Genomic DNA, 107,158 nt, shown 5'->3' on the forward strand with positions numbered 1-107,158 from the left:
TCGGCCTTGAGCACGCGCTCCAGATGCGTCTTGAGCGATCCCGTTTCCGCGCGCGCAAGGGCGCGCAGCTTGTGCCATGCCGCAGCGTCGCCCTGGCCGGTGAGGTCCGTCACCCCGTCGAAGGCGGTGGTTAGCGGCCGCGACCAGGGCAGAGGCGTGCCTTCGGTGCTGGCCGCTCCTTGCGCCGCGTGTGTGTCATCGGCTTCCGAAAGCGTCGCGCCTGCGCCCGATTGCGATTGCTTCGCGGCTTCCAGGGCTTCGGCCAGTGTCTGGCCAGCCACGCCCGCCACGCTGTCGTCCGGGTCCCCCATCTTGCCGTCGCTCGATGCGAGCGCAAGCGATTCGCCGAGGTCGTCGTCCTCGCCGAACGTTGCCAGTTCGCGCGCGATGGCTGCGTCGTCGAGTCCCTCGGCGGGCCGCGCCGTCTGCATCATGTTGTTCGCGCCGCGCGAGGCGAGCGAACGCACGCCCGCGACGATCGCCGTGGCCGCCTGCACGCTCTCGCGCGTCGAGCGGCTCGCACGTGCTGTCGCAAGCGGGCCGTCCACCGCACGCAATGCCGCGCCGACCGTAGCCGCATCGCGTTCGACCGCCGCCGGTGCTTCGCCCCACACGCTGCGCTCGATCGTCCATACCAGGCGCTCGCGCCATGGCAGCGCCGTCCAGCGCCGCGCCGCGTCCTGCGCCTGTTGTGCACGCCAGCGCCGCACGTAAAGCTGCGCACCGGGGTAGTCGCCGAGCAATCGTTCAAGCACGCGCCGGTCTTCGATCACCTGCGCAATGCGGCCCGTTACTCCCGCTTTCGGGTCGTCAAGGCGCGCGGCCTCGCTATAGCGGAAGCGGGCGGCAAGCAGATCGAGGTAGCCCAGCAGCACGTCTTCGTCGTCACCGTGATCGCTTGCATGGGTGGGCAGCACGAAGCGCGCGCCCTCCATGCGCGGACCACCCGGGCCTATCGTCACGCTCACACGCGGTTCGCCGGTCAGCACGCGCGCGATCTTGCCGAGCGTCGCTTCGAGATCGCCAGCCGGGGAGCGCAACACGTCGTGCCTCTCAGGCGGCGTTGAAGATCAGGTGATGGCGCACGATGCTGCGGATCAGCGCCGCGTCCTCCGCACTCACCTTCGCATAGATCGAAGGACCCGCCGCGCGTTCGGGGTCGCCGTTGCGCAGCATGAGTTCGGCCCAGTCCAGAAGACGCCGCGTGGAAAATGCGCTCGCCAGGTCTTCGCGCGCGAACGCCGCGCGGCAATCGGCGGCGATGGCGGCGAGCGTTTGCGCGAGCAGACGCGTAAGCGCCGGCAAGGTGCGCAGCAGGACTTCGGTTTCCTCTTCCGGCGTGAGGTAATCGACCAGATAGACGCGCCAGCGGTCGAGAAATGCTTCGTTGAGCAAATTAGCGCCCTGATACAGATGCCGGTAAGCGCTCATCGCGCCCGCGGCGTTCGCGGTGGCGAAGAGGCGGAAGGACGGATGCGGCTCGACGATCTCGTTGCCGCGCTCCTTGAGCAAAAGGCGCCCGCCCGGCTCCAGAACCGCAGTGAGAACGGCCAGGATCGAAGGCTCGGCGAAATCGAGTTCGTCGATGATGAGCCAGTAGCCCTCGCGCATGGCGGTCGGCAACACGCCGTCCACCCACACGGTCTCGCCGCCCTTCACCGTCCAGAAGCCGACGAAGTCGCCGATGGTGGTCTGCCCGTTCATGTTCGCGCGCAGCACGCCGTTGCGCGTGCGCGCCGCCACCTGTTCGATGAAGCTCGTCTTGCCCGAACCCGTGTGGCCGATCAGCATGATGCGGCGGTTTTCGACGATATCCTGCAGGATATCGTCCTGACGTTCCGTAAAGAGGTACGCCTCGTTCAGGCGCGGCACTAAGGTATCCTGATGACCGGGCGGGAGTTCGACGCCGCCGATGCGCACCGTGCGTGCCGTTGCCTGCCGATCGCCCTCATGCGCGGGCGCCGCGCTCGCACGCGCAGCACGCGAACGCGCACTGGCGAGGCGCAGTTCGGTCACGAACGCGCTGCCGGCGCGCGCGGCGCGCTCTTCGTCTTCTCGGCCGGCCTCGGAAACGAAGCCTTCGCGACGCCACTTCAGCAGCTTCGCTTCGAGGTTGTCGAGATCGACGACCGTATCGACGTCCACCTCCCCGTCTTCACCGTGGGCGTGCTCGATGCGGTACATGTTCGCGCGCTCGGAGAGCGAGACGCGCCACCATTCGCGCGCGCTGCCCGCCGAACGGGTATAGATGCCCACGGGGCCGTCGTCGTGGGCGGCTGGGTCGGCTGTGCGAGCAGGTGCGTTCATGGGTGCGGACATGAGAGGCGCGGCAATGACCTGAGAATCGCCTCATATTACCCGCTTGTGTGGTGCGCTGCAAAACGGCACGCCGCCCCGCTACGCCTCGTGCCGGCCTGCCAGCGACATCGCCAGTACACGCGCCACGTGCAGCGCCTCCAACTGCACGCCGTCGTGAATCTGGTGACGACAACTCGTGCCGTCCGCCACCACCAGGTCGCCCGGCATGGCCTCCCGCAGCGCAGGCAAGAGCGAAAGCTCCGCCATGGCCTTCGACGTTTCGTAATGCTCCGCTTCGTAGCCGAAACTGCCCGCCATCCCGCAGCACGACGATTCGATCGTCTTCACTTCGAGGCCCGGTATCCACTGCAGCACCGCCTGCACGGGGCGCAGCGCATCGAACGCCTTCTGATGGCAATGACCGTGCAGCCACGCCCGGTTCGTATCGAGCGGCTTGAGCGGCAACGCAAGCCGCCCGGCCTTCTGCTCGCGCACGAGAAATTCCTCGAAAAGCAGGGCCGCTCCGGCAAGCGCGCGCGCTTCGTCGCCGTATCCGTACTGCAGGAACTCGTCGCGCATCGTCAGCAGGCAGGAAGGTTCGAGGCCCACAATCGCCACGCCGCGCTCGACATAAGGCATGAGCGTATCGAGCAGACGCCGTGCCTCGCGTTTCGCCTCGTCCACGAGACCCGCTGCAAGAAAGGTGCGACCGCAACAAAGCGGACGTTCGCCCGCGCGCGCGTTGAAGTGAACGCGGTAGCCCGCCGCCTCCAGCACCTGCTGGGCGGCGCGGGCGTTTTCCGGCTCCATGGCGTTGTTGAACGTATCGACGAACAACATCACTTCGCGACCGTCCTGCCCGGCCCGGCTCGACGCGCCCTGCAGGAACCCGCCATGAAAGCGCGGCATCGAGCGTTGCGGTGCGAATCCCAGCGCGCGCTTGCCCCAGGCGCCGAGCAGCGGCATACGCTCCGCTGCCGCAAGCAGTCCGCCAAAGCGCGCCGCCTGCGCCGCGTAACGCGGCATGAAGGCGATCAGCTTTTCGCGCAGACCCAGCCCGTGCTTCGCCGCCCTCGCCGCGCGCGCTTCGATCTTGAACTTCGCCATGTCCACGCCCGTCGGGCATTCGCGCCGGCAGCCCTTGCACGAGACGCACAGGTCGAGCGTTGCCTTCACGTCGTCGCTGGCAAGGCCCTCTTCGCCGCCCAACTGCCCGGAGATCGCAAGGCGCAACGTATTGGAACGTCCGCGCGTGACATGCTGCTCGTCTTTCGTCACGCGATAGCTCGGGCACATCGTTCCCGCATCGAACTTGCGGCAATGGCCGTTGTTGTTGCACATTTCCACGGCCTTCGCGAGGCCCGCGCTCAGGTCGCCGCCGCTGCCCGGTGCCTGCTCCGCGCCGGTGAGCGGATCGCGCACCACGTTCCAGGCGGACCAGTCGAGCGCCGGCGTCATCGCGCGCTCGCGGTAGCCCGGTGCGAAGCGGAAGTTGCGTGCATCGTCCATCTTCGGCGGGTTCACGATCTTGTCGGGATTGAAGCGGTTGTCCGGGTCGAAGAGCCGCTTGATCTCGCGAAACGCTTCGTTAATACGCGGGCCGTACTGCCACGCCACCCATTCCCCGCGGCACAGGCCATCGCCGTGCTCGCCCGAATAGGCGCCTTTGTATTCGCGCACGAGCGCCGCCGCTTCTTCCGCAATGGCGCGCATCTTCGCTGCACCGTTGCGGCGCATGTCCAGAATCGGGCGCACGTGCAGCGTCCCCACGCTCGCATGGGCGTACCACGTGCCCTCCGTATCGTGCCGATGGAACACCTCGGTCAAACGCTGCGTGTACTGCGCCAGATGCTCTAGCGGCACCGCACAGTCCTCGATGAACGACACGGGCTTGCCGTCGCCCTTCATGCTCATCATGATGTTGAGGCCCGCCTTGCGCACGTCCCACAGCGCCTTCTGCTCTGCCGCGCCGGGCATCTGCACCACGGCGCCCGGCAAACCCAGGTCGCCCATCAGTTCGTCCAGTTGTTCGAGGCGCCGTAGCTGCTCGCCGCGCTCCTCGCCCGCAAACTCGACCAGAAGAATCGCGTCGGGGCGCCCCACCAGCGCCTTGCCGATCACGGGCGCAAACGCCGGATTGCCGAGCGCGAGCTCGATCATCGTGCGATCGACCAGTTCCACCGCCGCGGGCTTCAGCTTGACGATGTGCTGCGTAAAGTCCATCGCCTGGTAGAACGTAGGAAAGCTGATCACGCCGAGCGTGCGATGCGTCGGCAGCGGCGCCAGCTTGAGAGTGATCTGGCGGCTGAACGCGAGCGTGCCCTCCGATCCCACCAGCAGGTGGGCGAGATTGGCGGAGCCGTCGTCGGTATAGGCCAGCGGGTTCTGGCAGTCGAACAGGTCGATGTTGTAGCCCGCCACGCGCCGCAGCACCTTTGGCATGCGCTCGGCAATCTCGGTGCGTTCGCGTTGCGCGATGCGCGTCACGCCCTCCACGATCTGCGCCAAACGCGCGTTGCCGCCTGGCTGCGGGAGCTTGAGCGACTGGAAGCGCGCGTCGGTGCCGTCGGCGAGAATCGCGTCGATGGCCTGCACGTTGTGCACCATGTTGCCGTACTCGATCGAGCGCGAACCGCACGAGTTATTGCCCGCCATGCCGCCTATCGTGCACTGCGCGGCGGTGGAGACGTCTACCGGAAACCACAGGCCATGCGGCTTGAGCCACGCGTTCAGATGATCGAGCACCATGCCAGGCTCGACCGTCACGGTGCACGCGTTCGCGTCGAAATCGATCACACGGTTCAGCCACCGGCTGGTGTCGATCACGAGCGCTTCGCCCACGGTCTGTCCGCACTGGCTCGTGCCCGCGCCGCGCGCCAGGACCGCGGCATGTTCGCTGCGCGCGACATCCAGTGCCGCGCGCAGGTCGTCCTGGTCGCGCGGCACCACCACACCCACCGGCACGATCTGGTAGATCGAGGCGTCGGTGGCGTAGCGGCCGCGGCTTGCGGCGTCGAACAGTACGTCGCCGCGCAGCGCCCCGCGCAGGCGGCGCGCCAGCGGGGAGCCGCTGTGCGCGGCCGACGGCACGAGATGAACCGGCTTGACGAGCAGACTGGAGGTCGATTGGGTCATGACGGGGTAAGCAGAGGATTTCGTGACTCGAGGGTGCGCCGATAGCGTGCCGCTTCAGGCCCGCTGATGCGTAGCGGCAACGTCGCCCGCCGCCGCATCCGTTTCGAAGCGCACGCCGGGGCGCATGCGAAAGGCGAGCACCACGCCCAGCCCCATCAGCACCATGCTGCCGACAAAGGGTAACTGCCAGTTCCCGGTCGAATCGATCAGGAATCCGGAGAGAACGGGCGAGATGATCGCCGCAAGCGCGGACCCGGTGTTCATGATGCCGCTGGCCGTGCCGGAGTATTGCGGCGCGATGTCCATGGGAATCGCCCACATCGGCCCGATGGTCATCTCCGAGAAGAAGAACCCCGCCGAAAGACACAACAGGCACAGGTACAGTTCGTGCGTGAACATGAGCGGCACGAGCGAGACGAGCGTGAAGAACATGCACACCGACACCATGATGCTGCGCGCCCGGTTGAGGTTGCGGGTGCGCTCGTAGAGCCAGTCGGTCACGACGCCGCCGAGCGTATCGCCTATCACGCCCGCGAAGAACACGGCGGAAGCGAACACCGCCGACTTGCGCAGATCGAGATGCTGGCTGTGGAGGAAGTACTGCGGAATCCAGCTCAGAAAGAGCCACAGCGTCCAGCCATAGCAGAAGTACACGATCGTCACGGGCGCCATACGGCGCAGCAGCGGACCCCAGGGCACCTTGGCCGCCTTGGGCTTGGGCGGCGGCAAGATGGCGAGTTCGGCCTCGGTGATGCGACGATGATCCTGCGGATGCTCGGCGAACGTGAGATGCCAGACGGCCACCCACACGAGGCTGATGGCACCGCAGATATAGAACGAAGTGCGCCAGCCCCACGCCGTCATGACCAGCACGATCACACCCGGCGCCACGGCGTTGCCCACGCGCGCCGCCGCGTGCGTGATGCCCTGCGCGAAGCCGCGGCGCTCTTTCGCGACCCAGCGCGACATCGCGGCAGTGGCGGCCGGAAACGTCGCGCCCTCGCCGAGCCCCAGCAGAAGCCGCGCAACGAGCAGCGAAACCAGGCCCGTGGCGAAGCCGGTGAGCATCGTGGCCACGGCCCAAAGGCCGCCGCAGAAGAGCAGCGTGCGCTTGGCGCCGAAGCGGTCGCTCACCCAGCCGCCGCTCACCTGAAACACGAGATACGGATAAGCAAAGGCAGAGAACACGAGACCGATCTGCGTGTTCGAGAGGCCGAACTCCTTGCCGAACCCCGCCGCCGCCGTGCTGACGTTCACGCGGTCGAGGTAGGTGATGAAGTACATGACGCACAGCATGATCAGCACGACGCTCGTCGCACTGGTTAGTCGAAGCCGTTTCATCGTCTCTCTCCGATTGGGCGCGTGCTGCTCCACGCGGAGCGCACCGCGCCGGGCGGGACCTCGCATACAGGCCCGCGCCTCCTTCCTGTATGGCCTGCGGGCCGCCCGTCTTGCCGGGAACGGCATGCCCGCGCAGCCTGGGGTGCGCCTCCTGTGTGCTGCGAAGCGCGTGAGATGGGTTTCGCTGGTATTCGCCCTGCGCAGTGTCAGCTCATGCCGCCGCCTTCAACGGCGCCGCCACCGAGCGCTCCATGAGCCACGCCATCGCCTCGGGCAGACCGCTCGCCGCAATCGGCACCCCTGCCAGTTGCAGGCCCATTTCGCAGCCCGCGAGCGTTGCCATCAGCGTGAGATCGTTGCAGTCGCCCAGGTGGCCGATGCGGAACATGCGCCCCTTCATCTTGCCGAGCCCGGTGCCGAGCGACATGTCGAAGCGCTCGTAGATAATCTTGCGCACCGAGTCGGCATCCACTCCCTCAGGCATCATCACGCCGGTCAGCACCGGGCTGTAGACGGCCGGGTCCGCACACTGGATCTCAAGCCCCCAGGCGCGCACCGCACGGCGGCACGCTTCGGCCAGGCGCTGGTGGCGCGCAAACACGTTCTCCAGGCCCTCGCCCTCGATCATGTCGAGCGCTTCGACCAGACCGTACAGCAGGTTCGTATTGGGCGTGTACGGCCAGTAGCCGGTGCGGTTCATTTCGATGATCTCGTCCCAGCCCCAGAAGCTGCGCGGCAGCTTCGCCTGCCGGCTCGCGGCGCGTGCCTTCTGAGAGACCGCATTGAAGCTGATGCCCGGCGGCAACATCAAGCCCTTCTGCGAACCGGAGACCGTCACGTCCACGCCCCATTCGTCGTGGCGGTAGTCGGCGCTCGCGAGGCCCGAAATCGTATCGACGAGGAACAGCGCCGGGTGGCCGGCCGCGTCGATCGCGCGGCGCACGGCGGCGATATCCGACGTAACGCCCGTGGAGGTTTCGTTATGCACGACGCACACGGCCTTGATGGCATGTTGCGTATCGGCGCGCAGCCGTGCCTCGATCAGGTCGGCCTGCACTCCGCGCCGCCAGCCCTCGATGCCAGGCAGTCCCAGGAATTCCGGCTTGAGTCCGAGACTTTCGGCCATCTTCTTCCAGAGCGTGGCGAAGTGTCCGGTTTCGTACATCAGCACCGTGTCGCCCGGGCTCAGCGTGTTGGACAGCGCGGCTTCCCAGGCGCCCGTGCCCGAGGCCGGGTAAATGACCACGGGCTCCTGGGTCTTGAAGATTCGCTTGATGCCCTCCAGCACCTTCAACCCCAGCGCGCCGAACTCCGGGCCGCGATGGTCGATGGTGGGATAGCTCATGGCGCGCAGGATGCGATCCGGCACCGGGCTGGGCCCGGGAATCTGCAGGAAGTGGCGTCCGGCGGGGTGAAAGTCGAGTTTCAGCATCGGTTCCTCTCCGTTTGAATTTTGCATGCAAAAAACTATAGACCGGAAATCACCGCCGCTCCAAGCGGATTCCGCATGGCGTTAACCCTGTGCTTCGCCGTTTTCTGCGTCATGGATTAGAATGATGCGAATTCGATCAAGAGTCTTTTGTATGCAAAACACCGCTTTTGACGACGGCAAGACCGTAGCGCCGCTCCTTCCCAAAGTCGAGCGCCAGCGCCTGCACGACACCGTGGTCGATCACCTGCGCGGCTTTATCGTGGAAGGCGTGCTCGAACCGGGCAAGAAACTCAACGAACGCGAACTGTGCGAAACGCTGGGCATTTCGCGCACGCCGCTGCGCGAGGCGCTCAAGGTGCTCGCGCACGAGGGGCTGATCGAGATCTCGCCGAACCGCGGCGCCACCGTGGCGAAAATGTCGGAAGCCGAGATCCGCGAGATGTTCGAACTGATGAGCGGCCTGGAAGCGTTCTCGGGCGAACTCGCGTGCGAGCGCATCACGCCGGCCGAGATCGCCGAAATCAAGTCGCTGCACTACGCCATGCTCGCGTGCCGCGCGCAGAACGACCTTGCGGGCTACTACAGCCGCAATCAGGCCATTCACGACCGTATCAACGAAGCGGCGCGCAATCCGGCCCTGCGCCAGGTTTATGTGTCGATCAACCGGCGGCTCCAGGCGCTGCGCTTTCGCTCGAACTATCAGCTCGCCAAGTGGGACCGCGCGATCGACGACCACGAAGCGATGCTCGAAGCCCTCGACGCACGCGACGGCAAGCGGTTGTCCGCCATCCTGCGGCACCATCTGCTCGAAAAGCGCGATGCGGTGCTGCAACTCGCTTCGACCGAACGCGCCGCCCAGGCCCAGCCATGACGCAAGCCGCGCCGCCCCCGCTCGACGACGAACCCGGGCGCGGGCGCTCGCTGGCCCGGTGCTATCCGCGCGGGCTGCATATCGAGCCGCATGCGCACACGTGGGCGCAAGTGCTCTACGCCGTGGCGGGCGTGATGTGGGTGGAAGTGGAGCGCGAGGCGCTGGTGGTCCCGCCGCAGCGGGCGGTGTGGCTGCCGCCGGGCACCCGGCACGCCATCCATATGATGAGCGCGGTCGAAATGCGCAACCTCTACCTGCACGGCGCGGACATTCATCACCTCAGTACGCAGTGCGAAGTGTTCGAGATCAACGGGCTCTTGCGCGAGCTCGTCAAGACCATTGCCGAGCGCGAGCAGGAGAGCGACGACGCGTGGCTCGAAACCGCGTACCGCCTCGCCGCGATGGAACTCGCGCATGCGCCGCGTTACGCGCTGCGCATTCCGCTGCCCGACGCCTCGGACCGGCGGCTCGACATGCTGTGCCGCGCAGTAATCGCCAACCCTTCTGTCGATATTGGCTTCGAGCAGCACGCGGCCAACGTGGGCGCTAGCGTGCGCACGCTCGCGCGCCTTTTCACGCGCGAACTGGGAATGGGCTTTGCGGAATGGCGCCGCCAGGTGCAACTGGCGATTGCGGTGTCGCGGCTCGCCGAAGGGCAGCCGGTGAGTACCGTCGCGCGCAAACTGGGCTATCTGCCCAGCAGCTTCAGCGACATGTTCCGGCGCGAACTGGGCGTGCCGCCCAGCGAGTTCCGCGCCGCCGAAACGCTGGGCCAGACGAGCGCGCAAGAGGAGCCCGAGGGAGCCCGGCCTCACTGAGCCACGGCGGGATGGGGTGCGAAGTTCAATACGGCCGCAGATCGCCCACGAGCGGAAACATCTCGAACGTGTAGCCCATGTTGAAGTAGCCCGCGCGCGCGTACGCGGCAGTCCGTTCGAACTGCCCGGGCTCGTGCTGCACCGCCTGCCGCTCCGATGCCTGCTCGTGCACGCGCCGCCGTTTCGCTTCGAACGACCTGATGGCGCCCGGCCTCGTCAAGGCGGCGCGCGAACCCGGCTTCCGGCTACCGCAGGGCGTTTCGGTGGCCGGCTTCGACAACGCGCCTGATGGCGAGTACGCCTCGCGCGCGCTGACCTCGGTGGACTTTCAGCGCGAACAGATCTAACGTCGCGCGCCGCACGCCAAACGAGACTTACTGCGCGCCAAGCTTGCGGATCAGTGCGTCCAGTTGCCCGAACTCTTCTTCCGTGAGGTCGGTGAGCGGCGCACGCACGGGGCCCGCGTCGCGGCCCACGAGCTTCGCGCCCGCCTTCACGATGCTCACCGCGTAGCCCTGGCGGCGATTGCGGATCTTCAGGTACGGCAGGAAGAACGTGTCGATGAGGCGGCCCACCGTCGCGTGGTCGTCGGCGGCGATGGCGCGGTAAAACTCCATCGCCGTCTTCGGAATGAAGTTGAACACCGCCGACGAATACACTGGCACGCCCAGCGCCTTGTACGCCGCCGCATACACTTCCGCCGTGGGCAGGCCGCCGAGATAGGCGAAGCGCTCGCCCAGGCGGCGGCGGATCGTCACCATCGCTTCGATCTCGCCCACGCCGTCCTTGAAGCCGATCAGGTTCGGGCAACGGTCCGCCAGTTGCTCCAGCATGTCGGCGCTGAGCTTCGAATTCGCGCGGTTATAGATGATCACGCCCATGCGCGGCACCGCGCGGCACACCTGCTCGGCGTGCGCGGCAATGCCTTCCTGCGAGGCTTCGGTCAGGTAGTGCGGCATCAGCAGAATGCCCTGCGCGCCCTTGCGCTCCGCTTCCTGCGCATACTCGATCGCAACGCGCGTCGGGCCGCCCGCGCCGGCAAGAATGGGCACCTTGCCCTTGCAGGTTTCGGTGGCCGTCTGGATCACGTTCGAGTATTCGCTTTTCGTGAGCGAGAAGAATTCGCCCGTGCCGCCTGCGGCAAACAGTGCGCTCGCGCCATACGGCGCGAGCCATTCGAGGCGTGCGGCATAGGTGTCGGCACGAAAGTCGCCTTGCGCGTCGAAGTCGGTGACAGGGAAGGACAGCAGACCTTCGGAAATGATGGATTTGAGTTCTTGCGGCGTGGTCATGGTCGGTTTTCCGTAAGGAGTCTTGAATGAATGAATAGGGGAATTGGGCTGCGCTCAGCGCACGAGGCACGGGCGCTTGTTGTCGAATTTCCAGTTGGGGATCAGGTATTGCATGGCCACGGCGTCGTCGCGCGCGCCCAGGCCATGCTGCTGGTAGAGCGCGTGGGCCTTCTCCAGCGCGTCCATGTCGATCTCGATGCCAAGACCGGGGCGCGCCGGCACCTTGACCTTGCCCCCCACGATCTGGAGCGGGTCGCGCGTGAGGCGCTGGCCGTCCTGCCAGATCCAGTGCGTGTCGATGGCCGTGATTTTCCCCGGCGCAGCGGCGGCCACGTGCGTGAACATCGCGAGCGAAATGTCGAAATGATTGTTCGAATGCGAGCCCCAGGTCAGGCCCCAGTCGTTGCACATCTGCGCCACGCGCACCGAGCCCTGCATGGTCCAGAAGTGCGGATCGGCCAGCGGAATATCGACCGATTGAAGCTGGATCGCGTGGCCCATCTGGCGCCAGTCGGTGGCGATCATGTTGGTGGCCGTCGGCAAGCCGGTCGCGCGGCGGAACTCCGCCATCACCTCGCGGCCCGAATAGCCGTTCTCGGCGCCGCAGGGGTCTTCCGCGTAGGCCAGCACGTCGTGCTTGTCGCGGCACAGCCGCACCGCTTCGGCCAGCGACCAGGCGCCGTTCGGGTCCAGCGTCACGCGCGCTTCGGGAAAGCGTTCGGCCAGCGCCGTGACCGCTTCCATTTCGGCGTCGCCCGCCAGCACGCCGCCCTTGAGCTTGAAATCGTTGAAACCATAGCGGGCCTGCGCCGCTTCCGCGAGACGCACCACCGCTTCCGGCGTCATGGCCTCCTCGGTGCGCAGGCGCTCCCAGGCATCGCGGCCCTCTGCGCCGCTCGCGTAGGGCAGACCGGTTTTCTTGCGCTCGCCGATGAAGAAGAGGTAGCCCAGCATCTCCACCTCGTCGCGCTGCTGCCCCTCGCCGAGCAGCGCCGCTACCGGCACGCCCAGGTGCTGCCCCAGCAGGTCGAGCAGCGCGGCCTCCAGCGCCGTCACCGCATGGATCGTCGTGCGCAGATCGAAGGTCTGCAGGCCGCGTCCGCCCGAGTCGCGATCGGCGAACTGCTTGCGCACGGTATTCAGGACTGCCTGAAGATTGCCGATCGACTGCCCCACCACGAACGCGCGCGCATCGTCGATGGTCTTGCGGATGGCCTCGCCGCCCGGCACTTCACCGATGCCGGTGTTGCCCGCGCTATCGCGCAGGATGACGACATTGCGCGTGAAGAACGGGCCGTGCGCGCCGCTCAGGTTCAGCAGCATGCTGTCGCGGCCGGCCACCGGCACGACGCGCAGTTCGGTAACGGTGGGCGTGGCGTTCGGTTGAACGTGGGAATGGGACATGAGCGGGGTACCTGTAAAAGTAGGCGCCAGAGGCGCCCGAATGCCTAAGACTGAATGCCGCTCGACACAGCATCGCGCGGCGTGACGATTTCGACCCAGTTCGCGCCGCGTCCGCCTTCGCAGCGCGAGACCGGCGACAATGCGCCTGAGCGGGCGTCGATCGAATAGACGGAAACGTAGGGCGACTTCTCGCCGCAAGCCACGAGGAAGCGACCCGACGGGTCGATGCGAAAACCGCGCGGCTGCGCCTCGGTATCGATGCAACCCGCGTAGTCGAGCGCGCCGTCCTCGCGCACGCGCCAGGCGATGAGGCGGCTCGACGTGCGCTCGGAGCCATAGAGGAAGCGGCCATTGGGCGTGAGCTGGAGGTCGGCGGCCCAGACGAGCGTGGCCAGCATCGCCGGATCGGGCTGCACGGGATGGCTCGCGTTCGGGCGCACCACACCGTCGCGCAAATGAGCCAGCACGGGAGGACGCGCCGACACCACTTGCAAAGCGAGGCGCCCGTTCGCGGCGTCCCGCCGCAACACCGCGACGACGGCGCGCAGTTCGCTCAGCACGTAGAGCACGTCGCCCGCGGGAGACAGGCGCAGATGTCGCGGGCCGAAGCCTGCGTCGAGCCGGATCGCGCCAATGGCCTCGAGCCGTCCCTGCCCCTCGCGATGAAGCGCGAAAACATGCACGGTATCGCCGCCGAGCGAGGTCACATAAACGAAGCGCCCATCGGGCGAGATCACGGCGGCGTGCGCGTGCTCGATGCCGTCGACGACCTGGACAGGCTCGCCGTCTCCGGCTGCAATGTGGTCCGCGGGATAGAGGCTCACCCGGTGCTCGCCATACGAAGCGCCCACGAAAAAACGCTCCGAAGGATCGATGGTCAGATACGCGAGACTCGATTCGATCGGCGCCCTGGCGGCCGGCACAAGATCGCCGGTCTGGGCGTCGATCGACCACGTGAGGATGTGACGCACCTTGCCTCGCGTCGCGGCATAAAGGTGCTGCCGGCTTGGTGCGAGCACCATCGGCATGACGTTGTCGCCGGCCTTGCAACGCGCGTGCGGCACAAGCTCTCCGGTCGCGGTGTCGAGGCGGAAGACGGCAATCTCCCCGTCGATCGCGTTCGATACATAGACAAAGCAGTGGGGCGTCGTGCTGTTCATGATGGCAGAAGTCTCAGCGTGCACGGCCCTGAACCGGGTCCGTGCCGAAGGTGCCGCGCGTAGGACGGTGGCGCGCGAGGAAACTCGCGGCGGCGGCGATCAGCGATGTCACGCCCAGGCCATACAGGCCACCCGTGATGGAACCGGTATGCTGCTGGAGATAGCCGAACGTCGCCGGGGCAAAGAAGCCGCCCAGGTTGCCGATGGAGTTGATGAGCGCGATCACGCCGGCGGCCACGCGCGTATCCAGATAGGCCTGCGGAAGCGGCCAGAACAGCGACGCAGCCGCCTTGAAGCCGATGGCCGAAAAACAGATGGCGACGAACGAGAACACCGGGTTCGACGACGTGGAAGCGAACAGGCCGCACGCCGCAATCACCAGCGCGAGGGCAAGCCACCCCTGCTGAAAGCGCCAGCGGGCCGAAAGCAGTGCGAAACAATACATGGCGACGATCGCAATGAGCCAGGGCACCGTGTTGTAGAGCCCGACCTGGAAGTCGGTCAGGCCGCCCATCTTGCGGATGATGGTCGGCAGCCAGAACGTTGCCGCGTAAATCGTGAGCTGGATCGCGAAGTACAGGAAGCAGAACAGCACGATCTGCGGATCCTTGAGCAGTCGCGTGGCCGGCACGTGGCGGCCCGTGATCGCTTCGCGCTCGTCCTGCTCGCGCGCGAGATAGTTTTCGAGTGCGGCCTGCTCGTCGCGGTTCAGCCAGTGCGCGTCGCGAATGCGCGACTTGAGCAGCAGCCAGCTCACGCCGCACAGCACGACGGAGAACGCGCCCTCGATCAGGAACATCCACTGCCAGCCGGCCAGCCCGAACCCGCGCACGGAAAGCAGGCCGCCCGTTATGGGACCGGACAGCACCGAGGCGAAAGCCGACCCGGCGAGGAAGATCGCCGCCGCCTTGCCCCGCTCCTTCTGCGGCAGCCACTGTGCGAAATAGAACACCACGCCGGGAAAGAAGCCGGCTTCCGCAACGCCCAGCAGAAAGCGCAGCACGTAGAACGACGTGTCGTTGTGAACGAACGCCATGGCGGCCGCGACGATACCCCACGTGCCCATGATGCGCGTGAGCCAGATGCGCGCGCCGTACTTCTGCATGAGGATGTTGGACGGCACTTCGAAAATCGCATAGCCGATGAAGAAGAGTCCGCTGCCGAGGCCGTACGCCGCGGCCGAAAGCCCCAGGTCGGTCTGCATGTACGAGTTGACGAAGCCCACGTTCACGCGGTCGATGTAGTTCGCGATGAACATGATGAGGAAGAGTGGCATCACGTGGCGCATGACCTTGGCGCTGGCCGAATCGAGCGCGTCGTCACTGCGGGTGTTGGAAGCGGACATCGAAGTTGTCTCCATTCTCTGCCGGAGTCTGGGCGTTGGCGCCTGACTCCTGGCCTTTGCGAAGCGGTTGGACGTGGTACGTCGTCCGATAACATCATACGTCGTCGTATGACTTGATCCAATATCGTGTTTACCCTGCATGTTGCCGAACCCGGTACACGCAATATATCCCGGTGGTCGACGCGCATCCCATATTCATACGACATCATATGATATACAGCGCAACAAATACTCGACCCACGAGAAACGACGCGTGGAATTTCCCCTGTTTCAGCGATCCGACAGGCACGGCGAGCTATCTCAACAAAAATATTTATGCGCATAACACAGTCATACGACGTCTTAACACAAATCTGATGCCGTGATAAGCTGCAACTCCCCTTCTGCGCAGACCCAGCATCTGCCAGCCACATCATGTTGTACGACAACCTACGCTTAACGCGGTATTGAACCCGGAGCAGACATGGAAATTAGCGGTGAATTGCTGATCGGAGGCCGCGCCGTGCGCGGCACGCAGGCGCCTCTGCGCGTATTCAACCCCGCCACCGGCACGGAAATCCCCGCTCCGGCGTTCAACGGCGGCACGACAGAGGACGTTGCCGCAGCGTGCGCACTGGCCGAACAGGCCTTCGACGCCTACCGCGCCCTCCCGCTTGCCGTGCGCGCCGAATTCCTCGAACGCATCGCGCAAGGCATCCATGCGCTGGGCGACACGCTGATCGAGCGGGCGCGCCAGGAAACCGGCCTGCCCAAAGCGCGCCTCGAAGGCGAGCGCGGCCGCACGACCGGCCAGTTGAAGCTCTTCGCCGAGGAAGTGCGCAAGGGCCTCTGGCTCGCCGCAACGCTCGATTCGGCACTGCCCGGGCGCAAGCCCCTGCCCCGCTCCGACCTGCGCATGCAGAAGATTGCGGTCGGTCCCGTCGCCGTGTTCGGCGCGAGCAATTTCCCGCTCGCGTTTTCCGTCGCGGGCGGCGATACGGCCGCGGCACTCGCCGCCGGCTGCCCGGTGGTGGTCAAGGCGCATAGCGCGCACCTCGGCACGTCCGAAATGGTCGGCCGCGTGATCCAGCAAACCGTGCGGGAGATGGGACTGCCGGAAGGCGTGTTCTCGCTGGTGGTCGGCGCCGGGCGCAGCGTGGGCGAAGCGCTCGTCGCCCATCCGGCCATCAAGGCCGTGGGCTTCACGGGCTCGCGCGCCGGCGGCACCGCGCTCATGCGCATCGCCGCGAGCCGGCCCGAACCGATTCCCGTCTATGCGGAGATGAGCAGCATCAATCCGGTTTTCGTGCTGCCGGCGGCGCTCGCGGCGCGCGGCGCATCGATTGCGCAGGGTTTTGTGGACTCGCTCGTGCTGGGTGCCGGGCAGTTCTGCACCAATCCTGGCCTCGTGATCGGCATCGACAGCGTGGCGCTCACGCGCTTCGCCGATTCGGCCGCAGCGGCGCTCTCCGGCAAGGCCGCCCAGACGATGCTGACCGCGGGTATCTACACGGCCTATGAACAAGGCACGGAAAGACTGGCCGGGACGGAAGGCGTCGATGCGCTCGCGCACGGCGAGGCCACGAGCGGCCCGACCCAGGCGCGTGCGGCGCTCTTCTCGACGGGCGCGCAAGCGTTCTTTGCGCAGCCGGCCCTGGAGGACGAGGTGTTCGGGCCCGCTTCCACCATCGTGCGTTGCCGCGACGAAAACGAGTTGCTCGCGGTCGCCGCGCATTTCGCGGGGCAACTCACGGCGACGATCCAGATGGACGGAGACGACCTGCCGGTTGCGAAGAAGCTCGTGCCGATTCTGGAGCGCAAGGCCGGACGCCTGCTCGTGAACGGCTTTCCGACCGGCGTGGAAGTAACGCACGCGATGGTGCACGGCGGCCCGTATCCCGCAACCTCCGATAGCCGCGCAACCTCGGTCGGCACGGCAGCGATCGAACGCTTCCTGCGCCCGGTCTGTTATCAGGACTTCCCGGCCGGGCTGCTGCCGGAGGCGCTTGCAGAAAGCAATCCGCTCAAACTGTGGCGGCGCCGGGATGGGGAGATGGTGCAGGGGTGAATGAAAAGCGGCCGTGTGAGCGGCCGTTTTTCATGGTGTGCAAAGCTCGTCCAACGGGATCAATAAGAGCCGCCGGTAGACAAGAAAGTTGCTTCTGTCACGAGCTCGTCAAATTTGATATCGAAGTAGCCATGGGCGATGCGATTGCGCATGCCACGCATGCTGCGCCAAGGCACTTCGGGATGAGCTTTCGTGAAATCGGCGTAACCGTCCATCACTTTCGTGGCCGCCTCGCCAATGATGAGGAGACTCATGACGACCGCTCGTTGCGTACGCTTGTCCTGCAGAAAATCATCCTTGACCATGCCGCCAATGAAGCCGCATGCGTCCATCGCAGCCTGCCGTATGTGATCCAGGTAATCGGACAACCGGTTTTCGTTCATACCGGTTGCGCCTCCGCCAGCACCCTCGCGCGGAATTTCGGCGGTAGATCGGCCGGGGTCAGCAGATCGACGTGGACGCCGAGCAACGACTCCAATTCGTCCTGCAGCCCCCCCAGATCGAATAGCGTCGCGCCAGGCAACGCATCGACCAGCAAATCGAGGTCGCTGCCGTCTTGATCCGTCCCGCGCAACACCGAACCGAAGATGCGTGGATTCGCCGTGCGAAACCGGCTCGCGGCTTCGCGGATGGCATTTCGCTTCAAATCAAGGGCAACGGACGGGCGCATGAGTTCTTCCCCTGGCAACGCGTTAAGCAGTGAAGTTTGCCATCGATCGATCAAACACGGGCTGTGTTCCGCCCCACCTGCACTCAAACACGGCCCTGTTCCCCCGCAGCCGCGGCCGCGCGCCTCAACCGCTCGCGGCTGCTCGACAGATGCATGCGCATTGCCGCGCGCGCACCTTCGGGATCGTGCCGCGCAATCGCGTCGAAGATGCTTTCGTGCTCGCGGTTCACGAGTTCCGCATACGCCTGCGGGTCCGTCTTCGCGATACCCGCCGAATCGATGCGGTGCCGCGGAATCAGCGCCGCGCCCATCTGCGTGAGGATATCGACGAAGTAGCGATTGCCCGTTGCCCGCGCCACCGCAACATGGAACTGCAGGTCGGCGGCGGCGCTGTCGCCGCCCGTGCGCGTGGCCTCGCCGATCGCTTCGAGCGCGCCGCGAATGCTCGCCAGATCGCGCTCGCTTGCGCGCTGGGCCGCGAGGCCCGCACATTCCGTTTCCAGACTGATGCGCAGTTCGAGCACCGAAAGCACGTCGCTCAACGTGCTGGCCGGCACGACCGCGATGTCGAACGGTTCGCGGCGCGGTTCGAGCACGAAGCTGCCGATGCCGTGACGCGTCTCGATGACGGACATGGCCTGCAGGCGCGAAATGGCCTCGCGGACCACCGTGCGGCTCACGCCGAGCAGGGACATCAGGCTGCTTTCGGTTGGCAGCTTGTCGCCCGGCTTGAGCGAGCGCGTGGCGATCTGCTCGTTGACCCAGGCCACCACCTGTTCGGCGAGATTGCGGGTGCGGCTGGGCAGCGGCGTGGGGATGGACGTGGGCGTGGCAAGCGGCTCTGCCATCGAACCCTCCTTGGCGGGCTAGTCGTTTAGCCTCTAATTATACGTTGTCGGACGAGTCCCCGCGGGGATTCATCCGGCAACTGCGGGGCCTGAGCCGCCAGGCGCCGGCCTGCCCCGATCAGAACGCATGGCGAATGCCGACCATGCCGACGAACTGCGAGGGCCCCGACGAGGGCGTGGTGTTCTGCGAGTCGCCGACCACGGCCACGGCGTCGGCAATCGTCGTCCCCGAGCCCGAGGCGACGAGCGACTTGCCGCTCGCGTGCTGATAGCCCTCGATCGCATAGAACGTGGTCCGCTTCGACACGCTGCAGGTCTGCTCCAGCGAAACCTGGTGGTACCGGGCCGGATCGTCGATGCCGTTGGCCTTGCTGGCGCGCGTATAGCTGTAGCCGATGCCGGCGTACACGGCCGGCGTGAACTGGTACGTCGCAATGGCGCCATACGTGTTGAACACGGCCTCGCTCTCGAAGAGCGAATGCGAACCGGGCGCGTACTGAACGTTCGAATAGTTCAGCCCCACCATCAGGCGGCTGAAGGTGTAGCGCGCGGCCGCGGCCACCATCTGCACGCTGTTGGCACTCGCGTAGCCGCTGTTGACCGGCGAGTTGTCCGCGAAGGTGCCGAGCGACGGGCTCGTCGTGATGTTCTTGAGCTTGACGTAGCCCACGGCTGCCGAAAAGTCCTGATAGTCGTAGCGCGTTGCCGCGCTGAGATTGCTGCCGTTGGTGACGCTGCCGGGCGTGCCGCCCAGGCCGTACTGCGCGCAGAACACGAGGCCCGCGAAGCTTGCCGATGTATAGGTGATCGAATTATTGAAGCGCAACGTGGTATCGAGCGCATCCAGATCGCCGGGGTGCGCGCCTGTCGCGCCCGTGAGCGCGCTGGTGGGCCCGAGCGCGCCCACCATGTTGAAGTACGGCGTGTACTGCCGGCCGAGCGTGAGCGTGCCGTACTGGCGGTTGCTGAAGCCCACGTACGCCTGCCGGTTGAACAGGTAGCCCGGGCTGCCCTGCGCGCCGGTGATCGAATTGAAGCCGCTTTCCAGCCGGAAGATCGCCTGCGTGCCGCCGCCCAGGTCCTCTGCGCCGAGCAGGCCGAACTTGCTCGCCTGCAGATTGCCCTGGCTCATGTAGAAGTTGGACTGCCCGTGCTGATTGCTGGAATAGGCGAGCGCGTTGTCGATCACGCCGTACAGCGTGACGCTGCTTTGCGCCGAAGCATCGGCCGCGAGAACCGCGCCCGCCAGCGGCAGGCACGAGAAGACCCATGCACGCCCGCGCGTGCGCTTGATCGTTTGCATGTCGAAGAATCTCCAGGATGGAATGCGCGACCCCTCCGGTCACGCAGGCCGTGCTTTTAATGGGCGAGAAGCAAGGTCAAACGGCGCCAGCCGTCAGAGAGGGAATCGTCGGTTACTGCCGCATTCGGACTCGCTACGGTGCGGGTGTCGGAAGCCGGTATATGGATCTGGACATGGCTTTGCTCGCGGAGCATCGTTCCGGTGCGCTCGACGGAAATGCGCAGCGTGGCCGCGTCGCTTGCGATGGCGATCTGCCAGCGCCCCTGCGCGCCATCGCGCCACGCCTCGGTTTCGCCGTCGTCCTCCACGCAGCCGCCCTGCGCCACACCGGCGCCCGCGTACGGCACCGCCATGAACGCGCGCTCGTCGGCAGGCTGCGCAAAATGCTGCTCCGCCACGTTCAACGGCATCACACATCCTTCACGCAGCAACATGACCGGTTGCCCGAAGGGCGCCGGCAGCGTCACGCACTGCCCGCCCGCGTACACTTCGCCGCCCCAGTAAGCCGCCCAACGCGCGCCGTCCGGCAGATAAACCTCGCGCTCGCGCTGCCCTTCTTCCACCACGGGCGCCACGAGCAGCGCTGTGCCGAGCATCATGTCGTCGCTCTCGGCAAGGCAGCGCGGGTCGTTGGGGAACTCGGCAAACAGGGGCCGCAGCACGGGCTCGTATGCGCGGTGCGACTGCCACAGCAGTTCGTACAGATAGGGCATGAGCCGGTAGCGCAGCTTGATGAGACCGGCAATCTGCTGCGTTGCCTCGGGGTACATCCACGGCTCGTTGACGGTGCCGTCGTCGTTCCACGAATGAATCGAAAAGCGCGGCAGGAAAATGCCGAACGCCACCCAGCGCAGCAGCAGTTCCGGTCCGGGCGCCGGCCCCGAAAACCCGCCGATGTCGTGCCCGCTGTTCGACACGCCCGACATCGCAAGGCCGAGGCCCATCTTGAGGTTGTAGCGCAGCGTCTCCCACGAGGTGTAGTTGTCGCCCGACCAGGTCTGCACGTAGCGATGCATCCCCACGCCACCCGAGCGCGACACCAGGAAAGGCCGCTTGTGAGGCGCATGCTCGCGCTGCGCATCGCGCGAGGCGCGCATCATCAACTGGGTTTGCAGCACCCTGGCCCGATGGGCCGGGAAAGGTTTGCCGAAGCCGCGGGCGATGGCGTCGGGCGTCCAGATCTCGAACTCGTTGTTGTCGTTCCACGTGGACGCAATGCCGAAGCGCAGCAGGCTCTCCTTCACGCGCGACTTCCACCATGCGAGGGTGTCCGGATTCGTGAAGTCCAGATACGCGCCGACTTCGTCCCAGAACTGTACCCATGCGGGATCGCCCTCGCGCGATTCGATCAGTAGTCCAGATATTTTGGCTTCGGCAAAGGCCGGATGATCTTGCAGCAGGCAGGGCTTGATGTTCGCGCACAGGCGCACGCCCTCGCGCAGATAGCCGTGCACGAATCCTTCGATGTCGGGGAATTTTTCGTGGTTCCAGTTGAAGACATAGCGCTTCGGCCCGATCGACGTATAGCCCGACGACAAATGAAACGAGTCGCACAAAATATCGTGCTCGCGGCAGCGCTCGATGAATTCGCCCATGCGGCGCTGCGCATCGGGCGCGTCGGTATAGCTCATGGTGGAGCCGGAATAACCGAGACCCCACTTCGGCATGAACGCCGGCCGCCCCGTGAGCCAGGTGAAGCGGCGCACCGCGTTCAGCGGCGTTTGCGCGGAGGCGATGAAGTAGTAGTCGAGATCGCCGTGCTCCGCGACGAAGTGCCGGTAGTGGCCGTGATAGTTGTCGAGCTCGCGGCCCATGTCGAACCGGCAGTCGGCCAGCGTGTCGTAGAAGAGGCCGAACCCCAGCGATGTCTGCGGCTGCCACGTGACGTAAAACGGAATGTGCTTGTAGAGCGGGTCGGTCGTGCGCGCGCTGTAGCCCATTGCGTCGATATTACGCATTTCGTAGCTCTGGTTCGCGCGATCGAGTGCGCCTGCCCGCTCGCCGAGGCCCACGTACATCTCGCCGCGCTGCCGCTCGACATAGTGATAGACGCGCTCGTCCCACCAGCCGAAGTTATAGGCCTGCGTTCTGCGGTCGTTCATCACGGCGTGCCACGCACCGTCGCGCATGAGCTCCCACGAGCAGAAGCCGCCGTCCAGCGCCACCGTGAGTCGCACCAGACGCGTTTGCACCACCAGCCGGTCCGCATCGTGCGTAACGCCAAACGCCACGGGATCGAACCCGCTCAGGTCGCGCCGCTCGCGCCCTTCCACCGGCACGTCTTCCTGGCCTGGCGCAATCGCCCAGGTGCGCGGCCCCTGAAGCTCGCCTTTCGGCAAGACCAGGACGCGCATGATGTCGTCCGCGAGCACGTAGAGCTCGATCCTCTCGCTGCCGCCGGACGCCAGCACGATCCGGCTGCCATTCTGTTCGGAGACCTGAAAGTATGGTCGGTTCTTCAAATCAGCCATGTTGTGTTTCCAGTTCGATCGATTCATGCCGCCCGGCCTGCGCCGTGATCGACAGGTTGCCGCCGCCGGGTGCGCGAGGCGCCGCGCATCAGGATGACGAGCAGCGTCGCGCCGATCAGGTCGAAGGCGCCCAGCGCGCCGAAGAGCGGCGTATAGCCGATCTTGTCGGCCAGCGCGCCCACGATCAGCGAAAAACCCAAGCCGCCGATCCAGGCCGCCATGCCGGCGAAGCCCGCCACGGTGCCCACTTCGCCGGGCTCGAATACGTCGGCCGCCAGCGTGTTGACGAGCGCCGAAATCATCTGGTGCGCGAAGCCGCCCACGCAGAAGAGCGCGATGGCCTGGTAGGGCGAAGCAACGAGGCCGATGCATGCGGGGCCGATCATCATGAACGCGCCCAGCACCACCCCCGTAATGCGCGAGGCGATCAGCGGCACGCGCAGGCGCTTCATCAGGAACGGCGAGAGATAGCCGCCGAAGAGCCCGCCCAGGTCCGCCGCGAGAAACGGCAGCCACGCGAAGAGCGCGATCTGCTTCAGGTCCATGTGGCGTTCGGTGGCGAGGTACAGGGGAATCCAGAAGCTGAAGGTCTGCCAGGCCGGCTCCGCGAAGAAGCGCGCCTGCGCGATCGCCCAGAAACGCCGCGTGCCGAGCACCGCACGGACCTTGCGGTGATCCGTGGACGCGGACTCATAAGGCGTCTGCCCTTCGGCGATGGTCGCCAGTTCCTTCCGGCCGATGCGAGGGTGTGCAGCCGGCGGCCGATAGAGCCAGTACCAGAGCCCCGCCCACACGAAGCCCAGCGCGCCCGTCACCGCGAATGCGCTTTGCCAGCCGTAGCGCAGCGAGAGGAACACGACAAGCGGCGGCGCGAGCAGCGAGCCCAGCGACGTCCCGGCGTTGAAGTAGCCGACCGCCACCGACTTCTCGCGATTCGGAAACCATTCCGCCACCACCTTCATGCCGGCGGGAATGGCGACGGCCTCCGAGAGCCCCATCAGGCCGCGCAGCGCGGCGAGCGACATCCAGCTTTCCGCCAGACCGTGCAGCACCCCGGTGGCGGACCAGAGACACGCAAAGAGCGCAAAGCCGATGCGCAGGCCGATCAGATCGACCACCAGCCCGCACACCGGCTGCATGATCGTGTAGCCGACCTGAAACGCCCCCACCACATACGAATACTGCTGGGTGCTCATAGGCAGCAGGGTTTTCAGCTCGGGCGCCATGACGCCGAGCGCATTGCGCGACAGGTAGTTCACGATGGTCCCGCAGCACACGAGCGCGATGATCCACCAGCGCAGGCCAATGACTGTTCTCAAAGTCCGTCTCCATCCACGTTCAGACCGGGGGGTGTCGCCCCCGCCATCGACGTTCGACGTTCGCCGATGCTCGAATTCGAACATCGGAACGCATTTATCGTCAGTCATCGTATCACTAAACGAACATTCAAAAACCAGGGAAAACCAGCGAGCAGCAACGACGATCAGGCCGCAAAGCCTTATCCAGAAGACCTTTCCGCGCGGAACACCAGTACAGCCACCTAGGGCTTGCAGCGATTCGCGGCAAAATCAGGATTTTCGTTTGAACATCAAGCCGCTCCTTTTCGAGCGCAGCATCGGCTTTATGAGATATGTTGTCGTATAAGACCAGGAATGATGAAGCGAACCTCGCCGCCGCCCTTCCGGTCAGCGGGCCGCCAGCGCAACCGTCACGGCGGCCACGCGCGCTTCGCCATCGGCGAGCCGTGCCTGCAGCATCTCGATCAGCCGCAGGATCTTCGCGGACCCGCGCCGGCTCACCGGATACACCGCGCACACCCATTCCTCGCCAAAGCACGGGCAACTGAAGCGCCAATCGGTGAGAAACGGCACGAGCCGGCCGCTCTCCAGCTCCGGCACGACACTCCAGTAGAGGCAGGGCAGAATGCCCGCGCCGCCCGTTGCCGCGGCGCGCGCAAGCTCGTAGCTGTCCGTGGCGATGGAGCCGCGCGGCTCGATCGCCACCTCGCCCTGGCCCGCGCCCGTGCCTTCGCGGCTGAAGCGCCAGACGCTGGAAAGCGCCGGGTGCCGGTAAGCAATGCACGCGTGGCTCGCCAGCGCCTCGGGCGTGGCCGGCACGCCATGCCGCGCGAGGTATTCCGGGCTCGCGCACAACAGGCTGCGGTTCGAGCCGATGGGTTTGACGATCTGGCTCGGCAGATCGTAGTTGCCCATGCGCAGCGCCAGGTCGAAGCCTTCGCCCACGATATCGACATAGCGGTCGGACAGCGCGATCTCGAGCTGAACGCGCGGAAACGCCAGGCTGAAGGGCGTGGCCAGCGGCGCCAGCACCGCCTGGCCGAACGAGTGCGCCGCCGTAACGCGCAGCGGGCCGCGCGGTTCGTCGTCGTGCTCGGAGAGCTGCCGCGCGCCGTCGGCGAGCCGTTGCAGGACCTCCGTGGCCGTCGCGAGATAGAGCCGGCCGCCTTCCGTGAGCGCGAGCGTGCGCGTGGTGCGCTCGAAGAGCCGCACGCCCAGCGCGGCTTCGAGCCCGGCGATGGCCTTCGTCACCGCCGAAGGCGTCTTGTCGAGCCGCCGCGCCGCGCCGCTGAGGCTGCCCGCTTCGACGGCGCAGACGAAGGTTTCGATTGCGACCAGCAAGTCGATACGGGCCATAGGGGTCATCCTCTCCGATTATTTCTTTTGTCGCACAAGCGGTATGCAGATCAGGCACAGAACGGCCCATATTTATTGACTTATTATCACAGCCAACGTGCCTCGGCCATCCCGGCCGTCGGCAACAACAGGCAACGAGAACCGCGGCCGCCCAGGCCGCATGAGAGCGAAGACGATGAGAAAGGTCGTAGTGGCCGCTACGCAGATGGCGGCGAGCTGGGATATCGCAGGCAATCTCGCGCAGGCGGAAGAAACCGTGCGCCAGGCGGCGCGCGCCGGCGCGCAGATCGTGCTGTTGCAGGAGCTTTTCGAAACGCCCTACTTCTGCATCGACCAGAACCCCGCGCACCTCGCGCTAGCCCAGCCGTACGCGCAGCATCCCTGGCTTGGCCGCTTCGCGGCGCTCGCGCGCGAGCTTTCGGTCGTGCTGCCGGTGAGCTTCTTCGAGCGCGCGGGCCAGACCCAGTTCAACTCGATTGCGATCTTCGACGCCGACGGCAGCGCGCTCGGCGTGTACCGCAAGACCCATATCCCCGACGGCCCCGGCTACACCGAGAAGTACTACTTCACGCCCGGCGACACCGGCTTCAAGGTCTGGGACACGGCCTACGGGCGCATCGGCGTGGGCATCTGCTGGGACCAGTGGTTTCCGGAATGCGCGCGGGCGATGGCGCTCGCGGGCGCGGAAATCCTCTTCTACCCCACGGCGATCGGCAGCGAGCCGCACGACGCCTCTCTCAACTCGCGCACGCACTGGCAAAACGTGCAGCGCGGCCACGCCGCCGCGAACGTGATGCCGCTCGTGGCGAGCAACCGCATCGGCACCGAAACCGGCGAGACCGGCGCGATCACCTTCTACGGCAGTTCCTTCATCGGCGGCCCGGACGGCGAGAAGATCGCCGAATGCAACCGCACCGAAAGCGCGATCATCACGGCGGAGTTCGACCTCGATGCGCTCGCGGAAAAACGGCGTGCGTGGGGCGTGTTCCGCGACCGCCGGCCCGCGTGCTACGGCGCAATCGCCACGCACGGCGGCGGTGCACCCGACGGCATCGCCTGAGCCCGCGCCGCAAGGGCAGCCTGCCCGCCTGCGCTATATTGAACGTCGATGCGATTTTTACTCGACTTCAAGCGCTGCGGCAGGGCCGGCAGCGCGTTCGACGGAACGGAGCAGGCATGGATCTCGAAGGGCAAAGCTGGGAAAGCGTCACGCGCGCATTCGAATGGCAGATTCCCGCGCGCTACAACATCGGCGTGGATGCCTGCGATAAATGGGCCGACGGCAGCGGCCGACTGGCCCTGATCTTCGAAGACGCGGAAGGCCGCGAAACGCGCTACACCTTCGACGAACTGAAAACGCTTTCGGACCGCTACGCGAACGTGCTGCGCGCGAGCGGCGCCCAGCCGGGCGACCGGGTCGCCGTGTTCCTGCCGCAGGCGCCCGAAACCGCCATCGCGCATCTCGCCATCTACAAGGCGGGCATGGTGGCCGTGCCGCTCTTCGCGCTCTTCGGCGTGGATGCGATCGAGCATCGCCTGGGCGACAGCGGCACGGTGGCGCTCGTGACCGATAGCCAGGGCTATGGGAAGCTCGCGGCAATCCGCGCGGCACTGCCGGCGCTGCGCGACGTGTGGCTCGCCGATGCGGAACCCGACGCGCTGCCGCCCGGCACGCGCGCGTTCTGGGCCGACGTACACGCGGCCTCCCCTGCCTTCACGCCCGTCGATACCGCCGCCGACGATCCGGCCATCATCATCTACACCTCGGGCACCACGGGCAAATCGAAGGGCGCGCTGCACGCGCACCGGGTGCTGCCCGGGCATCTGCCGGGCGTCGAAGTCTCGCAGCAGGGCTTTCCCCGCGGCGCACGCCTCATGTGGACGCCGGCCGACTGGGCCTGGATCGGCGGCCTGTTCGACGTGCTGCTGCCTTCGTGGCACCACGGCGTACCGGTGCTCGCGCGGCGCTTCGCGAAGTTCGACGGCGAAGCCGCCTTCGACCTGATGGCCCGTCACGGTGTCACGCACACCTTCCTGCCGCCCACCGCGCTCAAGATGATGCGCACGGTCGAGCAACCGGGGCGCTGGCCGCTCGCGCTGCGCTCCGTTGCGAGCGGCGGCGAATCGCTGGGCGCCGAGTTGATCGCGTGGGGCGAGAGCGTGCTAGGCGTCACCATCAACGAGTTCTACGGGCAGACCGAATGCAACGTCGTGCTCTCTTCCTGCGCGGCGCTCTTTGAACCCGTGCCGGGGGCCATCGGGCGCGCGGTGCCGGGCCATGAGGTCGCCATCGTGGACGAAGCGGGCCGCGTGCTGCCCGACGGCGCGATCGGCAACATCGCGATTGCCGCGCCCGATCCCGTGATGTTCCTCGGCTACTGGCACAACGAAACTGCCACGCGCGAGAAGTTTCGCGGCCGCTGGCTCCTCACGGGCGACCAGGGCACGCGCGACGCCGAAGGCTACTTCCGCTTCGTCGGCCGCGACGACGACGTCATCACGAGTGCGGGCTACCGCATCGGCCCCGGCGCGATCGAAGACACGCTCCTCAAGCATCCGGCCGTCTGCATGGCGGCCGTGGTCGGCGCACCGGACGCCGCGCGCACCGAGGTCGTGGTGGCCTTTGTCGTGCTCAACGCGGGTTTTACCGGCGACGAAGCGCTCGTGCGCGAGATCCAGCAGCACGTGCGCACGCGGCTCGCGGCGCACGAGTACCCGCGCCAGATTCACTTCGTGGAGAGCCTGCCGCTCACGGCCACGGGCAAGGTGATGCGGCGTTCGTTGCGCGGGTTGCTGGAGAAGCCGAACGGCCTGTGATTCGTGCGCGCCTCCAGGCCGCCTCAAAGCATTGCCGTCGCCTCGATCTCGATCTTGAAGCCGAAGTGGAGCGGCCCGGTCGGCACGATGGCGCGTGCCGGCCGCGCATCGCCCGCCCACTCCGCGTAGATCTGATTGAAACTGGGCCAAAGCTCGATGTCGGCCAGATAGACGCGCACCTGCACCAGTTGCGCGATGCGGCTGCCCGCACCTTCCAGCGCTGCCGCGAGATTTGCCAGCACCTGCCTCGTCTGCACCTCGAACGTGGCGTCCGTCAACTTGCGGCCCTGGGCATCGATCGGCAACTGCCCGGACACGAATACCAGCCCGTTTGCGATCGCAACGTGACTATAGTGGCCGCCCGGCGTCGCGAGATTCGACGGGTTTTCCAGGCGCGGCAACCGCGCCTTCGATTCGTCACCAGCCATGAAAACGGCTCCATACGGTTGTTTCGCCATCGGCGTAAAGCGCGCGATACTCGGGGAACTGAGCACCCGTTGCGCAGGCGTGGTTAGGCAGAATGCGCAGCTTCGTTCCAATCGGCAAGTGCGCCGCCAGATGCTGCCCCTGCCGGGTTCCTGGCGCGGGCGACAAAATACCGTGCTCCTGGTTCGCACTACTCAATACCCAGCCAGTCAAGGGCGTGCCGTCGAGTGTGCACGGCAGGCCATATCCGAAATCCAGCGCCTGCTTCGAGGTTCCGCGGTCGCGGCTCATCGCCATCCAGCCCGCGTCCAGCATCACCCAGTCTTTTTCGGGCTGATGGCCGATCACCGTCGTGAGCACGCTCAAGGCAATATCGTCGGTCGAGCATACGCCCACGTTGTGCATCACGAGATCGAAGAAGACATAGACGCCGGCGCGCACCTCGGTCACGCCATCGAGCTTCCCGGCGGATAACGCCGTGGGCGTCGAGCCGACGCTCACGGCCTCGCAGGGGAAGCCCGCATCGCGCAGCCGCTGCGCGGCACGAACGCAGCCCGAACGCTCCTGCCCGGCGAGCGCAGCCAGCGCTTCGGGCGTATGAAGTTCGTAGCTGGACCCCGCATGCGTCATCACGCCGCCAGGCCTCACACCGCCGTCATGCAGAATACGCCCGATTTCGAGCAGTGCATCCTGCTCCGGCGCGATCCCCGAACGATGCCCGTCCGTATCGACCTCGATCCAGACTTCGAATGTCTCCCCCAGTTCGGTGCAGAACTTCGCCACTTCGCCTGCCGCGCCGACGCTATCGACCACCAGCTTCAGATCGCAGCCTTGCTGCCTGAGCGCCATCGCTCTCGGCAGTTTCGACGGCGCAATACTCACCGCATAGAGAATGTCGGTTATTCCAGCCGCAAAGAACACTTCCGCTTCTTTCAGCGTTGACACCGTGATGCCGGTCGCACCCGCCGCCAGTTGCGCGCGCACCACCTCCAGGCATTTGGTGGTTTTCACGTGCGGGCGAAACCGCACACCGAGGGCGTTCATCCTCGCCTGCATGCGTTCGATGTTGCGGTTCATCCGCGGCACGTCGATCAGGGCGGCGGGCGTATCGAGTTCGTCGAGTTTCATGATTTCACACAGACGGGTTGCTATGTGCCGGCGCACCAAACCGGCTGCACCAGGGTACGAGGGCATCGAGCGTAGGCGCTTCGATTTCCGGGGGCGGCGCGCCTTCTGCCAGCGGCAGGCCGACGCGGTTGTGCCAGTAAGTCCGCAAGCCGACCGCGGCGGTGCCGAACATGTCGTAGCTCGACCCGGCGACGAAGGCAGCTTCCGGGGGCGCCACGCCCAATGTATCGAGCGCGAGGCGATAGGGAATGGGGCTCGGCTTGTAGGTTCCCGCTTCTTCCGCCGTGACCACGACATCCCATTTGACGGGAAAGATGGCCGCCGCCTGGCGCCCGAGCCGGATCGAGCAGTTGGTCACGATGGCAAGCTTGCAATGCGATTGAAGCTGCCGCAATACCTCGACCGCGCCACTCCACGGGGTCAGTTGCAGCCAGTTGGCCTCGAGCGCGTGCGCGACGGATTCGGACAGGCCGCAGCGCGCCGCGGCTTGCCGGACCAGTTGTTCGTAAGCGACGTAGCGGCCGCATCCATAGGTCAGACGCAGGTATTCGGCGCGCCACGCGCGGCCTGCCTCATCCGAGCCCGCGGCACGATTCCAGAGGGTCCAGGAATCGAGCAACGCCGTGAGGAGGTCGAAGAGAACTGCCTTCGGGTAGGCAGCCGGTGCGGTTGGAGGATTCATGAGCGAGGACTCCCTGTGCGTGCGGTTCGTTCATGGCATCCAGTATAGAGTTCGATTGGGTGCCGCTCATTCATCCAGACCAAATCAATCATTCAAGAAAATTGAATGATTAACGCGGCGCCGGCTGGCTTCGCCACGGCGGTGCAGGTCTGAACTGCGCCTGCAAATACTGCATGAACTGGCGGGTGCGGGCAGGCAGTCCCGCACGATTGTGGGTCAGCGCGATCACATCGGCGTCGCGGGCCTTCCATGAGGGCAGCACGCGCACTAGACGGCCCTTCGCAATATCGTCCGCCACGTCCCATTCGGAGCGAAGAATGACGCCGCGGCCCTCGCGCGCCCATTGGCGAATCACCTCGCCGTCGTTGCAGGTCAACCTCGACGAAACCCTGACGCTGCGCGCCGCCCGGCCCTTGCGGAACTGCCAGAGCGACGCATCTTCATTGTTCTCGCGCAGCACGATGCACGGCAGATGCGCGAGATCGTCGGGCGTCTCCGGGTTCGGAAAATGCTTCAGGAACGCCGGCGCGGCGCAGAGGAATCGCGCATTCGGTGCAATCGCATAGCCGATCAGATTCGACGCGGGCAGCTCGCCGATATGAACCACAATGTCGTAACGGTCGGCCGTTTCGATCAGAGGCTGATCGGTGAGCGTGAGATCGATGTCCACGGCGGGATTGTCTTGCTGGAAGCCGGACACCACGGAAGCCAGATAGCGCCGCCCAAACCCCAGCGGCGCACGAATCCGCACAGTGCCCACGAGCCCGCCTCGCCGCGCCCGCAAGTCTTCGAACAGCGCGTCGAACTGTTGCACCAGGTGCGCGCCGCGCTGGCACAGCAGCGCCCCCTCTTCCGTGAATCGCAACCGGCGGGCGGTGCGGTCGATGAGGCGGGTATCCAGCTTCCTTTCGATCTGCTGCAGCCGCTGCGTCACCGCAGGCGGTGAAATCCCCAGCGTTCTCGCGGCCGCAACGAGGCTGCCCGCCTCTTGTATCGCTAGCAGGAAACGGATGTCCGCAGAATCGTTCATGGTGGTCTCGCCGGAGCTGGAGCGAAGCACTCTACTCTCGCTACACGGCGGACCGCAATCTCCTTCATCGCGAACTCGCCGGCCAACGCCTGGCCATCGAGCCGGAGAATGAGCGCGTCGTAACTGGAGTGGTCGCCGTACCGCACCTATCCGGGGCCGGCTTCCGATCCCCTGCGGGTTTCCCCGCGGATTTCAACAGGTGCTTTCCTCTCCGGGTTCCATGGGGATTGCAGGAACCGAAACGAAACGCCCTCCCGGCGAACCGGGAGGGTGTTTTGAAAGTGCCTCCATTGCATCAATCGCTCGCGCGAAGGTCAACGTGCCGCCGCCTCGCAAGGATTACGTGAGAGCCGCCGCGACCGCATCGCCCATTTCGCCGGTGCCGACCTTATGCGTACCGGCTGTCCAGATGTCGGGCGTGCGCAGCCCTTGCGCGAGCACGCGCCGGACCGCTGCCTCGATTCGCGCGGCCTCGTTGGGCAAGTTCAACGAATGACGCAGCATCATTGCCGCAGACAGAATCGTTGCGAGCGGATTCGCCATGTCCTTGCCGGCAATGTCCGGCGCCGATCCGTGCGATGGCTCGTACAAGCCCTTGCCGTTCGCATCGAGCGAAGCGGACGGCAACATGCCGATCGACCCGGTCAGCATCGCGGCCTCGTCCGAAAGGATGTCGCCGAACAGGTTGCCGGTCACGATTACATCGAAAGTCTTCGGCGCGCGCACCAGTTGCATGGCTGCGTTGTCGACGTACATGTGGGTCAACTCGACGTCGGGATAGTCCCGCGCGACCTCGGTCATCGTGTCGCGCCAGAACTGCGAGGTTTCGAGCACATTGGCCTTGTCCACGCTGCAAAGGCGCCTGCCGCGCTTCTGCGCTGCGCGAAATGCCACATGCGCGACGCGTGCGATCTCCGGCGCGCTGTAGCGCATCGTGTCGAAGCCTTCGGCACAGCCGCTGAAGGGGCCATCGGAGGCGCGCCGCGTGCCGCGCGGTTCACCGAAATAGACGTCCCCCGTCAGGTCGCGGATGATGAGGATGTCGAGGCCGGACACCACCTCCGCCTTCAGCGTGGAAGCGCTGGCGAGCTCCGGGTACAGCATGGCCGGGCGCAGGTTGACGAAGAGCGCCAGTTGCCTGCGCAGGCCGAGGATAGCCTGCTCGGGCCGCAGCGGCCGTTCCAGCCGGTCGTATTGCCAGTCGCCAACGGCACCGAGAAGAATCGCATCGGCGGATTTTGCCAGCGCGAGCGTGCGTTCGGGCAAGGGATGGCCGGATGCCGCGTAGCCGGCGCCGCCCACCGGCGCTTCTTCGATTTCGAAGGAACGGCCGAGCGCATTGAGAACCTTGACGGCCTGTGCCGTGATTTCAGGGCCGATGCCGTCACCGGGCAACACAGCGATTCTGGGACTCATGCGAGTTGGGCTCGTGAAGATGGAAAGCGCCCAGAGTAAGCGAAGGACCCGCATGGAAAAAGATGAGCGTTTATCCCGGTACAGGCAATGCCATGCTGTCCGGACGGCATGCGATACGGCGGCCCGGAAGCATCGATTTCACAAGTGACGCCAGAGTACTTTAATCGCCATGTCGTTCGATGAGGGGAAAAGGCGGGACGCGGATTCAATGCGGCTGCTACTCCGCACGAATCCGTGCGATGGCATCGATCGCGTGCTCGATGTCTGCATCTTCGATGTGCCGATGCGTAACGAGGCGCAGCGCGCCGGCACCGCTCGCCCGTGCGAGCACGCCATGCTGTTCGAGCGCGTGCTCCCAGGCCCGTGCATCGGCGGTGCGCTGCTTGTCCACCCGCAGCCGGACGATGTTGCTGCGCGAGGGCGCGGGATCGACCAGGGTGGCGTCGAGATCCGCGAGACCCTGCCACAGACGTTGCGCTCGCCGATGGTCATCCGCGAGGCGTTCGACCATGCTTTCCAGCGCCACCACGCCGGCGGCCGCCATGATGCCCGCCTGCCTGAGGCCACCGCCAACCATGCGCCGGAACGTGCGGGCCTGCGCAATGAACTCGTGCGAGCCGGCCAGTATCGATCCCATCGGCGCACTCAGGCCCTTCGACAAACACAACGTGATGCTGTCGCAATGCGCGGCGAGTTGCGCAAGCTCCACCCCGAGCGAGACCGCAGCATTGAAGGCGCGCGCGCCGTCCGCGTGCACGGCAATGCCCGCGTGCGAAGCAAGCCCGCGAACCTGTTCCATGTAACCAAGCGACGGCACATATCCGCCCGAATGGTTGTGGGTCGTCTCGACGCAGACCATCGCAGTCGGCTGGCCGTATCGGGAGAAGCCGGGCCGCAGCACGTCCGCGAGGACGTTCAGGTCCATCTCGCCGTACCGCGAAGGCACGCTCACCGGGTACAGGTGCGCGATTCTCGCGACCCCGCCGGCTTCCGACTTCGCCATATGCGCGTGCGCGTCCAGCACGGCCTCGCCGCCCCGCGTCGCGTAGCAAAGCGATGCCAGCAGGTTGCCCATCGTGCCGGAGACGACGAACAGCGCCGCATCCTTGCCGGCACGCGACGCGCCCAGCGCCTCGAGCGCCTGCACGGTCGCGTCGCCTTCGAGCGTGTCGTCGCCGAGCGATGCGGCACGCATCGCGTCCCACATGGCAGGCGTGGGTTGCGTGACCGTGTCGCTGCGCAGATCGATCATGCGATCCCCCGGCCATGCGCGGCGTGGTCCGGGTCCCCCGCGGCAGCAAGGTCTTCGCCCGGCACCAGCGACTGCCCCGGCACTTCGTAAGGAATCCCTGCCAGTTTCATGACGAGTTTCACCGCCACGGTGTTGCTGTAGACGTTGAGCGCGGTGCGCCCCATGTCCAGGAATGCGTCCACGCCAGCGATGATCGCCAGCGCCTCGACGGGGACGCCGATCGTCGTGAGGACCATGGCAATGGCCACGAGCCCGCCCGAGGGCACGTTCGCACTGCCCTTGCTGGCGAGCGCGGTGACGATGATGATCGACACCATGGTCGGCATCGTGAGCGGCACGTGGTAGGCGTCGGCGAGAAAACCCACGGCGAGCGCGAAGTACATGATCGAGCCGTCCCGGTTGAACGCATAGCCGAGCGGCAGCACGACCGAGACGATCGCCTTGGGCACGCCCATGCCGATCAGCTTCTCCATGTGCAGCGGCAGCGTCGCTTCGGAGGAACGCGTCGCAAACGCGAGGATCACGGGTTCGCCGATGTCGCGCGTGACCTTGAGCGGCTTTTCGCCGATGATCTTCAGCAGTACCAGGAACAGGACGAACAGCACGCCGAGCCCGAGGTACATCGTGCCGACGAGCTTCACGAGCGCTACGATCGTGCCGACGCCCTGGGTCGCGAACAGCCACGCGATGATCGCGAAGATGGCAACCGGCGACACCGCGATGACCCAGTCGGTCACCTTGAAAACGGCGCCCATGAGCGCGTCGAGCATCGCCACCAGCGGGCGGGCGCGTTCGCCGGTGGCGGCGAGCGCGAGGCCGAGCAGCACCGCGAAGAACAGCACCGGCAGCAGGTTCGAGCCCGCCATGGCGGCGACGATATTCGAGGGGATCATGTCGAGGAAGAACTTCGTCCAGTCCACCGACGTCGCGACGACCTTCATCTTCGGATCGGCCGCGGCGAGATGCGCGCCGAGTCCCGGATGAAACAGCTGGTTCAGTGCGAGCCCGATCACGGTCGAAACGACCGTCGCCACAAAGAAATACATCAGGCTGATCGCCGACACGCGCCCCAGCGCACGCGCGTTGTTCCCCATCTGATAGATGCCGAGCGTGATCGCCGTGAACACGAGCGGCACGACGATCATCTTGACCGCCTGGACGAACGCGGTGCCAAGCGGCATCAGCTTGCCGGCCACACCGGGCGCGAGGAAACCACAGGCAATGCCGAGCACGAGCCCCAGCAGCATCTGGAGGGGCAGCGCGACGAAACGTTTCCTGGCAGTACGTGACATGGGAAGTACCTTTCTGGAATGCCGGCGGCGCGAACTCAGGCCGGCGAAGAGGGAACGAGCGTTTTCAGGCGCACCTGGAGCGCGTGATTCAGGTGGTCCCACACGGCGCGCTGCGCGTCGTCGGGGCGGCCTTCGGCAATCGCATCGAAGATCGCGAGGTGCTCGCGGATCGCCTCGCGCGTGCGTTTCGGGTCGTAGTGCGGGATGCGCTGCAGCGCGAGGCCGTTCTGCACGCGCAGGCCGTGGTACATGTCGAGCAGGCGCGCATTGTTCGCCGCGGCGAACATGGCTTCGTGGAACTGCCAGCCCACCTGCTGCGCCGCGTCCACGTCGACGCGGGCGCGCGGGGCCGCCATCGCCCGCAGCCGGTCGGCGCATTCGCGCAGCGCGGGCGTTGCGCCGCGCTGCGCCGCCAGCCATGCGGCCATGCCTTCGAGGGCGAGGCGCGCCTCGTGAATCTCGCGCAGGTCGCTCACGCTCAACTGCTTCACGAAGGTGCCCCGCATCGGCACGATTTCGAGCAGGCCGTCGTTCGCGAGCGTGCGGATCGCCTCGCGCACCGGCGTGCGGCTCACGCCGAAGCGCTCGGAGAGCGCGCGCTCCGACAAGGCTTCGCCGGGCGCGATCTCGCCGGAAAGCAGCAGGCTCTTCAGGGCGGCGTAGGTGGTGTCGCGATCGAGCGCGACCGTGGTGGGCTTCTGGTTCATAGCTGGTATACCAGCAAAAACCAAAGGCATTGTCAAGTTGTCAATATTCGGCCGCCGGGTTGCCTTTCAGGCTTCGCCCGTTTGCTCTACTTTTCCTGACAATGCTGCCATTTTCACGCCAGATTCAGCGCGACTCGTAACAAGACATCACAGGAACGCCTCGTTGTAACGCGCCAAAACCTTTCAACTCACTGACGTTTCGAAATTGGCGTTCGACCTGGTTAGACTTCCATACTCGGCCGAAACAGGTGCAGCTGGCCTCGCTGCGTTTGCCCGGCACAACAACCATGAGAATGCGTATGCAGCAATACGACAGTTTCCGGCACGGCATCGAAACGAGCCAACATCCTTCAGCGACCGTTGATGCACGGAGGCAAGCGTGAGCGACGCAACGACCCCGCAGCCCAGGCCCCCCCAGAATCCGCCGCCGGGCACGCCGCCGCGCAGGCGGCGCGGCCCGCTCGTGATCGCGATCATCGTGGTCGTGCTGGCCGTGCTCGTGATCCTCCACATCGTGCGCGGCAAGAAGCCCGAGCGCGCGGCCTCGGCGCAGGTCGTCACGGTGGCCACGGCCACGCTCGGCCCGATGCCCGAGACCATCACCGCGCTCGGCACGATCACGCCGCTCGCCACGGTCACGGTGCTGCCGCAGCTAAGCGGCTACCTCACGGCCGTGGGCTACCGCGAAGGCCAGGACGTGCAGAAAGGCCAGTTCCTCGCCCAGATCGATCCGCGCCAGTACGAGATCAGCAAGCAGCAGGCCGAGGCGCAGCTCGCCAAGGATCAGGCCTCGCTCGCGCAGGCGCGTTCCGACCTCGCGCGCTACACGCTCCTGAACGAGCGCAAGTCGATTGCCGAGCAGACCTATAGCGACCAGGTGTTCCTCGTCCAGCAGGACGAAGCGGCCGTGAAGGCCGACAAGGCCAGCATCGCCCAGTACGCGCTCGACCTCGTGTATTGCCACATCACGGCGCCGGTTTCGGGCCGTGTGGGCCTGCAACTGGTCGATCCGGGCAACTACGTGACGGCGTCGAGTTCTCCCGGCATCGCCGTCATCACGCAGATGAAACCCACCACCGTCGAATTCCCGGTGCCGCAGGACACGCTCGGCAACGTCCTGCAACGGTTCGGCACGGGGGCGAAGCTGCCGGTCACGGTCTACAGCAGCGACAACTCGAAGCAGCTCGCCACCGGCGTGCTCTACGCGATCAGCAACCAGATGGCCACGGCCACCGGCACCGTCACGCTGCGCGCGAGCCTGCCCAACGACGACGAGGCGCTCTACCCCAACGAATTCGTCAACGTGAAACTGCTGGTCGATACGCTGCAGAACGCGGTGCTCGTGCCCACGCCCGCGGTGCAGACCGGCGCGCCCGGCAACTACGTCTATCTCGTGAACGACAACAATACGGTCTCCGTCCACAAGGTCACGCTCGGCCCGAGCGACGGCAAGAACACGGTGATCGCCTCGGGCCTCGCGGCAGGCCAGCGCGTCGTGACCGACGGTCTCGACCGCCTCTCGGACGGAGCGAAGATCCGCCCGGCGGCCGCGCGCGCGGCGGCGGCGAGCGGTGCCAGCGGTGCCAGCGCGGCGGCGGCGGATACCGGCGCAAACAGCGACGCGGATGCCGGTACAGCCGCCGCCACAGATGCGACAGGTGCGACAGATGCGAGCGGCGCCCACGCGCACCACGGCCATCGCCCGCACGGCGCTTCGGGTGCATCCGGCGCCGCGGGTGCCTCGGGTGCCCCCGAAGCCTCGCAAGCCTCGTAAGCTGCGGATCCGCTGCCGATGAATATTTCCCGCCTGTTCATTCTTAGGCCGGTCGCGACCTCGCTCCTGATGATCGCGATGGTGCTGGTCGGCCTCGTGGCGATGAAGTTCCTGCCGGTTTCGTCGCTGCCCTCGGTCGACTACCCGACCATCCAGGTGCAGACCTTCTACCCCGGCGCGAGCCCCGACGTGATGGCCACCACCGTCACCGCGCCGCTGGAGGTGCAACTGGGCGAGATCCCGGGGCTGCAGCAGATGGTCTCGTACAGCTCCGAAGGCGCTTCGATCATCACGCTGCAGTTCGACCTGTCGCTGAACCTCGACGTGGCCGAGCAAAACGTCCAGCAGGCCATCAACGCCGCCAACAGCTACCTGCCGAGCGGCCTGCCCGCGCCGCCGACCTACGCCAAGGTCAACCCGGCCGACCAGCCCATCCTCACGCTCGCGGTCACGTCGAAGTCGATGTCGCTCACGCAGCTCCAGGACGCGGCCAACAACCGCCTCGCCACGAAAATTTCCGAAGTGCAGGGCGTGGGTCTCGTCACCACGGCGGGCGGCAACGTGCCGGCCGTGCGCGTGGAGGCCGACCCGCAGAAGCTCGCCGCCTACGGCCTGAATATCGACGACCTGCGCACGCTGCTCGCCAACGTGAACGTGAGCCAGCCGAAGGGCAACTTCGACGGCCCGGACCTCGACTACACGATCAATTCGAACGACCAGATCTCGGACCCGAACGACTACATGAACACCGTGATCGCGTACCAGAACGGTGCGCCGGTGTTCATGCGCGACGTGGCGCACGTGAGTTCGGCCGCGCAGGACGTGGAGCGCGGCGCCTGGTACAACAAGGAACCGGCGATCGTGCTGAACGTGCAGCGCCAGCCGGGCGCCAACGTGATCGCCACGGTCAACCAGATCATGAAGCAGTTGCCGCAGCTCGAAGCAACGCTGCCGGCCGGCATGAAGGTCACGGTGGTCTCGAACAGCGTGGGCGTGATCCAGGCGTCGGTGAAGGACGCGGCGTTCGAACTCATTCTCGCCATCGCGCTGGTGGTGGCGGTGATCTTCGTGTTCCTGCGCAACGTGCCCGCCACCATCATTCCGAGCATCTCGGTGCCGGTCTCGCTGATCGGCACGCTCGCGCTGATGTACGAGTTCAACTACTCGATCGACAACCTCTCGCTCATGGCGCTCATCATCGCCACGGGCTTCGTGGTGGACGATTCGATCGTGATGATCGAGAACATCGTGCGCTACCTCGAGGAGGGGGACAAACCGCTGCAGGCCGCATTGAAGGGCGCAGGCCAGATCGGCTTCACGATTCTCTCGCTCACGGTCTCGCTCATCGCGGTGCTGATCCCGCTCCTCTTCATGGGCGGCGTGATCGGCCGGCTCTTCAGCGAATTCGCCGTGACGCTCGCGGTCACCATCGTGCTCTCGGCGGTCGTCTCGCTCACGGTCGTGCCCATGATGTGCGCGCGCATCCTGCGCGCCCAGGCCGAACGCCATCCCAGCCGCTTCGAGCGCATCAGCGAAGGGCTCTTCGACAAGACGCTCGCCGCGTACGAGCGCGGCCTCCGGTGGGTGCTCGACCACCAGACGCTCACGCTCTTCGTGGCGCTCGGCACCATCGTGCTCACGCTCGTGCTCTACGTGGTGATCCCGAAGGGCCTCTTCCCCGTGCAGGACGTGGGCGTGATCCAGGGTATCAGCGTGGCCGACAATTCGGTCTCGTATTCGGCCATGGTGCGGCGCCAGTCCGCGCTCGCCGAGGAGATTCTCAAGGACCCGGACGTGGTCTCGCTCACGTCGTACGTGGGCATCGACGGCATCAACAACACGCTCAACAACGGCCGCTTCCTGATCAACCTGAAGCCGCACGATGACCGCTCCGAAACCGCCGAGGCCATCGCGCGGCGCATCCAGCAGGAAACGGCGAAGGTGTCCGGCATCCGGCTGTATCTGCAGCCCGAGCAGGATCTCACGCTCGACACGACGATCTCGCGCAACCAGTACAACTTCGTGCTGCGCGGGCCGAACCAGGCCGCATTCAACCAGTACGTGCCGGCTCTCATCGCGAAGATGAAGCAGATCCCGTCGATCACCGACGTCACGAGCGACCTGAACTCCGACGGCCTGTCCGTCGATGTCGAAGTGAACCGCCAGCTCGCGGCGCGCTACGGCATCACGGCGGCGACCATCGACAATGCGCTCTACGACGCGCTCGGCCAGCGCATCGTCTCGACGATCTTCCAGCAGTCGGACCAGTACCGCGTGATCCTGGTCGCCAAGCCCGAGGCGGTGGCCACGGTCGAATCGATCGGCGACATCTATCTGCCGAGTCAGACCAGCAGTGCGGGCCAGGTGCCGCTCAAGGGCATTGCGACGATCCACGTCACGCATTCGCCGCTCATGCTGAGCCACCTCGCGCAGTTCCCGGCGGTCACGATCTCGTTCAACCTCGCGAAGGACGCCTCGCTCTCCGCCGCGGTGGGCGAGATCCGCAAGGCCGAGGCGGCGGTCGCTCTGCCGCCCTCCATCACCTCGTCGTTCCAGGGCGCGGCGGCCGCGTTCGAAGATTCGCTGTCGAGCGAGGTGTACCTGCTGATCGCGGCGCTCGTGGCCGTGTACATCGTGCTGGGCGTGCTCTACGAGAGCTACGTGCACCCGGTGACGATTCTCTCCACGCTGCCCTCGGCGGGCATCGGCGCGCTGCTCGCGCTGATGATCGCGGGCAGCGATCTCGACGTGATCGGCATTATCGGCATCGTGCTGCTGATCGGCATCGTCAAGAAGAACGCCATCATGATGGTGGACTTCGCGCTCGAAGCCGAGCGCGTGCACGGCAAGCCGCCGCGCGAGGCGATTTTCGAAGCGTCCATCCTGCGCTTCCGCCCGATCCTGATGACGACGCTCGCGGCCATGCTAGGCGCGCTGCCGATGCTGCTCGGCACCGGCACGGGTTCGGAGCTGCGCCGCCCGCTCGGCCTCGCGATCATCGGCGGCCTCACGCTCAGCCAGATGCTCACGCTCTTCACGACGCCCGTGATCTATCTGTTCTTCGACCGCCTCGCGCAGCGCTTCGGCCGCAAGCCGGGCCACGGCCAGCCGGGCAGCCCCGATAGCGCCGGCGGCCCGGACAACGGCGCGCCGCCTGCACCCGAGAGCACGCCGTGAACCTTTCGGCGATCTTCATCCGGCGCCCGGTCGCGACCTCGCTGCTCGCGATCGCGATCCTGATTGCCGGCACGCTCGCGTTCTTCCGCCTGCCGGTCGCGCCGCTGCCCAACATCGCCTTCCCGGTGATCGTGGTGCAGGCCACCATGGCGGGCGCGAGTCCCGAGATCATGGCCTCCACCGTGGCCGAACCGCTCGAGCGGCGCCTCGGCACGATCGCGGACGTGAACGAGCTCACCTCCGTCAACTCGGTGGGCTCGGCGATGATCGTCGTGCAGTTCGGCCTGAACCGCGACATCAACGGCGCCGCGCGCGACGTGGAAGCCGCAATCCAGGCCGCGCGCGCCGACCTGCCCACCACGCTGCGCAGCAACCCGACGTACCGCCAGTACAACCCGGCGAGCGCGCCGATCATGGTGCTCGCGCTCACCTCGGACACGCTCACCAAGGCGCAGCTCTACGATTCCGCCGATTCGGTGATCCAGCAGCAGCTCTCGCAGGTGGACGGGGTGGGAGAAATCACGCTGGGCGGCGGCGCGCTGCCTTCGGTGCGCGTGGAGTTGCAGCCGGGCAAGCTCAACAGCTACGGCATCGGCCTCGAAGACGTGCGCGCCGCGATCGGCGCCGCCAATGCGGACAGCGCGAAAGGCCATATCGACCAGGGCGACCAGCGCTACGAGGTGATCTCGAACGACCAGATCTCCAAGGCCGCGCCCTACCGCGACGTCGTGGTGGCCTACCGCAACGGCGCGCCCGTCCTGCTGCGCGACGTGGCCGAGGTGCGCGACTCGAACGAGAACATCCGCAACGCCGGGCTCTACAACGGCAAGTCCGCCGTGCTCGTGATCGTCTACCCCATGCCAAGCAGCAACATCGTGCAGACGGTCAGGCAGATCCGCGACCGGCTGCCGTCCATCGAGGCGGCCCTGCCCTCCTCGGTGAAGGTGCACGTGGCGATCGACCGTTCCGAGTCGGTGGAGTCCTCCGTGGACGACACCGAGCGCACGCTCTTCATCGCCGTGCTGCTCGTGATCGGCGTGGTGTTCGTGTTCCTGCTCTCGCCGCGCGCCACGCTGATCCCGGCCGTGGCGCTGCCCATCTCGATCATCGGCACCTTCGGCCCGATGTACCTGATGGGCTACAGCATCGACAACCTCTCGCTGATGGCGCTCACCATCGGCACGGGCTTCGTGGTGGACGACGCCGTGGTCGTGCTGGAAAACATCGTGCGCCACATGGAGGCCGGACTCGCGCCGAAGGAAGCCGCGCTGATCGGCGCGCGCGAAGTGGGCTTCACGGTGCTTTCCATGAGCCTCTCGCTCATCGCCGTGTTCCTGCCGATCCTGCTCATGCCCGGCGTTGTCGGCCTGCTCTTCCACGAATTCGCGGTGACGCTGTCCATCGCGATTCTCATCTCCCTCGTGGTCTCGCTCACCGTCACGCCCACGATGTGCGCCTACGTACTCTCGCGCGAGCACAGCCAGCAAAGCCAGGCGCGCTGGGCCGTGTGGATCGAGGCGCAGTTCGAGCGCTTCAAGCAGGCCTATTCGCGCTCGCTCGACGTCGCGCTCAACCACAAGGTGCTGGTGATCGTCGTGCTGTTCGTGCTGCTGTTCGGCAACGTGTTCCTCGCGCGCTTCCTGCCCGCCACGTTCTTCCCCGAGCAGGACACGGGCATTCTGATCGGCCAGATCATCGCCGACCAGAGCATCTCGTTCACGGCGATGGAGAAAAAGCTCGCGCAACTGCAGGCGATCGTGCAGACGGACCCGGCCGTCGCCTCGGTGGCCGGCTTCACGGGCGGCCGAGCGCTCAACACGGCGAACGTGTTCGTCGAACTCAAGCCGCTCGCGCAGCGCCACCTGTCCGCCACCCAGGTCGTCAACCGCCTGCGGCCCAAGCTCAACGCCGTTTCCGGCGCGCGGCTCTTCCTCCAGGCGCAGCAGGACTTGCGCATCGGCGGGCGGCAGTCGGCGGCGGAGTACCAGTACACGCTCACGAGCGAGGACGCCAACGCGCTCTTCACCTGGGTGCCGAAGCTCGTGGACGAGCTCAACAAGTACCACGGCGTGCTGACCGACGTGAACTCGGACCTGCAGCAGAACGGCCTGCAGGCGTACGTCACGCTCAACCGCACGACGGCCAAGCGCTACAGCTTCGATCCGAACCAGATCGACAGCGTGCTCTACGACGCCTTCGGGCAGCGCACCGTCTCGACGATCTACAACGCGCTCAACCAGTATTTCGTGGTGATGGAAGTCGCCCCGCAGTACTGGCAGTATCCGCAGTCGTTCGACCAGATCTGGCTTTCCACGGCGGCGGGCAACGCAACCGGCACCGCGCAGACGCAGATGTCGGGCAGCCTCGTCAAGGGCGTCACGCTGCCCGCGGCGATCAGCACCGTGTCCGGCACGTCGAGCGCGACGAATTCGCAGAATTCGAACGCCGAGGCCAACCAGCTCACCAACAGCATCTCGAACAGCAAGGGCGGCAGTTCGAGCGGCAGCGCGGACAGCACGGCGGCGGAAACCATGGTGCCGCTCGTCGCCACCATGAAGTGGACGACGGGCCACACCGCCACCCAGGTGAACCACCAGAGCGGCATGGTGGCGGGCACAATCTCGTTCAACCTGCCCCAGGGCGGCTCGCTCTCCGCGGCCTACGCAACCATCGAGAAGGCCCAGCAGGACATCGGCATGCCGGCTTCGGTGCACGGCTCGTTCGCGGGCGCGGCCCAGGCCTACGCGCAGTCGATGGGCACCGTGCCGCTTTTGATCCTCGCCGCGCTCGCCGTGGTCTATATCGTGCTGGGCGTGCTCTACGAGAACACCATCCACCCGCTCACGATTCTCTCCACGCTGCCCTCGGCGGGCATCGGCGCGGTGCTCGCCATGCTGATCTTCGGCACGCCGTTCTCGGTCATCGCGATGATCGGCATCATCCTGCTGATCGGTATCGTCAAGAAGAACGGCATCATGATGGTGGACGTCGCGATCCAGTTGCAGCGCCACGAAGGCATGGACGCGCGCCGCGCGATTCACGAAGCGGCCGTGGTGCGGCTGCGCCCGATCATGATGACCACCTTCGCCGCCGTGCTCGGCGCCGTGCCGCTCGTGCTCGCGCTTGGCCAGGGCGCCTCGCTGCGCCAGCCGCTCGGCGTGACCGTGATGGGCGGGCTGCTCCTCTCGCAGGTCTTTACGCTGTACACCACGCCCGTGATTTACCTGTTCCTCGACAACCTGCGTGCGCGCCTTGCGCGCTGGGCCCAGCGCCTGCCCTGGAACCGCCAGGCCGATGAGAGCGCATCATGATGAAGACACCCCGCATGCGGACAACTCCCGCTTTCCCCCGCGCGCGCACCGCGCTGCGCCTCCTGCCGCTCGCGCTCGCCGTATCCGCCACGCTGCTCGCGAGCGGCTGCATGGTCGGCCCCGACTACCGCCGCCCGCAGGTGGCCGTGCCCGCCACCTGGAAGGAGCTGCCGGGCTGGACCCAGGCGACGCCCGCCGCCGCCGAAAGCCCGAAGGGCGACTGGTGGACCGTGTTCCACGATCCGCTCCTCGACGAACTGGAGCCGCTCATTGCCGTCTCGAACCAGACCGTGCGGCAGGACTACGCGAACTATCAGGAAGCGCTCGCCGAAGTGCGCGTCGCGCGCGCCAGCCTCTTTCCGACCGTCGGCATCACCGGGTCGGGCACGCGCGAGCGCTCGGCCTCGGGCACGATCAGCAGCGTGAGCAACGTGAGTTCGGTGGGCGGCTCCGGCGCGCGCATCGTCAATGCCGGCACGCTCGAAGCCAACGTAAGCTGGGAACTCGACGTCTGGGGGCAGGTGCGCCGCCAGATCGAAGAGAATTCGGCCACCGCCCAGGCGAGCGAAGCGACGCTTGCGAACGCAACGCTCTCCGAACAGATCGCGCTCGCCAACGACGTGATCCAGTTGCGCGTGGCCGACGCCGACATCGACCTGCTCACGCAGACGGTGGCCGCCTACAAGGACTTTCTGCGCGTGGTGACCGACCAGGACCAGGCGGGCACGGTGGCGCCGTCCGATCTCGTCTCCGCGCGCACGCAGCTCGAAAGTGCGCAGGCCAGTCTGATCGCGCTCGGCGTCTCGCGCGCGCAGTACGAGCACGCGATTGCGGTGCTGGTGGGGCGCAACCCCGAAGACATGGACATCCCGCATAGCGAACACCTGCCCACCTTGCCCACGATCCCGGCAGGGGTGCCCTCCACGATCCTGCAACGGCGCCCGGACATCGCAACCGCGGAACGGCAGATGGCGTCCGCGAACGCGGCCATCGGCGTGGCAACGGCGGCGTACTATCCGGCCATTTCGCTCTCGGCGCTCGACGGCTTCACGCAGGCGCCGCTCTCGGGGCTGCTGCACATCAGCAACTACGTGTGGTCGCTGGGCGCAAGCGCCACGGAAACGATCTTCGACGGCGGCGAGCGCGGCGCCGAAGTGGCAGCCGCCCGCGCGACCTACGACGCGGCCGTGGCCAACTATCGCGGCACCGTGCTCTCGGCGTTCGAGAACGTGGAGAACGACCTCTCCGGCCTGCGCATCCTTGCACAGCAGTCCGAAGCACTGGATGCCGCGGTGCGCGACGCGACCCACGGCACGGAAATCGCAAAGAACGAATACCAGGCGGGTACGGTCGATTACACGACCGTGGCCACGGCGCAGACCACGCAGTTGAGCAACCAGCAGTCGGCGCTGAACGTGCAGCAGCAACGCCTGCTCGACGCGGCTGCGCTGATCGGCGACCTGGGGGGCGGCTGGTCGGGCGTGCTGCATGAAACGCTGCATCCCGATCGCCCCGACGCGAAGGCGAATGCGGCGGCGACCGATGCCGCCGCGAGCGAGCCGAAGATTTCGACGGCTACGCCTTGATATACAAACGGCACGCCGGGGATCGACACCCTGGCGCGCCGCCTGGTGCTTACTGAACGGCGGCCGAGCTGATGGCGTCCACGAGCGCGTCGTTGTCGTAGCTGCGCCCGGCTATGCCCCAGGCGCCGTCCGCCGCATACACCACGTTCACCCAGATATGGTCGCGAGCCAGCCGCCCTTCTGCCGCCCGTTCGACCACGTCGGTCGCCCGCGCGATGAAGCGCCCCTTCGCCTCGGGCGTGGCGAGCGCCACCCCCGGCAACTTCAGTTCGACGAAGGCCGCGGTCCCCGGCTTGCCGCCGGTGTACACGCGCCCCGGCGGCACCACGTTCACGGTGCCGATCACGTTCGGCTCCATGAACGCATTGCCATCCAGTTGTTCGATCTCCAGCAAGGCTTCGGTCAAACCGGCAAACACCTGCGCTTCTACAGCGGGCGCGAGCAGGCCCTCGGTGACGGTCAGCGTAATCGGCATGGCATTTCCTCCTTCTTTTGCGGGTGGGTAAGTTTCGAACGGTCGTGATATAAGTACTAATCACTCTCTATAGGATAGATACTAATCGCTCTTTATGCAACATAAAGAGCGATTACTCTGAAAGAGGTCGCCTATGCGTTACTCCACCGAGCACAAGAACGAAACCCGTGCGCGCATTCTCGATGCCGCCGCCCGCCTGTTCCGCGAGGAAGGCTACGGCGGTTCGGGCATCGGCCCGCTGACGAAGGCGGCGGGCGTCACCAATGGCGCGTTCTATGGCCATTTCAAGTCGAAGAGCGAGGCGTTCCGCAACGTCGTGCTCGCGGGCATCGCGCAGATCCGGGAGGCCGTGGGGTCGCTGCGGGCCGAGCATGGGCCGCGCTGGCGCAAGCTCTTCATCGACTTCTACCTCGGGCCGCGGCGCACCTGCAAGCTGGGAGAAAGCTGTGCGCTGCCCAGTCTCTCGCCGGAAGTCATGCGGGCCGACGACGAAACGCGTATCGCTTATGAGGAAGAACTGCTGCGGCTCATCAACGAGGTTTCGGCGGGACTGGACGATGTGCCTGCCGCTGGCCGCGATGAGCGCGACGACCGTGCGATAGCGTTGCTCGCGATGCTCTCGGGCGGCGTGACGCTCGCGCGTGCCGTACACGATCCGGCGCTTTCGGAGCGCATTGCAAAAGCGATCGGGCGACATGCGATGGCGATGAGCGAACCGGAGGCTGTGCCTGCGGAGCCGAAGCGCAAGCGTTAATCGCGGTCATGCCGTAGATCGTCTGCGCGAATCGCGCCTGCCTGAATGGGCCGGGAAGCACTATGCCGGGAAGTGTGATGCAAGCGGCAAGGAAACGGCAAAGGTGGCAAAACACCCCGCGCGCGGCATCGCGCAACTCACAGCAACCCGAGCGTCGAAGCCTTGAGCGTAGCCGCCGCGCGCGACGAACAATCGAGCTTGCGAAACACGCTTTCCACATGCGTGCGCACCGTGCTCGGACTCAGCCCCAACTCGCGCGCAATGGTCTTGTTGCTCGCGCCAAGGCTGATCGCGCGCAGCACGTCGGCCTCGCGTGCCGAGATGCGCACCGCCGATGGCCGTGTCCGCACAGCCCGATGCGGCGCGGGACCGGATTCGATCAGCGCATGAACGACTTCGCCATCGAACCGCCCGCGCTGCGCCTGCTCCAGCAATAGCGCCTGCGCGTCGGCAAGCGGCAGCGCCTCGCGCCACGGCCTCGCCGAGCGCAGCGCGACCCACGCGACCGAAGCCGCGAGTATGCGCGCCTCCTGCGCGAACGCCTCGCGACCCGCGCCGCGAAAATACCCCGACCCGTCGAGCCGTTCGTAGGCCCACGAAGCCAGTTCGGCGATCGGCGCCAGCGCGCCGCCCTGCTTGCCCGCGCGCGAAGTCCAGTACGGCACGAGCCGCACCTTCTCCCACGCCGCGGCGGGCAGCCGCCCGCGCGTATTCCACACCGCATTCGGCACTGCCGCGCGGCCTATGCCGTGAATCAGCCCCGCGCAATAGAGCCGCTCCTCTGCCTGCGCGTCGAGGCCCAACCGCGCGCCGCACGCGGCTGCGGCCGCCGCCACGGTGCGCGAGAAGCCGGTCATCCACGGCAGTTTCAAATCGATGATGTCGGCGATCAGTTCGGCCGAGGTCGTCTTGCCCATCTGCGGCGTCATGAGTTCGGCGTCGAACGGCGGCGCATCCACGCCTTCCAGTCCCGCCAGCCAGTGCGGCGCCTCTGCCACGGCGAGCGCCGCGAGGCGGGCCGGATAGCGCGCGTCGGCCCGCTGCGCGATCAGCTTGAGCGCCTGCCCCAGCCCATAGACGCGGCTGAAAATTTCTACGTCGCCGGCCAGCGCCACCACGAAAACCGTATCGGGCACCGCTGCACCCGCCAGCCGGTCGGGAATGCCATGGCCGTCCCAGGTTTCGAAGATGTGCCGCAAGGCGGTTTCGGTGGCAGGGCCCAAACCCATGATGCGCGCAACTTCGCTCGACACTTCGCAGTGGATCCGGGCGAGCGGTGCGAGCGCGACGCCCGCGCCCCCGAGCGGTTCGAGCGGCTCGGCCCAATCGGGGCGCTGCGCCAGCATGGCTTCGCGGCCCGCCACGTCGTCGCCCAGCACGTCGGCAAAGCCCGGCGCATTGGCGGTGCAGCCGGACCAGCGCAGCAGCGAGGCTTCCACCACCGCCACGCGCGCAGTCTCGTCCAGGCCCAGCGCCTGTGCGATCCGCGCCGCAAGCCACGCCGTGCGCAGCGAGTGGTCGGTCGGCTGGCCCATGCTGAGATCGCCGATAAAGGCCAGCGCCTTGACCGCATCGAACACGCGAATCGCGAAACCGTCCTGCTGGATTGTCTGCACCTGCGGCACCGCCTCCTTGTTTGCATGCTTGAAGAACACGCCCTCAGGATGGGGACTATACGCGCCGGCCACCGCGAACGGGGTCGGTCATTCGACCGATACCGCACGCACGCGGCGGCTGCGATGCTGGCGGCTCACTCCACACTGCGAGGTCACGCTCCATCATGAACGGTCTGTTGAAGAAAAGTATCGCATCGGCAGCCCTCGCCGCCAGCGCGCTCGTGCTGCCCGCGGCGCACGCCGCGCCCCCCGGCGACCTGAAAGGCACGAACGTCGTGCTCGTGCACGGCGCCTTCGCCGACGGCTCGAGCTGGGACAAGGTTATCCCGTTGCTCGAAGCGCGGGGGCTGCACGTCGTATCGGTCCAGAACCCGCTCAGTTCGCTCGCCGACGACGCCGCCGCGACGAAGCGCGCCATCGACGCCCAAACCGGCCCCGTCGTGCTCGTCGGCCATTCGTGGGGCGGCGTGGTGATCACGCAGACCGGCGACGACGACAAGGTGAAGGCGCTCGTCTACGTCGCGGCGCTGGCGCCCGACGCGGGCGCCTCGGTCAACGACATGATGAAGGGCAAGCCGGCCCCCGCGTGGGCGGGCGAATTGCACAAGGACTCGGGCAACTACCTCACGCTCTCCACCAACGCCGTGATCCACGACTTCGCCCAGGACCTGCCGCCCGCGCAGGCCCGCACGCTGGCCGCCACCCAGGGCCCGTGGTTCGCGGGCGCGCTGGACGACAAGGTGAGCGTTGCCGCATGGCATACGAAGCCTTCGTGGTACGTCGTCGCCGACCAGGACCGCATGATCGACCCGCATGCCGAAGCCGCCATGGCCCAGGCCATCGGCGCCACCACGAGTCATGTCGATGCCAGCCACGTCGTCATGGTGAGTCATCCGAAAGCCGTTGCGGACGCAATCATCGCCGCGGCCAGCAAGATTCAATAAGCGCCCATTGCGGCGAATTTGCCACACCCGCGCCACACCCCGCGCCGGCCACGGCGCGGGGCTTCAGCGACCCAGCGGCGCGCCTCCTGCCCGCCCGCACTCCCCCTTCCCGCGCTAAAGCACGCTCGTACGCGGTTTAGCGAACCTCAAACCCCATTAGCCCCATGCCATGGGCCTTTGGGGTGCGAACGCCCGTGCTAAAAAACTGATCGTTTCTCCCAGGGTGACAGATTATGTACGCGCGGACAAAAATAAGACCATTCCGCGAGCAATCCGGTCAACGTTTCGAGCACATTCTGTTTGTGGAGACGCGCACGGTGAACGAGCACCCCGATCTGCTGCCAGCCGGGCCAGCCCCGGCGTCATGCTTCACGCCGCGCCCGCCGTGCGGCTTCGCTGCAGCACATCACGCTCTTCGCCCGTACCCGCCCTCACCGCCCGAAACGGTCCTGCTGCACCCGCGCTCGCACTGAGCGCGGCTCCGAATCCCGTTTTTTAAAGCACCGAGACGTCGTTTCAAAGCGACGCGCCCACACGTAACCGGACCTCCCTCATTACTAAGGATTACGAAATGAACAAACGGAAAATCGTTCACTGGAAACTCATGGCTTCCACGTTCACCGTGGCCGGTCTACTGGGGGCCTCGGGCGCCGCGCAGGCACAAAGCAGCGTGACGCTGTATGGCATCGTGGACGGTTCCATCCTCTATACGAGCCATACGATGAACATGGCGACGGGACAAAACGAAGGCCACCAGTTCTCGTTCACCGACAGCGGCATGACGGGCTCGAGCTTCGGCATGCGCGGCGCGGAAGATCTGGGCGGCGGCCTGCGCGCCGTGTTCACCCTGGAAAGCGGCGTGAGCATCGCCAACGGGCAGTTCAATAATTCGAACGGCAACCTGTTCGGCCGCCAGGCGTGGGTGGGGATCGACAGCTCGTACGGTTCCGTGAAGGCCGGTTTGCAGTACTCACCGTTCTTCCTCTCGATCTACGACATGGACCCGCGTGCCATGTCGTACTTCGGCAGCGGACTCGTCAGCTACGTGGACAACGTCTACGTGACGGGCCTCTTCAACAGCAATTCGATCACCTACACTTCGCCGGAAATCGCCGGCGTGCAGGCAGCAGGCATGATTGCGCTGGGCGGCGCGGCGGGCGACTTCCAGGCCGGGCGCCAGTATTCGGCCAGCCTGCGCTACCACCTGGGCGGCTTCACGATCACGGGCGCCCTCTATAGCGGCAACGCGGGCGGCAGCGCCGCCTCCACGCCCGTCCCGAGCACCGTCGAGTTCGTCGGCCGCACCATCGGCGCGAGCTATCGCTTCCCGAACGACCTGACCTTCTCGGCTTCGTATGCGCTCTACAAGGTGTCGGGCTCGTTCGACAACAGCGTGTACTCGGGCGGCTTCAGCTACTTCGTGCTGCCCTACCTCAACGTGAACGGCGGCGTGTACTACACGCGTGACGGCAACGACGGCACGAACCACTCGCTCATGGCTTCGAGCGGCGTGCAGTTCTTCCTCTCGAAGCGCACGACGTTGTATGGGCAACTGGGTTACGTGAACAATCACGGTCACATGGACACGGGCCTCTCGATCAACAACGCGCTCTATGAAGTGTCCGGATCGACGATCGGTGCGAGCCTCGGCATACGCCACATGTTCTGATCGACGCTGTGCGCGGGGCGCGCCCCGTGCGCAGGAACGGATACGCGAAGTCCGCTTCCCGCTGGCCGCCAGGCCATCGGGAAGCGGACTTTTTCGTTCAGACTCCTTCCTTGTTAGTCGTGGGCGTACTTGAATTCCGGCATCGCCTTGATCGCGTCCTTGTCCGCCTGCAGAACGATCTGCTTGCTGCTGATCTGCAATTCGCTGAACGGCACGGCGATGAGGTGCTTGCCCATGCCGAGGAACCCGCCCACCGAAACGATTGCGAAAGCGCCCTGATCGGGCGTGACGAGCACGATGTCATCGACGGTGCCGATCTTCGAGCCGCTCGTGTCGTACACGTCGGCACCGGTGAGCTTCGAAGCGCGATAACCGGTGCCCGATTGGGCCGTAGTCACGCGCTGAACGGAAATGGACTGCGGCGAGCCCTGCGCCTGCGCGAGTCCGGTTGCGCCCATGCCGGATGCGAGCAGCATCGCCGCGGCGAGCGTAGCGGCCTTTCTGGTCATCATGGTGCCCTCCTCTCCTGGGGTTCCGAATCGACAGAACCGGGAGCAAGCGGCATTCCCGCGCGCGCAGCGCATCCTCTCCGTGCGTCTTTACTGCCCCTCAGGACTTCGACACCTCGCACGCCGCCTCGGGCAAGGTCACGAGCGGCAGGGCCGACGCCGGCAAGCCGAACAGATGGTCGAAAGCGAGGTTGTAGAGGTAGGCATAGACGAGAAAGAACACGGTCAGGCCGATGTCCATCACGAACGCTTCGACGAGCGAAATACGCAGTAGCCAGGCGAAGAGCGGCACGAGCATCAGCAAGAGGCCGCCTTCGAATCCCACCGCGTGCGCGATGCGCCGCGCAACGCTGCGGCCGCGCCGCGTCTGCCGCGCTTCCCAGCGCTCGAACAGCAGGTTGTAGACGAAATTCCACGAGGTCGCGACCACCGAGGTCAGCACCGCCACCGCGCCGGCCCGGTTCATGCCGCTCCCCGCAATCGACGCGAAACTCACGCCGGTCACGAGAATGGCGAGGCCTTCGAACACGGTGACATAAACGATGCGTCGTTTGAGACCTTGCATGGCGCCCCCTCGGCGATATCGGAATGATCTTGATCGTAGCGGGCGAAATCTGATACAACCAGTCAGCTTCTGTCAAAAAATCTGAAAGGTCGCACATGAGCTTCAGTTCGGACAACGTGGCCGTCTTCCTCGCCGTGCTCGACCACGGCTCGTTTTCGGCGGCCGCCCGTGCGCTCGGCAAGGTGCCTTCCGCGGTGAGCATGGCGATGGCGAACCTCGAAGCGGCGCTCGACCTCGCGCTATTCGACCGCGCGGGCCGCGAGCCCATGCCCACCGACGCCGCGCGTGCCCTGGAGCCGCGCGCCCGGCAGATCGCGCTGCAACTGCGGCAACTCGACGTGCATGCGCTCGCCCTGCACGCGGGGCTGGAGAAAACGCTCGCCATTGCGATCGCGCCGGAACTGCTGGCCGCGCCCTGGAGCGCGCCGCTGCAAACGCTCGCGCTGGAGTTTCCCGCGCTGGAAGTGGACATCGTTTCGGCGCCGCAGGCGAACGCCATGCGCATGCTGCACGAAGGCGCCGTGCAACTCGCGCTCGTGTTCGAACGCCCTGGACTCGACGCGCGGGAAGGGTTTCAGGAGGTGAGCAGCGAACTGCTGGTGGCGGTGGTCTCGCCCGATCATCCGCTGTACCAGCCGGAGCAGAGCTGCGTGAGCCACGAGGATCTCATTGCGGGCCGGCAGATTGCCGTGGCGAGCGACGCGGACAGCCGGCTCAACAACCGCACGCTCGTCTCGCGCACCACCTGGCGCACGGACAGCCACCTCGCCACGCTCGGCCTCGTGCAGGCCGGACTCGGCTGGGCCTATCTGCCGCGCGCGCTGGTGCAGCCGCTCGTGGCAACCGGCGCGCTCGTCGAAATCGTGCTCGAAAACATGAGCAACGAAATTCGCCTGTGGGCCGACGTGGTCTGGTCGACGGAGCGGCCGCTCGGACTCGCCGCGCGGCGCTACGTCGAACTGATGCGCGAGGCGCGCAAGGCGTCCGCCGATAGCTGACCCCGCCTCGCGGCGGCCGCCTTCAACGCGCCACCCTCGTCACGCGCCTCGCGCAGGGCCTCACGCAAGTTCCGTGAACACCGCCGCAGCCGGCAGGCGCGACTTCGGCAGCTTCGCGTTGAAGTCCTCGCCGCTGCGATAGCCGAGGCTCACCACCACGAGCGACGTGAGGCCTTTTTCGCGCAAGCCGAGTTCGGCGTCGAGCACCGCCGCGTCGAAACCTTCCATCGGACAGGCGTCGATCTCGAGCGTGGCCGCGCCGATCAGCAGCGTGCCGAGCGCGAGATAGGCCTGCTTTTCCATCCACTCCGGCAGATCGCCGCGCTCGTCGCGGTGCAGCTTCACGTAGAACACGCGCGTGTTCTGCTGGCCCGTCTTCGCTTCGGGGCTCGCAAAGCGGCCGTCCGCTTCTTCCTGTGCAAGCACGGCGTTCAGGTGAGCTTCGTCCATATCGGTGCGCGCGCACAGCACCATCACGTGCGAAGCGCGCATCACCTTCGGTTCGTTATACGCATAGCCGGGCTGCATGGCCTTCGCCACACGCGCACGCGCCGCATCGCTCGATGCGACCACGAAATGCCACGGCTGCGAGTTGACCGACGAGGGGCTGAAGCGCACCAGTTCCTTCAGTTCGTCGATAACCGGGTCGGGGATCTTGCGGGCGGGATCGAAGGCCTTGGCCGCGTGACGGCCCTGGGCATAGCGGGTGAGATTCAAACAGGTTCTCCTGGACGTTTCCGGGGATTCGGGCGCCGCCGGTCCGGCGGCGAGCGCGACATCCTACCAGCACAGGCCCGCGCGCGTGCATGACGCCCGCCGGCGGCAGGGCATCCGTTATGCTGCTCATTCGGCCTCACCGCCCGCCAGGAAGGAGAAAGACCATGCGCCAGGCGCTTCATCATCTGCACGTCAACGCGCGCACGCGCGGCCTCGTCGACATCAGCGCGCCCGTGCGCGCATTCGTGCGCGAGCAGGGCGTCGCCACCGGCCTCCTCACGCTGTTCTGCCGCCATACCTCGGCATCGCTGCTGATCCAGGAGAATGCCGACCCGTCGGTGCGCCGCGATATCGAACGCTATTTCGACGAACTCGCGCCCGAAGCCCCGCAACGCTACGAGCACGACACCGAAGGCCCCGACGACATGCCCGCGCACCTGCGCTGCGCGCTCACGCAGACCCAGCTTTCGATACCGGTCGAACACGGCGAGCCCGTGCTCGGCACATGGCAAGGCATTTATCTCTTCGAGCACCGCCGCCATGCAAGCGTGCGCGACATCGTCCTGCATCTGATCGGGGAATAGCGCCGCCGACCCATGCGGCAAGACACACGGCGAAGCACACGGCAAAGCACGCGGCGTCTTGTAGCGCCGTGTGGCGCAACCAGGCAAAGCCGCGGCGCAAACGCTATGCTAGCGGTTTCACCCCTGGCGCCCCGCCCTTCAGAGGAATGTCCCCATGAAACAGCCCACCGGTTCCACCATCACCTTCACGCGCCCCGACGGCAAGACGCTGCAGGGCTATCTCGCCCGCCCCGAGAAGGCCGAGGGTGCACCGGCCATCGTCGTCATCCAGGAATGGTGGGGCGTAAACGAGCAGATCCGCGGCGTGGCCGACCGCCTCGCACAATCGGGCTACATCGCGCTCGTCCCCGATCTCTATCGCGGCAAAAGCACGGTGGAAGAAGAAGAGGCGAACCACCTCATGAATGCGCTCGACTTCGCGGACGCCGCCTCGCAGGACGTGCGCGGCGCCGTGGACTACCTGAGGACGCTGACCGACCGTGTCGGCATGACGGGCTACTGCATGGGCGGCGCGCTCACGCTGCTGGCGGCGGGCCAGATTTCCGGCCTCGACGGCGTGGTGGTGTGGTACGGCTTCCCGCCGCTCGAATACATCAACGCCTCGAAGATCGGCGCACCCGTGCTGGGCCACTGGGCCACGCAAGACCACTTCTTCAAGGCCGAGATTGTCGATGCGCTCGAAGCGAAGCTGCTCGAAGCCGGGGTCGATGTGACCTTCCACCGCTACCTCGCGCATCATTCGTTCGCCAACGAAACGGCCGTTGGCCCGGGCCGCATCGCGGCCACGCAATACGATCCGGTCTGGGCGCAACTGGCGTGGGACCGCACGCTCACGTTCTGGGGCAAGACGCTCTGGCCGCGTCGCGAAGCGCGCTGATTTTTACGGCTCGGCAGGGGGCGCGCGGGGTTTACCTTTAACGCTTCTTTAGAGCGCTTCAGCTTTAGTCCGCTAACGCGCCTCCCGTGCCGTCAACTGCCGCAACTGCTCGAGCAGTTTCACCGCCGGGCTCGGCAAGATGCCGTGCCGGCGCCGGAAGGCGGTCAGCGTGCGCCGCCCTTCCACGCCCGGCAACGGCAGCGTATCGAACACGCCCGCCTTGCTCTCCGTCGCGTACATCGGCAAGGCCATCCAGCTCAGAAACCCCGAGCGTCCCACGAGGCTCTTCAACACCGTGATCGAGCGCGTTTCGACCACCACATTCGGCAGGCCCAGCCCCTGCGCGGCGAACGCCTGCTGCATGTGATCGTACGGGGCCGTGCCGCGAGGCGGGATGGCCCATTGCTCGCCGAGCGTATCGGCCAGCGTGAGGCTGCGCTTCTTGCGCAGCGGATGATCGAGCGCCGCCACGACATAGCTCAGATCCTCCCAGCGGCAGTCGCCTATCGCCACGATCTCGTCCGTATCGGGCACGGCCATGCTGAGTGCGAGGTCGATGTCCCGGCGCACCAGCGCGTCGGCCAGCCGGTCCCACACCCCTTCGATAATTTCCACGCGCAGCTTCGGCCACTTCTGCAGCACGCCGCTCACCGCGAGCGGCAGCACGTGGCTCGCAATGCTGCCCACCGCGCCGCAGCGGATCGTGCCGCGCGCGAGGCCGCGCATGGCGTCGATCTCTTCGCGGGCCTGCTCGGCCTCGCGTTGCAGGAGGATCGCGTGCGGCAGCAGCGCCTCGCCCACGGGCGTGAGCTGCATGCCGCGCGAGTGGCGCTCGAAGAGCGGTGCGCCCACCTGGTCTTCGAGCCGGCGGATCGCCCGGCTCAGCGCGGGCTGCGTGACGTGCAGCGTTTCGGCCGCGCGCCCGAGGCTGCCGGTCGAAACGATGGTGGCGAAGGCGTGCAGTTGCTGGAGATTGAAAGTCATGCCCAAAGGTAATGCCTTTAACGCAAACAGGCAATTTCGGATTATCCCGGGCGTCGCGATAATGCCCCATCGACATCACGCGCTCAGGCAACAGGAGACCGATCAATGGCAGTCAGCGCGCCTCACCCGCATCCTTCGAATCAACGCGATCAATTGAATCAGCCGAACACCCGGAACGCCGCCGCGCCGGCGCTCACCGTGCGCGATGCCGTGATCGACTTCGCCCGCCGCGTCGGCATGACTTCGATCTTCGCGAACCCTGGCTCCACCGAGCTGCCGATGTTCCGCGACTTCCCCGCCGATTTCCGCTACGTGCTGGGCCTGCAGGAAGCCGTCGTGGTCGGCATGGCCGACGGCTATGCCCAGGCAAGCGGGCGCGCCGCGCTGGTGAACCTGCATTCGGCGGCCGGCGTGGGCAACGCCATGGGCAATATCTTCACCGCGTTTCGCAACCGCACGCCGCTCGTCATCACGGCCGGCCAGCAGGCCCGCTCGATCCTGCCGTTCGATCCGTTCCTCGCGGCCACCCAGGCCACCGAACTGCCCAGGCCCTACGTGAAATGGAGCATCGAGCCCGCCCGCGCGCAGGACGTGCCGCTCGCCATCGCACGCGCCTGGGCCATCGCCATGCAGGAGCCGCGCGGTCCGGTGTTCGTCTCGATCCCCGTGGACGACTGGGACCAGCCCGCCGAACGCGTGCCGGAGCGCGTGCTCGCCCACGTTACGCGGCCCGATCCGCAAACGCTCGCGCAAATCGGCGCGCGGCTCGACGCGTGCGAGCGGCCTGCCTTCGTGGTGGGCGGCGCGGTGGACCGCGCGGGCGCTGTCGAAGACGTGGTCCGCCTCGCCGAACGCCATCGCGCGCGGGTCTACGTCGCGCCGATGACGGGGCGCTGCAGCTTTCCCGAAACGCACCGCCTCTTCGCGGGTTTTCTGCCCGCGATGCGCGAGCGCATCGTCGAGATTCTGGACGGCCACGATCTGGTGTTCGCGCTCGGCGCACCCGCGTTCACCTACCACGTCGAGGGCCAGGGCCCGCACGTGCCCCACGGTGCAGAGCTATGCCAGTTGATCGACGACCCGGGCACGGCCGCCTGGACGCCGCAAGGCGTGGCCGCCGTCGGCAACGTGCGGCTCGGTGTCCTCGACCTGCTCGATCGCCCCGCGCCGCGCGAGCGTGCGCTGCCCGCGCCGCGCGCGGTGCCGCCCCGCGCGCTGCCGCCCGCAGCGGACGAGCGCATGTCGGTTGCGTATGCCTTGCAGACGCTCGGCGAAGCGCGTAGTGCCGCCGACATCGTGGTCGAAGAAGCCCCGAGCGCGCGCCCGGTGATGCAGACCTACCTGCCGATCGAACGCGCTGGCGGTTTCCTCACCATGGATAGCGGCGGCCTGGGCTACGGCATGCCGGCCGCAGTGGGCGCGGCGCTCGCGAAACCCGGCGAACGCGTGATCGCGCTGATCGGCGACGGCTCCAGCATGTACTCGATCCAGGCGATCTGGAGCGCGGTGCAGCAGCGCCTTCCAATTACCTTCGTCATCCTGAACAATACGCGCTATGCCGCGCTGCAGGACTTTGCGCCGGTGTTCGGCTTCGGCCCCGGCGACCCGGTTCAGGGCACCGACCTGCCCGGCCTCGACTTCGTGGCGCTCGCCGCCGGCATGGGGTGCAGCGGCGTTCGCGTCAGTGCGGCTGGCGAACTGAGCGAGGCGCTCCAGCGTGCGCTCGCGGCGGGCGGCCCCGCGCTCGTCGAAGTGCTCGTCGCATAAGCGCCCACCCTTTAGAGACTACTGAGGATTCCCGAGGAGACAAACGATGAAAGACGTATCGATGCTGATCGACGGCGAACGGGTCCCGGCCCGCGACGGCGCGACCTTCGAGCGCCGCAACCCGCTGGACGGCACCGTGGCCTCGCGTGCGCCGGCCGCCAGCGTCGAGGACGCACGCGCTGCCGTGGACGCCGCCGCGCGCGCTTTCCCGGCGTGGTCGGCGCTCGGGCCGGGCGAGCGTCGCGCGCGGCTTACGCAGGCTGCCCACGCGCTCGAAGCGCAAGCCGACGCCTTCGTCGACGCCATGGCGGCGGAGACCGGCGCCTCCGCGCTGTGGGCGGGCTTCAACGTGCATCTCGCGGCCGAAGGGCTGCGCGAAGCCGCCGCGATGACCACGCAGATCGGCGGCGAACTGATCCCCTCCGACGTGCCCGGCAATCTCGCCATGGGGGTGCGCCAGCCGGCGGGCGTGGTGCTCGGCATCGCACCGTGGAATGCGCCGGTGATTCTCGCGGTGCGCGCCATCGCGCTGCCGCTCGCCTGCGGCAACACGGTCGTGCTCAAGGGCTCGGAGATCTGCCCGGCCACGCACGGCCTCATCATCGAGGCGATGCAGGAAGCGGGGTTGCCGCGCGGCGCCGTGAACTTCGTGACGAATGCACCCGCGGATGCCGCGCACATCGTCGAAGCCATGATCGCGCACCCCAAGGTGCGGCGCGTGAACTTCACCGGCTCGACGCGCGTGGGCCGCCTGATCGCGGAACAATGCGCGCGCCACCTGAAGCCCGCCGTGCTCGAACTGGGCGGCAAGGCGCCCTTCGTCGTACTAAACGATGCCGATCTCGATGCTGCAGTCGATGCCGCCGTATTCGGCGCCTTTGCGAACTCCGGGCAGATCTGCATGTCCACCGAACGCATCATCGTGGACGAGCAGATTGCCGATGCGTTCGTCGGCAAGCTCGCCGCGCGCGCCCGCGCGCTGCCGCTGGGCGACCCGCGCAAGGGGCCGGTCGTGCTCGGCTCGGTGGTCGATATGAGCACGGTCGAGCGCTGCAACGCGCTGATCGACGACGCGCTCGCCAAAGGCGCCACGCTCCTGTGCGGCGGCAAGGCAGAGAGCACGCTCATGCCGGCCACGCTGCTCGACCACGTGACGCCCGCCATGCACCTCTATCACGACGAATCGTTCGGCCCGGTGAAGCCCATTGTCCGCGTGCGCGGCGATGAGGCTGCCATCGCCTGCGCGAACGACAATCCGTATGGACTCTCCTCGGCCGTGTTCAGCCGCGACAGCGCGCGCGCCCTGAACGTCGCGCGGCGCATCGAATCCGGCATCTGCCATATCAACGGCCCGACGGTGCACGACGAAGCGCAGATGCCTTTCGGCGGCGTGAAGGACAGCGGCTTCGGGCACTTCGGCGGCAAGGCCGGTATCGCCGAATTCACCGAACTGCGCTGGATCACGCTGCAAACCACGCCGCGCCACTATCCGTTCTAGGGAGCACGCCATGCAGATCGCCATACTGGGCGCGGGAGCCATGGGCTCGCTCTTCGGCGGACTGCTTGCCGAAGCGGGCCATGACGTGACGCTGCTCGACATCGACGAAGCGCATCTCGCGGCGATCCGCCAGAATGGCTTGCGGCTCTCGACCGACGCGGGCGAGCGCGTGGTGCGCCAGCTCACGGTGCTGCGCCCGGAATCCGCCAGCGCGGCCGCCGACCTGCTCATCGTCTTCACCAAGACACTGCACACCGCGGCGGCGCTCGAAGCGGCACGCGCGGCACTCGGCCCGCAAACGGCGCTGCTCTCGCTGCAGAATGGGCTCGGCAATGCCGAACGGCTCGTTCGCTTCGCGGAGCCCGCGCGCGTGATGGTAGGCGTGACGACATGGCCCGCCGACAAATCGGAGCCAGGCCGCGTGAGTTCGCACGGCAGCGGCGCGATCCGCCTGATGAGCGCCGACGGGTCGCGCACGCCGGTGCTCGCACAAACCGTGGACGCGCTGAACTCGGCCGGCCTCGCCTGCACGGCGGACCCCGACGTGTGGGCGGCCATCTGGGAAAAGGCCGCGTTCAATGCCGCGCTCAACAGCCTGTGCGCGGTGACGCAATGCACCGTAGGAGAACTGACGAATACCCCTGATGGCGAAGCGCTCGCACTGAAGATTGCCGGCGAGGCCGTAGCCGTGGCGCGCGCCCTCGGCATCGAGGCGAACGATGCGCACGTTGCCGCGAATGTGCGTCATGCGCTCGCGCATCACCGCGCGCATCGCCCGTCGATGCTGCAGGACGTGCTCGCGGGCCGGCGCACCGAAATCGAAGCGATCAACGGCGCCGTGGTGGAAGCCGCGCGGGAGGCCGGTCTTGCCGTGCCCTATACGGAGAGCCTGCTGCATCTCGTACGGCTCGTGGATGCGCGCCCACGTTAGCCGCGCACCGCGCGCGCCATGCCCAAACGACATGGCTTTTGCGCGAAACGGAATTTCAGTTTGCGCGGCCCACCGTCCATACTGACCCGATGATGAAAAGAGCATGCGCGCCAACAGCGCATCAAGGAGACAAGCGATGAGTCATTTCCCCCCTGCCCCCGCGGCAGGCGCGGCACCGCTCGAAGATGCGGGCAGCCACACCGTAGCGTACGGCGGCAAGGCCGTCGATATCGGCCATGCGCTCGACGAAGGCCCCTATGCGCTGCTACAGCGGATTGCCGCGGTGCTCGCGGCGCTCTCCATCGTCGTGGATGGTTTCGACAGCCAGCTCATCGGCTTCGCGATTCCCGTGCTCATCAAGGAGTGGGGCATTACGCGCAACGCGTTCGCGCCCGTGGTCGCCGCGGGGTTGATCGGCATGGGCCTCGGCAGCGCCTTCGCCGGAGTCTTTGCCGACCGCTTCGGACGCCGCCCGGCCGTGATCGGCAGCGTGCTCGTGTTCGGCGCCGCAACCTGCGCCATCTCTCTCGCGCCGAATGTCGGCACCATTGCCGCGTTGCGCTTCCTCGCGGGCCTCGGCATCGGCGGGGCGCTGCCCACGTCCACGACCATCACAGCGGAATTCACGCCGGCCCGCTTTCGCACCTTCGCCGTCACGGCGACGATCGTGTGCGTGCCGCTGGGCGGCATGCTCGCGGGCCTCTTCGCGGGCCAGGTGCTGCCGGCGTACGGCTGGCGCGGACTCTTTTTCGCAGGCGGCGTGCTGCCGCTGCTGCTCGGCATCGTGCTGTTCGTGACGCTGCCCGAATCGCCGCGCTTTCTCGCGCGGCGCGAAGGGCGCTGGCCGGACCTCGTGCGCCTGCTCGCACGCATGGGGCGCAGCGTGCCCGCCGATGCGGTCTTTACCGACCTGCGCGAACAGAGCGCCGAAAAGCATCAGGGCTTCGCCGCACTCTTTCGCGACGGCCGCGGGCGCGACACCGTGGCGATCTGGGGCGCGTTCTTCATGTGCCTGCTCGCCGTCTATGCCGCATTCAGCTGGCTGCCGGCCATGCTGACGAGCGAAGGGCTTTCCGTTTCGCTCGCGGGCTACGGCCTCAGCGCCTACAACCTGGGCGGCGTGATCGGCGCGCTCCTCTGCGCCCTGGCCATCGCGCGCTACGGGTCGCGCTGGCCGCTGCTGCTGTGCTGCGCGGGCGGTGCGATCAGCGCGTGGATGATGCTGGGCCTCGGCGTGAAGCAGCACACGGGGCTGCTCATTCTCGGCCTCGGGCTGCATGGCCTCTTTGTCAACGCGGTGCAATCGACCATGTACGCGCTGTGCGCCTATGTCTATCCCACCAGCGTGCGCGCCACCGGCACGGCATCGGCGCTCGCATTCGGCCGGATTGGCGCGATCCTCAGTGCTTTCGCGGGTGCAATCGTGATTACGGCGGCCGGCGCGCCGGGCTATCTGCTGATGCTTGGCGCGGCCATGGCGATCGTACTGGTCGCCCTTGCCTTGGTCGGCCGGCACATTCCGGCCGGCATGAGCAGCTACCGCCGCTGAAAACATAGTTCTGCTACGGGGGGCACCCAGGTCTCCCCCGACTTCCAGCAAGCTTCGCGGGTCCGGTTGCGCGATCTGCTCATGCCACAACCTAAGCACTACTACTGAAACTCAACAACCCGCCGCTCAGCGCGGCTCGACAACATGACCGGGCGATGCCGCCGCACCGCAACCGGCAAAACAGGAGAACACGGAGATCATGAAACTTCGGATCGCGGCAGGGCTGGCGCTCGCCGGCATGAACGCCACCGCATGGGCGCAAAGCAGCGTCACGCTGTACGGCATTGTCGATACCGGCATCGAGTATGTTTCGCATGCCGACGCCGCCGGCGACGGCGTGGTGCGCATGCCCGGCATCACGGGTGAAATGCCCTCGCGCTGGGGCGTGCGCGGCAACGAAGACCTGGGCGGCGGACTCTCGACCATCTTCGCACTCGAAAGCGGCTTCAACATGCGCGGAGGCACCCTGAACCAGGGCGGGCGCCTGTTCGGACGTCAAGCCTGGGTGGGCCTCGCCAGTCCCTATGGCAGCCTCACGTTCGGCCGCCAGTACACCATGACGTACTGGGCCATTGCCGACGCCGATCTGCTCGGCCCCGACATCTACGGCGGCACGGCCTCGTTCGACCAGTATCTGCCGAGCGCGCGCAGCGACAACACGATCGTCTACAAGGGCAGCTATGCGGGCTTCACGCTCGGCGCGACGTGGTCGTTCGGGCGGGATTCGGCGGGCACCGGCAACTCGCCGGGCCAGGGCACGTGCGCGGGGCCCGTGCCGGGGAGCGCGCAAACGTGCCGCGAATGGTCGGCGATGCTGCGCTACGACCGCTCGGGCTTCGGCGTGGCCGCGGCCTACGACGAGCAGCACGGCGGCCCCGGCGCCCAGGCCAACCTCTACGACGGCACGCCCAGCTTCGCCCTGACGAACCCGGGCGACACCGACGTGCGCATGCAGCTAAACGGCTACGGCCACGTTGGCGCGCTGCGCTTTGGCGGCGGCTGGCTCGGGCGGCGCGTCGATACGGTCGCGCCCGCCACGCCGAACGTGCACTCCGACCAGTTCTACGCCACCGCTTCGTATCCGCTCACACCCGCCTTCTTCGTGGATGGCGGCGTGTATCACATCGTCAATGCCCACGACGACGCGCGCGGGACCATCGCCACCTTGCGCACGACCTATCAGCTCTCGAAGCAGTCGGCCATCTATCTGCAGGGCGCGTATCTGTGGAATAGCGCGAAGGCGGCTTATACGGTGAGCCAGGGCGGCGGCGGGACCACCCCCGCTCCCGGCATGGGACAGGTCGGGGTGATGGCGGGCGTGAGGCACAGCTTCTGACGCTTGCGTTGGCGGCCCGGAAGCCGCATAAGGCTGGGCCACGACGAAGGACGATGCCGACCTAGTCCAGCGCCTTGCCGCCCGTCTCCTCGAAAAGCGAAATGGCGACGAGCGAAACGGCCACGCAGGCAAGCATGTACCACGCGGGCGCCATCGGGCTTCCGGTCACGCGGATCAGCCAGCCCGCAACCAGCTGCGCCGTTCCGCCGAACAGCGAGACCGCAACCGCATAGGCGCTGGCCATGAATCCGGCGCGGATCGCCCTGGGGAAGCTCTCGGGCATCAGCGCATACGCCGGCGCGGAGCCCATGGTGTAGCAGAGCATCAGCACCAGCATCATCGCGAGCACGGCGGGCAGCGTGGGGTATGCGTTCATTGCCCAGAACGCCGGGTAGATCAGCACCAGCAACGCAATGCGCCCGGCGATCACGAGCGGCTTGCGCCGCCCCATGCGATCGGACCACGCGCCGTAGATCGGGCACATGACCAGCGAGACGAAACTGGCCCCCACGCCGACGAGCATCGACAGCCTGGCCGGCAGCTTCAACGTTTCGATGCAATAGGTAGGCAGGTAGTAGATCAGCAGATAGGTGGCCACCGTCATGCCCATGATCGAGAAGACCACGAGGAACCAGTTGCGCACGTCCACCCGGCGCCAGTTGCGCACGCCGCTCGCAAGGTTCACGGGTTCTTCCACGATATGCCGGCGCAGATAAATGCCCACCGGCGCGATCAGCGTGCCCATCAGGAACGGCACGCGCCAGCCCCACGCATGCAGTTGCGCATCGCTCAGTACGTACGCCAGCGTGGCGGCCGTGCCGGACCCCAGCAGCGCCGCCGCGCCCTGGCTGGCAAGCTGCCAGCTCGCCCGGAAGCCGCGATGCCGGTCGCTGCCGGTTTCGAGCAGCGTGGCCGTGGCCGCGCCGAATTCGCCGCCCTGCGCGAAGCCCTGCATGAGCCGTGCGAACACCATCAGCGCGGGCGCCGCGAGGCCGATCTGCGCATAAGTGGGCGCACAGCCGATGAGGGCGGAGCCGGCGGCCATCAGCGCGATGGTGAGCGTGAGCGCGGCGCGCCGGCCGGCGCGATCCGCATAGCGTCCAATCACGATCCCGCCGAGCGGGCGCATCACGAAGCCCACCGCGAACACGGCGAACGACAGCAGCGTCGAAATCACCGGATCGTGCGCGGGAAAGAACAGCTTGCCGATGGTCAGCGCGAAATAGCTATAGACGGTGAAATCGAAGAATTCGAGCAGATTCCCGATAACAGCGGCGACGACAATCTTTCTCGACGAAACCTGCCGCTTGTCGTTCGCAGCCGCGGCTGCGGAACCGGACGTCTGCGGCCCGGCCGTGTGTGCCTGAGCTTCGTATTGCTGCAATCGGGGGTGGGCGTGAGGGTTCATCCTGCGTTCCTGTATGCGAATGCAGCGGGGCCGGGTTGGCGTGCCGTATCGGGTGGGTCAGGCGCCGTGATCGAGATACCGCTCGACGAGGCGCGTCCAGAAGGCGGCGCCGATGGTCAGGTTCTCGTCGGCGAAGTCGTAATGGGCGTTGTGCAGCATCGGCGCCTGGGCGCCATTGCCGATGCGTAAAAAGCATCCGGGGCGCTGCTGAAGGAGGTAAGCGAAGTCCTCGCTTCCCGCAATCGCGGGGAACGGTGCAATCACCCTGTCTGCACCCACCAGATCGACGGCCACCTGGCGCGCGAACTCCGTTTCGGCGTCGCTGTTCACGAGCACCGGATAGCCGCGCACATAGTCGATCTCCACGTGGCCGCCATAGGCCGCCACGTGTCCCTCCGCCAGCGCGCGAATGCGCGCTTCGAGCGTGCTGCGCACCTCGTCGTTGAACGAACGCACGCTCAGCTTCAGCGTTGCGCGCTCGGGAATCACGTTCGCCACATCGCCTGCGTGGATGGCGCCGACCGTCACGACCGCCGTTTGCGTGGGATCGATGTTGCGCGCCACGATCGTCTGCAATGCCATGACGAGGCTGCTGGCCATCACGACGGGGTCCGCGCTCAGATGCGGGCGGGCCGCATGGCCGCCCTTGCCCGTGATCGCGATGTTGACGGTATCGCAGGCCGCCATAAAGGGGCCCGGGCGGAACATGAAGGTGCCCGTCGGCACACCCGGATGGTTGTGGAGACCGAACACCGCATCGCACGGAAAGCGCTCGAAGAGGCCGTCGGCAATCATGCGTTCCGCGCCGCTATCCGCGCCGGCTTCTTCCGCCGGCTGGAAGATCAGGTGCACGGTGCCGTTAAAGCGCCGGGTGCGTGCCAACTGCTTCGCGGCGCCGAGCAGGACGGTCGTATGGCCGTCGTGGCCGCACGCGTGCATTTTGCCGTCGTGCACGCTGGCGTGCGGCAGGCCCGTGAGTTCGTGGATCGGCAAGGCGTCCATGTCGGCGCGCACGCCGATCGAGCGCGTGCCGCTGCCCGCCTTCAAGGTGCCCACCACGCCATGGCCGCCCACCTCGCGCGTCACCTGGTAGCCCCAGGCTTCGAGCTTCTCCGCGACCAGCGCCGCCGTCTGCACCTCCTCGTAGGAGAGTTCCGGATGGCGGTGAATGTGGCGGCGAATGGTCTTCAGCTCGTCGCCGAAGTCTTCGATGTCCTCGATGCCGGCGTGATCCGCTTTGAGTTCGGCGCTGTGGTCAGTCATGGCAGGATGTCTCCCCAGGTAGTATCGGGGCGAGTATTCCACCGCAAAATTGCCAGGGAAATGACGCCCCCCATGCGAGAATGTTGACTTCAAGGCAACAGTCGAGCCGGAGATCCCCGTGAATCCCGATCCGCTGAACTCCCGGGCGGTGGCCTACCTGTGCGAAGTCGCGAGCCAGGGCGGCGTGCGCGCCGCTGCGGAAGCGCTGGACGTCAACGCCTCTGTCGTGAGCCGGCAGATTGCGCTGCTCGAACGCACGCTGCGCATGCCGCTGCTCACGCGCCAGGGCCGCAACGTGGGCGTGACCGAGGTCGGGCGCATGCTGGTGGAGTTCCATCGCGACCAGCAGCGCGCCGTGAAGCAGTTGCATGCGCAACTGGACGAGTACCGGCATCTCGAACGCGGCCGCATTACCGTCGCGTCCGGCGAGGGTTTCATCGAGGGCTTCGTCACGGGCGCGCTTCATCGTTTCAGCGTGAAGCATCCGCACATCACCATCGACATACGCGCCGGTTCCACGGCGGAAGTCATGGCGATGCTGCGCAACGACGAAGCCGATATCGGGCTTTGCGTGGCCGCGCCGGGCAGACAGCCCGGCTTCAGGACGCGGACCTTCCCGCTCGGCCCGCTGTGCGCGGTGGTCACGCCGGGCCATCCGCTCGCCGCTTCCGGCAAGGTCGCGCCTGCGCTGCTGGTGTCGCACCGGCTCATCTTCATGCCGGGCGACTTCGGCATGCAGATGCAGTTGCAGGCCATGCTCGACGCGGACGGACTCGCCTGCGTGCCCGCCTACCGTTGCGACCTCTTTTCGACAGCCCAGGCGCTGGCCGCCGCGGGACTGGGGGTGGCGTTCATGTCGGCCGCGGCAGCGCGGCGCCGGATTGCCGAGGCACAACTGGTCGCCGTTCCGCTCGATCACCCGATCGCACGCGACTTTCGCTGCCAGTTGACGACCCGCAGCGGACGCCGGCTCTCCCCCGCCGCCGACCACTTGTGGAAGCAACTGGTGGCATCGATGAGCGAGGCCTGAGGTTCGGCGGTTGCGCCCCCAGGTTCAACGTACGCTTTTAAGCCGCCTCTATAGCGTTTTCGTTATTAACAGGAATACTAATTACCATCAACCCGAATCAATGGCATCTATTAAAGACAGATTCGATCCGAATTAACGAAACAGCACTGTACAATGCGCGACGGACGTTATGGAGAAGCTGACCATGTCGCTTCGCATTGCCTGTCTTTGCGGAAAAATCGCGGTCGATTTGCAGGGTTCGCCGGTCGCGCGGGCGAACTGCCACTGCGCATCGTGCCGCGACTTTTACGGAACCTCGATCTGGTCGGCCCCGGCCTGGCAGGCAGATTCAGTCCGCATGGCCGAAGGAACGGGACACGTCTTCAAACATCCGCACAAGCAACTCTCCAGAACGTTCTGTGGCGATTGCGGCGAAGTGCTATTCGGCACGAATCGCCTTGGCATGCGCGTCGTGCCCAACAGTATGGTCGCCCGCGCAACAGGCGGCACGCTCGACGCGGCCCATGCGCCAACCATGCATCTGTTCTACCGGCACCGGATTGTCGATGCCCAGGACGATCTGCCCAGGTACCTCGACGGGTGGGACGGTCCGACCTGGGAAGCCTCGTAAGCGCAGGATCTCCGCGCCCGCCACGCCGGGCGTGCCTTCATCCATCAGGAACCGCAATGAGCCAACTCATCGACCACCCGGTTTATCTGTTCATTACGCTGATCGTCCTGCTCTCGGCCGCCGCGGCGCTCGGCGCCGTCGTGCTGCACCGCCTCGCTCCGCTGCACGAGGACGCCCGCGAAAACTACAACGTCGTGCAGGGCGCCACGCTCACGCTGCTGGCGCTGCTGATCGGCTTCACGCTTTCGATGGCGGTGGGCCGCTACGACCAGCGCAAGAACTACGAGGAAGAGGAAGCCAACGCAATCGGCACGGAGTATGTGCGCGCCGATCTGATCGGCGGCAGCGGCGCGGCGAAAACGAAAACGCTGCTCGCGCAATACCTGGAACTGCGTATCGAATACTACAAGACGCGCGATCACAGTGAACTCGGCACCATCAACCGCAAGACCTCGGATCTGCAGAACCAGCTCTGGGCCAGCGTGCGCGAGGCCGCGGCGGCGCAGCCCAGTCCGATTACGGCGCTCGTGGTGGCGGGCATGAACGACGTACTCAATAGCCAGGGCTATACGCAGGCAGCCTGGCTCAATCGCATTCCGGTTTCGGCGTGGGGGCTCATGATGCTGATCGCGTTCTTCAGCAACCTCATGCAGGGCTATGGCGTACGCGGCAAAACCGGGCGGCGCGTGCTGCTGTTCGTGCTGCCCATTACCGTCTCGCTCTCGCTTTCGCTGATCGCCGATATCGACAGCCCGCGCGGCGGCCTGATCCGCGTGGTGCCGCAAAATCTGCTGCTCGTTCAGCAGTCGATGCCCTCGAACTGATCGAAGCGGGCACACGGCGGGACGCGAGGCAAAAACCGAACCCGACCCGCCATCGCCATGCCGGGCCGCGCCCAACGTGCTCCCGTCATTTCCTCTAAACTGGGCAGTTCGACCTTTCCGGCTTGCAAGGAACACCCGCATGAGCGACCTTTCCGCCTTCCCCATCACCCGCAAGTGGCCCGCGCAACATCCCGGGCGCATCCAGCTTTATTCGCTGCCCACGCCCAACGGCGTGAAGGTCTCGATCATGCTGGAGGAAACGGGCCTGCCCTATGAGCCGCATCTGGTGCGATTCGACACCAACGACCAGATGACCTCCGAATTCCTCTCGCTGAATCCCAACAACAAGATTCCGGCGATCATCGACCCCAACGGCCCCGAAGGCCGCCCGATCGCCCTGTTCGAATCGGGCGCGATCCTGATCTATCTGGCCGACAAATGCGGCCAGTTGCTCGCGCGCGCCGGCAACGAGCGCTATGAAACCATTCAGTGGGTCATGTTCCAGATGGGCGGCATTGGCCCGATGTTCGGCCAGGTGGGTTTCTTCCACCGCTTCGCAGGCAAGGAGTACGAGGACAAGCGCCCGCGCGACCGCTATGTCGCGGAGTCGCGCCGCCTGCTCAACGTGCTTGACGAGCGGCTTGCGGGCCGCGAGTGGATCATGGGCGAGCACTACACCATTGCCGATATCGTCACGTTCCCGTGGGTGCGCAATCTGGTGGGCTTCTACGAGGCGGGGGACCTCGTGGGCTTCCAGGACTTCACGCACGTGAAGCGCGCGCTGGACGCGTTCGTCGCGCGTCCGGCAGTCGCACGCGGGCTGGAGATTCCCGCACGCGGATAAAGCGGACCCGCTACGCGGCGGCGGCGCATCGCGCGCCGCCGCCTGCTTGCGTGGCTCAGGTGCGGAACACCGCAACCGCCGAACTCAGGCGGCGCGCCTGATCTTCGAGCGAAGCCGCCGCCGCAGCGGCTTCTTCCACCAGCGCCGCATTCTGCTGCGTGACCTGATCCATTTGCGACACGGCGAGATTGACCTGATCGATGCCCGTGCTCTGCTCGGAAGCGGCCGAGGCGATCTCACCCATGATCGCGCTCACGCGCGCAATGGCGCCCACGATCTCCTGCATGTTCGATCCCGAACGCTCCACGAGGCCCGCGCCCGATTCCACGCGCGCCGTGGAGGTGGCGATGAGGTCCTTGATCTCCTTGGCGGCCGAAGCGCTGCGCTGCGCAAGCGAGCGCACTTCGCCCGCAACCACGGCAAAACCGCGCCCCTCTTCGCCGGCACGCGCGGCTTCGACGGCGGCGTTCAACGCGAGAATGTTGGTCTGAAACGCAATGCCCTCGATCACGCCGACGATATCGCCAATACGCCGCGAGTCGCCGACGATATTCTGCATCGTGCCCACCACCTCGCGCGCCAGGTCGCCGCCCTGGGCGGCGAGCCCCGAAGCACCTTCCGCCAGCGAACTGGCCTCCTGCGCGTTGCTCGCCGTCTGCTTCACCGTCGACGTGAGCTGTTCGATGCTGGCCGCCGTTTCTTCGAGCGACGCGGCCTGCTCTTCGGTGCGTTGCGACAGATCGGTGTTGCCCGTGGCAATCTCGCTCACGCCGGTATCGATGGAGGAGATGCCGTCGCGCACCGTGCTCACCATCGTGATGAGCGCCTCCTGCATGCGCTGCAGCGCCGCCGAGAGTCTGCCCATTTCGTTCTGGCTCGTGACCGCGACTTTCGCGGTCAGGTCGCCGCCGGCAATGCGCTGGAACTGCGCGATTGCGGCATCGACGGGATGGACGATCGCGCGCATGAGCGCCACGCGCGCGAGCGTGGCGAGCAGCAGCGCGAGAACCATGCCGGCCGCCACGGCAATGCTGATCGCCACGAAGCGGTCGCGCGCGGCCTGATAGCGCTGGGCGCCGTGGTCGATCTGGCGCTTCTCGAGCGTGAGCATCGCCTTTTCGTAGCCGTTGTAGAGCGCGGGCAGCTTGTGCGCCTGGAGTTCCTGAAAACCGTTGCGGTCGCCGCCTTTGAGCGCCGCGAGTGCGGGAGTCACGCCGTTGTTCAGGAAGGCATCGCGCTTGTCCAGCATGTCCTGGATGAGGCGCCGGCCTTCGTCGTTGGGCGTGACGATCGAGCGGTAGTGATCGAGGCGGTCGTTCGAGTTCTTCAGATACTGGTCGAAGCGGCCGAGCACGGCGGTCGCGCCCGCCGTGTCGCCGAGGTCGGAGAGCGACGCATAGGTGGCAAGCGCCAGGCGCAGACGCAGCAATTGCCCCGCGCTGCCTTCCAGGTCGGCCACGGCCGGCGTATCGACGGTGTACATCTCCTGCAGCGATGCGTTGCTCTCGCGCATCGAGAAAAGCCCCAGCGCCGCGCCGATCACCAGCACAACACCGAAAAACGCGACCATGAGCGTGAGGCTCGCGCGTATCGACAGCTTGTTCAGCATTTCCGTCTCCCGCAGTCGAGCCCGCGGCCGCCGCGTTTTCATCTGTTGTCCGGGCGGCCATGACCGTGTTGAAGCGGCACGCGCGGGAACGCCGATGGAATTCGGCATTCATTTAATGTCTACGGCAGGCGGCGGCGGAACTTTATAGCGGGGCGCATAACGTTTGCGCCGCGTGCCGCTTTGCCCTGCTTTTCGTCCCGTCTTCACTCCCCCTTCGCATCGTCCCGCGCCCTACTCGCGCCGGCCGCAGGCAACGAGGACGCGCTCGCGCAGCCAGCGGTTGCCCGGCTCGTTGCCGGTGCGCTCGTGCCAGTAGAGATTGAGCGCCACGGGCGGCAGGTCGAGCGGCATCGGCAGCACGCGGTTGCCGAGCGTGGCGTTGAGGAGGCGGGCGTAGCCGTCCACCATCGTGAGGAGGAACGGCGTCTGTACGGCCACGAGGCTCGCGGCCAGGTAGTGCTGGCAACGGTGCACGACGTTGCGCGACAGGCCCACGCTGTCGAGCGCGAGATCCTCCACCGAAATGCCGCGCCGCCGCGACGTCACGGCGATGTGTTCCGCATCGAGGTAGCGCTGCGCCGTGAGCGCCCCCTGGAACTGCGGCCCGGCCACCACGCACAGCGGCTCGCGCATGAGCTGGCACTGGCGCAGTTCGGCGTCGGCGGGGCGGGCGATCTCGATGGCGAGATCGATCTGGCCCGCCGCCATTTCCAGCTTCAGTTCGGCCCAGCGCACCCCGCCGCTGCGCACCCGCACGCGGGGCGCGCGCTCGCGAACCCCGGCGATGATCGCCGGCAGCAGCACGGGCTCCAGTTGCTCAGGCATGCTCAGGGTGAACGTGCGCGCGTCGTGGACCGGATCGAACTCCTTCAGGCGCCCCACGCTGTCCTGCAGGATGCCCAGCGCCTGGGCGATGGCAGGCGCGAGCCGCCGCGCCTCGGGCGTGGGCGCGACGCCGCGGCCCTCGCGCACGAAGAGCGGATCGTCCAGTTGCTCGCGCAACCGTGCCAGCGCATGGCTGATGGCCGACTGGCTCAGATGCAGGATGGCCGCCGCGCGCGTGAGATTGCGCTCGCGATACACGACTTCGAAGACCCGGAACAGGTTCAGGTCGATGCGGCCCGTGGCCGGCCATTCATGCTGATCGTTCATGGTGCGTGTCTGGTGTCTCGGGCCGTGCCCGCGAAGCGCTTGCCTTCATCGAACAAGGCGTGGGCGCCGGAGCCGGTTGTCCGTCAATCATGAACATTATTCATGTTGCGGGATGAAAAACCATCAGTTCCCGCCCTCGGTCCGCCCCTCTAACATGGGCAGACCGTCACCCGCAGGTCTGCGAGGCCCCGATGAACGAACGCGCGTATCTGGATCATCTCCACCGGCTCTGGAATGACGCATGGCCCGCGGGCACGCCGCGCGAGCCGCACTACCCGCTCGGCCAGCGGCCGATCGCCGAATATCTGCGCGAATGGGCCCGCCGCGCGCCCGAACGCCCCGCCCTGCACTTCTACGGCCGCACACTGAGCTACGGCGAACTGGACCGGCTAAGCGACCGGTGCGCCGCGCTGCTCGCCTCGCTCGGCGTAAAGCCCGGCGACCGGGTGGCGGTGTTCATGCCGAACTGCCCGCAGATGCACGTCGTGTTCTACGGCATCCTCAAGTGCGGCGCCGTGCACGCGCCCGTGAGCCCGCTTTCGAAAGCACTCGAACTCGGCTATCAGCTCAAGGACAGCGGCGCGCAGGTGCTGATCGGCTTCGATCAACTGCTGCCCGTGGTGCGCCAGGTGCGAAACGAATGCGGGCTGCGCGCGGTGCTCGCGACGAACCTGGGCGAGATGCGCGGCGCCGCGTCCGCCATCCCGGTGCCGGACCTGGTGGAAGCGCCGAAGCTAACCGGCGACGATTTCATCGACCTGCTCCCCGCGCTCGAAGCCATCGAAACGCCGCCCCCCGCGCATGTCGCGCAACTCGACGACATTGCCGCGCTCAACTACACAGGCGGCACGACCGGCCTGCCCAAGGGCTGCATCCACACCCACGGCGACATGCTCTACACCTGCGCGAGCTTCCTGCCCGTGGCGCTCGCCGCCGACGAGAACGCCGTGTTCCTGAACTTCCTGCCCGAGTTCTGGATTGCGGGCGAAAACGCGGGCCTGCTGTTCCCCGTGTTCGCCGGCGCCGCGCTCGTACTGCTGGCGCGCTGGGACCCGCTTGCGTGGATGAGCGCCGTGCAGCATTACCGCGTGAGCCATTGCGGCATGCTCGTCGATAGCGTGGCCGAGGTGCTCGACCATCCGCGCGCGGCCGGTTTCGATTTCGCATCGCTGCAGCGCGTGGGCGCGATCTCGTTCATCAAGAAGCTCACGCCCGATTACCGGCGCCGCTGGCGCGAACTCACGGGCTGCACGCTCTACGAGTTCAGCTACGGCATGACCGAGACACACACCTGCGACACCTTCACGCTCGGCCTGCAACACGACGACCTCGACCTGCGCGCGCAACCCACCTTCGTCGGCCTGCCGGTGCCCGGCACCGAGTTCAAGGTGTGCGACTTCGCGAGCGGCGCGCTGCTGCCGCCCGGCACGGAAGGCGAGCTCTGCGTGCGCTCGCCGTCGCTCCTCAAGGGCTACTGGGGCCGCCCGCAGGCCAGCGCCGAAGCGCTGCGCGAAGGCTGGCTGCACACCAGCGATCTTGCCGTCATCACGGAGGAAGGATTTATCCGCTATCTGGGACGGCGCAAGGAAATGCTCAAGGTGAACGGCATGAGCGTCTTCCCGAGCGAGCTCGAAGCGCTGCTCGGCCAGCACCCGGCCATTGCGGGCAGCGCCGTGATCGGCCAGCCCGACGCGGCGCGCGGCCAGCGCCCCGTGGCCTTCGTCGTGCTCAAGCCCGGCAGCACGGCAACGGCCGAAGCACTCGCGGCGTGGTGCCGCGAGTCCATGGCGCTCTACAAGGTGCCGGAGATCCGCGTGCTGGACGCGCTGCCGATGACGGCCACCGGCAAGGTCCGGAAACAGGAACTGGAAAATCTGCTGTGACGAAACCCATCAACACCCTGCTGATCGCCAACCGCGGCGAAATCGCCATTCGCATTGCCCGCGCGGCCGCCGATGCCGGCCTGCGCAGCGTGGCCGTATTCGCCGATGACGACGCGCAATCGCTGCACGTGCGCAAGGCCGATGCGGCCGTCCCGCTCGGCGCACGCGGCGCGGCGGCTTACCTCGACATCGAGCGGCTGATCGAAACCGCGCTCGCCAACGGCTGCGACGCCGTGCATCCCGGCTACGGCTTTCTCAGCGAAAGCGCGGCGCTGGCGCGGCGCTGCGAAGAAGCCGGGCTCAGCTTCGTCGGCCCCGGCGCCGACGTGCTGGAAACCTTCGGCGACAAGACGCGCGCCCGCGAGCTTGGCGCGCGCTGCGGCGTGCCGCTCGCGGCGGGCAGCAACTGCGCCGTCACGCGCGAAGAAGCGCATGCGTTCTTCGCGGAACACGGCGCGATCATGGTGAAAGCACTCGCGGGCGGCGGCGGACGCGGCATGCGCGCGGTGCGCCGCGCCGAGGAACTCGACGACGCCTGGGCGCGCTGCGAGTCCGAAGCCCGCGGCGCATTCGGCGACGGCGCGCTCTACGTCGAACGTCTGATCGACGACGCGCGGCACGTGGAAATCCAGGTGGTGGGCGACGGCGTACAGGTGAGCCATCTCTGGGAGCGCGACTGCAGCTTGCAGCGCCGCCACCAGAAGGTCATCGAAATCGCACCCGCGCCGGGCCTCGACCCCACGTTGCGCGAACGCATGATCGACGCCGCGCTCACGCTGGCACGCGCCGTGAGTTATCGCGGCATCGGTACGTTTGAATTTCTCGTCGATCGCGCGCGCGGAGATTTCGTCTTCATGGAGGCGAATCCGCGCGTGCAGGTCGAGCACTGCATTACCGAAGCGATCACGGGTGTCGATCTCGTCGCCACGCAACTGCGCCTCGCTCAAGGTGCGACGCTCGCCGCGCTGAAACTGCAGGAACCGCCCGCCGTACGCGGCTACGCCGTGCAGTTGCGCGTGAACCTGGAAACCATGCAGGCGGACGGCAGCGCCCGCCCCGCCGGCGGCGTGCTGCGCGCCTACGAGCCGCCGGGCGGCGCCGGCGTGCGCGTGGATGGCTATGGCTACGCGGGCTACGCCACGAGCCCGAGCTACGACTCGCTCGTCGCGAAGGTAATCGCCCACGGAGACGACTTCGCACTCGCGCTGCGCCGTGCCTCGCGCGCGCTCAGCGAGTTTCGTCTGGAAGGCGTGGCCAGCAATATTCACTTCCTGCAAAACCTGCTTCAGCTCCCCGATCTCGCGAGCTACAGCGTCAACACGCGGTACATCGAAGAACACATCGGCACACTGCTCTCCGCGAGTCACGACGCGCATCCCCAACGGTTCTTCCGCAACGCGGCGGCGGCACCCGACGAAGCAGGAGCAGGCCGCAACGAGGCCGCTGCGCCGTCCGGTTGCGTGCCGCTCAACGCGCCAAGCCAGGGCGTGCTCGTAAGCCTGGACGTGCAGGCCGGCGATACGGTTGCCGTCGGCCAGCAGGTGGCCGTGCTCGAAGCGATGAAGATGGAGTTCGTGGTTCAGGCGAGGCAAAGCGGGATCGTGCGCGCGGTGGCGGTCGAGCCCGGCGGCAGCGTGTTCGAAGGCGCGCCGCTGCTCTACGTGGAACCCGCCGAGGTGACGGGCTCGGCGGAGCACAACGAAACGGAACACGACCTCACGCATATTCGCGCCGACCTCGCCGAAGTCCTCGAACGCCACGCCATCACGCGCGACGAACGCCGCCCGCTCGCCGTGGCGAAACGGCGCAAGACCGGCCAACGCACCGCGCGCGAGAACCTGAACGACCTGCTCGACGCGGACAGTTTCATCGAATACGGTGCGCTGGCGCTCGCGGCGCAGCGCCGCCGCCGGCCGCTGGAAGACCTGATCGGGCAGAGCCCTGCCGATGGCCTCGTAGCCGGCCTCGGCACCGTCAACGCGGAGCGCTTCGGCGCGCAGGCCGCCCGCTGCATGGCAATCGCCTACGACTACACGGTGTTCGCAGGCACGCAGGGCATGATGAGCCACAAGAAAACCGACCGCATGCTGCAACTCGCGGAACAGTGGCGCGTGCCGCTCGTGCTGTTCGCCGAAGGCGGCGGCGGGCGCCCCGGCGACACGGACTACGTGGGCGTGGCGGGCCTCGACTGCCACACCTTCGCGGCCATGGCGCGGCTCTCGGGGCGCGTGCCGCTCGTGGGCGTGGTGTCGGGGCGCTGCTTCGCGGGCAATGCCGCGCTGCTCGGGTGCTGCGACGTCATCATCGCCACGCGCAACGCGAGCATCGGCATGGCGGGGCCGGCCATGATCGAAGGCGGCGGACTCGGCAAGTTCGCGCCCGAGGAGGTAGGGCCGTCGAGCGTGCAGTCGGCCAACGGCGTGATCGACGTGCTCGTGGAAGACGAGGCCGAAGCCGTGCGGGTGGCGAAGCAATACCTCGCCTACTTTCAGGGCCCGCTCGCCGACTGGACCTGCGCCGATCAGCGCCTGCTACGCGAGGCGATTCCCGAAAACCGCCTGCGCGTTTATGACATACGCCGCGTGATCGAAACGCTCGCCGATAGCGGGTCCGTGCTCGAATTGCGCCGACAGTTTGCTCCGGGCCTCATAACGGCGTTCGTGCGCATAGAAGGCAAACCGTTCGGATTGCTTGCCAATAATCCCATGCATCTGGGCGGCGCCATCGACGCGCAGGCCGGCGACAAAGCCGCGCGCTTCATGCAGCTATGCGATGCGTTCGACATTCCGCTGCTCTCGCTGTGCGACACACCGGGTTTCATGGTCGGGCCGGAATCGGAAAAGCAGGCCACCGTGCGGCATGTCTCGCGCATGTTCGTCGCGGCGGCGAGCCTCAGCGTGCCCTTCTTTACCGTCGTGCTGCGCAAGGGCTACGGGCTCGGCGCGCAGGCCATGGCGGCGGGCAGCTTCCACGCGCCGCTCTTCACGGCGGCCTGGCCGAGCGGCGAGTTCGGTGCGATGGGGCTGGAAGGCGCGGTGCGGCTCGGCTATGCGAAGGAGCTTGCGGCGGTGGAAGACCCCATCGCGAGACAGCAATTGTTCGAGCGCATGGTGGCCGAAGCGTACCGCAACGGCAAAGCCATCAACATGGCGAGCTTCCTCGAAATCGATGCGGTAATCGATCCGGCCGAAACACGTCACTGGTTGATGCGGGGATTGAATGCCGTGCCCGCGGCGATGCCCGGTTTGTCCGCGGGCAACGGCAAAAAGCGGCCTTTCGTCGATACGTGGTGAACGCGCGCGGGCGCCCGGCTTGCGGTGCCCGCTCCATCGCTCACACCGACTTCACTTCCCCGCCATCCATGCGCAGCGTCGTGCCCGTCATCCAGTGTGCCGCGGGCGATACCACGAACGCCATCAGCTCGGCGATTTCCTCGGGCGTACCGTAGCGCGCAATCCCCGCTTCCGCCGGGAATTTTGCGGTGGCCTCTTCCACTGTCATGTCGTGCAGCGGCGCCCAATGTTCGAGGTAGCTGCGCCGCCGGCCCGTCATCACCGCCCCCGGCAGCACGCTGTTGACCTGCACGCCGTCCGCAATGCCGCGATCCGAAAACGCTTTGGCCAACGCCACAATCGCTGCGTTGATCGTGCCCACCGCCGCGTAAGGCGCCTTGGGAAACAGCGCCGAATTGCCGGACATCAGCACGACCGACCCCGAAACCGCCTTCAGCGAAGGCCACGCGGCCACCGTGAGACGACGCGCGCCGTGCAGCTTCAAGGCGAGCCCGCGGTCCCACTCTTCGTCGCTCATCTCGAACACATCGATCTGCGGCACCGCGCCCGCAATGTTGAGCAGCGCGTCGATCCGGCCGAACGCCGCGAGCGTGCGGTCCACCACTTGCCGGGCCGCGGCCGCGTCGCCCAGATCGAGGTCGATCACGAGCGCCTGCGCACCCGCGCGCTGCACCTCTTCGGCGGTCTCATCGAGGTTCGCGCGGTTGCGCGCAACGAGCGCGATCGCGCCAAAATCGCGCGCAAGCCGGACGGCTGTGGAGCGGCCGATCCCCTGGCTCGCACCCGTGACGATTGCTACTTTCGTGGACATCGTTTTCTCCATGTCGTGAATGGAATGGGGCTCGCGCCTGGCGCGCGGCGCACAGTCAACGGGCAAGGAATGCCGCAATGGCTTCGGCAATTTCCGCTGCGTGCGTTTCGAGCGCGAAATGGCCGGTATCGAAGAAGCGCACGACGGCCTGGGGCAGGTCGCGCTTGAATGCCTCCGCACCGGCGGGCAGGAAGAACGGATCGTGCTTGCCCCACACTGCCAGGAACGGCGGTTGATGCGTGCGGAAATACTGCTGGAATGCGGGATACCGTGCCACATTGTTACGATAGTCGCCAAAGAGGTCGAGCTGGATTTCATCGGCGCCTGGACGCGCGAGATAGTAGTCGTCGAGCGTATAGCCGTCCGGCGAGACGCGCGTCGCGTCGGGTACGCCGTGCGTATACTGCCACTTCGTCGTTTCCGGCGTGAGCATCGCGCGCAGCGCCTGGCGGTTCGCTTCGGTCGGCGCTTCCCAGTACGCGCGGATAGGGTTCCAGCCGTCGCTCAACCCCTCTTCGTAGGCGTTGCCGTTTTGCGAAATGATCGCGGCAATACGTTCAGGATGACTAACAGCCAAACGAAATCCCGTGGGCGCGCCGTAATCGAACACGTAAACCGCGTAGCGGTCGAATCCGATCACCTCGGTGAAGCGCTCGATCACCTTCGCGATGTTGTCGAACGTGTAAGCAAAACGATCGCGCGAGGGCATATCCGACTGTCCGAATCCGGGCAGGTCCGGCGCCACGATATGAAAGCGGTCGGCCAGCTTCGGAAGCAGATCGCGAAACATATGGCCGGAACTCGGGAAACCATGCAGCAGCAGCAACTTCGGCGCATCGGCACGACCGGCCTCGCGATAAAACACGTTGAAACCATCGACATCGGCATTGCGGTAAGAAACGGCGGACATGCTCTCTCTCCTTGAAGGGCGAATCAGTCAGGCATTCATTCACTGGGCGGCGGCCGCGCGCACCGCCTCGACAATCACCTGCGCCACGGCGTCGGGGGCGGTCACGAGGGGCGTGTGATCCGCGTCGTAGGTGCGCACGTTCGCATTCATGCGGCGCGCCATGAAGTGCTGCGTAGCCGGGTCGATCATGCGGTCCTGGCCGGCCACCAGGTACCACGTGGGCAGTTCGTGCCACAGCGGGCGCCCCACGGGCTCGCCGATGCACGCCGCCGCTATCGGGCGCTGCACGGCGGCCAGCACCGCGAGTTCCTCGGGGGCCGCGTCTTGCGCAAAAGCCGCGGCAAACGCCTCGTGGGGCAGCCAGATCCAGCCCTCGCTGTCGGGTGCGAGCTTCGGCGCCAGCGGATGCGTCTCGCCGCGGTAGAACACGTCGGCCACCGTTTCGCCTTCGTCGGGTGCCAGCGCGGCGGCGTAGACCAGCGCGCGAACCGCCTCGTGGCGCACCGCGCCGATCACCGCGCCTGCGTAGGCGTGGCCCGCCAGCACGACGGGGCCCGGCGTGCGTTCGACCGTCCGCGCGATCACCCGCGTAACCGCAGCGACGTCGTCGCCGAACGACGTGAGCGGCAGCGGCGCCGCCACAGCCGGGATGCCGACCGCGTTCAAACGGCCTATCACCTTGCTCCAGCTCGAACCGTCCGCCCAGGCGCCGTGCGCCAGCACCACGCTTACGTTTTCAGATGCCATGTTTGATTCCTCCTGGGAAAGTGGTCAGGTGTGGGACGTCCGGAAACCCGTCTCGCCGTGCACCTGCCTTTGTCTTTGTAACCTCTAAAATATATGTTTGAAGGTTACTTATCGCATGGGTAACTTGTCAAGAACATTTTTAACGGTTACATTTATCCCAACTTCACTTCAGTTGGCGCCTGTAATGGACTACCGCCAGAACCCCGCGATATTCGTGGCCGATGCATTGGGCCTCGATTTCCTCAACTCGGTGGCAACGCCCGTGGACGAACCCGTGGATTGGCTGGCCGATGGGGAGGGATTGCTTGCCTGGCTTGCGCAGGCGGATCTCGTGCCGGCGGCCGTGCTGACGCAGATGCGCGAGCAGGCCACGCCCGCCGAACTCGACGCAGTGGCCGCGCGCGCCCGCGAACTGCGCGAGTGGTTCCGGGAATTCGTGCGGGCGCACAAAGGCCAGCGGCTCGCCGCCCACGATCTGGAAGCGCTCGAACCGCTCAACCTCCTCCTCGAAGGCGACGCGCGCCACGACGCCATCGTTGCGGCCGCGCCCGACGCCCTGCATGGCCTGCAACTGCGCACGGTGCGCCGCTGGCCATCGCTGGACGCCTTGCTGCTGCCCATCGCCGAAGCCATGGCCAGGCTGGTTTGCGAAGAAGACTTCACGCACGTGAAGGCGTGCGAAGGCCACCGCTGCACCTTGCTGTTCGCCGACCATACGCGTGGCCACGCGCGCCGCTGGTGCAGCATGGCGCTGTGCGGCAACCGCGCGAAGGTCGCGGCGCACCGCAAGCGCCTCAAGGAACGCGAAGGCGTTTGACGCAATCGATCCGGTCAGAAAATTGCCGCCCGGGGGGCTACGCAATGCGCGTATGATCTCCCCCCACGAACGATTTCCGACGACCGGGTTGAACATGAACTCTTCTGCCGATAGCGCCTCGCCGCGCACGCTGCGCGCGCTCACGCAACTCGAAGCACGCATCCTGGGCGTGCTGGCCGAGAAACAGCACACGGTGCCCGATACCTACCCGCTCTCGCTCAACGCGCTCACGTCGGGCTGCAACCAGAAGACCGCGCGCACGCCGGTGATGAACGCGAGCGAAACCGAAGTGCTCGGGACGATCGAAGACCTCAAGCACCTGAGTCTCGTATTCGAGGGCAGCAGCAGCCGCGTGCCGCGTTTCGAGCACAACCTGAACCGCGTGCTGGGCATTCCGGCCCAGGCGGTCGCACTCCTCACGGTCATCATGCTGCGCGGGGCGCAGACGGCGGCCGAACTGCGGTTGAACTCGGCACGGCTGCACGGATTCGCCGATGTGTCCTCGGTCGAGGCTTTCCTCGCAGAACTGGCCGAGCGCGAGCCGCCGCTCGTGGTGAAGCTGCCGCGCGCGCCCGGCGCGCGCGAGAATCGATGGATGCATCTGCTGTGCGGCGAGGTGGAAAGCAGCGCCGCCGAGTTGGCGGGCAGCGGCAGCGAGCCGGTTGCGGGCAACGGTGTGTCGTTCGCGGAGTTCGAGACGTTGCGTGACGACCATGAACGCCTGGCCGGCGAGGTGGCGCGCCTGCGCGCGCTGGTGGAACGGCTTGCGGCGGAATTGGGTGTGGCGCCGGACGATACGCAGCAAGGCGCCTGACGCCCACGGCGAATCGTCTACACTTCAGAATCGACGGATCCATCCTGCTCGATGACCTTGCCATGCCGCGCATCCACTTCGCCGCCTCGATTCAACGGCACGTCGCGACGCCCGAGCGCGAGATCGACGCGCACACGCTAGGCGAAGCACTCGAAGCCGTGTTCGCCGCGCAGCCTCGCTTGCGGGGCTACATCCTCGACGATCAGGGCGCGCTGCGCAAACATCTCGCGGTGTTTGTCGATGGCCGGCCGGTGCACGACAGGCAACACCTGTCCGATGCCCTGGGCGAACGCAGCCAGGTTCACGTCATCCAGGCGCTCTCGGGCGGATAACGAGGCGCCACTCGCAGACAGAGACGGAGGAGACACGCGACATGAGCGACCGATTGCTGGTTGGGACCCGCAAGGGATTGTTCGTTCTGCAAGCCCATGGCGCGGGGGGCTGGACCCTCGGCGAACCGCATTTCACAGGCGAGCCCGTGAGCATGGTGCTGCCCGATCCGCGCGACGGATCGCTGTATGCCGCGCTCAATCTCGGCCACTTCGGCGTGAAGCTGCATCGCCGGCACAAAGGCGCTGGGGCTTGGGAAGAGTGCGCGGTCCCCGTCTACCCGCCGCAGCCCGACGATGCAACACCGGCCAACGGCAGCACGGACGCCGCGCAGGCTGATGCCCCCAACCCCGCGCCGTGGACGCTTCAGCAAATCTGGTCGCTCGAAACCGGCGGCCCGGACGAACCGGGCGTCTTGTGGGCCGGCACGATCCCCGGCGGCCTCTTCCGCTCTGGCGATGGCGGCGACACCTGGGTGCTCAACCGCGCGCTCTGGGATCGCCCGGAGCGCCGCGCATGGATGGGGGGCGGCTACGACGCGCCGGGCATCCATTCCGTGATGGTCGATCCGCGCGACAGCCGGCACGTGACGGTGGGCGTATCGTGCGGCGGCGTCTGGCAAACGGCCGATGGGGGTGCAAGCTGGCGCCTGAGCGCAGACGGCATGGAGGCCGACTATATGCCCCCGGAGCAGCGCGGCGAGCCCAATGCGCAAGACCCTCACCGCATCGTGCAATGCGCGGCCAATCCCGAGGTGCTGTGGGCGCAGCATCACTGCGGCATCTTCCGCTCAACCAACGGCTCTGAGCGTTGGCAACGGATCGAAGCGCAGCCATCGAGTTTCGGCTTCGCGGTGGCCGTGCATCCGCACGAGCCGGATACCGCGTGGTTCGTGCCCGCCATAAAGGACCAGTACCGCATTCCGGTCGATGGCCAGTTTGTCGTCACGCGGACACGCGATGGAGGCCGCACGTTCGAGCGCTTCTCGAAAGGGCTGCCGGCGGCACCGGCGTATGACCTCGTGTATCGGCACGGACTCGCTATCGACGATTCCGGCACGCGCCTCGCGATGGGATCGACCACCGGTGGCCTATGGACCTCCGACGATGGCGGCGAGAGCTGGCATCTGGTCTCCGCGCATTTGCCGCCGGTGTATTGCGTCCGGTTCGGGTAAAGAGCCGAGGCAGGACGACTTACGGCACAACGTGCTGCGCATCGCGGGCAATGGGAGCTTCCAGCAGGCAGCCAAACTCATGCGCAAATTCGACTGAGACGCGGGCATGAACAGCGCCTTGTTTGTCGAAGAATCGCTGGGTTCCTTCCAGGGCGAACACGCCTTCATGCCAGATGTTCGGGTGAATGTAGAGGCCCTGCCCACCGTCGAAGCGGAAGCAGACGAATTTTTCCGGCGTAATGTCGTCGCCGGGCAATGCCAGAGGAACGTAGAACGGGCGGCGATCAAGCGGGAAGAACAGTTGACCGCCGTCGGGATGATAGTTCGCATGCCAAAGCAACATGCGTAGCGGTACCGCCTGGCTGTCTTCGCGGGCCTCGCCTGGCTCCGTGGCGTAGGCGAGGACATAGTTGCCGCCTACCGCTTCGTTTCGACCGTACAGGACGTCCCCGCGCCATTCGCTGACAAATGTGCCTTCGGTCGTACCCGCCTCGTTACCCGTTCCCGGGTCGATGGGCCTTGAGCCCACGGCCGGCCACTGCACGATTTCGATCTGGCATTCTGCCGGGTCGCTCACAAGCGTTCCATAGCCAGTCAGCGTTTCCGGCGTCGCGTCGATCACGGGCATGACCACTCGCCGGAGGCCGCGGGGCAGTGCGGGATTGAGGTAGTCGATCTCTTTGCTCATTGCGGGTTGCTCGTTGTGAATCACGGTGCGTATTTGGGGCTGATGCGGGCGGTCGGAGCCGCGCATCGGTTAGCGCAAGTAGTCGCCAGTGCCAACAACATTGAGCGTATCGCGTGGCCCGTCCGACAGTCAAATTAATATCGATGCTATATTTTCACATCGATATTTATGGGTCGAGGTTCGCGGTGGCAATGCGCTATTTCCAGCTCAGGGCATTCGACGCTGTCGCCCGAGAAGGCAGCTTCTCCAGGGCAGCGAACCTTCTGGGTCTGACACAACCCGCCATTACGACGCAGATTCGCAATCTCGAAGAGGATTGCAGGCAGGCGCTCTTCGTCCGCACCGCCGAAGGCGCTTCTCTAACCGATGCCGCGAAGCCGCTCTTCGAATTGACCCGGCAGATGTTTTCGGTGGAAGAGCAGATCGAAGACATGGTGAGCCAGGCGACGCTGTTCCGGCACGGAAGCCTCAAACTCGCCGCCGATGGCCCGCAAGTGGTGCTTCAAGTGGTGGCCGCTTTTCGTGCGCAGTATCCGGACATCGAACTGTCGGTCTCGTTCGGAAGCCAGCGCGAGGTTTGGGACGATCTGCTCGCGTATCGCGTCGACGCGGCTATCATCGGCAATGCCAAAAGCGATTCCCGTGTGGCGTCGATTCCCGTCGCACTGCAGGACATGCGGGTTCTCGTGCCCAGGCGCCACCCGCTCGCGAAGCGCAAAAGCGTGTCTCTTGCCGATCTCGGGGTGTATTCCGTGATCCGGCGGGAGGCGGGCTCCAATACTCAGCGGCTCGTTGACGAAGCCTTGCGACGCGCGAAAATTTCGCTCCCGACGGCCATGAGACTAGGTAGTCGAGAGGCTGTTGTGGAAGCGGTCAGACAAGGCCTCGGCATAGGATTCGTGCTCGAGCGCGAGATTCCCGAGGGTACGCGAACCGTTGCCATTCCGGTTGAGGAGTTACGCGGCTGCAATGTCGATTCGGTAGTTTGTCTTCACAGCCAGCGCAAGCGGGGCATTGTGCAAACGTTTCTCGCGGTTGCGGAGGCAATCGCGACTACGTAGCGCGGCGATCGTATTGCGTGAATGGGTCGCGCAACGCACGAAGTACTTTCAGACGCTTGCCAGCGCGAGACGTGCGGGTGTCGCACCGATATGCAGTCCGTCGGCGCGATTCGCAAGCGCGTCGAGCGCCTTGATCTGGCGCTGCAAAAGCTGGAGCGGAACGCCAGCCAGTTGATCGTCGAGGCTGGCCTTGATGTCCGCCAGCGAATAGCCGAACCGTTTCAGTGCCTCAATACGAGGCAGCCGGAATCGAATTCGAAGAAGCTCTCATCTCCGATGCCGTTACCCGGCAACGCTCGCGCCGGCAATGTGATGCCGCTCCAGAGCCGTCTTGACGAATCCTGTCTCGAGCACGTCGGCGACGAAGTCCGCAAGCAGGCGCGCAGCGGCGGGTCTTCCCTTTGGCGTTCCCATGGCCTGCTCGATTACCATGAAACGCCCCGGCAGCATTCTCAGTCCGGTCAATCGCCGCGCATCTTCTTCCAGCTGCTGACGCACTCCAGCAGCCACTTCGCACGATTGCGCACACATCATGGGGACGACCTCCGGCGAGGTCGTCGCGCGAAGAATCGTAGCGTGGCGAAGCGTGCGAGTGAGAAAGAGATCGTAGGCACTTCCCTTACCGACCACAACGCGTATGCCCGCTGCGTCGACCTCATCGTTCGACCGGATGGGAGAATCTTCCGGCACAAGGTAAGCCCCTTCAATGAGAACGTACGGCGCAGTTTGCTCGATACCTTTGCCACGAAGCGGGTCGCGCGCAACAAACGCGACGTCCCACTCGCCCCGCTCGCATCCCGCGACGACTTCTCCCGCTGCGTCATAGAGCACGAGTTGCAGCGGTACGCTCAGCAATGCGGCGAGTCGGTGAGCGAGGTCAACGGAAACACCCGCGGGCACGCCGGTCGATGAATCGCGTTTCGCGAGGATAGGGTTTCCAAAATTGATCGCTGCGCGCAGCGGACCAGTTGGGGTCAGTTGAGCGAGCGCCTCGGGCGTTACATAAATGGTGGACATCGGACTCCCCCGAAGTGGCTTCAATGAAAATGGGCAAGCACAAGCAGCGTGCCTGTCACGGTCAGTGCGCCGCCGATGCGCGTGGCGATCTGGGCGAACGGCATCAGGCTCATCCGGTCGCACGCGGTAAGGATAGCTACGTCGCCTGTGCCGCCCTGCCCGCTGTGGCAGGCGTTCACGATCGCCGCATCGATGGGATACATCTTGAGCCAGCGCCCCACCACGAAACCGGTGGCCATCAGTGCTGCGACAGTGCTCGCAATCGTTACGACGTTCGGAATGTTGATTGCGGCCACCAGCTTGTTCCACGGCGTCATTGAAGTACCGATTGCGAACAGCAGCGGATAGGTGACGGCTGTGGAGAAGAACTGGTAGACAATCCTCGCGCCGCCCTGAAGATTGGGGGAAACGAAGCGCCCCACCTTGATGAAGACCGCTACGAACAGCATGGCGACAGGTGCCGGCAAACCGATCAACCGATGGCAGAGGAGTCCCACGAGATAAAGCGAAATTGCGGTGATCGCTGCGGCCGCCACGGTATTGACGTCTGGCGCGGCGGGAATTTCATCGTCGGGGAGACGTTCCCCTTGCAGGTCGGACTCCGGCTGCAGCATGCCGTTTCCGGTGAGATGCGGTTGCTTCTCCCCCAGCCAGTTGAGCATGCCGGAAAAGAGGATCGCACACAGACTGCCAATCATGACTGCGGGCAGTACCTGCGCAAAGATGGTCCCCTGCGGGACATTCAGGATCTCTCCATACCCGACGGAGAGCGGAATCGCGCCCTCGCCCACGCCACCCGCCATAATGGGAATGACGATATAAAGCAGCGTATGTTTTATACCCAGTCCGAGCAGGCTGCCGACCACCGTGCCTGCGACCGCGGCGACAAGCGAGCCGGCGGCAAGCGGGAGGAATATTTTGGCGAAGCCACGTAGCAGGACTTGTCTATCCATGCTGAAAATGCTGCCCACAATGATCGACGCGATGAACAAATACATGAAGTTGCTGACATGGGTGAAGTTGTTCACCATGTCAAGCAGCTTCAAAGGCAGCAGGTGATAGAAAGCCAGAAAGGACGGCAGGAAGGTTGCCACGATGGCCCCGGCACCGATCTTTTTCAGCACGGGCAGACGCTTTCCAAGCTCCGCGCAGGTGAAGCCGCATAGCACGAGTACGGCGATCGCCATGGAGATTTCACCCGGCACCTTTCCAGTCAGAACGAATGCCGCGACGAGACCGAGCAGCAACAGGTAAACCGGCAGCGGAATGATCCCGATACGCAACTCCACAATCGCCCACCAGCCATATGGCCAGAACGGCGTGCGGGTGGTGTTCCCGGTGGTTGAAGAAAGTTCGTCTGCATGCTCCATGCTTCGTCTCCATGGTGAAAGGCTCGCGCCGGCTCTTTGGCCGCACTTGAATCTCGTTGTGACGGCGGGAACGGAATCGCCCTGTTCGCCATCGACCGCGCTTATCGACCGCGCTTATCGACCGCGCTAACGGACGCTAGCGGACGGTACGAAAACGACACCTTCCATGAGCCGGCGTGCACTGCGACTCATGATCGCTTTCGTCACGGTCCACGAACCCTCGCGCAACACGGCTTCGGCGCCTACCGTCATCGTCCCGGACGGGTGCCCGAAGCGAAGCGGGTCAGCAACGCTGCCATTCAGAAGCCGGCTGACGACGGTGCCGGGAATCGCGCCCGCCACGGCCAGTGCGACCGCCCCCGTCCCCGTCATGGCATGGTGGAGCTTGCCCATCGACAGAATCCGCGCATTGATGTCCACCGACCGGGGATCGACCCGCTTCCCGCTCGACGCGATATAGGCCTCGGGCAGCGACACGAACGCGAGCTTCGGCGTATGAGGCCGCCTGGACGTGACTTCCTCGGGCGTCGCACCGAGGCCCATTCGTACCGCCGCGTGCGCCCGGATCGCTTCGCACTTCGCGAGCAACCCGGCGTCGCTGTTGACTTCACCCTGCAACTCGTTGCCCTTCAGGCCAAGCGCGCCTGCGTCGACAAAAATAGCCGGGTTGCCTGCGTTGATCATCGTCACCTGGCAGGTCCCGTACCCAGGCACATCCAGTTGGTCGATTGCCCGACCTGTCGGGAACATGCCGCCCGAAGCCTGCTCTCCGTCTTCGCTGCTACCCGGGTCGAGGAATTCGAGGCGAATTTCGGCGGCCGGGAAGGTGACGCCGTCGAGTTCGAAATCGCCCTCCTCCTGAACCTGACCGTCTTGCATCGGGACATGAGCGATGATCGTCGCGTTTATGTTGGCCTGCCAGATACGCACGATTGCCATACCATTCTCAGGTGCACTAACGAATCCCTGTGCAATCGCAAACGGTCCGACTGCTGAAGTGAGATTGCCGCAATTGCCGGACCAGTCGATGACGGGTTCGCTGATGGAAACGGCGCCGAACAGATAGTCCACGTCGCAGTCCGGCCGCGACGACGGCCCGACGATCACGACCTTGCTCGTGCTCGACGTCGCGCCGCCCATTCCGTCGATCTGTTTTTCATACGGATCAGGGCTGCCGGCGACACGCAGCAGGATTGCGTCGCGCTGCCGCGGATCGGCGGGAAGCTCGTCCGAGCGGAAGAAAACGCCTTTGCTCGTGCCACCACGCATGTAGGTAGCGTTGATGCGGTGCTGCGCCATGAGTCAGTCCTCCGTGATTCCGAATACGATGCTCACCGGGCTGCCTGTCTTGACGAGTCGCCCGGTAGCAACGGGTTGATGGGTATGCGCGTCCAGCTCGAACTGCGCGATCGTGTGCGAGTTTTCGTTCGCCACGTACAACGTGCGCGCGTCCGGGGCGATGCAGAGAAAGCGTGGACAGTGGCCGCCCGTAGACACCCAGTGCACATCTCGGGGCAGTCCCGTCGACAGGTCGATCTGAAACGTCGCGATCGTGTCGTGGCCGCGGTTGGTCACGTAAAGCCCGCGGCCATCGGACGACACCACGATCCCGGCCGCACGCGTGAACGCGTGATGGTTCGGCGGGATCGTCGATACGGTATGCAGTGCTTCCAGTTCCCCGGTGACGGGGTCGAACGACCACGTCGTAACGGTCGAATCGAGTTCGTTGACGACGTAGACGAGCGGCAACCCGGGGTGAAACGCCGCGTGCCGCGGGCCGGCACCTTCGCGCGTGCGCGCGGCCTGTACGATGGCCCGTCCGCCCTCCAGCCAGCGCACGGCGAACACGGTGTCGAGACCCTTGTCAGGCACAATATGCCAGTCGGTATCGAATCGCCGTGTCACATATCGCGCGATGTAGTGCGGATGCGAAGACACCTGCTCGACGCGATGGGAACCGGGTTCGCCGTTGAACGTTACGGGTGCCTGAGCGCGCTGGAGCGAACCATCCTGGGCGAGCGGAATCAGCGTTGCCGTGCCACTCGCATAGCCGGCGATCGCCAGCGCGTTACCGTCACGCGTAAAGTCCAGGTGCACGGGATTACGGCCCGCGCACGGTTGGCTGTTGAGTACGCTCAGCCGCCCGGTTTGAGGCTCGATCCGGAATGCACTAACGGCATCGCCGTCGCCGTGGACCGTATAAAGTGCGCCTCGCCGACGGTCGAGCGCAAGAAAGGTCGGATTGACCAGTGGCTCGAGCGTTTGCTGAAGCTGCCACGCGCCGGCCGGGCTCACCTCGTACACGGCAATGCCGGTGCCGCGGGCATGACGCTCGCGCGTCGTGCGGCACCCGACGTAGGCGAAAGTACGTGCCATGATCAGGCGGCCTTGCGCCGCTCGTCTGCGATCCGCGGCAGCAGACCGCCGGCCATGAAAATCTCGGCCTCCTCTTCGGTGTCGATACGGCATCGCACCGGCGCGCTGACAATCTCACCCGTCTTGCGCGTGATGGTCAGGGTAAGGGGCATCAATGGCGTAACGCGTTCCCCAAGGCCTTCGACGGCGAACCACTCCGAACCGTCGATCCGAAGGCTTTTGCGATTCACGCCTTCCATGAATTCCAGCGGCAGCACGCCCATGCCGACCAGATTCGAGCGGTGGATGCGCTCGAAGTTTTCGCACACCACGGCGCGCACGCCGATCAGCCGTACACCCTTGGCGGCCCAGTCGCGCGACGAACCGGATCCGTAGTTCTTGCCGGCCACGACGATCAATTCCTGACCCTGTGCCATATAGCGCTCGGCGGCATCGAAGAGGCGCATCACCTGCCCCTCCGGCTCGAATCGCGTGAGCGATCCCTCAGCTTCGCCGGCCATCTCGTTGCGCAGGCGGTTGTTGGCGAAGGTCGCGCGAATGGCGACCTTGTGATCGCCGCGTCGCGTGCCGTACGAATTGAACCCGGCAGGCTCGACGCCGTGCGAGATCAGGTATTCGCCGGCGGCGCTTTCGGGAAGAATGGCACCCGAAGGGGAAAGATCGTCGGTTGTCACGTTGTCGCCGAATACGCCGATGGCGCGCATGGCACCGAACCGGGCCGCCTGCGTGAGGGTTGTCTGCCAGTATGGCGGCCGGCGAATGTAGTCGCTGTCCTCGCGCCACGGGAACTGGGCCGGTACGGTGTCCTCGCCTTCGAGCTGCGCGCTCTTGCGGAACATCGCGGCGTAGATGCGAACGTATTCCTCGCCGCGAATGCTTTCCTTGAGAAGGTCGTCGATCTCCTCGTCAGCCGGCCAGAGGTCGCCCAGATAGACGGGTTTGCCCGCCTGGTCGACGCCGAGCTGGGCGTGCTCGATATCGATGTCGATCGTGCCGGCAATCGCGTAGGCAACCACGAGCGGCGGCGAAGCCAGAAACGCTTCCTTCACGCGCGGATGAATCCGCCCGTTGAAGTTGCGGTTGCCGGAGAGGACCGCGACCGTATGCACATCGCGGCTCACGATCTCGTCCTCGATGGGCTTGGGCAGCGGGCCCGACATGCCGTTGCACGACGTGCAGCCGAATCCGATGATGCCGAATCCCAGCGACTCGAGCGGCGCCATCAGGTTGGCGGCGCGCAGATAGCTTTCGACCGGCTTCGACCCCGGCGCAAGCGACGTCTTCACCCAGGGCTTGCGCTGCAGACCCCGCCCGACTGCTTTCTTCGCAAGCAGGCCCGCTGCGATCATGTTGCGAGGATTCGACGTATTGGTGCAACTCGTGATGGCCGCAATGACGATCGACCCGTTGGAGAGCTGGCCCGCGCTCGTTGCCGCGGCGGCTTCGGCGTGCCGTTGCGGTTTCGCGATCCCTTTCGAAATCAGGCTCGACAGCGGCACGCGATCGTGAGGGTTTGCCGGCCCCGCGAGCGCGCGGCCGATGTTCGACAGGTCGAACGAAAGGACGCGGTCGTATTGGGCGTCGGCGAGGTCGTCGGCCCAGAGACCTTGTGCTTTCGCGTATTCCCGGGTCAGTGCGATCTGCGCTTCGGCGCGGCCGGTGAGGCGCATGAAGTCGAGCGTCTTTTCGTCGATCGCAAAGAGTGCGGCGGTTGCGCCGAATTCCGGCGCCATGTTCGAAATGGTCGCGCGGTCGCTGAGCGTCATGGCACGCGCACCCTCGCCGTGAAATTCGATGATCGTGCCCACCACCTTCTCTTGCCGCAGGAACTCGGTGATGGCGAGCACAAGATCGGTCGCGGTGACTCCGGGCTGCCGCCGCCCCTTGAGTTCGACGCCCACGATGGTCGGCAGGCGCAGCCACACCGCGCGCCCGAGCATGACCGATTCGGCCTCGATGCCGCCGACACCCCAGCCCAGCACGCCAATCGCGTTGATCATGGTCGTGTGGCTGTCGGTTCCGACCAGCGTGTCCGGAAATGCAACCCCATCCCTCACCTGGACCACGGGTGAAAGATGCTCGATGTTCACCTGATGCAGGATGCCGTTGCCGGGCATCAGGACATCCAGATTCGAGAACGCCTGTTTGCACCAGGCAAGGAACTCGAAGCGCTCCGCGTTCTTCTGCTGCTCGATCGCCATGTTCTTCGCCATGGCCTGCGGATCGCTGCCGTCGATCTCGACATTCAGCGAGTGATCCACCACCAGTTGCGTGGGCACGACGGGGTTGATCGCGCGCGGGTCGCCGCCGCTTTCGGCAATGGCATCGCGCATGCCGGCGAGATCGACGAGCGCCGGGGTACCCAGCAAATCCTGCAACACCACGCGGGCCGGGTAGTACGGAAAGTCGACGTCGTGGCGGCGCTGCGCGAGCATCGACAGATAGCGTGCCGCGTCGGTCGCCGGTTGTTGCCGAACGATGTTCTCGGCGAACACCCGCACGCTGTACGGCATGCGTGCGAGCGCGCCGGGGTCGATGGCGCTCAAGGCGCTAGCGACGCTGGCGAACGCCACGGTCTGGTTTGGAAGCGGGGTAAGCATGGGGTTTTCTCCAGGAGATGACGGAGCGCCTTGCGTTCCGTTTTTTTGCATTTTATGATCATAAAACGCAATTTGCAAATACTGGCGGCCCAGGTAATTACCCTGATCGGGCAGATCCCCGGACTGAATCCACGAGGCAGACGATGGCAAAATTGGAAACAGGTCTTTCAGATGCTTCGCCACCTCCGGCGATCGTGACTGACCGTGCTCTACTCGTAACCGACATGGATTCGTCTGCTGAAAACGCGGCTTTGACTCCGCTGCAAACGCGCGTGGCGCGTGAAATCCTGGCCCTTGCTCGCCGGGAAGACCTGGCGATGGACGACCGCCTCGCCGAGTCCGCACTGGCCGAGAAGATCGGCACGTCGCGCACGCCGGTGAACGCGGCACTGCACCACCTTGTCTCGCTCGGCGTCGTCTATCACGACGCCAACCGCGGGTTTTTCATGGCAAAACCGGCCCGTGAAGTCACCGACGTCGCCGAGCAGTTCTTCCTCGAACCCGACGACCCGCTTTATCTGAAGATCGCGGAGGACCGGTTGGCGCGGCGACTGCCCGATGTCATCGGCGAAGCCGACCTGATGCGCCAGTACGAGGTGTCGCGCAGCGAGCTTCGGCGGGTGCTTTCGCGCATGCAGGAGGAGGGATGGCTCGAACGGCAAGTGGGTCACGGCTGGCAGTTCATGCCGATGATCGACTCGGTCGAAGCCTATGACGAAAGCTACCTGTTTCGCGCTGCCATCGAGCCTACCGGCGTCCTTGCGCCGACGTTCCGCGCGGACAGCGTCGAACTGGAAGGGCTGCGCCGGCGCCAACGGTTCATTGCCGAGAGCGGCTATCTCACCATGAACTCGGTTGAGCTTTTCGAGGCAAACAGCGAGTTTCACGAAACGATCGCGAAATGGTCCGGCAACCGGTTCATCGCGCAGTCGGTGCGGCGGATGGACAGGCTGCGCCGGCTCGTCGAGTATCGCCAGGCCAAAGCGCGCAAACCCCGGCAGGAGCAGGCTATCGAGCATCTCGAGATACTCGGGGCGATTGCCCGTCAGGATCTTTTGCGGGCGGCCTCCTTGCTCCGCGATCACATTGAAGGCGCGCGGCGCGCCAAGGTTCACGCCCGTGAAATTTTCACGGCCGACGTTTCGCCGTAACGGTTGCACGGTGGCGGCCTCGGCGGCCGCCTTTTTTTGCCTCTTATTGCGTTTTGTTATCACAAAATGCTTAATAGTGGCCGCGACACAAACCCGCTGCCGATTCCAATATACGGAGACAACCATGTCGTATCGCCGAGGCTGGATAGCCCTCTTTCTTTTCGCGCTTTCGATGATCAACTACATGGACCGGGTCGCGCTTTCAATCGCGGCCCGGCCTATCGCAAGCGAATTCAAACTGACCTCGATCGGCATGGGATATCTGTTTTCGTCGTTCGTGTGGAGTTACACAGTGTTCCTGTTGCCGATGGGCTTTCTGGTCGACCGGTTCGGAACGCGGCGCATGGCGAGCGTCGGCATATTCGTGTGGTCGGCTGCGACCGCGTTGACCGCAGCGGCGGGAAGCTTCGCCGGGCTCATTGCCGCGCGGCTGGTGATGGGTGCGGGCGAGTCGACCAGCAATCCGGTCGGCGCGAAGGTCATCCGGCAGTGGATTCCGGCAAGCGAGCGCGGAATGGTCACTTCCATGTTCAACAGCGGGTCGTATGCGGGGCCGGCAATCTGCTCGGTACTGCTTGGCGCGCTCGTCGCGGCCTTTGGCTGGAGGCTTTCCTTCGTGATTGCGGGCGCCATAGGATTCGCCTGGCTGGCCGCCTGGCTCGTCTTTTTTAGCGATCCCGAGAAGGCTCGTTGGCTCGAACCGCATGAACGCGAGAAAATCTTGCGCGAACGGAATACGGTGCCGGTAGCGCATGCGACTCCCCCGGACGGTGCCATGGGCTTGCTGGCCCTGATGCGCTCGCGCACGCTCTGGGGCCTGGCCGTTACCCAGGGCTGCAACGTCTATACGCAGTACCTCTTTCTGACCTGGTTGCCGAGCTACCTCCAGACAACCCGCCACCTGGATATTGCGCATACCGGCCTTTTTGCAGCGGTGCCGTATGCCGTTTCGGTCTTGTTGTGCATCCTGGTCGGGCGATTGAGCGACCAGTACCTCAAGAAAGGCGGCGTTGGGACCGGGCGGCGCCGCAATGCCGTGGCGCTTGCGATGTTGACCGGCTCGACGATACTGGCTGTCCCGTTCATTTCAAGCCTCGTCGGATTGCTTCTGGTCTTTTCCGTCACGCTCGCCGGCATTGCGTCGACGACGTCGCTCAACTTTGCACTGTTGAACGACCTGCTGCCGGACTCGCGCGACGTGGCAAAAGCGATGGCGTTTGTCGTCGTCGGCGGGAATGTTTTTGGAATGATTGCGCCCATTGCTACCGGCTACGTGGTGGCCTCCACGGGAACCTACGACTGGGCTTTCGGTATCGCCGGTCTTTTGCTTCTGGCGGGAGCGGCGGTCGTGCTGACCATGACGCGCTCACCGATGGGCGCCAGTCGCGCGGCCGGGAACGGGCGGCCTACGGCCTGGCCGGCGCCGTAGCCGTAGCCGTAGCCGCGGGACTGTGGAGCTACGCGCACCGTCTCAGGGCCGCTAGTAACGAACCGCCTCTCATCCGGCCCGGAAAACCGCCTTGGGACAGCGCCAATCGCGATTTTACAAGCGACAAGGCAGTCGATTTCCGCGCGATCCTCGCGACTGTGAAGAAAAAAATGTCGACGTGATATTCTTTGGTGGACTCGCCGAACAAGGCGCGATGCCCGTCGATCAGAGGCGCTCGCCTGGCATGCCCACGGTCCTGTTCAAGCGGCCCTGCGCCCGGGCGTTCGCGCAGCGCTACCCGACCCGCTTCATGATGCCTTTCCACTTGCCGGCAAGGTCAAGGCATGAACTTTTGCGAAACGATAGGCGCAAACCGCTACCATTTTGACGGACTCGCCGCGCTGCTCGCCAAGGCAAGCCCGCGCCGCTCCGGCGACGAACTCGCCGGCGTCGCCGCCGCCTCGGAGCAGGAGCGCGCGGCGGCAAAGATGGCGCTCGCGCAGGTGCCGCTCTCGGCGTTTCTGAACGAAGCGCTGATTCCCTACGAAATCGACGAGGTCACACGCCTCATCATCGATACGCATTCGGCAAAAGCCTTTGCGGAAATCTCCCATCTGACCGTTGGCGACTTTCGCAACTGGCTGCTCGCCGACACCACCGACACGGCGGCGCTCGTTCGCGTGGCCGCGGGCCTCACGCCCGAGATGGTGGCCGCGGTCTCGAAGCTGATGCGCAACCAGGATCTGATCCTGGCTGCGAAAAAACGCCCCGTAGTTACGCGCTTTCGCAACACGGTCGGACTGCCGGGCCATCTCTCGGTCCGCTTGCAGCCGAACCACCCCACCGACGACGTGAAGGGCATCGCCGCCTCCATGATCGACGGGCTGATGTATGGCTGCGGCGACGCGATGATCGGCATTAACCCCGCATCCGACTCGCTTGCGGCGATTACGGCACTCCTGCGCATGACGGACGAGTTCCGCCGTGCCTACGATGTGCCGACGCAAACCTGCGTGCTGACGCATGTCACGAATACGCTTGCGGCAATCGAGAACGGCGCGCCGGTCGATCTGATCTTCCAGTCGATCGCGGGCACCGAAAAAGCGAATGCGGGATTCGGGGTATCGCTATCGCTGCTCGCCGAAGCATACGACGCGGGCCGTTCGCTCAAGCGCGGAACGGTGGGCGAAAACCTGATGTATTTCGAAACGGGGCAAGGCAGCGCGCTCTCCGCGAATGCGCATCATGGCGTCGATCAGCAGACTTGCGAGGCGCGCGCCTATGCGGTTGCGCGCCGGTTCAATCCGTTCCTGACCAACACCGTGGTCGGCTTCATCGGGCCGGAATATCTCTACGACGGCAAGCAGATCATCAGGGCCGGCCTTGAAGACCATTTCTGCGGGAAACTGCTCGGCGTCCCCATGGGTTGCGACATCTGCTATACGAACCATGCCGAAGCCGATCAGGACGACATGGACACGCTGCTCACGCTACTTTGCACTGCCAATGTCAACTTCATCATGGGCGTTCCCGGCGCGGACGACATCATGCTGAACTACCAGAGCACGTCGTTCCACGATGCGCTCTATGCACGGCGCGTGCTCGGCCTCAAGCGCGCACCGGAGTTCGAAACCTGGCTCGAAACGATGCGGATCACGAACGCGCTCGGGCAGATTCAGGATGCGTCGCGTAGTCCCTTGCTGCTCAACTGGATCGAACCATGAAGGACGATATGGCGGATGCCGCGCCGGTGCAGACCGCCCCGGAAGATCCGTGGAAGGCGTTGCGCCGCTTCACCGCTGCGCGAATCGCACTCGGGCGCGCGGGCGCCAGTCTGCCTACCGAAGCACTGCTCGCCTTCAATCTGGCGCATGCGCAGGCACGCGACGCCGTGCATACACCGCTCGATACGGCAGCGCTCAAGTGCGAGCTCGACAGCCGGGCACTCGATTCGATCGAAGTAAGCAGTGCTGCACAAAGCCGCGAGCAGTACTTGCGTCGCCCGGATCTCGGACGCAGGCTCGATTCAAAAAGCACGGCCCGGCTTTCGGATCATGGCAGGGCTTCGGAATCCCGGCCCGAACTGGTATTTGTCGTTGCCGACGGGTTATCGTCGAGCGCTGTGGCGCTGCACGCCATCCCACTAATCGAGCGAACGATTGCGCGACTGCAAGGCTGGCAAATCGGCCCGATTGTTGTCGCGACGCAGGCGAGGGTTGCCATCGGCGACCCCATCGGCGAATTGATGCAGGCAGGCATGGTGGCGGTGCTGATTGGCGAACGGCCGGGACTGAGCTCGCCGGCGAGCCTGGGTGTGTACCTGACCTATCGCCCAGCGACCGGGTGCAGCGATGCGCAGCGCAACTGCATTTCCAATGTGCGTCCCGAAGGGCTGGGCTATGACGCGGCCGCGTTCAAGCTCGCGCATTTGCTCGATGCGGCTCGCACCCGAAAACTCACGGGGATTGGTCTGAAGGACGAAAGCGTTTGGGAAGGGGATGTGCTGCCGGCGCGGTGATGGCATGAGATAGCGTGGGTATGTGTGCCATCTGCGCACGCGCGAATGCCGGTCTTGAGCACAAACAAGGTTCCCGCAGTTCGTCGTCGATGATGTCAGCCTGCGGGTCCTCATGGACGATGAGGCTATTTTCATCTGCTATTGGGAATTTGTCTGCCAAATGACAAGCAGGCGGCCCGGGAAAACCCTCTCTTAAACTTGCCTGGCGTTGGTCGATATCGCGGCTATCCGTGTTATTCAGACACGTTGAGGAGCCGCTGATGAAAGTCCACTTGTTAATCGCCGCCGTTATCTGGGCCACGGCATGTGCAGGTGCCACGTCGACGTTTGCCGGAAATTCGACCGCATCGCCCGAGGACGACAGTGCAGTCGTCTTTGCATCGGCGAATCTGATCGCACTGCAGAACATAGGGGGCCGTGCAAAGCTCGACACGGCATCTGCTTACGTGGAAACGGACGTGTTGCGAAGCGCTAGCGGCAACATTGGCGTGAACCTGGCTGCGGGTGCGCTCAACGCGCAGGCCAATCAGATCGCACTGGTCGCCACGCCTCAAGCGGAAATCGTCACGCAACAGAACACACACGCTGTCGCGCATATGACCGGCGGTAGCGCTATCGCTCGACTCGGAGCGGGTGCGCTTGCCGGCGCGAGCGGGAATATCGGCATCAATATCGCTGCAGGTGCGGGGAATGCACAGTTCAATGGACTCGTGACGCATTGAGGTGTGGACCGAACTAGCGCCTTCCCTTTTCCATGACGTTGTCTCTGGGACTCGCAGTTGGTGTGCAGCGCCACAATCAGCTCGGCTACTCCTGACTGCGTCTTCGTTCCATCCTCGCGCACTCGGGGCACCAACTGCCGCGCCAGACGCTGTTGACCGAAGCTAACCAGACATGTTGCAGCGAGCACTCCCATTCGATCTTGCCGTGCGGCCCGGGATACACCGTTGAAAGGCAACGGCCACCGCGCGATTGCGCGAGTTCCTGCATCTGCTCAATCGTACGTGTTCTTGCTTTGACTGCGCATTGCCGACACCACTGCCCTTTCTTCACACGGAACCATGGCGCAGACCAGCGGTGGCCCTCCTCGCATTGCCATTCCAGCGCTGTGTCCCGATCGACATAAGCCGACAAGCAACCGCCGCCACGCTCCGCTGCTGTCCTGTCAATCTCCTCCTGCTGGGGTTTGGTGCTGTCAAGATAACAAGCTCTGCACCAGTAACCCCGCGCAACGCCATCGAGGCTCGCAAGCCATGTATGCCCTGCGTTGCAACGCCAGCGCAGTCTGCTGTGGCTATTTTCGTAGTGTGTCGAAAGGCACTCGCCCCCATGCCTTGCCGCAAGCGCATGCGCGTCTCCCAGCGAATAGACGGCGGCGCGCTCGTGAGCGCACGTTCTGCACCAATGACCCGCTCTCAGCCCTTGAATCACGGTGTGAAACCGATGTCCCGCCGCGCACTCGAATTCGAGCGGAACGCCGTATCCTTCGTAGCCTGACGCGAGGCACCTCCCACCCCACGCGTGCGCGACGTCACGAATTGCGGAGAAAACCCGGTCGCGGTAGCCCGGGGCACGGCTTCCGCCGGGCCCCGGCAAACGCTCGAGCGCCCGCTGCACGCGCACCCGCGTTGATTCGGGCACGCGAGGCGACCATGCGGCATGCCATGACGTCGGTTTCATCGGATCATCCGGCTATCTTGCTTACCTGGCGTGATGCATCTTCGGGCGCGTATGCTGAGCCGCGCCGGGTTGCCCCGCCGGCGCATGGGCACCGCCCCCGGCCATGGTGCCGGCTGCGTGGCAAGTCATCGTCACGGCAAGCAAAATGGCCGCGACGTACAAATTGATCTTCATGAGTCTTTCCCGGTTCGATAGATGAAGGGCCGCACGCTGCCCGCAAGCCCGCGGCTGCCCCAGGGGAATGAATGTGCCGTGCCGGGAAACCGGCACTTCGCGGTGCTCTACGACGCAGTCGCCGTGCTGGCTGCTGCAGCCTTGTCGCCTTCCATGACCTTCCCGTTCTCCGGGTCGTTCCACCAGCCGCCGCCCAGCGCCTGCAGGAGCGCCGCAGAATCACTCAGCCGGTTTGCCTGCGCGTTGATCGTGTTGAGCCGAGCCTGCAACCATGTCTGCTCCGCGTTGATCACGACCAGACTGCCGACATCCCCGAGCAGTAACTGCTTCTGCGCAATATCGAGCGAGTGCTTTGCCGCCCGCTCCGCGTTCTGGGCAGTACGCAAAGCTTCTGCATCCGATGCGATTGCATGCAGCGAGTCGGCAACGTTCTGGAACGCCGTCACGACTGTCGCGCGGTACTGTGCCTCCGCCTGGTCATAGGCTGCTTCCGCGGCGCGCTGACGATGCTTGAGCGTGCCCGCGTCGAAGACCGGCGCAGTCAGGTCGCCGGCAATCGTCCACAGGCTGGAGCCCGGCGTGAACAGCGTACCGATAGTCGCTGCGGCCGTGCCATAGGAACCCGTGATCGCCAGGTTCGGCAGGCGGTTCGCAATTGCTACGCCCACCTCGGCACTCGCCGAATGCAGCTCGGCCTCGGCGGCGCGGATATCGGGCCGCTGCGCGACGAGCTTCGAAGGCAGGCTAACGGGCAGATCGGCCGGCAACTGCAGGCTGTCGAGCGAGAACGTCGCCTCGATCTCCTCGGCCGACAAACGGCCCGCCAACGCGGTCAACAGGTCGCGCTGCTGCGCGAGCTGCTTCTCGAGCGGCGGCAGCGCAGCCTCGTTCTGGGCGAGCTGGGCTTCCTGCGTCAGCACGTCGATTTCGTTTTCCTGACCAAGCACGACCTCGCGCTTGTACGAGTCGAGCACGTTGCGTTGCAGTTCGATCAGCCGGTGTGTGGAATCGATCTGCGCGCGCAGAGACGCTTCCTGAATCGCGGCAACGACCACATTCGACGCGAGCGAGAGCTTCGCGGCTTCCAGTTGGAACCGCTGCGACTCGGCCTGAGCATCGAGCGATTCCACCGTGCGCCGGTTCAGTCCGAATACATCGGGCGTATACGAGATGTTCAACTGAGCGGTATGTAGCGCGTAGATATACGCACCCGAATTCACCGCACTGCTCAGGACTGCCGGCGTTTGCTGCCTGGTCGGGTTGAAGCTCCCCGTCACAGTCGGGAAGTACGCGCCAACCTGAGACCGGGTTGTCTCGTTCGCCTCGCGCAGTGCAGCTCGGGCGACGTCAATGTTCGGGTTGTGCTTCAACGACTCATCGACGAGGTCGGCAAGCGGCTTCGAGTGGAACAGCGTCCACCATTGCGCCGGAATGTCCCTGTCCACAGAGAGCGACTGGGCGCCCCCCGCGTCGGCGCTGCCCACCTGGGCAGGTAGCGTGTCCTTCAGATAGCCGCTCTCGGAGGGGGCCGCCGGTGCCTTGAAGTTCGGGCCGACTGCACAACCCGCGAGAACGAGCGTTAGCGCAACCGCCGCGGCGGCGCTCTTGCAGGGATGATTGAACGTATTGACCATGATTACGCCTCTTCTTCGGTCGGTTTGTTCGCCGCGCGTCGTTCGACGAAGCGTTCGAGGACAAAGTAATAGGTCGGCAGAATATAGAGCGTCAGCAGCGTCGCAATGCCGAGGCCACCCACGACCACCGTGGCGAGACCCCGCTGCACATCCGTACCCACGCCGGTGGCAAGAGCCGCGGGAAGCATGCCGACCGACGCCACCGTTGCTGTCATCAATACCGGCCGGAAACGTTCGAGCGCACCCATGGTGACCGCCTCCTGCAACGGCAAACCCTGCCCGCGCAAGCGGTTGATGTTCGACACCATGATGATCCCGTTCTGCACCGCGACACCGAATAGCGCAATGAAACCCACGGCTGTCGCAATGTTCAGCGTCTCTCCACGCAAATGCAGAGCAACAAGGCCGCCAAGCGTCGCGAGCGGAACGACGCCGAGCACGAGCACGGCCTGACGCGTGTTGCCAAAATTTCCGATCAGCAACATCAGCATGACGGCCATCACAATGCCGAATGAAATGAGGAGGCGCTTCTGTGCGCGCTGCTCGTTCTCGAATGTGCCCGCCCATTCGAGGTGGTACTTATCGTGGTCGAACTGCACCTTCGCGGCGATCTGCTCTTGCGCGTCGGCGAGATACTCCGACAACGCGCGGCTGCGGTCCTCGATGCGGATCGTGACTTCACGCTTGCCGAACTCGTGCGCGATCGTGCTTTCGCCCATCTGGTAGGAGATGTTCGTGACTTCGCCGAGCGGAATCTTCGCGCCCGAAGTCGACGGCAGCGTCAACTGGCCGAGCGTTTCAGGATTGGCCACCACCTTTTCCGGCACGTGCAGCGTGAGATTGTAGGTCCGGTCGCCGACATAGACCGTCGTGATCGGCGCGCCGCCGATCGCATTCGTCACGAGCGTGTTCACGTCGGCTACGTTGATCCCGTACCGTGCCTCTTTGGCGCGGTCATTCCTGATCACGAGGTGAGGAATTTCCGGTTCCTGGAATACCGACGCATCGTCAGTACCCTTAACGTTCTTCAGCACATCGACAATGTCGTTGCCGATGCGGCGCATCTCCTTGAAGTCGTCGCCATAAACACGCAGAACCAGAGCGCTATGTGCGCCGCCAATCATGTCGTCCTCTCCGTCGACGATCGGCTGGCTGATCCCTACCGAAAGACCCGGAATCGCGTTCAGACGCTTGCTCAGCCGATCGACGAATTCCTTCCTGGTTTCGCCATGCCACGTGCTGTACGGCGTGAGGCCCACGGCCGACTCGATATGCGACGGCGTCCACGGATCGGTGCCCGTGTCGTTGCGGCCCAGCTGCGTGACGATATACGACGTTTCGGGGAATTCACGCACCGCCTTGCGCAGTTCCGCTGCCATCTCCATCGCCTTGTCGATCGACAGGCCAGACGGCATCTGCACCTGCAGCCACAGCGCCCCTTCATCGAGTTCCGGCAGGAACTCGCGGCCGATGGTTACGCCCAGCACGATCACCGCGGCAAGACTCACGGCTCCGATCGTATAGGCAAGCTGCCTGCGCGTGATGAACCATTCGAGCGAGCGTGCATATGCCTGCTGCAGACGCTCCAGCCAGCGAACGTGCATCAGCTTGCGCGGCTTGCGCAGCGCCACGTAGGCGAGGCCCGGAATCAGCGTGAGCGTTGCGAGCAGCGCGCCGAACAGCGCATAGCCCATCGTATAGGCCATCGGCTGGAACAGCTTGCCCTCCGCACGCTCGAACGCGAACAGCGGCAGGTACGCAGCCATGATGATCAGGGTCGCGAAAAAGATCGGATGCGCGACCTGCCGTGTCGATTCGAGCACCGTGGCGCCGCTCAGCACGCTGTCCGGATCGTTCTCGCGCCTGCGTAAAATCGCCTCGGTCACCACGATCGCACCGTCCACGATCACGCCGAAGTCGATCGCCCCCAGCGAAAACAGATTCGCCGACATTTTGGTCAGGTGCATCAAGATGAAAACCGTCACCAGCGCGAGCGGGATCGTGACTGCAGCGACCAGAGCGCTGCGCGGACTGCCGAGGAACAGGATCAGCACGATAATGACAAGGCCCACGCCCTCGATCACCGTATGCGCAACCTTGTCCACGGTGGCATGCACGAGGTTGTCGCGATCGATATACGGCACAATGCGCACGCCCATCGGCGCGAGTTGCTTCTGCAGTTCGTCCACGCGCGCGTGCACGCCTTCGAGCACCTTCGACGGATTTTCGTACTTCAAAAGATCAACGATCCCTTCGATCGTGTCCGGATTGTTGTCCTTGCCGAGCACACCCTCGCGCACCTGGTGGCCATATACGAGTTTGCCGAGATCCCGCACGAGAATGGGAACGCCGTTGCGCTGCGCGACGACGATATCGCCGAGATCCTTCAGCGTCTGAATCTGGCCAATTCCGCGAACGATGTAAGCTTGCTCGCCACGCGTCACACGACTGCCGCCCGCATTGCCATTGTTGTTGTTAATGGCAGTCATCACGTCGCTGATCGCCACGTTGTAGCGGATCAACTGCCTGGGGTCGATTTCGAGTTGGTACTCTTTTGTGAACCCGCCGAAATTATCGACGTTCGCCACGCCCGGCACCTGCATCAGCGCGGGAATCACGATCCAGTTCTGGACCTCCGAAAGCTGCATCAGGTTCTTCGTGTCGGACTCAAGCGTGTAGCGATAGATCTCGCCGGCGGGCCCCGAAACAGGGTCGAGCGAGGGCGTCACACCGGTGGGGAGCGACACGCCGCTGATCCGTTCGTTGATCCGTGCGCGCGACCAGTAATCCTCCGCACCGTCCTTGAAAACCATCGTGATGAGCGACAGGCCGAACGTGCTGCTCGAGCGCATCATCACGACGCCGGGCGTACCGGCGAGCGCGCGCTCGAGCGGAATGGTGATCTGCTGCTCGATTTCCTCCGCAGCGAGGCCCGGCGCCTGCGAGGTCACCTGCGCGGTCACGTCGGTCAGCTCCGGATACGCCTCGATCGACATCTGCGTCCACGAGTAATACCCGAAGATCGCGACGATGATCGCAACAACGATCGCGAGCGTGCGCTTCTCGAAGCACCGCGTGATGATCGTATCGACTAGCTTCTTAATCATTGGTCAATACCCCACCCTTAACGACGACACGCTCGCCCGGCTTGACCCCGGAGAGCACGCGCGTCAGATCGCCCTCGTCGTAGCCAAGCTCGACCGTGCGGCGCTCGAACGCCCACGGCGACACTTCCACGAGCACAGTCGTGTTGTCGTTGTGCATCAGCAGAGCCGACTGCGGCACCATTACCTGGGGATGCTGCGGCACATCGACAGCGATATCGGCGTACATGTTCGGCATCAGGTGACCGTTCGGGTTCCCGAACGCGATATGGACGGGCAAGCGGCGCGTATCCGGCGAAACGACGCTGGTCGAAGCAAGTACCTTGCCGTGCAGCACTTCGCCAGGATAGGCGCTGAGCGTTACCTCCGCGTCGTCACCGGCCTGGATCTCGCTGATCTGATCTTCGGCCACGTTCGCCGTGACCCAGACCGTGCTGATATCGGTGACCGTCATCATCGCGGCCGTCGGATCGTCAACGTTGCCGCCCTGACCGACATTCAGTGCCGTCACCACACCGTCCATGGGTGCCGTAATGGCAAGCGCCTGCGCACCGGGGCCCGCGCCCGGAATCCCGCTGAACGATTCGAGGCGCGTCTTCGCACGCACGTATTCGGCTTCGGCCTGGGTCACACCGCTTTGCGCGGCCTCGATATCCTTCACCGCGGCTGCACCGGTCTGCTGAACGCCGCGCGTACGGTCGAGTGTCTTCTTTGCGAGATCCAGCGCGTCGTGCGCCTTGTCGAAGTCGGAGTACGCCTGGGCCATGTCGCCCGAAGCGATCAGCGCAAGGACCTGACCTTTCTTGACGGTATCGCCGAGACCCACTTTCAGTGTCACGCGGCCCGTGAGCGGCGGAAGGATATTCACAGTGCGCGACGGATCGGCGTCGACCTCGCCGGGAACGATCACCTGGTGCGGCGTCCGCGAAACGGTGGCCGGCGCGACTACGAGGCGCGTGCGCAACGGCGAACCTTCCGGCACATGCAGGATGCCGTGATCGACTGTGAACGGTGCCACCGGAGCAGCATCAGGCGCTTCGCTCGCGTGTGCATAGTGCTTGATGCCAAGCCAGACAGGCGTGGCAATGATGATGGCCGGCACAAGCCATTTGACGTTCGTTATTTTCATGCCGTATTGCTCCTTGCGAGCTGGATTTCGAGTAAATGGAAGTTCGAGACCGGGAGACCACATCCGGTCACAGGTTTGAAATTTCTGTTCGCGAGCCGCAGATCGTCGACAACAACCCGCGATGCGCTCTGGAAGCAGTACTCCGCCGGCTACGAAGCAAACGCCCAGAAGGCGAAACCCGCTCGACCAACAGAATGACTTCGCCTGATTTTCAGTTAGTACAACTTCTTACATTCGATATTTGTCAGACCGTTTCGTACATCCTATGCATACGAAGATCTTCAAGATCCTTGCATTGACGTTCGACAGTTCATCCTTTATCTGGATATACTTTCGCAATCCTTATTGATTGCCAAGGAATGTAATATTTCCGTTTCGATTTGACTATCGGGATGACGAGTCCGGGCTCGTCGTAACCATACCCTCAGGCTGTGGTCTGACTCGACGCACGGATTGCAGGACGCTCAGGCACAGGCTTTATGCGGTGTTCACCGCAAGCGGCGTAGCAGAGATAGCGGATAACAGTCACTGTCCGGCATGTTGGCTCCTTATCGGCGTTGAGCGCGCACGAACATCCACGTACCGGTCGGCGCCCGAGTGGAAAAGGGCGCGGACGGGCACGATCGCGATCGATGCGCGCGACGTGGCACGATGCGCTCGCGCGGAGAACGCAGCGACCGTATGGCGCGAATCAGGGGTGCACGGAAGTGTTACTGCGACGCGCACCGTCTGCCTGGTGGCAAGACGGCGGCTGGAGAAAAAGCGCGGACGTCTTGCGGATCAGGCAGAGAAACTGTTCGTAGATCGACTACTGCAACTGTCCAAGGCATTAGCCCCTTTTGTGAAGACGGGCGAATTCTAGGTGGGCGCCCATTAGGGTGTCAACCGATATTTCATGCGACACCAATCATTTCGATATGCTGATCTTTTCATTACGGATACGCATCGAAGCCGGCCGGTGAACGCGGCGTCGGCGAAGCGAAAGGTCATGCGGAAATGGCGCTCCAACCTCTTCAGCCGCGCGCGATTCTATTGATTCTCAGTCGGCGCCCACAAGTAAAAATCGCGTAAAGCCGTTGTGCAGAATCGACACGCCATCAGTACCCCAATGCGTAGCCTGAAAATGGCTTTCCCGATTCTTTCTATTCCATTTTTCAACCCTTCATTACCAGAACGCGCCCAGGAGCGTACGCACATGCCGAAAATTCGTTGACGCTCGAATGTTCAGTCATCTACACTCGCGGAATTGTCGATCTTTGGGACTGGTACCTTGGACAGTAGCTGTAGTCGATCTGAGAGCAGTTTTATCGCCTGACCCCGCAAGACGTCCGCGCTTTTTCTCCAGCCGCCGTCTTGCCGCCAGGCAGACGGTGCGCGTCGCAATCTAACACTCCCCCGTGCACCGCTGAGCGCCATAGGGGCGCCGGGTGTTCGCTCGCCCACATCCGCCCTATGGAACCAATCCTCGCGCTTCGCGCGCGGGATGTGCTTGTTCGCGCCTTGCTAGCCGGCGCGGATCGGCGCGTGAATTCACTGCGTATAACGCGCAATCAGGAGCCGATATGCCCGACAGTGATAGTTATCCCTTATGCCATTCAAGTTTTCCTTTAAGTCATTTCACTGAGGAAAGCGAGTAGACGTCTTTCGCCGCGCCCATGCTGCGCGCACTCCGCCGTCTGCCTGCTTTCCGCGTAACGCGTTAAAGCCTGACGCACGGAGATACACCATGAATTTCGGCCTCCTTCTTTCGAATCTTCCCCACATCGAAGAATCGCGTTCCCACTACGAGGCCATGCTGTCGCTGCACGCGCATGAACCGCACAAATTCGCTGCACTCTGGCGCAATCTCAAGCGCCTCATCGCATTCCGAACACGAGGCTCGTCGCAAAGCGCGCGTATCTGCTGAGTCCACACGTCATACCGACACGGAACGCTTCCCAGTCGCTCAGTGCCTCGCGTTGTCGTTGTGCAACGGGGAGGAGCGCGATGCCGATTCTCACATTCATCATTGCGTGATCTGGCTGAATGCGGGTGTCTGCCGGCCCCGGTACGTCCGTCGCGACTTGTGAACGCTAGCCATTCGCGTCTCCAAAGCGATTGGAGTCAGTGCACAGCGATGATATTTCATGGATTCCTGATTAACCTTCAGGTACGGGTGAATCGGCTAAAGCAGTAGCGCTGGTGCAGTGCCCACGTCACGGCACCGGCGCAAACTTCCTTCGATGCCGCCAGAGTCCGCAACGGGACG

At 65.4% G+C, this 107,158-nt stretch carries 86 protein-coding genes and 1 pseudogene (1 of these 87 running past the window's edge); 38 read left to right on the plus strand and 49 right to left on the minus strand.

The window, feature by feature from the left end; all coding sequences use genetic code 11:
* From BFE01S_RS11840 to BFE01S_RS11860, 5 genes are all read right to left on the minus strand, one after another.
* Nucleotides 1-1,043 carry the 5' portion of a cobaltochelatase CobT-related protein gene (locus BFE01S_RS11840; RefSeq protein WP_042337521.1) on the minus strand. The gene continues 784 nt to the left of window position 1, outside the view, so 1,043 of the gene's 1,827 nt are visible here — the first part of the coding sequence; its start codon is at nucleotides 1,041-1,043; its stop codon lies off the left edge, out of view.
* A 10-nt stretch (nucleotides 1,044-1,053) separates the two neighbouring features.
* Nucleotides 1,054-2,307 carry an AAA family ATPase gene (locus BFE01S_RS11845; protein ID WP_028225679.1) on the minus strand — a complete coding sequence of 418 codons (1,254 nt, stop codon included), beginning with the start codon at nucleotides 2,305-2,307 and terminating at the stop codon, nucleotides 1,054-1,056.
* A gap of 90 nt (nucleotides 2,308-2,397) precedes the next feature.
* Nucleotides 2,398-5,433 carry an FAD-binding and (Fe-S)-binding domain-containing protein gene (locus tag BFE01S_RS11850; protein ID WP_028225680.1) on the minus strand — a complete coding sequence of 1,012 codons (3,036 nt, stop codon included), beginning with the start codon at nucleotides 5,431-5,433 and terminating at the stop codon, nucleotides 2,398-2,400.
* 54 nt (nucleotides 5,434-5,487) lie between these two features.
* Complete coding sequence (locus BFE01S_RS11855) at nucleotides 5,488-6,774, minus strand: MFS transporter (protein ID WP_028225681.1); 1,287 nt, start codon at nucleotides 6,772-6,774, stop codon at nucleotides 5,488-5,490.
* A gap of 211 nt (nucleotides 6,775-6,985) precedes the next feature.
* Nucleotides 6,986-8,206, minus strand: a complete 1,221-nt coding sequence (locus BFE01S_RS11860; RefSeq protein WP_028225682.1) for a pyridoxal-phosphate-dependent aminotransferase family protein — start codon at nucleotides 8,204-8,206, stop codon at nucleotides 6,986-6,988.
* Between the two features lie 151 nt (nucleotides 8,207-8,357).
* On the opposite strand from BFE01S_RS11860, the gene BFE01S_RS11865 reads away from it, so the two are divergent.
* Both BFE01S_RS11865 and BFE01S_RS11870 read left to right on the plus strand, forming a co-directional pair.
* A complete protein-coding gene (locus BFE01S_RS11865) occupies nucleotides 8,358-9,077 on the plus strand; it encodes a GntR family transcriptional regulator (RefSeq protein ID WP_028225683.1) in 720 nt (239 codons plus the stop codon).
* Nucleotides 9,074-9,895 carry an AraC family transcriptional regulator gene (locus BFE01S_RS11870; RefSeq protein WP_028225684.1) on the plus strand — a complete coding sequence of 274 codons (822 nt, stop codon included), beginning with the start codon at nucleotides 9,074-9,076 and terminating at the stop codon, nucleotides 9,893-9,895. The genes BFE01S_RS11865 and BFE01S_RS11870 overlap by 4 nt, the downstream gene beginning before the upstream one ends.
* Before the next feature lie 25 nt (nucleotides 9,896-9,920).
* On the opposite strand, the gene BFE01S_RS42330 is transcribed toward BFE01S_RS11870, so the two are convergent.
* Nucleotides 9,921-10,067 (minus strand): hypothetical protein, encoded by a 147-nt coding sequence (locus BFE01S_RS42330; RefSeq protein ID WP_156966987.1) that lies wholly within the window; start codon nucleotides 10,065-10,067, stop codon nucleotides 9,921-9,923.
* 28 nt (nucleotides 10,068-10,095) lie between these two features.
* On the opposite strand from BFE01S_RS42330, the gene BFE01S_RS42940 reads away from it, so the two are divergent.
* Nucleotides 10,096-10,242 (plus strand): substrate-binding domain-containing protein, encoded by a 147-nt coding sequence (locus tag BFE01S_RS42940; RefSeq protein WP_084169748.1) that lies wholly within the window; start codon nucleotides 10,096-10,098, stop codon nucleotides 10,240-10,242.
* A 27-nt stretch (nucleotides 10,243-10,269) separates the two neighbouring features.
* Here BFE01S_RS42940 and kdgD read toward each other — a convergent pair whose 3' ends face one another.
* Genes kdgD through BFE01S_RS11900 form a run of 4 tightly spaced genes read right to left on the minus strand, consistent with a single transcriptional unit; the run spans nucleotide 10,270 to nucleotide 15,096 of the window.
* Nucleotides 10,270-11,187 (minus strand): 5-dehydro-4-deoxyglucarate dehydratase, encoded by a 918-nt coding sequence (gene kdgD / locus BFE01S_RS11885; protein ID WP_028225686.1) that lies wholly within the window; start codon nucleotides 11,185-11,187, stop codon nucleotides 10,270-10,272.
* 54 nt (nucleotides 11,188-11,241) lie between these two features.
* The gene (gene gudD, locus BFE01S_RS11890) at nucleotides 11,242-12,591 is read right to left on the minus strand and encodes a glucarate dehydratase (protein WP_028225687.1); all 1,350 of its coding nucleotides are present in this window, start codon (nucleotides 12,589-12,591) and stop codon (nucleotides 11,242-11,244) included.
* A 44-nt stretch (nucleotides 12,592-12,635) separates the two neighbouring features.
* Nucleotides 12,636-13,751 carry a lactonase family protein gene (locus BFE01S_RS11895; RefSeq protein ID WP_028225688.1) on the minus strand — a complete coding sequence of 372 codons (1,116 nt, stop codon included), beginning with the start codon at nucleotides 13,749-13,751 and terminating at the stop codon, nucleotides 12,636-12,638.
* A 13-nt stretch (nucleotides 13,752-13,764) separates the two neighbouring features.
* On the minus strand, nucleotides 13,765-15,096 hold the full coding sequence (locus tag BFE01S_RS11900) for an MFS transporter (protein ID WP_028225689.1): 1,332 nt from the start codon (nucleotides 15,094-15,096) through the stop codon (nucleotides 13,765-13,767).
* 463 nt (nucleotides 15,097-15,559) lie between these two features.
* On the opposite strand from BFE01S_RS11900, the gene BFE01S_RS11905 reads away from it, so the two are divergent.
* Complete coding sequence (locus BFE01S_RS11905; RefSeq protein WP_028225690.1) at nucleotides 15,560-17,143, plus strand: aldehyde dehydrogenase (NADP(+)); 1,584 nt, start codon at nucleotides 15,560-15,562, stop codon at nucleotides 17,141-17,143.
* Nucleotides 17,144-17,202: 59 nt separating this feature from the next.
* Here BFE01S_RS11905 and BFE01S_RS38365 read toward each other — a convergent pair whose 3' ends face one another.
* The 7 genes from BFE01S_RS38365 to BFE01S_RS11940 form a co-directional block, all read right to left on the minus strand.
* The gene (locus tag BFE01S_RS38365) at nucleotides 17,203-17,526 is read right to left on the minus strand and encodes a HepT-like ribonuclease domain-containing protein (protein WP_042337522.1); all 324 of its coding nucleotides are present in this window, start codon (nucleotides 17,524-17,526) and stop codon (nucleotides 17,203-17,205) included.
* Nucleotides 17,523-17,813 carry a nucleotidyltransferase family protein gene (locus BFE01S_RS11915; RefSeq protein ID WP_028225691.1) on the minus strand — a complete coding sequence of 97 codons (291 nt, stop codon included), beginning with the start codon at nucleotides 17,811-17,813 and terminating at the stop codon, nucleotides 17,523-17,525. Before BFE01S_RS11915 ends, BFE01S_RS38365 begins: the two co-directional genes overlap by 4 nt.
* 83 nt (nucleotides 17,814-17,896) lie before the next feature.
* Nucleotides 17,897-18,661, minus strand: coding sequence for a FadR/GntR family transcriptional regulator (locus BFE01S_RS11920; protein ID WP_028225692.1), 765 nt, complete (start codon nucleotides 18,659-18,661; stop codon nucleotides 17,897-17,899).
* A gap of 118 nt (nucleotides 18,662-18,779) precedes the next feature.
* Nucleotides 18,780-19,964: a porin gene (locus tag BFE01S_RS11925; protein ID WP_028225693.1), complete on the minus strand. Its 1,185-nt coding sequence runs from the start codon at nucleotides 19,962-19,964 to the stop codon at nucleotides 18,780-18,782.
* Between the two features lie 56 nt (nucleotides 19,965-20,020).
* Nucleotides 20,021-22,435 carry a glycoside hydrolase family 31 protein gene (locus BFE01S_RS11930; protein ID WP_028225694.1) on the minus strand — a complete coding sequence of 805 codons (2,415 nt, stop codon included), beginning with the start codon at nucleotides 22,433-22,435 and terminating at the stop codon, nucleotides 20,021-20,023.
* Between the two features lie 23 nt (nucleotides 22,436-22,458).
* Complete coding sequence (locus tag BFE01S_RS11935) at nucleotides 22,459-23,754, minus strand: MFS transporter (protein ID WP_028225695.1); 1,296 nt, start codon at nucleotides 23,752-23,754, stop codon at nucleotides 22,459-22,461.
* A 366-nt stretch (nucleotides 23,755-24,120) separates the two neighbouring features.
* Complete coding sequence (locus tag BFE01S_RS11940) at nucleotides 24,121-25,089, minus strand: LysR family transcriptional regulator (RefSeq protein ID WP_028225696.1); 969 nt, start codon at nucleotides 25,087-25,089, stop codon at nucleotides 24,121-24,123.
* Between the two features lie 175 nt (nucleotides 25,090-25,264).
* Here BFE01S_RS11940 and aguB point away from each other — a divergent pair, with 175 nt between their 5' ends.
* On the plus strand, nucleotides 25,265-26,149 hold the full coding sequence (gene aguB / locus BFE01S_RS11945) for an N-carbamoylputrescine amidase (RefSeq protein WP_028225697.1): 885 nt from the start codon (nucleotides 25,265-25,267) through the stop codon (nucleotides 26,147-26,149).
* A gap of 116 nt (nucleotides 26,150-26,265) precedes the next feature.
* On the plus strand, nucleotides 26,266-27,906 hold the full coding sequence (locus tag BFE01S_RS11950; protein WP_028225698.1) for an acyl-CoA synthetase: 1,641 nt from the start codon (nucleotides 26,266-26,268) through the stop codon (nucleotides 27,904-27,906).
* Nucleotides 27,907-27,929: 23 nt separating this feature from the next.
* Here BFE01S_RS11950 and BFE01S_RS11955 read toward each other — a convergent pair whose 3' ends face one another.
* From BFE01S_RS11955 to BFE01S_RS11990, 8 genes are all read right to left on the minus strand, one after another.
* Complete coding sequence (locus BFE01S_RS11955) at nucleotides 27,930-28,334, minus strand: RidA family protein (protein ID WP_028225699.1); 405 nt, start codon at nucleotides 28,332-28,334, stop codon at nucleotides 27,930-27,932.
* Nucleotides 28,324-29,460, minus strand: a complete 1,137-nt coding sequence (locus BFE01S_RS11960; RefSeq protein ID WP_028225700.1) for a DSD1 family PLP-dependent enzyme — start codon at nucleotides 29,458-29,460, stop codon at nucleotides 28,324-28,326. Before BFE01S_RS11960 ends, BFE01S_RS11955 begins: the two co-directional genes overlap by 11 nt.
* A gap of 4 nt (nucleotides 29,461-29,464) precedes the next feature.
* Nucleotides 29,465-30,142 carry an HAD-IA family hydrolase gene (locus BFE01S_RS11965; RefSeq protein WP_028225701.1) on the minus strand — a complete coding sequence of 226 codons (678 nt, stop codon included), beginning with the start codon at nucleotides 30,140-30,142 and terminating at the stop codon, nucleotides 29,465-29,467.
* A 109-nt stretch (nucleotides 30,143-30,251) separates the two neighbouring features.
* Entirely contained in the window at nucleotides 30,252-31,172 is a 921-nt protein-coding gene (locus tag BFE01S_RS11970; protein WP_028225702.1) for a LysR family transcriptional regulator, read from the minus strand.
* Nucleotides 31,173-31,511: 339 nt separating this feature from the next.
* Entirely contained in the window at nucleotides 31,512-32,588 is a 1,077-nt protein-coding gene (gene leuB, locus BFE01S_RS11975; protein WP_042337523.1) for a 3-isopropylmalate dehydrogenase, read from the minus strand.
* 217 nt (nucleotides 32,589-32,805) lie between these two features.
* Nucleotides 32,806-33,840, minus strand: a complete 1,035-nt coding sequence (locus BFE01S_RS11980; protein WP_028225704.1) for a GntG family PLP-dependent aldolase — start codon at nucleotides 33,838-33,840, stop codon at nucleotides 32,806-32,808.
* Complete coding sequence (locus tag BFE01S_RS38370; protein ID WP_245621088.1) at nucleotides 33,837-35,132, minus strand: dicarboxylate/amino acid:cation symporter; 1,296 nt, start codon at nucleotides 35,130-35,132, stop codon at nucleotides 33,837-33,839. The genes BFE01S_RS11980 and BFE01S_RS38370 overlap by 4 nt, the downstream gene beginning before the upstream one ends.
* 35 nt (nucleotides 35,133-35,167) lie before the next feature.
* The gene (locus BFE01S_RS11990; RefSeq protein WP_028225705.1) at nucleotides 35,168-35,839 is read right to left on the minus strand and encodes a GntR family transcriptional regulator; all 672 of its coding nucleotides are present in this window, start codon (nucleotides 35,837-35,839) and stop codon (nucleotides 35,168-35,170) included.
* Nucleotides 35,840-36,218: 379 nt separating this feature from the next.
* On the opposite strand from BFE01S_RS11990, the gene BFE01S_RS38375 reads away from it, so the two are divergent.
* The 4 genes from BFE01S_RS38375 to BFE01S_RS38380 are packed head-to-tail and all read left to right on the plus strand — an operon-like array spanning nucleotide 36,219 to nucleotide 45,687.
* The gene (locus BFE01S_RS38375; RefSeq protein ID WP_084169752.1) at nucleotides 36,219-37,613 is read left to right on the plus strand and encodes an efflux RND transporter periplasmic adaptor subunit; all 1,395 of its coding nucleotides are present in this window, start codon (nucleotides 36,219-36,221) and stop codon (nucleotides 37,611-37,613) included.
* An 18-nt stretch (nucleotides 37,614-37,631) separates the two neighbouring features.
* Complete coding sequence (locus tag BFE01S_RS12000) at nucleotides 37,632-40,790, plus strand: efflux RND transporter permease subunit (protein ID WP_028225706.1); 3,159 nt, start codon at nucleotides 37,632-37,634, stop codon at nucleotides 40,788-40,790.
* A complete protein-coding gene (locus BFE01S_RS12005; RefSeq protein WP_028225707.1) occupies nucleotides 40,787-44,101 on the plus strand; it encodes an efflux RND transporter permease subunit in 3,315 nt (1,104 codons plus the stop codon). Before BFE01S_RS12000 ends, BFE01S_RS12005 begins: the two co-directional genes overlap by 4 nt.
* Nucleotides 44,098-45,687 (plus strand): efflux transporter outer membrane subunit, encoded by a 1,590-nt coding sequence (locus BFE01S_RS38380; RefSeq protein WP_407668205.1) that lies wholly within the window; start codon nucleotides 44,098-44,100, stop codon nucleotides 45,685-45,687. The genes BFE01S_RS12005 and BFE01S_RS38380 overlap by 4 nt, the downstream gene beginning before the upstream one ends.
* Nucleotides 45,688-45,736: 49 nt before the next feature.
* Here the strand turns inward: BFE01S_RS38380 and BFE01S_RS12015 are convergent, their stop codons facing one another.
* Entirely contained in the window at nucleotides 45,737-46,162 is a 426-nt protein-coding gene (locus tag BFE01S_RS12015) for a tautomerase family protein (RefSeq protein WP_028225708.1), read from the minus strand.
* A 133-nt stretch (nucleotides 46,163-46,295) separates the two neighbouring features.
* On the opposite strand from BFE01S_RS12015, the gene BFE01S_RS12020 reads away from it, so the two are divergent.
* A complete protein-coding gene (locus BFE01S_RS12020) occupies nucleotides 46,296-46,916 on the plus strand; it encodes a TetR/AcrR family transcriptional regulator (protein ID WP_028225709.1) in 621 nt (206 codons plus the stop codon).
* A gap of 137 nt (nucleotides 46,917-47,053) precedes the next feature.
* Here BFE01S_RS12020 and BFE01S_RS12025 read toward each other — a convergent pair whose 3' ends face one another.
* Nucleotides 47,054-48,532, minus strand: coding sequence for an HD domain-containing phosphohydrolase (locus tag BFE01S_RS12025; RefSeq protein WP_028225710.1), 1,479 nt, complete (start codon nucleotides 48,530-48,532; stop codon nucleotides 47,054-47,056).
* A 164-nt stretch (nucleotides 48,533-48,696) separates the two neighbouring features.
* On the opposite strand from BFE01S_RS12025, the gene BFE01S_RS12030 reads away from it, so the two are divergent.
* The gene (locus tag BFE01S_RS12030) at nucleotides 48,697-49,476 is read left to right on the plus strand and encodes an alpha/beta fold hydrolase (RefSeq protein ID WP_028225711.1); all 780 of its coding nucleotides are present in this window, start codon (nucleotides 48,697-48,699) and stop codon (nucleotides 49,474-49,476) included.
* A gap of 571 nt (nucleotides 49,477-50,047) precedes the next feature.
* Nucleotides 50,048-51,145 carry a porin gene (locus BFE01S_RS12035; RefSeq protein WP_245621089.1) on the plus strand — a complete coding sequence of 366 codons (1,098 nt, stop codon included), beginning with the start codon at nucleotides 50,048-50,050 and terminating at the stop codon, nucleotides 51,143-51,145.
* 113 nt (nucleotides 51,146-51,258) lie between these two features.
* On the opposite strand, the gene BFE01S_RS12040 is transcribed toward BFE01S_RS12035, so the two are convergent.
* Together BFE01S_RS12040 and BFE01S_RS12045 are read right to left on the minus strand one after the other, a co-directional pair.
* A complete protein-coding gene (locus tag BFE01S_RS12040; protein WP_028225713.1) occupies nucleotides 51,259-51,657 on the minus strand; it encodes a PRC-barrel domain-containing protein in 399 nt (132 codons plus the stop codon).
* Between the two features lie 97 nt (nucleotides 51,658-51,754).
* The gene (locus tag BFE01S_RS12045) at nucleotides 51,755-52,219 is read right to left on the minus strand and encodes a PACE efflux transporter (RefSeq protein WP_028225714.1); all 465 of its coding nucleotides are present in this window, start codon (nucleotides 52,217-52,219) and stop codon (nucleotides 51,755-51,757) included.
* Between the two features lie 95 nt (nucleotides 52,220-52,314).
* On the opposite strand from BFE01S_RS12045, the gene BFE01S_RS12050 reads away from it, so the two are divergent.
* Nucleotides 52,315-53,217: a LysR family transcriptional regulator gene (locus BFE01S_RS12050; RefSeq protein WP_028225715.1), complete on the plus strand. Its 903-nt coding sequence runs from the start codon at nucleotides 52,315-52,317 to the stop codon at nucleotides 53,215-53,217.
* Between the two features lie 60 nt (nucleotides 53,218-53,277).
* On the opposite strand, the gene BFE01S_RS12055 is transcribed toward BFE01S_RS12050, so the two are convergent.
* On the minus strand, nucleotides 53,278-53,934 hold the full coding sequence (locus tag BFE01S_RS12055) for an oxygen-insensitive NAD(P)H-dependent nitroreductase NfsB (protein WP_028225716.1): 657 nt from the start codon (nucleotides 53,932-53,934) through the stop codon (nucleotides 53,278-53,280).
* Nucleotides 53,935-54,098: 164 nt separating this feature from the next.
* Between BFE01S_RS12055 and BFE01S_RS12060 the strand changes: the two genes are divergently transcribed.
* Together BFE01S_RS12060 and BFE01S_RS12065 are read left to right on the plus strand one after the other, a co-directional pair.
* On the plus strand, nucleotides 54,099-54,518 hold the full coding sequence (locus BFE01S_RS12060) for a secondary thiamine-phosphate synthase enzyme YjbQ (protein ID WP_028225717.1): 420 nt from the start codon (nucleotides 54,099-54,101) through the stop codon (nucleotides 54,516-54,518).
* 154 nt (nucleotides 54,519-54,672) lie between these two features.
* A complete protein-coding gene (locus BFE01S_RS12065) occupies nucleotides 54,673-55,395 on the plus strand; it encodes a dienelactone hydrolase family protein (protein ID WP_028225718.1) in 723 nt (240 codons plus the stop codon).
* A 72-nt stretch (nucleotides 55,396-55,467) separates the two neighbouring features.
* On the opposite strand, the gene BFE01S_RS12070 is transcribed toward BFE01S_RS12065, so the two are convergent.
* The gene (locus BFE01S_RS12070) at nucleotides 55,468-56,379 is read right to left on the minus strand and encodes a LysR family transcriptional regulator (protein WP_028225719.1); all 912 of its coding nucleotides are present in this window, start codon (nucleotides 56,377-56,379) and stop codon (nucleotides 55,468-55,470) included.
* A gap of 105 nt (nucleotides 56,380-56,484) precedes the next feature.
* On the opposite strand from BFE01S_RS12070, the gene mdlC reads away from it, so the two are divergent.
* The 5 genes from mdlC to BFE01S_RS12095 all read left to right on the plus strand — a co-directional run bounded on the left by mdlC (nucleotide 56,485) and on the right by BFE01S_RS12095 (nucleotide 63,460).
* Nucleotides 56,485-58,146, plus strand: a complete 1,662-nt coding sequence (gene mdlC, locus BFE01S_RS12075) for a benzoylformate decarboxylase (RefSeq protein ID WP_042337524.1) — start codon at nucleotides 56,485-56,487, stop codon at nucleotides 58,144-58,146.
* Nucleotides 58,147-58,192: 46 nt separating this feature from the next.
* Nucleotides 58,193-59,644: an aldehyde dehydrogenase gene (locus tag BFE01S_RS12080; RefSeq protein ID WP_028225721.1), complete on the plus strand. Its 1,452-nt coding sequence runs from the start codon at nucleotides 58,193-58,195 to the stop codon at nucleotides 59,642-59,644.
* Nucleotides 59,645-59,654: 10 nt separating this feature from the next.
* The gene (locus BFE01S_RS12085) at nucleotides 59,655-60,575 is read left to right on the plus strand and encodes a ketopantoate reductase family protein (RefSeq protein WP_028225722.1); all 921 of its coding nucleotides are present in this window, start codon (nucleotides 59,655-59,657) and stop codon (nucleotides 60,573-60,575) included.
* Between the two features lie 136 nt (nucleotides 60,576-60,711).
* Nucleotides 60,712-62,124: an MFS transporter gene (locus BFE01S_RS12090; protein WP_028225723.1), complete on the plus strand. Its 1,413-nt coding sequence runs from the start codon at nucleotides 60,712-60,714 to the stop codon at nucleotides 62,122-62,124.
* A gap of 199 nt (nucleotides 62,125-62,323) precedes the next feature.
* Entirely contained in the window at nucleotides 62,324-63,460 is a 1,137-nt protein-coding gene (locus BFE01S_RS12095) for a porin (RefSeq protein WP_028225724.1), read from the plus strand.
* Nucleotides 63,461-63,521: 61 nt separating this feature from the next.
* Here the strand turns inward: BFE01S_RS12095 and BFE01S_RS12100 are convergent, their stop codons facing one another.
* The gene (locus BFE01S_RS12100; RefSeq protein ID WP_028225725.1) at nucleotides 63,522-64,868 is read right to left on the minus strand and encodes an MFS transporter; all 1,347 of its coding nucleotides are present in this window, start codon (nucleotides 64,866-64,868) and stop codon (nucleotides 63,522-63,524) included.
* Nucleotides 64,869-64,925: 57 nt separating this feature from the next.
* Nucleotides 64,926-66,131 (minus strand): M20 aminoacylase family protein, encoded by a 1,206-nt coding sequence (locus tag BFE01S_RS12105; RefSeq protein WP_042337525.1) that lies wholly within the window; start codon nucleotides 66,129-66,131, stop codon nucleotides 64,926-64,928.
* A gap of 118 nt (nucleotides 66,132-66,249) precedes the next feature.
* Between BFE01S_RS12105 and BFE01S_RS12110 the strand changes: the two genes are divergently transcribed.
* The 4 genes from BFE01S_RS12110 (at nucleotide 66,250) to BFE01S_RS12125 (ending at nucleotide 69,439) form a co-directional block, all read left to right on the plus strand.
* A complete protein-coding gene (locus BFE01S_RS12110) occupies nucleotides 66,250-67,161 on the plus strand; it encodes a LysR family transcriptional regulator (protein WP_028225727.1) in 912 nt (303 codons plus the stop codon).
* Nucleotides 67,162-67,339: 178 nt separating this feature from the next.
* A complete protein-coding gene (locus tag BFE01S_RS12115; RefSeq protein ID WP_028225728.1) occupies nucleotides 67,340-67,771 on the plus strand; it encodes a GFA family protein in 432 nt (143 codons plus the stop codon).
* A 56-nt stretch (nucleotides 67,772-67,827) separates the two neighbouring features.
* Entirely contained in the window at nucleotides 67,828-68,595 is a 768-nt protein-coding gene (locus BFE01S_RS12120; RefSeq protein WP_028225729.1) for a bestrophin-like domain, read from the plus strand.
* A 139-nt stretch (nucleotides 68,596-68,734) separates the two neighbouring features.
* Complete coding sequence (locus tag BFE01S_RS12125; protein ID WP_028225730.1) at nucleotides 68,735-69,439, plus strand: glutathione S-transferase N-terminal domain-containing protein; 705 nt, start codon at nucleotides 68,735-68,737, stop codon at nucleotides 69,437-69,439.
* A 55-nt stretch (nucleotides 69,440-69,494) separates the two neighbouring features.
* On the opposite strand, the gene BFE01S_RS38385 is transcribed toward BFE01S_RS12125, so the two are convergent.
* Nucleotides 69,495-71,048, minus strand: coding sequence for a methyl-accepting chemotaxis protein (locus BFE01S_RS38385; protein ID WP_042337526.1), 1,554 nt, complete (start codon nucleotides 71,046-71,048; stop codon nucleotides 69,495-69,497).
* Between the two features lie 231 nt (nucleotides 71,049-71,279).
* Complete coding sequence (locus BFE01S_RS12135; protein WP_028225731.1) at nucleotides 71,280-72,200, minus strand: LysR family transcriptional regulator; 921 nt, start codon at nucleotides 72,198-72,200, stop codon at nucleotides 71,280-71,282.
* Between the two features lie 191 nt (nucleotides 72,201-72,391).
* Here BFE01S_RS12135 and BFE01S_RS12140 point away from each other — a divergent pair, with 191 nt between their 5' ends.
* Both BFE01S_RS12140 and BFE01S_RS12145 read left to right on the plus strand, forming a co-directional pair.
* Nucleotides 72,392-74,083: an AMP-binding protein gene (locus tag BFE01S_RS12140; RefSeq protein ID WP_028225732.1), complete on the plus strand. Its 1,692-nt coding sequence runs from the start codon at nucleotides 72,392-72,394 to the stop codon at nucleotides 74,081-74,083.
* Nucleotides 74,080-77,376 (plus strand): acetyl-CoA carboxylase family protein, encoded by a 3,297-nt coding sequence (locus BFE01S_RS12145; protein WP_028225733.1) that lies wholly within the window; start codon nucleotides 74,080-74,082, stop codon nucleotides 77,374-77,376. The genes BFE01S_RS12140 and BFE01S_RS12145 overlap by 4 nt, the downstream gene beginning before the upstream one ends.
* Before the next feature lie 40 nt (nucleotides 77,377-77,416).
* On the opposite strand, the gene BFE01S_RS12150 is transcribed toward BFE01S_RS12145, so the two are convergent.
* From BFE01S_RS12150 to BFE01S_RS12160, 3 genes are read right to left on the minus strand one after another with little or no spacing between them, the layout of a single operon-like run.
* Entirely contained in the window at nucleotides 77,417-78,187 is a 771-nt protein-coding gene (locus tag BFE01S_RS12150; RefSeq protein WP_028225734.1) for an SDR family oxidoreductase, read from the minus strand.
* A gap of 55 nt (nucleotides 78,188-78,242) precedes the next feature.
* Nucleotides 78,243-79,097 carry an alpha/beta fold hydrolase gene (locus BFE01S_RS12155; RefSeq protein WP_028225735.1) on the minus strand — a complete coding sequence of 285 codons (855 nt, stop codon included), beginning with the start codon at nucleotides 79,095-79,097 and terminating at the stop codon, nucleotides 78,243-78,245.
* Between the two features lie 39 nt (nucleotides 79,098-79,136).
* The gene (locus BFE01S_RS12160) at nucleotides 79,137-79,844 is read right to left on the minus strand and encodes an alpha/beta fold hydrolase (RefSeq protein ID WP_028225736.1); all 708 of its coding nucleotides are present in this window, start codon (nucleotides 79,842-79,844) and stop codon (nucleotides 79,137-79,139) included.
* 184 nt (nucleotides 79,845-80,028) lie between these two features.
* Here BFE01S_RS12160 and BFE01S_RS12165 point away from each other — a divergent pair, with 184 nt between their 5' ends.
* The 4 genes from BFE01S_RS12165 (at nucleotide 80,029) to BFE01S_RS12180 (ending at nucleotide 82,979) form a co-directional block, all read left to right on the plus strand.
* A complete protein-coding gene (locus BFE01S_RS12165) occupies nucleotides 80,029-80,661 on the plus strand; it encodes a CGNR zinc finger domain-containing protein (protein WP_028225737.1) in 633 nt (210 codons plus the stop codon).
* 94 nt (nucleotides 80,662-80,755) lie between these two features.
* Nucleotides 80,756-81,475 (plus strand): YceH family protein, encoded by a 720-nt coding sequence (locus BFE01S_RS12170; RefSeq protein WP_028225738.1) that lies wholly within the window; start codon nucleotides 80,756-80,758, stop codon nucleotides 81,473-81,475.
* A 62-nt stretch (nucleotides 81,476-81,537) separates the two neighbouring features.
* Complete coding sequence (locus BFE01S_RS12175; RefSeq protein WP_028225739.1) at nucleotides 81,538-81,807, plus strand: MoaD/ThiS family protein; 270 nt, start codon at nucleotides 81,538-81,540, stop codon at nucleotides 81,805-81,807.
* 41 nt (nucleotides 81,808-81,848) lie between these two features.
* Nucleotides 81,849-82,979, plus strand: coding sequence for a WD40/YVTN/BNR-like repeat-containing protein (locus tag BFE01S_RS12180; protein ID WP_028225740.1), 1,131 nt, complete (start codon nucleotides 81,849-81,851; stop codon nucleotides 82,977-82,979).
* 19 nt (nucleotides 82,980-82,998) lie between these two features.
* On the opposite strand, the gene BFE01S_RS12185 is transcribed toward BFE01S_RS12180, so the two are convergent.
* Nucleotides 82,999-83,667, minus strand: a complete 669-nt coding sequence (locus tag BFE01S_RS12185; protein ID WP_028225741.1) for an ureidoglycolate lyase — start codon at nucleotides 83,665-83,667, stop codon at nucleotides 82,999-83,001.
* 191 nt (nucleotides 83,668-83,858) lie between these two features.
* On the opposite strand from BFE01S_RS12185, the gene BFE01S_RS38390 reads away from it, so the two are divergent.
* Nucleotides 83,859-84,728: a LysR family transcriptional regulator gene (locus BFE01S_RS38390; RefSeq protein WP_245621096.1), complete on the plus strand. Its 870-nt coding sequence runs from the start codon at nucleotides 83,859-83,861 to the stop codon at nucleotides 84,726-84,728.
* 282 nt (nucleotides 84,729-85,010) lie between these two features.
* Here BFE01S_RS38390 and BFE01S_RS12200 read toward each other — a convergent pair whose 3' ends face one another.
* The 5 genes from BFE01S_RS12200 to acnA form a co-directional block, all read right to left on the minus strand.
* Nucleotides 85,011-85,736 (minus strand): ABC transporter substrate-binding protein, encoded by a 726-nt coding sequence (locus BFE01S_RS12200; protein ID WP_028225742.1) that lies wholly within the window; start codon nucleotides 85,734-85,736, stop codon nucleotides 85,011-85,013.
* A 29-nt stretch (nucleotides 85,737-85,765) separates the two neighbouring features.
* Nucleotides 85,766-87,115, minus strand: coding sequence for a 2-hydroxycarboxylate transporter family protein (locus BFE01S_RS12205; protein ID WP_042337529.1), 1,350 nt, complete (start codon nucleotides 87,113-87,115; stop codon nucleotides 85,766-85,768).
* A gap of 126 nt (nucleotides 87,116-87,241) precedes the next feature.
* Complete coding sequence (gene prpF, locus BFE01S_RS12210; protein WP_028225744.1) at nucleotides 87,242-88,414, minus strand: 2-methylaconitate cis-trans isomerase PrpF; 1,173 nt, start codon at nucleotides 88,412-88,414, stop codon at nucleotides 87,242-87,244.
* A 3-nt stretch (nucleotides 88,415-88,417) separates the two neighbouring features.
* Nucleotides 88,418-89,491 (minus strand): lactonase family protein, encoded by a 1,074-nt coding sequence (locus BFE01S_RS38395; protein ID WP_042337531.1) that lies wholly within the window; start codon nucleotides 89,489-89,491, stop codon nucleotides 88,418-88,420.
* Nucleotides 89,492-89,493: 2 nt separating this feature from the next.
* A complete protein-coding gene (gene acnA / locus BFE01S_RS12220) occupies nucleotides 89,494-92,091 on the minus strand; it encodes an aconitate hydratase AcnA (RefSeq protein ID WP_028225745.1) in 2,598 nt (865 codons plus the stop codon).
* Nucleotides 92,092-92,234: 143 nt separating this feature from the next.
* On the opposite strand from acnA, the gene BFE01S_RS38400 reads away from it, so the two are divergent.
* From BFE01S_RS38400 to BFE01S_RS41880, 6 genes and pseudogenes are all read left to right on the plus strand, one after another.
* Entirely contained in the window at nucleotides 92,235-93,242 is a 1,008-nt protein-coding gene (locus BFE01S_RS38400) for a GntR family transcriptional regulator (protein ID WP_245621090.1), read from the plus strand.
* Between the two features lie 124 nt (nucleotides 93,243-93,366).
* The gene (locus BFE01S_RS38405) at nucleotides 93,367-94,671 is read left to right on the plus strand and encodes an MFS transporter (protein WP_042337533.1); all 1,305 of its coding nucleotides are present in this window, start codon (nucleotides 93,367-93,369) and stop codon (nucleotides 94,669-94,671) included.
* Between the two features lie 104 nt (nucleotides 94,672-94,775).
* Nucleotides 94,776-95,005, plus strand: a pseudogene (locus tag BFE01S_RS45785) (branched-chain amino acid ABC transporter substrate-binding protein); the annotation flags it as partial.
* A gap of 10 nt (nucleotides 95,006-95,015) precedes the next feature.
* Nucleotides 95,016-96,395, plus strand: coding sequence for an ethanolamine ammonia-lyase subunit EutB (locus BFE01S_RS12235; RefSeq protein ID WP_028225746.1), 1,380 nt, complete (start codon nucleotides 95,016-95,018; stop codon nucleotides 96,393-96,395).
* A gap of 8 nt (nucleotides 96,396-96,403) precedes the next feature.
* Nucleotides 96,404-97,189, plus strand: coding sequence for an ethanolamine ammonia-lyase subunit EutC (gene eutC, locus BFE01S_RS12240; RefSeq protein ID WP_028225747.1), 786 nt, complete (start codon nucleotides 96,404-96,406; stop codon nucleotides 97,187-97,189).
* Between the two features lie 260 nt (nucleotides 97,190-97,449).
* Nucleotides 97,450-97,911 carry a hypothetical protein gene (locus BFE01S_RS41880; RefSeq protein WP_052420866.1) on the plus strand — a complete coding sequence of 154 codons (462 nt, stop codon included), beginning with the start codon at nucleotides 97,450-97,452 and terminating at the stop codon, nucleotides 97,909-97,911.
* 85 nt (nucleotides 97,912-97,996) lie between these two features.
* Here the strand turns inward: BFE01S_RS41880 and BFE01S_RS46730 are convergent, their stop codons facing one another.
* From BFE01S_RS46730 to BFE01S_RS12265, 5 genes are all read right to left on the minus strand, one after another.
* Nucleotides 97,997-98,869: a zinc-ribbon domain-containing protein gene (locus BFE01S_RS46730; protein ID WP_456088836.1), complete on the minus strand. Its 873-nt coding sequence runs from the start codon at nucleotides 98,867-98,869 to the stop codon at nucleotides 97,997-97,999.
* 21 nt (nucleotides 98,870-98,890) lie between these two features.
* Complete coding sequence (locus BFE01S_RS44215) at nucleotides 98,891-99,043, minus strand: hypothetical protein (RefSeq protein WP_156966989.1); 153 nt, start codon at nucleotides 99,041-99,043, stop codon at nucleotides 98,891-98,893.
* A gap of 107 nt (nucleotides 99,044-99,150) precedes the next feature.
* Entirely contained in the window at nucleotides 99,151-100,677 is a 1,527-nt protein-coding gene (locus BFE01S_RS38415; RefSeq protein ID WP_042337534.1) for an efflux transporter outer membrane subunit, read from the minus strand.
* A 2-nt stretch (nucleotides 100,678-100,679) separates the two neighbouring features.
* Complete coding sequence (locus BFE01S_RS12260; protein ID WP_028225748.1) at nucleotides 100,680-103,784, minus strand: efflux RND transporter permease subunit; 3,105 nt, start codon at nucleotides 103,782-103,784, stop codon at nucleotides 100,680-100,682.
* Nucleotides 103,777-104,910, minus strand: coding sequence for an efflux RND transporter periplasmic adaptor subunit (locus tag BFE01S_RS12265; RefSeq protein WP_028225749.1), 1,134 nt, complete (start codon nucleotides 104,908-104,910; stop codon nucleotides 103,777-103,779). The genes BFE01S_RS12260 and BFE01S_RS12265 overlap by 8 nt, the downstream gene beginning before the upstream one ends.
* Between the last annotated feature and the right edge of the window lie 2,248 nt (nucleotides 104,911-107,158).

Source organism: Paraburkholderia ferrariae NBRC 106233, from assembly GCF_000685035.1.
Lineage (GTDB): Bacteria > Pseudomonadota > Gammaproteobacteria > Burkholderiales > Burkholderiaceae > Paraburkholderia > Paraburkholderia ferrariae.

Excerpts from the sequence above, each read along its gene's own strand:
- BFE01S_RS11845 (WP_028225679.1), bottom strand. The coding sequence starts at position 2,307 with ATGAACGCACCTGCTCGCACAGCCGACCCAGCCGCCCACGACGACGGC.
- BFE01S_RS11850 (WP_028225680.1), bottom strand. The coding sequence starts at position 5,433 with ATGACCCAATCGACCTCCAGTCTGCTCGTCAAGCCGGTTCATCTCGTG.
- BFE01S_RS11855 (WP_028225681.1), bottom strand. The coding sequence starts at position 6,774 with ATGAAACGGCTTCGACTAACCAGTGCGACGAGCGTCGTGCTGATCATG.
- BFE01S_RS11860 (WP_028225682.1), bottom strand. The coding sequence starts at position 8,206 with ATGCTGAAACTCGACTTTCACCCCGCCGGACGCCACTTCCTGCAGATT.
- BFE01S_RS11865 (WP_028225683.1), top strand. The coding sequence starts at position 8,358 with ATGCAAAACACCGCTTTTGACGACGGCAAGACCGTAGCGCCGCTCCTT.
- BFE01S_RS11870 (WP_028225684.1), top strand. The coding sequence starts at position 9,074 with ATGACGCAAGCCGCGCCGCCCCCGCTCGACGACGAACCCGGGCGCGGG.
- BFE01S_RS42940 (WP_084169748.1), top strand. The coding sequence starts at position 10,096 with ATGGCGCCCGGCCTCGTCAAGGCGGCGCGCGAACCCGGCTTCCGGCTA.
- kdgD (WP_028225686.1), bottom strand. The coding sequence starts at position 11,187 with ATGACCACGCCGCAAGAACTCAAATCCATCATTTCCGAAGGTCTGCTG.
- gudD (WP_028225687.1), bottom strand. The coding sequence starts at position 12,591 with ATGTCCCATTCCCACGTTCAACCGAACGCCACGCCCACCGTTACCGAA.
- BFE01S_RS11895 (WP_028225688.1), bottom strand. The coding sequence starts at position 13,751 with ATGAACAGCACGACGCCCCACTGCTTTGTCTATGTATCGAACGCGATC.
- BFE01S_RS11900 (WP_028225689.1), bottom strand. The coding sequence starts at position 15,096 with ATGTCCGCTTCCAACACCCGCAGTGACGACGCGCTCGATTCGGCCAGC.
- BFE01S_RS11905 (WP_028225690.1), top strand. The coding sequence starts at position 15,560 with ATGGAAATTAGCGGTGAATTGCTGATCGGAGGCCGCGCCGTGCGCGGC.
- BFE01S_RS38365 (WP_042337522.1), bottom strand. The coding sequence starts at position 17,526 with ATGAACGAAAACCGGTTGTCCGATTACCTGGATCACATACGGCAGGCT.
- BFE01S_RS11915 (WP_028225691.1), bottom strand. The coding sequence starts at position 17,813 with ATGCGCCCGTCCGTTGCCCTTGATTTGAAGCGAAATGCCATCCGCGAA.
- BFE01S_RS11920 (WP_028225692.1), bottom strand. The coding sequence starts at position 18,661 with ATGGCAGAGCCGCTTGCCACGCCCACGTCCATCCCCACGCCGCTGCCC.
- BFE01S_RS11925 (WP_028225693.1), bottom strand. The coding sequence starts at position 19,964 with ATGCAAACGATCAAGCGCACGCGCGGGCGTGCATGGGTCTTCTCGTGC.
- BFE01S_RS11930 (WP_028225694.1), bottom strand. The coding sequence starts at position 22,435 with ATGGCTGATTTGAAGAACCGACCATACTTTCAGGTCTCCGAACAGAAT.
- BFE01S_RS11940 (WP_028225696.1), bottom strand. The coding sequence starts at position 25,089 with ATGGCCCGTATCGACTTGCTGGTCGCAATCGAAACCTTCGTCTGCGCC.
- aguB (WP_028225697.1), top strand. The coding sequence starts at position 25,265 with ATGAGAAAGGTCGTAGTGGCCGCTACGCAGATGGCGGCGAGCTGGGAT.
- BFE01S_RS11950 (WP_028225698.1), top strand. The coding sequence starts at position 26,266 with ATGGATCTCGAAGGGCAAAGCTGGGAAAGCGTCACGCGCGCATTCGAA.
- BFE01S_RS11955 (WP_028225699.1), bottom strand. The coding sequence starts at position 28,334 with ATGGCTGGTGACGAATCGAAGGCGCGGTTGCCGCGCCTGGAAAACCCG.
- BFE01S_RS11960 (WP_028225700.1), bottom strand. The coding sequence starts at position 29,460 with ATGAAACTCGACGAACTCGATACGCCCGCCGCCCTGATCGACGTGCCG.
- BFE01S_RS11965 (WP_028225701.1), bottom strand. The coding sequence starts at position 30,142 with ATGAATCCTCCAACCGCACCGGCTGCCTACCCGAAGGCAGTTCTCTTC.
- BFE01S_RS11970 (WP_028225702.1), bottom strand. The coding sequence starts at position 31,172 with ATGAACGATTCTGCGGACATCCGTTTCCTGCTAGCGATACAAGAGGCG.
- leuB (WP_042337523.1), bottom strand. The coding sequence starts at position 32,588 with ATGAGTCCCAGAATCGCTGTGTTGCCCGGTGACGGCATCGGCCCTGAA.
- BFE01S_RS11980 (WP_028225704.1), bottom strand. The coding sequence starts at position 33,840 with ATGATCGATCTGCGCAGCGACACGGTCACGCAACCCACGCCTGCCATG.
- BFE01S_RS38370 (WP_245621088.1), bottom strand. The coding sequence starts at position 35,132 with ATGTCACGTACTGCCAGGAAACGTTTCGTCGCGCTGCCCCTCCAGATG.
- BFE01S_RS11990 (WP_028225705.1), bottom strand. The coding sequence starts at position 35,839 with ATGAACCAGAAGCCCACCACGGTCGCGCTCGATCGCGACACCACCTAC.
- BFE01S_RS12000 (WP_028225706.1), top strand. The coding sequence starts at position 37,632 with ATGAATATTTCCCGCCTGTTCATTCTTAGGCCGGTCGCGACCTCGCTC.
- BFE01S_RS38380 (WP_407668205.1), top strand. The coding sequence starts at position 44,098 with ATGATGAAGACACCCCGCATGCGGACAACTCCCGCTTTCCCCCGCGCG.
- BFE01S_RS12015 (WP_028225708.1), bottom strand. The coding sequence starts at position 46,162 with ATGCCGATTACGCTGACCGTCACCGAGGGCCTGCTCGCGCCCGCTGTA.
- BFE01S_RS12020 (WP_028225709.1), top strand. The coding sequence starts at position 46,296 with ATGCGTTACTCCACCGAGCACAAGAACGAAACCCGTGCGCGCATTCTC.
- BFE01S_RS12030 (WP_028225711.1), top strand. The coding sequence starts at position 48,697 with ATGAACGGTCTGTTGAAGAAAAGTATCGCATCGGCAGCCCTCGCCGCC.
- BFE01S_RS12035 (WP_245621089.1), top strand. The coding sequence starts at position 50,048 with ATGAACAAACGGAAAATCGTTCACTGGAAACTCATGGCTTCCACGTTC.
- BFE01S_RS12040 (WP_028225713.1), bottom strand. The coding sequence starts at position 51,657 with ATGATGACCAGAAAGGCCGCTACGCTCGCCGCGGCGATGCTGCTCGCA.
- BFE01S_RS12045 (WP_028225714.1), bottom strand. The coding sequence starts at position 52,219 with ATGCAAGGTCTCAAACGACGCATCGTTTATGTCACCGTGTTCGAAGGC.
- BFE01S_RS12050 (WP_028225715.1), top strand. The coding sequence starts at position 52,315 with ATGAGCTTCAGTTCGGACAACGTGGCCGTCTTCCTCGCCGTGCTCGAC.
- BFE01S_RS12060 (WP_028225717.1), top strand. The coding sequence starts at position 54,099 with ATGCGCCAGGCGCTTCATCATCTGCACGTCAACGCGCGCACGCGCGGC.
- BFE01S_RS12065 (WP_028225718.1), top strand. The coding sequence starts at position 54,673 with ATGAAACAGCCCACCGGTTCCACCATCACCTTCACGCGCCCCGACGGC.
- BFE01S_RS12070 (WP_028225719.1), bottom strand. The coding sequence starts at position 56,379 with ATGACTTTCAATCTCCAGCAACTGCACGCCTTCGCCACCATCGTTTCG.
- mdlC (WP_042337524.1), top strand. The coding sequence starts at position 56,485 with ATGGCAGTCAGCGCGCCTCACCCGCATCCTTCGAATCAACGCGATCAA.
- BFE01S_RS12080 (WP_028225721.1), top strand. The coding sequence starts at position 58,193 with ATGAAAGACGTATCGATGCTGATCGACGGCGAACGGGTCCCGGCCCGC.
- BFE01S_RS12085 (WP_028225722.1), top strand. The coding sequence starts at position 59,655 with ATGCAGATCGCCATACTGGGCGCGGGAGCCATGGGCTCGCTCTTCGGC.
- BFE01S_RS12090 (WP_028225723.1), top strand. The coding sequence starts at position 60,712 with ATGAGTCATTTCCCCCCTGCCCCCGCGGCAGGCGCGGCACCGCTCGAA.
- BFE01S_RS12095 (WP_028225724.1), top strand. The coding sequence starts at position 62,324 with ATGAAACTTCGGATCGCGGCAGGGCTGGCGCTCGCCGGCATGAACGCC.
- BFE01S_RS12100 (WP_028225725.1), bottom strand. The coding sequence starts at position 64,868 with ATGAACCCTCACGCCCACCCCCGATTGCAGCAATACGAAGCTCAGGCA.
- BFE01S_RS12105 (WP_042337525.1), bottom strand. The coding sequence starts at position 66,131 with ATGACTGACCACAGCGCCGAACTCAAAGCGGATCACGCCGGCATCGAG.
- BFE01S_RS12120 (WP_028225729.1), top strand. The coding sequence starts at position 67,828 with ATGAGCCAACTCATCGACCACCCGGTTTATCTGTTCATTACGCTGATC.
- BFE01S_RS12125 (WP_028225730.1), top strand. The coding sequence starts at position 68,735 with ATGAGCGACCTTTCCGCCTTCCCCATCACCCGCAAGTGGCCCGCGCAA.
- BFE01S_RS38385 (WP_042337526.1), bottom strand. The coding sequence starts at position 71,048 with ATGCTGAACAAGCTGTCGATACGCGCGAGCCTCACGCTCATGGTCGCG.
- BFE01S_RS12135 (WP_028225731.1), bottom strand. The coding sequence starts at position 72,200 with ATGAACGATCAGCATGAATGGCCGGCCACGGGCCGCATCGACCTGAAC.
- BFE01S_RS12140 (WP_028225732.1), top strand. The coding sequence starts at position 72,392 with ATGAACGAACGCGCGTATCTGGATCATCTCCACCGGCTCTGGAATGAC.
- BFE01S_RS12150 (WP_028225734.1), bottom strand. The coding sequence starts at position 78,187 with ATGTCCACGAAAGTAGCAATCGTCACGGGTGCGAGCCAGGGGATCGGC.
- BFE01S_RS12155 (WP_028225735.1), bottom strand. The coding sequence starts at position 79,097 with ATGTCCGCCGTTTCTTACCGCAATGCCGATGTCGATGGTTTCAACGTG.
- BFE01S_RS12160 (WP_028225736.1), bottom strand. The coding sequence starts at position 79,844 with ATGGCATCTGAAAACGTAAGCGTGGTGCTGGCGCACGGCGCCTGGGCG.
- BFE01S_RS12165 (WP_028225737.1), top strand. The coding sequence starts at position 80,029 with ATGGACTACCGCCAGAACCCCGCGATATTCGTGGCCGATGCATTGGGC.
- BFE01S_RS12170 (WP_028225738.1), top strand. The coding sequence starts at position 80,756 with ATGAACTCTTCTGCCGATAGCGCCTCGCCGCGCACGCTGCGCGCGCTC.
- BFE01S_RS12175 (WP_028225739.1), top strand. The coding sequence starts at position 81,538 with ATGCCGCGCATCCACTTCGCCGCCTCGATTCAACGGCACGTCGCGACG.
- BFE01S_RS12180 (WP_028225740.1), top strand. The coding sequence starts at position 81,849 with ATGAGCGACCGATTGCTGGTTGGGACCCGCAAGGGATTGTTCGTTCTG.
- BFE01S_RS12185 (WP_028225741.1), bottom strand. The coding sequence starts at position 83,667 with ATGAGCAAAGAGATCGACTACCTCAATCCCGCACTGCCCCGCGGCCTC.
- BFE01S_RS38390 (WP_245621096.1), top strand. The coding sequence starts at position 83,859 with ATGCGCTATTTCCAGCTCAGGGCATTCGACGCTGTCGCCCGAGAAGGC.
- BFE01S_RS12205 (WP_042337529.1), bottom strand. The coding sequence starts at position 87,115 with ATGGAGCATGCAGACGAACTTTCTTCAACCACCGGGAACACCACCCGC.
- prpF (WP_028225744.1), bottom strand. The coding sequence starts at position 88,414 with ATGGCGCAGCACCGCATCAACGCTACCTACATGCGTGGTGGCACGAGC.
- BFE01S_RS38395 (WP_042337531.1), bottom strand. The coding sequence starts at position 89,491 with ATGGCACGTACTTTCGCCTACGTCGGGTGCCGCACGACGCGCGAGCGT.
- acnA (WP_028225745.1), bottom strand. The coding sequence starts at position 92,091 with ATGCTTACCCCGCTTCCAAACCAGACCGTGGCGTTCGCCAGCGTCGCT.
- BFE01S_RS38400 (WP_245621090.1), top strand. The coding sequence starts at position 92,235 with ATGGCAAAATTGGAAACAGGTCTTTCAGATGCTTCGCCACCTCCGGCG.
- BFE01S_RS38405 (WP_042337533.1), top strand. The coding sequence starts at position 93,367 with ATGTCGTATCGCCGAGGCTGGATAGCCCTCTTTCTTTTCGCGCTTTCG.
- BFE01S_RS12235 (WP_028225746.1), top strand. The coding sequence starts at position 95,016 with ATGAACTTTTGCGAAACGATAGGCGCAAACCGCTACCATTTTGACGGA.
- eutC (WP_028225747.1), top strand. The coding sequence starts at position 96,404 with ATGGCGGATGCCGCGCCGGTGCAGACCGCCCCGGAAGATCCGTGGAAG.
- BFE01S_RS41880 (WP_052420866.1), top strand. The coding sequence starts at position 97,450 with ATGAAAGTCCACTTGTTAATCGCCGCCGTTATCTGGGCCACGGCATGT.
- BFE01S_RS46730 (WP_456088836.1), bottom strand. The coding sequence starts at position 98,869 with ATGAAACCGACGTCATGGCATGCCGCATGGTCGCCTCGCGTGCCCGAA.
- BFE01S_RS44215 (WP_156966989.1), bottom strand. The coding sequence starts at position 99,043 with ATGAAGATCAATTTGTACGTCGCGGCCATTTTGCTTGCCGTGACGATG.
- BFE01S_RS38415 (WP_042337534.1), bottom strand. The coding sequence starts at position 100,677 with ATGGTCAATACGTTCAATCATCCCTGCAAGAGCGCCGCCGCGGCGGTT.
- BFE01S_RS12260 (WP_028225748.1), bottom strand. The coding sequence starts at position 103,784 with ATGATTAAGAAGCTAGTCGATACGATCATCACGCGGTGCTTCGAGAAG.
- BFE01S_RS12265 (WP_028225749.1), bottom strand. The coding sequence starts at position 104,910 with ATGAAAATAACGAACGTCAAATGGCTTGTGCCGGCCATCATCATTGCC.